The following is a 115,343-nucleotide window of genomic DNA, read 5'->3' on the forward strand; positions in this document are numbered from 1 at the left end:
AGCCATGCCAACAGCGTTGTAAAAACACCATACGAAGTGACCAGGGGCGCCACGATTGCTGTCTTGCCAATAGCGAAAGCTTTTGAAAGCGCCAGCGCTCCTACTACGGTGCATAGAGAGGCGACGATTCCTAACCCTATCGTGAGCCAGGGCGCAGAAGTAAATTTTTGCCACTGATCGGCTGAAGTGGCAATAATGATTGCCATCAATAAAAGCCCTAGCAACTGACCGAAAAATACCGCCCGCTTTACTCCAACCGCTCTTGCGTTCACGCCGACCAAGAAGTCGGTGCACCCCCAGAACACCGCAGCCAGCAACCCCATGAATACGTCCATAGTAACGACCATTAATTATGAATTATTCCTGAACCCCCAGACAGTAATCGGGAAAACAGCAGAAATCAAACACCTATTTTTGACTAACCTCTACAGACCAACGTATTTCTGCACGTCCACCAGCCTAGCAACATAGTTAACGGCTTAGTTAGTACTGTGCAGACAACGGCAAGTGCCAAGAGAATACTGTAGGAACTTTCAGACAACACCCCACCTGGACTCCCCACACTAAATATCACTAATTCAACGAGACCTTTGGTGTTCATCAGAACACCAACCTCTATTGAATTTACTGATCTCAAGCCCGACACCGGGCCCTGTCTTGCACATGCCTTTTGTAGCGAAGAGTTGTAGCAAAAGGGCCGCAAAGAGCGGCCCCCAAAATCTCAATGCATAAAGAACCAGATCAGAATGATCACCGGAATCGGCACCCCAATCATCCAAAGCAGTATCGAGCGCATGGCCTTTCTCCTTGTTCGATGGTGACAAGAAAGGTGCAGCCGCCATGCCAGTTGTATCAAAAAACTACATTCATAAAAATCAGAGACTTACCCTCCAAGCCGCCTGAGCAAACCGTGCAATATGCAGGATCCACGCCCTTGCACCTGGGTGTTCTGCAATGCACTATCCACCCATGATCGCCACCACCCTCCCCGACGGCCCCGAGCAAACCCCGCTTACCGCCGAAATCGTGCTGCGCTACCACCTCTGCTGGAAGCATCGCGACCTCGACGGTGTCATGGCGCTCTACCACCCCGATATCCAGTACCACGACTTCTTTCAGAACCGCGTGCTCGGCCATCAGGAACTGCGCGACTACGTACGCGCCTGCCTGCCCCATGAAGCGGGCGAGGACATCGTCCACAGCGACCGCATCCGCGTCGATGGCTGCACCGCATTCATCCAGTATCAGGTCACGGTCCAGGGCGGTGACGGCCTGGTTGCGTTCCAGTCCAGCGAGGCGATCACCGTCATGGACGGGCTGATCTGGCGGGTCAACGAATACGCCACGCTGGTCCGCCAGAACGGCACAGGCCACGCCAACAGCGGCCCGCGCCCCGCCACCAGCCGCCTGGGCCTGTCGCCCCGGCAGTTGTCGACCATGGCCCAGGACCTGGAGCACTACTTCCAGCGTCAACGCCCCTACCTCGACCCGGAGCTCGACCTGCAACAGGTCGCCGACGCCAGCGGCTACAGCCGCAACCAGATTTCCTACCTGCTCAACCAGGTGCTGGGGCAAAGCTTCTACCGTTACGTCAACCAGGCACGCCTGCAGCACCTGATGGCCAGCCTCGGCGATGATAGCGTCGAGGCGACGATCGACGAGCTGGCCTTCAGTGCCGGCTTCAACTCGCTGTCGGCGTTCTACAAGTGCTTCCGTGAGCACACCGGGCTAACGCCCAAGGCCTACCTGAAGCAAATTTCCCTGCGTGCACGCACGTAAGACAGCTGCCCGCTGACACCACTACGATCGCCCACAGACCTTGACGGATGTGGAGCCGAACCCGATGCAACCCCTGCGCACGCTCAGCCTGTGGATGGACCAGCTCGACGAGCCGCTGTGCGCGCGCCCGGCACTGCGCAATGACCTCGACGTTGACGTGTGCATCATCGGTGCCGGCTATACCGGCCTTTGGACCGCGTACTACCTCAAGCGCCAGGCACCCCAGCTGAACATTGCGGTGATCGAAGCCCAAATCGCCGGCTTCGGCGCTTCCGGCCGTAATGGGGGCTGGCTGATGGGCAACCTGCTAGGCGAAGACCGCCTGCTCGGCACCCTCTCGCCGCAACAGCGCCGCGCCAGCATCGACCTGCTGCACGGCATCCCTGATGAAGTGCATCGCGTGTTGCAAAGCGAAGGCATCGACTGTGACTACCGCAAAGGCGGCGTGCTGTATTGCGCGGCGCGCTACCCCGAGCAGGAACGCAGCCTGCGCGCCTACCTCGACGACTTGTATCGCCAAGGCATGACCGAGGACGACTACCGCTGGCTGAGCCCCGAGCAGTTGGGGAGCCAACTGCGGGTCAGCAATGCGTTTGGAGCCATTTACAGCCCGCACACGGCGACCATCCAGCCAGCCAAGCTGGTGCGCGGCCTTGCCCGGGCAGTAGAGGCGCTGGGCGTATCGATCTACGAAAACACCCCGGCCATCGACTGGCAGCCGAGCGAGGTGCGTACCCCGCTGGCACAGATTCGCTGCCAGTGGATGGTGCCTGCCGTGGAGGGTTACGCCGCCAGCCTGCCGCCACTGGGCAAACATCAGTTGCCGGTACAGAGCCTGCTGGTGGCCACCGAGCCGCTGCCGGAGGCTACCTGGGAGCAGATTGGCCTGAGCCAGGGCCAAGCCTTCAGTGAAAGCAGCCGCCAGGTCACCTACGGCCAGCGCACCGCCGACAACCGCCTGGTCTTCGGTGCCCGCGGTGGCTACCGCTTCGGTGGGCGTCTGCGCGAAAACTTCAACCTCGACGAACACGAAGTCGAACTGCGCCGCTACCTGTTCGGCGAACTGTTCCCGCAGCTCAAACAGGTACGCATCACTCATACCTGGGGCGGCAACCTCGGCATGGCGCGACGCTTCCGCCCACACATGCTCTGCGACCGCCAGCGCGGCATCGCCCTTGCCGGCGGCTACGGCGGCGAAGGCGTCGGGGCTACCAACCTGGGTGGGCGCACCCTGGCGGCGCTGATCCTCAACCAGCACAACGAACTGACAGCACAACCCTGGGTACTCGACAACCGCCCGCTATCCAGCCTGGCCAGCTGGCCCCCCGAGCCCTGCCGCTGGCTGGGCTACAACGCGATCATCCAGAGTTTCGTCCACGAGGACCGGACCCTCGCCAACCCCGCCAGCGCGCCGTGGAGGCGGCGCCTGGCCATATCGCTTGCGGACTTCATGGAAGGCTTCATGCACTGACTTCCCTTAACACTCGTACAGGATCCACCGGTCATGAGCATCACCCAGTTCAAGAACACCGAATTTGCCGTGCTCGACAGCTCCAACCCGGTCGCAGTACCGCTCGGCGAACCCGTGGCAGTCACGTCAGTCACCTGCGTGGAGCGCAGCGATGGCGTTGAAACCGGCATCTGGGAATGCACCCCAGGGCGCTGGCGGCGGCAGATCGTGCAACAGGAGTTCTGCCATTTCATCAAGGGCCGCTGCACGTTCACCCCCGACGGTGGCGAGCCTCTGGTCATAGAAGCCGGAGACGCATTGATGCTACCGGCCAACAGCACCGGCACCTGGGACATCCAGGAGACCGTGCGCAAGACCTACGTGCTTGTTTTCTGATCCGCTGATCGCCTGCCTTCGATAACAACAGACAAAGCAAGGTAAACCCGACATGCGCACCTTCCTCCTCGCCCCTCTGATGCTGGCCGCCAGCGTGGCCAGCGCCGCTGAAACGGTGAAGATCTACAACTGGTCCAGCTACGTGGCCCCCGATACGTTGAAGAACTTCCAGCAAGCCAGCGGCATCGTGCCCACCTACGACGTGTACGACAGCAATGAAACCCTCGATGGCAAGCTGATGACCGGCAATTCCGGCTACGACGTGGTGTTCCCCTCCAACCACTTCATGGCCCGGCAGATTCAAGGCAAGGCCTTGAAGCGCTTGGACAAGTCCCAGCTGCCCAACTGGCACAACCTCAACCCGGTGCTGCTCAAGGCGCTGGAGGTGAACGACCCGGGCAACCAGTACGGTTTCCCGTACCTGTGGGGCAGTACCGGCATTGGCTACAACATCGACAAGGTCAAGGCGGTGCTCGGCGACAACGCGCCGGTGGACTCCTGGGACCTGATCTTCAAGCCCGAGTACATGAGCAAGCTGAAAAGCTGTGGGGTCGCGGTGCTGGACAATGGCCCCGAACTGCTGCCGATCGCCCTGCACTACCTGGGTTTGCCCCATCACAGCCAAGACCCCAAGGACTACGAGAAGGCCAAGGAACTGCTGATGAAGGTGCGGCCGTACATCAGCTATTTCCACTCGTCCAAGTACACGGGCGACCTGGCCAACGGCGATATCTGCGTAGTGGTGGGGTTCTCAGGGGATGTGCTTCAGGCGAAGAACCGCGCCGATGAGGCGAACAATGGCGTGAAGGTGGGCTATTCGATACCCAAGGAGGGTGCGCCGATGTGGTTCGACATGGTCGCCATGCCCGTCGATGCGCCGGATGAAAAGGCCGGATATGCCTACATGAACTACCTGCTGCAGCCGGAAGTGATGGCCAACATCAGCAACCATGTGCAATACGCGAACGGCAACCTCAAGGCAGACGGGCTGGTGGACCCGGCGATGAAGGGTAATACGATGATTTACCCGAGCGACGAGGTGATGGGCAAGCTGTATGCGCTGGAGGCGATGCCGGCGAAGATCGACCGTATTCGTACGCGAATCTGGACCAGTATCAAAGCCGGAAATTGAAATGGGGCCGCCTAGCGGCCCTTCGCGGGCACGCCCGCTCCCACAGGTATCACATGACCTCCAGGTTTGGTGATTCCCTGTGGGAGCGGGCGTGCCCGCGAAGGGCTGCAAAGCAGCCCCGATTTCAAGCCTTAATGGTGCTCGCGGGTAGCGCGGAACTTGATATCCGGCCAGCGCTCTTCCATCAGCGCCAGGTTGACCCGGGTCGGCGCCAGGTAGGTCAGGTGACCGCCGCCGTCGATGGCCAGGTTCTCCATGGCCTTGGTCTGGAATTCCTCGAGCTTCTTCTTGTCATCGCAGCTGATCCAGCGCGCGGACCAGACGGTGATAGGCTCGTAGGCGCACTCGACCTTGTACTCTTCCTTCAGCCGGCTGGCGACCACGTCGAACTGCAGCACACCGACCGCACCCAGGATGATGTCGTTGCTGCGCTCAGGGAAGAACACCTGAGTAGCACCTTCTTCGGCCAGCTGCTGCAGGCCTTGACGCAGTTGCTTGGATTTCAGCGGGTCTTTCAGGCGTACGCGGCGGAACAGCTCCGGCGCGAAGTGCGGAATACCGGTGAAGCCCAGCGCCTCACCTTCGGTGAAGGTGTCGCCGATCTGGATGGTGCCGTGGTTGTGCAGGCCGATGATGTCACCGGCAAAGGCCTCTTCCAGCTGCTCACGCTCGGAGGAGAAGAACGTCAGCGCATCGCCGATACGCAGGTCTTTGTTCAAGCGCACATGGCGCATTTTCATGCCTTTCTCGTACTTGCCCGAGCAGATGCGCATGAAGGCGATACGGTCGCGGTGTTTCGGGTCCATGTTCGCCTGGATCTTGAACACGAAGCCGGTGAACTTCTCTTCCACAGGCTCCACGGTACGCTCGTTGGCCACACGGCCAAGCGGACGCGGCGCCCAGTCGACCACGGCGTCGAGCACGTGGTCGACACCGAAGTTGCCCAGCGCAGTACCGAAGAATACCGGGGTCAACTGACCGTTGATGAACTCTTCCTGATTGAACTCGTGGCAGGCGCCCTGCACCAGCTCCAGTTGCTCGACGAACGCGTCGTACTGGTCGCCCAGGTGTGCGCGGGCTTCGTCCGAGTCCAGTTTCTGGATGATCTTGGCTTCGGTGCGCTCGTGGCCGTGGCCCGGGGTGTAGACGATGATGTAGTCGCCAGTGAGGTGGTACACACCCTTGAAGTCACGGTAGCAACCGATTGGCCAGGTGATTGGCGCGGCCTTGATCTTCAGAACGGCTTCGATCTCGTCGAGCAGTTCGATCGGGTCGCGGATGTCACGGTCGAGTTTGTTGATGAAGCTGACGATTGGCGTGTCGCGCAGCCGGCACACGTCCATCAGGGCGATGGTCCGCGGCTCTACACCTTTACCGCCGTCGAGCACCATCAGCGCCGAGTCCACCGCAGTCAGGGTGCGGTAGGTGTCTTCGGAGAAGTCTTCGTGGCCCGGGGTGTCGAGCAGGTTGATCATGTGCTCGCGATACGGGAACTGCATCACCGAGGTGGTGATGGAGATGCCGCGCTGCTTCTCCATTTCCATCCAGTCGGAGGTGGCGTGGCGGTCGGACTTGCGCGACTTCACGGTACCGGCGACGGCAATGGCCTTGCCCATCAGCAGCAGCTTCTCGGTGATGGTGGTCTTACCGGCGTCGGGGTGGGAAATGATTGCGAAAGTGCGGCGCTTCGCGACTTCGGCGGCCTGGTTGGTCATGGGAAATCGCCTGACTGGGGGATTTGAAAGGGGCAGTATCATACCTGAAGTTGGGCCTGGACCAAAATCTGCCGAATGAATGGCGCCTGTGCCGGCCTCTTCGCGGGTAAACCCGCTCCCACAGGTACGACACAGGATTCGAATGCGGTGCAGTCTGTGTAGGAGCGGGTTTACCCGCGAAGAGGTCGGCATAGACAAAAGAAATCCAACAGGCAATCGCTTTATCACGACAAATGACCAAAGCGCAGTTATTTCAACGCCTGCAGCACATTAAGTCGCTGTTTTTTCTCGCCAAAAATCCTGCCACCCAGTGATTAACGCTGGCCAAATGCTGCCTCAAATGGGAACCTTGACACCCATGGAGACGTCCACTCCCCTGCAAACCGCTTCGATTGGGGACTGGTTTCATCAGCATTTTCGGGCCCGACGGGGTTCGGCTCATGGCCTGATCGCAGCCCTCGGCTTGCATCACGCTGCTACTCGCGAACACACCACCCGCCGCCAGAATTGGCCGGCAACCAAGAAGTGTGCTCGCCGACTACACAAGGAGTCCACCTGTGGCAAAACGCTACGGTTCGGGGCTGTTGGGATGGGCCGCCGTGCTCGTCATCCTGGCCCTGCTGGTCCACTGGATCGGCATCGACACGATCGCGCGTTATCGCGACGATCTTGGGTTCTACCTGCAAGCGCACCTGGTATTGGTGCTGGCTTCGATGGCGGCGGCGCTGGCCGTGGGCATCCCCGCCGGCATTGCGTTAAGTCGACCGCACCGGGTCGACAAAGCCGAGCGCTTCATGCAGTTCTTCAACGTTGGCAACACCATCCCCCCCCTGGCCGTTCTGGCCATCGCCCTCAGTATCCTGGGCATCGGAGCCGGGCCTGCGATCTTCGCGCTATTCCTCGCCTCCCTCCTGCCCATTGTGCGCAACACCTACGAAGGCCTGAAAAACGTCCCTGCTTCGCTCAAGGAAGCCGCCACCGGCATTGGCATGACCCCGCGCCAGCAACTCTGGCAGGTGGAGCTGCCCAACGCCGTGCCGATCATCGTCGGCGGCGTACGCGTGGCCCTGGCACTGAATGTGGGTACCGCACCGCTGGCGTTCCTGATCGGCGCCAACAGCCTGGGTAGCCTGATCTTCCCCGGCATCGCCCTGAACAACCAGCCACAACTGCTGCTGGGTGCCGCCTGCACCGCGCTGCTGGCACTGGTGCTGGATGCGGCGGTGAGTTTCTCCAGCAAGCGCTGGCTGGAACGCGGCCTGGTCCAATAAGGATAGGAAACGTATGAAGAAGAGAATCGCCTTGCTACTGGGCGCGGCCTTGCTGTTCGCAGGATTTGCCAAGGCAGCTGAAAAACCGCTGATCCGCATCGGCGCGCGGGTGTTCACCGAACAGACCGTGCTCGCCGAAATCACCGCGCAATACCTGCGCGCCAACGGCTTCGATGTGCGCGTCATCGGCGGGCTTGGCAGCAACCTCGCACGCCAGGCCCAGGAAACTGGCCAGCTCGACCTGATGTGGGAATACACCGGTGTGTCGCTGGTGTCGTACAACCACATCGAAGAGCGCATGCCCAGCGCCGAAGCTACCTACGCCAAGGTCAAGGAGCTGGATGCCAAAAAAGACCTGATCTGGCTGACCCCGTCGAAATTCAGCAACACCTATGCCCTCGGCTTGCCGAAGCAGGTCTCCGAGGCCTACCCGCAGATCAACTCGATCAGCGACCTCAACCAGGTGCTGCGCGACGAGAGCAAGCGTAATCACCTGGTGGCCCTGGACACCGAGTTCGCCAACCGCCCCGACGGCCTGGTAGGCCTGCGCGAAATGTATGACCTGCCGCTGGGCCGGCGCAACATCCGCCAGATGGACGCCGGGCTGGTGTACACCGCCATGCGCAACAATCAGGTGTTCGCCGGCCTGGTGTATACCACCGACGGCCGCCTGGACGCTTTCGACCTCAAGCTGCTGGAAGACGACAAACACTACTTCCCCGACTACACCGCCGCGCCGGTGGTGCGCAAAGCCACGCTCGACGCCAACCCGCAGCTGGCTGGCCTGCTCAAGCCGCTGGCCGAGCAACTGGATGACCAAACCATGCGCCAGCTCAACGCCAAGGTCGATGTCGAGCACCAGAACCCCACTGCCGTGGCCGCAGACTTCCTGCGCAAACACCCACTGAACAGCGAGGGCCAGCCATGAACCTGATCGATACCTTCAGCCACCTGGACTGGGCCCAGGTGCTGCACCTGACCTGGCAGCACATCATGCTGGTAGGCGTTGCCGTGGGCCTGGCGATTCTGGTCGGGGTGCCGCTGGGCATCCTGATGACTCGTTTTCCGGCCCTCGCAGGCCCGCTGCAGGCCAGCGCCACGGTGCTGCTGACCATCCCCTCGATTGCCCTGTTCGGCCTGCTGTTGCCGTTCTACTCCAAGTTCGGCCAGGGCCTGGGGCCATTGCCAGCGATCACTGCGGTGTTCCTGTACTCGCTGCTGCCGATCCTGCGCAACACCTACCTGGCCCTGACCAATGTCGAGCCCGGCATCCGCGAAGCCGCACGCGGTATAGGCATGACCTTCGGCCAGCGCCTGCGCATGGTCGAACTGCCCATTGCCGTGCCGGTCATCCTTGCCGGTGTACGCACCGCCGTGGTCATGAACATTGGTGTCATGACCATTGCTGCCACCATCGGCGCCGGCGGCCTGGGTGTGCTCATCCTCACCTCCATCAGCCGCAGCGACATGTCGATGCTGCTGATCGGCGCCTTGCTGGTGAGCCTGCTGGCAATCATCGCCGACCTGCTGCTGCAAACCCTGCAACGTGCCCTGACTCCAGAAGGACTGCGCTCATGATCGAACTGAAGAACCTCAGCAAGACCTTCAACGTCAACGGCAAGGACGTCAAAGCCGTCGACTCGGTAAGCCTCACCGTCAACGAAGGGGAAATCTGCGTGTTCCTCGGCCCCTCGGGCTGTGGCAAGAGCACCACGCTGAAAATGATCAACCGCCTGATCACGCCCACCTCGGGCCAGGTGTTCATCAATGGCGAAGACACCACCGGGCTGGACGAAGTCACCCTGCGCCGGCACATCGGCTATGTGATCCAGCAGATCGGTTTGTTTCCCAACATGACCATCGAAGAGAACATCACCGTGGTGCCACGCCTGCTTGGCTGGGACAAGCAGAAATGCCACGAGCGTGCTCGCGAGCTGATGCACATGATCAAGCTCGAACCCAAGCAGTACCTGCAACGCTACCCGCGCGAGCTGTCCGGCGGCCAGCAACAGCGTATCGGCGTGATTCGCGCCCTGGCAGCAGATGCACCCGTGCTGTTGATGGACGAACCGTTTGGCGCGGTCGACCCGATCAACCGCGAGATGATCCAGAACGAGTTCTTCGAAATGCAGCGGGCGCTGAACAAGACGGTGATCATGGTCAGCCACGACATCGACGAAGCGATCAAACTGGGCGACAAGATTGCCATCTTCCGTGCCGGCAAGCTGTTGCAGCTGGATCACCCGGATACCCTGCTGGCCCACCCGGCGGATGATTTCGTCAGCAACTTCGTGGGCCAGGACAGCACCCTCAAACGCCTGTTACTGGTGCGAGCCGAGGATGCCGCAGACAACGCGCCATCGGTGAGCCCGCAAACGCCAGTGAGCGATGCGCTGGAGCTGCTCGACGAGCACGACCGCCGCTACGTGGTGGTGACCGATGCACAGAACAAGGCGCTGGGCTATGTGCGCCGACGCGACATGCACCGCCAGCAAGGGACGTGTGGCGATTTCCTGCGACCGTTCAATGCCACGGCGGCGCACGATGAGCATTTGCGCATCCTGTTGTCGCGCATGTACGAGTTCAACCGGGCATGGTTGCCGGTGCTGGATGCCGAGCAGGTGTTCTTGGGCGAGGTGACGCAGGAGTCGATTGCGGCGTACCTGAGCTCAGGGCGATCGCGGGGGGCGAAGACCAGTATCGTTTCGCCAGCTGAGGCCGTTGCTTCGTAACCGTCGGGGGCGCTTTGCGCTCTTCGCGGGTAAACCTACAGCGGCCTGCGCCCAATCAGCGATGTGTGTCCACCACCGATCATGTGTAGGAGCGGGTTCACCCGCGAATACGGTAGCGGCGGCAACGGTGAACGGCTGGTGAAACTGGCCAGCAGGCCCGGCCCTTTCGCGGGTGAACCCGCTCCTACGACGGCCTGTGTCCAATCACCGATGTGTGTCCACCACCGATCATGTGTAGGAGCGGGTTCACCCGCGAATACGGCAGCGGCGGCAACGGTGAACGGCTGGTGAAATTGGCCAGCAGGCCCGGCCCTTTCGCGGGTGAACCCGCTCCTACGACGGCCTGTGTCCAATCACCGATGTGTGTCCACCACCGATCAATGTGTAGGAGCGGGTTCACCCGCGAATACGGTAGCGGCGGCAACGGTGAACGGCTGGTGAAATTGGCCAGCAGGCCCGGCCCTTTCGCGGGTAAACCCGCTCCTACGACGGCCTGTGTCCAACCACCGATGTGTGTCCACCACCGATCATGTGTAGGAGCGGGTTCACCCGCGAATGCGGTAGCGGCGGCAACGGTGAGCGGCTGGTGAAATTGGCCAGCAGGCCCGGCCCTTTCGCGGGTGAACCCGCTCCTACGACGGCCTGTGTCCAATCACCGATGTGTGTCCACCACCGATCATGTGTAGGAGCGGGTTCACCCGCGAATACGGTAGCGGCGGCAACGGTGAGCGGCTGGTGAAATTGGCCAGCAGGCCCGGCCCTTTCGCGGGTAAACCCGCTCCTACGACGGCCTGCGCCCAATCAGCGATGTGTGTCCACCACCGATCAATGTGTAGGAGCGGGTTCACCCGCGAATGCGGTAGCGGCGGCAACGGTGAACGGCTGGTGAAATTGGCCAGCAGGCCCGGCCCTTTCGCGGGTAAACCCGCTCCTACGACGGCCTGTGTCCAATCACCGATGTGTGTCCACCACCAATCCGGTGTAATCGATGGACTCGCCCCCGCCGAGGCATCACAGTGCCACGGTGGTGTTCGAAGAAGCCAACGGCAGCGAGGGCGAGACCATGAAAAAGCATAGTTCGAAACACGATTCCCTGTCTTCCACTGATGTGGAGCTTTGCACAACCATCTGCGTAGACCTGGCCAAACAGGTCTTCCAATTAGCAGGCGAGGACGCTACTGGGCGGGTGATCTACGAAGATCGCATCAAATCCCGCCAAGCGTTCCATGATTTCCTGCTCAGGCTGCCAACTACCGTGGCCGTCTTGATGGAGTGCGGTCCAGGTGCACAAGCCTGGGCCAGACTGCTGCAGGCCAAAGGTAATCCGGTTCGCATCCTGCCGGCGCAACGTGTCGCCGAACATCGCAGCGGTGCAAAGAACGATCGTAACGACTGCTATGCCATTTTGCGTGCCGGTCGCGATACGAGCATCGCTTCGATACCGATCAAGAGCACCACAGCACTGGCTATTCAAGCGCTGCACCGTATCCGGCGCGGTAACATCAAGCGACATACCGCGCTGGGTAATCAGATCCGTGGTTTGCTACTTGAGCATGGCGTATCCATGCCCCAGGGTGATGCCGCGATCAATAAGCATGTGCCTCAGGCGCTTGAGGATGCTTCCTTGCCTCTGCCCGACCTGTTGCGCGAGTTGCTCGATGAGTTGCTGATGGACTGGTTGTCTCTAGGTGAACGCATAACGGTGCTGAGCCGACGGCTCGAAGCGACTGCCCAAGAGGATAAAGTCGCTCAGCGACTGATCACCATTCGCGGCGTCGGCCCTATCATTGCCACGGCGATCGTGGCGAAACAGACCGAACCCAGCCGCTTCGCCAGTGGCCGAATGTATGCCGCCTTCTTCGGTATCGTGCCCGATCAGCACAGCAGCGGAAACAAAATCAGATTGGGCAAGATGAGCAAGCGCGGTGACGGCTACATACGCAGCCTGATGATCCAGGGCGCGCATGCCGTCTTGAGCCAGCTAAGGCCTGATTCCGATCAGCCAGATGATCGCCGCCTCTTGCGCTGGCTATCCCGCCTTGGGCGCAAGGAGGCGGCGATCAGGCTGGCTAATCGAAATCTGCGGATTATCTGGGCCCTGTTACAGAGCGATCAGGTTTACCAACGCAAACCGAACGAAAAACCGGAGGCGGCTATGAGCCTCTGACCAACCGGGTAATGCCACCGGGGCGCTAGGCGCTCCAACCCCTGCTAGTGAACATTGACCCTAGGTAAGACCGTCGCAGACCGATGCCTCCGCTCCTACAGGCCTGATAGTGGCCTCAATGTAAACGGCACACTGCGAGCTCACCACGATGTTGGCCAGAAGCAAAAAGCTTCCTCGAATAGGCCTGATACATAGATGCAACCGGGTTCCTATGTTCAAAAAGCAGCTAGACAGTGTGGGCGAGTCCATACATAGGAGCGGGTTTACCCGCGAATACGGTAGTGGCGGCAACGGTGAACGGCGGGGGGAGATTGGCCAGCAGGCCCGGCCCTTTCGCGGGTAAACCCGCTCCTACGACGGCCTGTGTCCAACCACCGATGTGTGTCCACCACCGATCATGTGTAGGAGCGGGTTCACCCGCGAATGCGGTAGCGGCGGCAACGGTGAACGGCTGGTGAAATTGGCCAGCAGGCCCGGCCCTTTCGCGGGTAAACCCGCTCCTACGACGGCCTGTGTCCAATCACCGATGTGTGCCCACCACCGATCATGTGTAGGAGCGGGTTCACCCGCGAATACGGTAGCGGCGGCAACGGTGAACGGCTGGTGAAATTGGCCAGCAGGCCCGGCCCTTTCGCGGGTAAACCCGCTCCTACGACGGCCTGTGTCCAATCACCGATGTGTGTCCACCACCAATCATGTGTAGGAGCGGGTTCACCCGCGAATGCGGTAGCGGCGGCAACGGTGAGCGGCTGGTGAAATTGGCCAGCAGGCCCGGCCCTTTCGCGGGTGAACCCGCTCCTACGACGGCCTTTGTCCAACCACCGATGTGTGTCCACCACCAATCATGTGTAGGAGCGGGTTCACCCGCGAATGCGGTAGCGGCGGCAACGGTGAGCGGCTGGTGAAATTGGCCAGCAGGCCCGGCCCTTTCGCGGGTGAACCCGCTCCTACGACGGCCTTTGTCCAACCACCGATGTGTGTCCACCACCAATCATGTGTAGGAGCGGGTTCACCCGCGAATGCGGTAGCGGCGGCAACGGTGAGCGGCTGGTGAAATTGGCCAGCAGGCCCGGCCCTTTCGCGGGTGAACCCGCTCCTACGACGGCCTTTGTCCAACCACCGATGTGTGTCCACCACCGATCAATGTGTAGGAGCGGGTTCACCCGCGAATACGGTAGCGGCGGCAACGGTGAGCGGCTGGTGAAATTGGCCAGCAGGCCCGGCCCTTTCGCGGGTGAACCCGCTCCTACCCCCAAACCTCGAAGGCCTGGAGGCTCTCGGTACCCGCGAAGGGCTGCAAAGCGGCCTGGCAGCCTCGGATCAAAACCCTACACTGGCCTGCACATAGAAGGTCCGTGGTTCACCCACATAGAGGCCGGCATTGTTGTCACTGGAGCGGGTGAAATACTGCTTGTCAAACAGGTTCTTCACCCCCGCCGCCAGCTTCAGGTTGGACAACTGCGGCCCGAATTCATAACCGCCACGGGCATGCCAGGTCACGTAGCCCGGAATATCGCCATACCGCCCGTCAGCACTCGGCTCGGTGATGTAGTCGCCATTGAAACTGCCATCGGCATTGATTCCGGTGCCGGGTGCGCGCTGCCTGGATTGGGCGTAGGCATCCAGGTTCCAGGTCCAGTGGTTGACCGCGTAACGCACCCCGGCAGTGGCCACCTGGCGTGAATAGAACGGCAGGTCACGGCCCTTGAATCCCGGGATATCCCCTTCATAGGTTGCGCGGGTATAGGTGTAGCCACCGCTCACCGACAGCCCGTCCAGGCGCGGGTCCAGCCCGGCCAGGTCATAGCGCACCGAGGCCTCGACACCCTGGTGCCTGGTCGCCCCCAGGTTGGTCCAGCCCACGTCGTTGCTGATGTACTGCAGCTCATCATCGAAGTCGATGTAGAACGCCGTCAGCTCACCGGCAAAGCCACCATTGTCATAACGGGTACCGATTTCGTAGGTCTTGGCCTTCTCCGGCTCCAGGCCATTGGCCGTACTGTTGCCAGAACCGCCCTGGCCCAGCTGGAAGTACTGCAGGCTACCGAACGAAGTCTCGTAGTTGGCGAACACCTTCCAGGCATCGGAAACGTGGTACATCACGCTCAGTGCCGGCAAAGGCTCGTTGCTGGTGATGCTGCGCTTCTTCTCGGCTACCGGGCGGTTGTTGGCGTCCAGTACCGGGCGGTCGCGCCAGTCGGTATTGATGTGCTCGAAGCGCACGCCAGGGGTGATGGTCCAGTTGCCCACGTCGATCTTGTCGTCGATGTAGTAGGCGCTGGCTTCAGTACCGCCGCTGCGGTCCTGGAACACGTGGCCGTCAGAAGTCGGGGTCACCGTCGGCACGTTGTCGATCAGCGCCAGCCGAGTCGTCTGTTCGCGCATCGCTTCCTTCAGGTAACGGTAACCGACACTGACTTCCTGGGTGGTTGGGCCGGCAAAGAAGATGCGCGAAACACGGGGTTCGATGGCAAAGGTGTGGTAGTTGCGAGGGTACGACGACAACGTCTTCATGTCCCGCGAGGCAATGGTGCTGCCGCGGAAACTGTCGGTGTAGTAAGTCAGCACTTCGAACTGGGTAGCATCGTCGAGCTGCCGCTGCCATTTGAACGACACATCCTTGCGCCGGCCCGCGAAGTAGTCGTAATCGCGCAGCGACTGGTACGGGTTGCTGTCGTATTGGGCCTGGGTCAGGCCACCCGGCATGTCGGCACGGCCATCGTAATAATGGAAGTTGAGCCAGAACTCATCGACATCGGTTGGCGCCCAATGCGTCTTGAGGATAACGTCGTCGATGTCGTTGCCGTTGTTGCTTTCACGGTAACCGTTGCCATTCACCCCGGTGTACAACAGCGCCACGCCCATGCCATTGTCGGCCGTCCCGCCGACGAACGCTGACTCGGTGTGTTTCCAGCCACCGTGCCGGGAGGTTTCCAAGGTGGTGGACAGCTCTGCCGAGGCCTTTTGCGGAATCGCCCGGGTTACGAAGTTGATCACCCCGCCCACGTTCTGCGGGCCGTAGCGCACCGAACCGGCACCGCGCACGACGTCGATGCTGTCGAGGTTGCCAGAGGAAATCGGTGCCATTGACAGCTGTGGCTGGCCATACGGCGCGAAGGCGGCCGGGATACCATCGATCAGTACCGTGGAGCGCGGCGACAGGCGCGAAGTAAGGCCACGCACGCCCACGTTCAGCGACAGGTCGCTGCCACCGGTTCCGTTGGAGTCCTGCACTTGCACGCCGGGGATGCCACGCAGCACGTCGCGCACATTCATTGCACCCTTTTCCACCATTGCCTCGCGGCGCACCACGGTGCGTGCCCCGGGGTGGTTCTGTACCACGCTCTGCTGGGCATCCCCCAGCCAGTCACCGACCACCTTGATATCGGTGGGTGCCAGCTCCAGGCTGCCGCTGCCCAGGTCAAGGGTAGTCGGCAGAGGCTTCACCACAACGGTGTCCCGGGACATCTCGAAGGTGAGCCCGCTGCCTTGCAGCAGCTGTTGCAGCGCCTGCACCGGCGTCAGGTTGCCCGATACCGCCGGGGCCTGTTTACCGGCGACCAGCTCGGGGCTGAAAAACAGCTGCAGGCTGGTCTGCTGGCCGAGCTGGTTCAGCGCCGAACCCAACGGCTGAGCCTGGATCTGGAGGGTATTACCGGCCTCGGCGGCCTGGCTGTCAACGGCCACAGTGCTGACCGCCAGGGCCAGCGCCAGGGCGCGAAAGCGTGGGAGGGATTTGTTGTTGTTCACGTCGTCGAAACATCCTGGAATGCGGAATAAACGCCAACCGCGTGCAAATGGAAATGCTTGGCAGTTGCAGCTGGCGAGGAAGACGAACGAGTGAAAAAAAACCTGAATCTATTTGGCGATTATTTCGCTGGAGCCGTCTTCATGGGCCTTGATGGCCACCGGCAGGATGCTCGGCAAGGCCCGCAGCAGAGCGTCTGGGTCGTTGGTGCTGAAGGTGCCTGACAGGCGCAGCCGGGCGACTTTACCAGGGGCGACCCGCAATGGCTGGCTACGGTAGCGAGAAGCTTCGGCCACTACTTCGGCGAGGATTGCATTGTCGAACACCAGTTTCCCCTGACGCCATGCGGTCATGGCGCCGATATTGACCGCATAGGGTGCGGCGACCAGGCCCTGTTCATCTATATACGACCCCTGCCCGGCCGTCAGTTGCGCCAGCGAGGCGCCCTTGCCCTGCACCCGCACCGACCCCTGTTCCACCGCCACACGGGTGCTGGCTGGGTCCAGGCGTACGTCAAAGCGGGTACCTGTGACGATCACACTGCCCTGGGCAGTGTCGACCACAAACGGCCGGTTACTGTCATGGGCGACGCTGAACATCACTTCACCGGCGTTCAGGCGCACGTGCCGCTGGCCGGCGCTGAACTCCACCTGCAACTGCGTGCTGCCATTGAGCTCGAGATGCGAGCCATCCGGCAGTTCGACCTGACGGCGCTCATTGAAGGCCGTCTGCAGGCTGCCCTGATGGTTCAGTTGCAGGTAGTGCCAGCCACCCCAGCCCAGGGCCAGCGCCACTGCCGCGACACTGGCGGCCAACGCCTGGCGCATGAAACGCCGTCGTGGCAGCTGCTGTACCGGGTCTGGCTGGCACAGCGCCTCCAGGCGCTGGCGTGGAATGAAGTCGGCGGCCTGCCACACGCAGCAGAGATGCTCGTATTCTTCCCGGTGGTGCTCGTCGCTCGCCAGCCAGGCACGCAACTGTTTGTGCAGCCCGGCATCCCGAGGTGCGTCCTGCACGCGGGCGAACCATGCGGCCGCCTGCTCGCGGACGGCATCGGTACCGTGCTGTTCCATCGAAAAGATCTCCTGACTCTTCATGCCGACACATCCAGGTGCTCACGCAGGTGCCGGAGCGTGCGGATCATATACTTTTCGACCATGTTCTTGCTCAACCCCATGCGCTCGGCAATCTCGGCCTGGGTCAGGCCTTCGAGCTTCTGCCAGATGAACACCTGCCGACAGTTGAGTGGCAGCTCGGCCAGGGCCCGCTCGACGCTGTCGGCCAGCTCCAGGGCATGCACGTAGGCTTCCGGGTCGCCACTGCCGGTTGCGCCTTCTTCGAAGGCTTCCCGCTCCAGCGCCTGGCGGCGGTCCTCGCGACGGAAGCCATCCACAGCGATGTTGCGCGCAGCCTGATGCAGGTAGGCGCGTGGCTGCTCAACCTGCTCGCGCGGGGTTTCCAGTACCCGGACAAAGGCATCATGGGTGAGGTCCTCGGCCTGCTGACGACTGCGCAGCTTGCGCGTCCAGGTGCCGATCAGCTCATGGTAGTGGTCGAGGAAGCCTTTGTGTCCGGACACGGTCGGGGGTCATCGGGGAGGCAGATAAGGGTGCGAATAGTAATGTTTCTCATCAAAAGCAGCAAATCCGCCAGTCGGTAACAAAAAATTTATGGGCGATTTCCTGTACGGGGGTACCAGGAAAATGTGGCCATAAATATGAACACCTCCGGCCCTTTCGCGGGCAAGCCCGCTCCCACATGGAACGCGTATCCCCTGTAGGAGCGGGCTTGACCGCAAAGGGCCCAACACGCTCCATTCCACAATTTTTTACGCTTGAAAGATCGCAGGGAACATCAGCCGGTCACACGAGTCGGTTATTCAAATGGCTGGTCGTCGATCCACGTCGATCACGCCCGGATTGCCTGTTGATTCTGCATTCTTCACGCCCTAAAGTGCGCGCCGAACGTCCATGCTGGAAACGATCCATCCGGCTCAAGTACTGAGTAGGCGAACCAAAGTGGGGATACGGAGGACGTTCAGTTTGCAGCCACTTAATCTTTCAGTTTGCCCATGGAGTCCCTGAGCATGTCGATCCAGGTCGAAGACTATTTCGCGCGTGAAACCTTCCAGAAAATGAAGGCGTTCGCTGACAAGCAGGAAACCCCGTTCGTACTCATCGACACCCAGATGATCAGCCAGGCGTATGACGACCTGCGCGCCGGTTTCGAATTCGCCAAGGTCTACTACGCGGTCAAGGCCAACCCGGCCGTGGAAATCATCGACCTGCTCAAAGAGAAAGGTTCGAGCTTCGACATCGCCTCGATCTACGAGCTGGACAAAGTACTGGGCCGCGGTGTCAGCGCCGACCGTATCAGCTACGGCAACACCATCAAGAAGTCCAAGGACATCCGCTACTTCTACGAGAAGGGCGTGCGCCTGTACGCCACCGACTCGGAAGCCGACCTGCGCAACATCGCCAAGGCCGCACCGGGCTCGAAAGTGTATGTACGCATTCTGACTGAAGGCTCCACCACTGCCGACTGGCCACTGTCCCGCAAGTTCGGCTGCCAGACCGACATGGCCATGGACCTGCTGATCCTCGCCCGCGATCTGGGCCTGGTGCCTTATGGCATCTCCTTCCACGTGGGTTCGCAGCAACGCGACATCAGCGTGTGGGACGCCGCCATCGCCAAGGTCAAGGTAATCTTCGAACGCCTGAAAGAAGAAGACGGCATCGAACTGAAGCTGATCAACATGGGTGGTGGCTTCCCGGCCAACTACATCACCCGTACCAACAGCCTGGAAACCTACGCCGAAGAAATCATCCGCTTCCTCAAGGAAGACTTCGGTGACGAACTGCCGGAAATCATCCTCGAGCCTGGCCGTTCGCTGATCGCCAACGCCGGCATCCTGGTCAGCGAAGTGGTGCTGGTCGCACGCAAGTCGCGTACCGCCGTCGAGCGCTGGATCTACACCGACGTAGGCAAGTTCTCCGGCCTGATCGAAACCATGGACGAAGCCATCAAGTTCCCGATCTGGACCGAGAAGAAAGGCGAAGCCGAAGAAGTGGTCATCGCCGGCCCGACCTGCGACAGTGCCGACATCATGTACGAGAACTACAAGTACGGGCTGCCGCTGAACCTGGCCATCGGTGACCGCCTGTACTGGCTGTCGACCGGCGCCTACACCACCAGCTACAGCGCAGTGGAATTCAACGGCTTCCCGCCGCTGAAGGCTTACTACCTGTAATGCACGACGGGGCCGAAAGGCCCCGTTTTCATGTGTGTGCTGTCGGTGCTGGCCTCATTGCGGGTAAACCGTACAACGGCCTGCCCCGAACCACAGATGCGTGTGTAGGAGCGGGTTTACCCGCGAATACGGTAGCGGCGGCAACGGTGAACGGAGGGTGGAAATTGGCCAGCAGGCCCGGCCTCTTCGCGGGTGAACCCGCTCCTACGACGGCCTGTGCCCAACCTCCAGTGTAGGAGCGGGTTTACCCGCGAATACGGTAGCGGCGGCAACGGTGAACGGCGGGTGGAAATTGGCCAGCAGGCCCGGCCTCTTCGCGGGTGAACCCGCTCCTACGACGGCCTGTGCCCAACCTCCAGTGTAGGAGCGGGTTTACCCGCGAATACGGTAGCGGCGGCAACGGTGAACGGCGGGTGGAGATTGGCCAGCAGGCCCGGCCTCTTCGCGGGTGAACCCGCTCCTACGACGGCCTGTGCCCAACCTCCAGTGTAGGAGCGGGTTTACCCGCGAATACGGTAGCGGCAGCAACGGTGAACGGCGGGTGGAAATTGGCCAGCAGGCCCGGCCTCTTCGCGGGTGAACCCGCTCCTACGACGGCCTGTGCCCAACCTCCAGTGTAGGAGCGGGTTTACCCGCGAATACGGTAGCGGCGGCAACGGTGAACGGCGGGTGGAAATTGGCCAGCAGGCCCGGCCTCTTCGCGGGTGAACCCGCTCCTACGACGGCCTGTGCCTAACCTCCAGTGTAGGAGCGGGTTTACCCGCGAATACGGTAGCGGCGGCAACGGTGAACGGCGGGTGGAAATTGGCCAGCAGGCCCGGCCTCTTCGCGGGTGAACCCGCTCCTACGACGGCCTGTGCCCAACCTCCAGTGTAGGAGCGGGTTTACCCGCGAATACGGTAGCGGCGGCAACGGTGAACGGCGGGTGGAAATTGGCCAGCAGGCCCGGCCTCTTCGCGGGTGAACCCGCTCCTACGACGGCCTGTGCCCAACCTCCAGTGTAGGAGCGGGTTTACCCGCGAATACGGTAGCGGCGGCAACGGTGAACGGCGGGTGGAAATTGGCCAGCAGGCCCGGCCTCTTCGCGGGTGAACCCGCTCCTACGACGGCCTGTGCCCAACCTCCAGTGTAGGAGCGGGTTTACCCGCGAATACGGTAGCGGCGGCAACGGTGAACGGCGGGTGGAAATTGGCCAGCAGGCCCGGCCTCTTCGCGGGTGAACCCGCTCCTACGACGGCCTGTGCCCAACCTCCAGTGTAGGAGCGGGTTTACCCGCGAATACGGTAGCGGCAACGGTGATCGGCCAGTGGAAATTGGCCGGCACAGTCAACCTCACTCACCACGCCGTTCGATCTCCTCAGCATAGCGCCCCGCAAAGGTCATGAGCGCCGGCCCCGCCTCCTGCAAGGTCACCAGCGCCGCACGCAGGAAGTTCATGTTGCCCTCGATCCGCGCCCGCTCCAGCCAAGGCGCGGCCTCAGCCACCTGCCCACGCTCGACCAGCACCAGCGCCAGGCTGAACATCCCGCGAAAATCCCCCGCCTCGGCCGAACGCCGATACCAGCGCACCGCCCGCGCCGGGCTGGGCGCCGTGGCAATGCCCTGCTCCAGGTAACGCCCATACAGGTTCATCGATTTGGCATGCCCCAGCTGCGCAGCCTTCTCGTAGCACATCAGTGCCTGCACCTGATTGACCGGCACCCCGCGTCCGGTCGCCAGAAGGTTGCCCAGGTTATACAGGCCCCAGTCCAAACCGGAATCGGCCGCACGGGCGTAGTGAACGGCAGCCTGCGCCAAACTCACCTCACCGCCCCAGCCATGCTCCAGGCATCGCCCGAGCATGTTGTGCGCCATGGCATTCCCCCCCTGTGCAGCGATACCGAACCAGCGCCGGGCGACGGTGGCATCCTGCTGGATGCCAAGCCCATCCAGCAGGATCTGGCCCAGCAGCAACTGCGCCTCGACCGCACCCTGCCCCGCTGCCGCCAGAATTGCCTGGGCGGCCTTGCCGGGAGATTCCTCGAGCATGGCCTGCAAGCCGGCCACATCCACCACTTCCTCACGCCGCAGCAGGTAGGACACGACTCAGACCTCAGCCCAGCGGCGCAGCAAGTTATGGTAGGTGCCCGTCAGTTGCAACAGCGAAGGATGGTCCGGCACATCGGCGGTCAGTTGCTGGATAGCGTTGTCCATCTCGAACAGCAGCGCCCGCTGGCTGTCATCGCGCACCAGGCTCTGGGTCCAGAAGAATGCGGCATAGCGTTGGCCACGGGTCACCGGGTTGACCTTGTGCAGGCTTGTGCCGGGGTACAGCACCATGTCACCAGCGGCCAGCTTGACCTGCTGCACGCCATAGGTGTCCTGGATCACCAGTTCACCGCCGTCGTAGCTTTCCGGGTCGCTGAGGAACAACGTGGAAGACAGGTCGGTACGCACCCGCTCCGGGCTGCCCTTGGGCTGGCGCAGGGCGTTGTCGATGTGGAAGCCGAAGTTGCCACCTTCGCGGTAGCAATTGATCAGCGGCGGGAACACCTTGTGCGGCAAGGCTGCCGACATGAAGCGCGGGGTTTTCCACAGGCGGTCGATCAGCGCAGTGCCGATTTCCTTGGCCAGCGCATGGCCTTCCGGCAGTTGCAGGTTGTGCTTGGCCTTGGCCGACTGATAACCCGCCGTAACCTTGCCATCGGCCCAGTCGGCCTGCTCCAGCGCCTCGCGAATACGGGCCAGCTCATCAGCGTCGAACAGGCCTGGGATGTGAAGCAGCATGGCAACAGCACCGTTGGGAAATGTAAAGGCGCAATGATATTGATTCCCTTTTGCGCTACACAAGCCCCATTCGCCGCTTAAGACGTTTCAGCTGCATGAAACCGTAAAGACAAATTGTAAAGATTGTAAATTCTTCACGAATGGTAACGACTCTCAATTGTTAGTCAAAATTGCTTACATTAAGATCCACCGCCTCGAAACCTTGGGGAAGGTCCTTACCAATGCGTCACTACGTGCCATCTGCTGTGAGCTCACAACGCCTGCTTGCGTCCGCCATCGGCGTTGCCATCTCTGCTGCATCGACTGCTCAGCTTGCATGTGCAGATGATCAGGCTGCTGATTCTGTCATTTCACTCGACGCGACCAGCGTCAACGCTGCACAGGATGTCACCAGCTACAAGACGGACACCGCCAGCTCGAAGAAGTACACCGCCCCGCTGCGTGAAACACCGAAGAGTGTCACGGTGATCCCTCAGCAAGTCATTCGTGACACAGGTGCGACTTCCTTGGTAGACGCCTTGCGCACAACCCCAGGCATCACTTTTGGCGCAGGCGAAGGCGGCAATCCCGCGGGTGACCGCCCTATCATTCGCGGCTTCAACGCCGAAAGTGACGTATTTGTCGATGGCATGCGCGATGTCGCATCCCAAAGCCGGGAGATCTTCAACGTCGAGTCCATTGAGGTCGCAAAAGGCCCTGGCTCCGCTTTTACCGGTGCTGGCTCGACGGGCGGGAGCCTCAACCTGGTCACCAAGACCGCAAAACTTGGCGATAGCTACAACGGTGGGTTCACTTGGGGTTCAGACCAGACCAAACGCACCACCCTGGACTTGAACAAGCAACTGACCGACACCTCTGCCTTTCGCTTGAACCTGATGAAGCACGAAGCCAACGTCGCCGGTCGTGACGATGTGGATGTGAGCCGTTGGGGGGTAGCACCGTCGTTCGCTTTTGGCTTGGGCACCGATACACGGGTCACAGTGGGTTACTACCACCTGAAAACCGACGATATGCCTGACTACGGCATCCCGCTGAACCGCAGCGCCACGCGCAGCAAATACAATGTAGATGGCCCGGCTCATGTTGACCGCGACAACTTCTACGGTTTGAACGGACGCGACTATCGCAAGACCAGCAACGACAGCGGCACGATCCGTATCGAACATGACCTGAACGAAAACCTGACACTGTCCAACAGCTTCCGCATGTCGCGCTCGACCCTCGACTACATCGTGACCAACCCGGATGACAGTAAAGGTAACGTCGCCAACGGTACGGTCTATCGCGCCACCAAGAACCGCAATTCGACGTCCAAAGGCTGGGTGAACCAGACCGACCTGAGTGCCAAGTTCAATACCGGCTTCATCGAGCATAGCCTGGTGACAGGCCTGGAGTTCACCTACAGCGACACGCATAACCGCGGGTATGTCGTCACCTCGGCCGCTGGCACAGGCACTGTTTGCACCCCCGCCTTGCTGGCTTCGGGCGACTGCACCAGCCTCTACGACCCATCCCCGGATGACGGCTGGTCTGGCACGATTACCGACAGCCAAGCCTTCACCGATACGAATACGAAAACCAGCGCTGCCTACGTATTTGACACACTGACTTTCAACGAACAGTGGTCGCTGAACCTTGGCCTGCGTTACGACGATTACCAGACCAAATCAAGCGGATACAGCACAGGTGGTCGTGGCTCGGTGGCGGGGGACTTCTCTCGCGAAAACAACGCGCATCTGTGGAACTACCAAGTTGGCGTAGTCTACAAGCCGTTGCCAAACGGCAGTATTTACGCTGCATGGTCGACCTCCAGCAACCCGTCGGGCGAAACCAGCGGCAATGGCGGCCTGGAGCTGGCGGCCAACAACAGCAACCTCGATCCAGAACGTAACCGCAACTACGAAATCGGCACGAAGTGGGACTTCTTCGACGATAACCTATCGTTGACCGCAGCCTTGTTCCGTACCGACAAAACCAACGCACGCGTCACCGATCCAGACAATGCCACTTATCAGGTGCTCGATGGCGAACAACGGGTCCAGGGTGTGGAGCTGACCTACTCGGGTAACCTGACCAGCAAGTGGAAGGTCTATGGCGGCTACACCTATATGGAAAGCGAGATCGTGAAAACCTCTACTGCAGCGAACGAAGGCAACCACATGCCTAGCACGCCGCGTAACAACTTCACGTTCTGGTCGACCTACGACATCATTCCGCAACTGACCGTCGGTGCTGGCGCGACTTTTGTCGACTCGCGCTTCGGTGACGAAGCCAACTCTGTCGAGGTGCCTTCCTACTGGCGCTATGACGCCATGGCTACCTATCGCCTGACGAAGAATGTCGACTTGCAGCTGAATGTGCAAAACCTGACCGACAAGCGTTACTTCGATCAAGTATTCGCTACGCATTACGCTCACGTAGCGCCTGGCCGTACTGCACTCATGAGTGCCAACTTCCACTTCTAATCAAGTCACCCCGAGCCCCGTTCATTCCCGTGAGCGGGGCTTTTGCGTATCAAGGCATAATGCACGCCGCGCAGGTCGCGGCAGCAACTCAAGGTGAGTAACGTGGTGAAGAAGACGCTGTTCCAATTGCACTGGTTCTTTGGCATCACCGCTGGCCTGGTGCTGGCCTTGATGGGCATTACCGGGGCGCTGTACTCGTTCCAGGAAGAACTGCTGCGCGCATTCAATGCCGATGTACTCAAGGTAGAAGTACGCGCCGAAGGCGTGCTGCCGCCGGCCGAGCTGGTTAAACGGGTCGAAGCCCAGCAGCACGACAAGGTGTCGATGCTGTGGGTCGACGTGCGTGAAGGCAACGCTGCACGTATCTTCTTCATGCCGGCACCGGGCGAACGCCGTGGCGAACTGCGCTATGCCGACCCGTACACCGGCGAACTCAAGGGTGAAGTGGCCGGGCAAGGCTTCTTCAACCTCATGCTCAAGCTGCACCGCTTCCTCGCCATAGGCGACACTGGCCGGCAAATCACCGGGGCCTGCACCTTGATGCTGGTGTTCTTCTGCCTGTCCGGCCTGTACCTGCGCTGGCCGCGCAAAGCGCTGGACTGGCGCACCTGGCTGACCTTCGACTGGGCCAAGAAAGGCCGCGCCTTCAACTGGGACCTGCACGCCGTGGCAGGTACCTGGTGCCTTCTGTTCTACCTTCTGTTCGCCCTGACCGGCCTGTTCTGGTCCTATGAGTGGTACCGCGAAGGCCTGAACAAGCTGCTGGCTGACGCGCCGGCTGCGGGCCAGCAGCAAAAACGTGGTGAAGGCCGTGGCCGGCACGGGCCGCAGAAAGTCGACCGGAATGCGCCACCGCTGGTGGTGGACTACGACGCCATCTGGGCCAACCTCAAGGACGCCGCGGGCCCAGGCCTTTCCACCTACAACCTGCGCCTGCCGCCCGCTGGCGGTCAGCCGGCCAACCTGTTCTACCTGCTCGACAACGCTGCCCACCCACGTGCCTTCAATACCCTGGTCCTGGACCCGGCCACTGGCCAGGTTAAAAAGCACGACCGCTACACCGACAAGTCCTTCAAGGCGCAACTGCTGCAGAGTGTTTACGCCTTGCATGTGGGCGAGTACTTCGGCTTGCCGGGGCGCATCATCGTCACCATCGCCAGCCTGACCATGCCGTTGTTCTTCGTCACTGGCTGGCTGCTGTACCTCGACCGTCGCCGCAAGAAACGTCAGGTGCGCGCAGCCCGTGGCAAGGTCGCCAACAGCAACGGCAATGGCGACGGTTGGCTGATCGGTTTTGCCAGCCAGAGTGGCTTTGCCGAGCAGTTGGCCTGGCAGAGTGCGAAGCAGCTACAGGCAGCTGGCCAGACAGTTCAGGTGCGCGCCCTTGCCGAGCTGGGTGAAAACGACCTGCGCCAGGCCCATCGCGCGCTCTTCGTGGTGAGTACCTTCGGCGACGGCGAAGCGCCCGACAGCGCTCGCGCCTTCGAGCGCAAGGTGCTCGGCCAGCCTTGGGCACTGAACAACCTCAACTATGCCCTGCTCGCCCTCGGTGATCGTCAGTACCCGCACTTCTGCGGTTTCGCTCGTCGTCTCCAGGCGTGGCTGGGGGAGCGCGGTGCCAGCAGTGCATTCAGCCCGGTGGAAGTGGACAACGCCGACCAGGCCGCCCTGCAGCAATGGCAGCAGGAACTGGCGCAACTGACCGGCGCCCAGCCGGTGGCCGCCTGGCAACCGCCAACCTTTGCCAACTGGTCGCTGGTGCGCCGCAAACTGCTCAACCCTGGCAGCCAAGGCCAACCGGTGTACCTGCTTGGCCTGCAGGCTGCAGAACCTGCAAGCTGGGAAGCCGGCGATCTGGTAGAGATACTGCCGCTGAATGGGCAGCCACGGATCGACGCGTTCCTCAAGGGCATGGCACTGGACGCCAACAGCCAGGTGCAGGTGAATGGCCTGAGCGAAACCCTTGCCCAGGCACTCGCTGGCCGCCAGTTGCCGATGCGCCGCGACCACCTGATCGGCTTGCAGCCGCAGGCACTGGTGGATGCACTGGTACCGATCGGCAGCCGCGAATACTCCATCGCCTCGATCGCCAGCGATGGTGTGCTGGAGCTGATCGTGCGCCAGGAACGCCACCCTGACGGCAACCTTGGCTTGGGCTCTGGCTGGCTGACCGAATACCTGCCAATGAATGGCACCCTGAGCCTGCGCCTGCGGCGTAACAGTGGCTTCCATCTGCCTGAGGCCGCTGCGCCGATGATCCTGATCGGCAACGGTACTGGCCTGGCAGGCCTTCGCAGCCTGTTGCGCGCGCGGGTCAATGCCGGTGAGCAGCGCAACTGGCTGTTGTTCGGCGAGCGTAATCGGGCGCATGACTTGCTGTGCGGCGATGAGCTGCAGGCTTGGCTGGACAACGGCGACCTGGCACGGCTGGACCTGGCGTTCTCGCGCGATCAGGCCGAGAAGGTGTATGTGCAGGACGTAATGCTGCAACAGGCCGAGGATTTCAAGCGCTGGGTGGCCGATGGGGCTTGCGTGTATGTCTGCGGCAGCCTGCAAGGCATGGCGGCTGGGGTGGATGCGGCGCTCAATCGCATGCTGGGTGAAGAAGCTGTACAGCAGTTGATCGAGGATGGGCGGTATCGGCGGGATGTGTATTGACCGGAAATCGATTCAACCAGCGCCGGCCTCTTCGCGGGTAAACCCGCTCCTACGACGGGCTGTGTCCAACCCCAGATGTGTGTCCACCACCGATCTGTGTAGGAGCGGGTTTACCCGCGAATACGGTGGCGGCGGCAACGGTGAAGGGCCAGGGAGATTGGCCACCAGGCCCTTTCGCGGGCAGGCCCGCGAAGAAGCCGGCGCTGCTGTCAGTGCAGCTCGAAGGTATCGGCATCCAGGTTGGCCGGGAACTTGGCCCGGTACGCCGCCAGTTCCGACGCGCTCAGTACTGCAGTAAACACCCCGTCCGCCTCCCCGGCACTGAGCAGGCTCTCACCCTGGAAATCCAGCACCTGGCTGTCACCAGAATAAGCAAAGCCTTTACCGTCCGTGCCCACCCGGTTCACCGCCGCCACATAGCACAGGTTTTCGATGCCCCGCGCCGGCAGCAGACGGTTCCAGTGCTGGCGGCGCGCGGCCGGCCAGTTGGCGGTATACAGCAGCAGGTCAGTGTCCTGGGCGTCGCGGCTCCACACCGGGAAGCGCAGGTCGTAGCAGATCAGCGGGCGAATCCGCCAGCCCTTGACCTCGAACTGCACCTGCCGCTCGCCTGGGGTGTAATGTTTGTGCTCACCGGCCATGCGGAACAGGTGGCGTTTGTCGTAGTGCAGAATCTCGCCGTCCGGCCGCGCCCACAACAGGCGGTTGCGGTGGCTGCCATCGGCCGCCTGGATGATCACACTGCCGGTAATCACCGCGTTGTGCTTCTTTGCCTGGGCCTTCAACCATTTGTAGGTCGGACCGTTCTCCGGCTCGCACAGGCTTTCCGACTGCATCGAAAAGCCGGTGGTGAACATTTCCGGCAGGATCACCAAGTCCACCTCGCCCACCTGCTCCAGCAGCACCTCGAAATGTGCGTAGTTGGCCTCGCGGTCGTGCCAGGCCAGGGTGGTTTGCACCAGGGCGACTTTCAGGTTCGGCAGTGTACTCAAATCGCGCATAGTCTTTCCGCTGCCTGACGCAGCGTCTCCTCTCGTTTGGCAAAGCACAGGCGCACCAGGCGTTGCTCGGGGATGGGTTGCTGGTAGAACACCGATACCGGGATGGTCGCCACGCCGTGCTCACGCGTCAGCCACAGCGACATGTCGACGTCGTTCAGGTCCGGGCGGATTTGCGAATAGTCCACCAGTTGGAAATAAGTGCCCGTCGTGCGGGTAAAGTTGAAACGCGAGCCTCCCAGCAAACCGCAGAACAGGTCGCGCTTGGCCTGGTAAAAGGCCGGCAACTCATCAATATGCTCGGGGTGCTCGGCCATGAAATCGGCCAAGGCACACTGCAGCGGCGTCACCCCACAGAAGTTGACGTACTGGTGCACTTTGCGCAGCTCGGCGCTCAGGGCAGGCGGTGCGATCACGTACCCGGTCTTCCAGCCGGTAACGTGGTACGTCTTGCCGAACGAACTGACCACGAAGGCACGCGAGTACAACTGCTCATGGGCCAGCACGCTGGCGTGGCGTACGCCGTCGTAGACCAGGTGCTCGTACACTTCATCGCTGACCAGGTAGATATCGCGGTCGGCAATAAGCGCGGCCAGCTGGTCGAGGTCTTCGCGAGTGATCAGCGCGCCGCTGGGGTTGTGTGGCGAGTTGAGGATGACCATGCGCGTGCGCGGGCTCAAGGCATCGCTGAATTTCTGCCAGTCGATACGGAAGGTGCCGTCGCTCAACTGCACATGAACACAGCGGCCACCGGCCAGCTCCACCGACGGCTCGTAACTGTCGTAGCAGGGGTCGAAGACGATCACTTCGTCACCGGCATGTACCACCGCCTGGATGGCACAGAAAATAGCCTCGGTGGCGCCGGGGGTGATAGTCACTTCCTGATCGGCATCCACCCTGGCCCCATACAGCCGCTCGACCTTGGCCGCTACCTGCTGGCGCAAGGCCGGCAGGCCGGTCATCGGCGAATACTGGTTATGCCCGGCAGCCACGTGCCGGCCCACTGCATCAAGCAGGGCCTGCGGGCCATTGAAGTCAGGAAAACCCTGGGACAGGTTGAGCGCGCCAGCCTGCACGGCGAGCTGGGACATGGTGGTGAAGATGGTCGTGCCGACATTCGGCAGTTTGCTGCGGATCATGGAGCCCTCTTTCCTGGGGTATATCCGGCACGGGGTGGAGTCCGAGCATAGCGGATCGAGCGGTCAGGAAAAAGGTTGAAACAATAGGGGGATTGCTCTGGATCAAGGGGCGTCTGTGGGGGCGGCTTTGCCCGCCCCCACATGGGGCGACTTAGCGCTTGTCGCGACGCTTCTTCTCGGCCTTCTTGTGGTGCGACATCAGGCGGCGTTTCTTGTTGACCTGGCGATCGGTAAGGGTGTTCTTCTTGCCCTCGTACGGGTTCTCACCACCCTTGTACTCAATACGGATCGGCGTACCGACCAGCTTGAGCACCCGGCGATAGGTGTTTTCCAGGTAACGCGAGTACGACTTGGGAATGCTGTCGGTCTGGTTGCCGTGGATCACGATCAGCGGCGGGTTGGCACCGCCGAGGTGGGCATAGCGCAGCTTGATGCGGCGACCATTGACCATCGGCGGCTGGTGCTCGCTCACGGCATCTTCGAGAATCTGCGTCAGGCGGCTGGTCGGCCAGCGCGTGACCGCGGACTGGAACGCAGCCTGTACCGACTTGTACAAGTTGCCCACGCCCGTGCCATGCAGCGCGGAAATGAAGTGGATGTCGGCGAAGTCGACGAAGAACAGCCGGCGCTCCAGCTCGGTCTTCACGTAGGCGCGCTCACCCGGCTCCATGCCATCCCACTTGTTCAGGGCAATGACGATGGCGCGACCGGCTTCAAGGGCGAAGCCCAGCAGGTTCAGGTCATGGTCGACCACACCTTCGCGGGCATCCATGACGAAGATGACGACGTTGGCGTCCTTGATCGCCTGCAGCGTCTTCACTACCGAGAACTTCTCGACTTCCTCGTGGATCTTGCCCCGCTTGCGCACCCCGGCGGTGTCGATGAAGGTGTACTTCTCGCCATCGCGCTCGAACGGGATGTAGATACTGTCACGGGTGGTGCCTGGCTCGTCGTAGACCACCACACGCTCTTCGCCGAGCATGCGGTTGACCAGCGTCGACTTGCCAACGTTCGGGCGACCGATGATGGCGATCTTGATGCCATCCTTCTCGCTTGGGCCAGGAATGCGCACGGCTTCCTCACCTTCAGCGACGTCCTGGTCGAGGGCTTCCTCTTCGGCATCGCGCGGCAAGTGGCCGAGCACGGCTTCCATCAGGGCACTGATACCACGGCCCTGGGAGCCCGCCACCGGGATGGCGTTACCCATGCCCATTGGCGAGAATTCGGCGCGGGCAACGTCGGGGTCGATGTTGTCGATCTTGTTGGCAACCAGGATCGCCGACTTGTTCCGCTTGCGCAGGTGCTCGGCGATCATCTGGTCGGCTGCGGTCATGCCCGCACGGGCATCAACCAGGAACAGCACGTAGTCGGCTTCTTCGATGGCCATGAGCGACTGCTCGGCCATTTTCTCGTCCATGCCCACTTCGTCACCGGTGATACCACCGGTGTCGATCAGGATGAAGGAGCGACCCTGCCAGCTGGCATCACCATACTGGCGGTCACGGGTCAGGCCCGACAGGTCACCGACGATGGCATCGCGGGTCTTGGTCAGGCGGTTGAACATGGTGGATTTGCCGACGTTCGGGCGGCCCACCAGGGCAATTACGGGAACCATCGGCTCTCCACTCTCGAATTCTTGAAAATGCAAAGGCCGCTGCAAGGCAGCGGCCGGAGTACGGGCGGCGCGTACGCCGCGACTTGAAGCCGGTCAAGGCTTCAAGCATAGCTTCAGCGGATGGTCAGTGCCTCGAGCTTGCCGCTGTTGCCAAAGACATAGATGGTGTCGCCGACCACAAGCGGGCGGGCGCGCAGGCCATCGCTGTCGATGCGCTCACGGCCGACGAAACGACCATCGACCTGGCTGAGCAAGTGCAGGTAACCTTCGAAGTCCCCTACCGCTACGTAGCTGGAGAACACTTCAGGCGCGGTCAGTTGGCGACGCGCCATCGAGTCGTTGGTCCACAGGGCACTGGAAGAACGCTCATCGATACCCTCGACCGAGCCAGAAGCCTCGCTCACATAGACGTTACCGAAGCCCTGGGCGACACCCACGTAGCTGGAGGCATCGCGCTGCCACAGCTCGCGGCCGCTTTCCAGGTCCAGGCCAGCAACGCGCCCCTGGTAAGTGCTGACGTACAAGATACCACCGGACAGCAGCAGGCCGCCGTCAATGTCGACCACACGGTCCAGCTCGGAACGGCCCTGCGGGATGGCCACGCGGCTTTCCCACACCGGCACACCATTGTTGATGTCCACCGCTACAACCTTGCCGGTAGACAGGCCGGCAACTGCCAGGCGGTTGGTGGCGATTGGCGCACCGGTGCCACGCAGCGTCAGCACGGCCGGGGAGTTCTCGTAGATCCAACGGCGGTCGCCAGTGGCGGCATCCAGGCCAATCAGGCGGTCGTCCTGGGTCTGTACCACCACCACGTCACCGTTGTTGGCAGGCGGGGCCAGCACTTCGCTGGTCACGCGCGAGCGCCAACGCTCCTCACCGGTGCTGGAGTCCAGGGCAATGACTTCACCCTTGAGGGTACCGAGCATGACCAGGCCGTAGCCCACGCCAACTGCGCCGGAAACCTTCAGCTCCAGGTCCTTCTTCCACACCACGTCACCGGTGATGCGATCAAGGGCATAGACTTCGCCGTTGACGTCGGAAGCGTAGATGCGGTCGTTCTCGATGGCCGGGACCAGGGTGTTGTAGGTTTCACCCTGGCCGTCACCGATCGAACGGCTCCACTGCTTCTTCAGCACCACTTCCTCGGTGAACTTGGTCAGCTCGGCCGGGGGCAGTTCCTTCTTGCTGTTGCTGCTGCAACCCGCGGCCAGTACGGCCAGGGTCAGCACTGCTGCATGTTTCCAACCGATCACTTACGCGTCCCCTTTAGCCAGGTCATCCAGCTTCAATTGCAAGCCACCGACCGCCGCGTCATCGGACAGCGCGGCCTTGGCTTTTTCGTAAGCGCTGTGTGCGTCGTCGGCGCGACCCAGCTGAACCAGCAGGTCACCCTTCAACTCTTCACGGCTGGCCAGAAAAGCTTTGTCGGCGTCGCCGTCGAGCAGCTTCAGGGCATCTTCGGCCTTGTTCTGGGCTGCCAGTACACGCGCCAGACGCTGACGCGAAATCTCGCCCAGGGTGACGTCGGCCGGATTGTCCAGCACGCTTTTCAGCTCCGCTGCGGCGTCATCGAGCTTGCCGCTGTCGACCGCGACCTTGGCCACGAACAGGCTGCCGTACTGGGCGTAAGCGGTGCCGCCAAACTCGCTCTTGAGCTTGCCGGCCAGCTCCGCGACCTTGGTGGTGTCCGGCTGGCCGGTCGGTGTCAGGCTGGTTTCAATCAACGCCTGATACAACTGCGAGGCACCTTGCGACTGGTTGTTCTGGTACTTGTGCCAGGTATTCCAGCCCAACACCACCACGCCAGCCAGCAATGCGCCGGTCAGCAGCGGCTTGCCGTTGCGGCTCCACCAGTCCTTGATCCCTGCCAGGTCATCATCATCGGTACTCGACACCCCAATACTCCTTTTCGCCTATTCGCTTGTTGAACCGCGTTACGCCTGCGCGATCGCGGTTTCCAGGTGCTCTGCAAGAGCATCCCAGGCAATGTTCTGTTGTTCGCCCTGGCCGCGCAGGGGCTTCAAGCCGATTTCTTGCTTGGCCAGCTCGTCGTCGCCGAGGATCAGGGCGAACAGTGCACCGCTCTTGTCGGCTTTCTTGAACTGGCTCTTGAAGCTGCCACCACCGGCGTTGACGGCCAGGCGCAGGCCCGGCAAGCGGTCGCGCAGGCCTTCGGACAGGCGCAGGCCGGCCAGCTCCGCCTGCTCGCCAAAGGCGCACAGGTACACGTCGATCTGGCGGCTGATGGACTCCGGCACTTTGCCCAGGGTTTCCAACAGCAGGATCAGGCGCTCGATGCCCATGGCGAAACCAACGCCAGTGGTCGGCTTGCCACCCATCTGTTCGACCAGGCCGTCGTAACGGCCACCCGCGCACACTGTGCCCTGGGCGCCGAGCTTGTCGGTTACCCACTCGAACACGGTCTTGCTGTAATAGTCCAGGCCACGTACCAGCTTGGTGTTGATCACGAACGGAATACCGGCGGCATCCAGGCGGGCCTTGAGGCCCTCGAAGTGCACGCGCGATTCTTCGTCCAGGTAGTCTTCCAGCTTCGGCGCGCCGACCAGCACCGCCTGGGTGTTCTGGTCCTTGCTGTCGAGGATGCGCAGCGGGTTGCTCTTCAGGCGACGCTGGCTGTCTTCGTCCAACTGCTCCAGACGCGCCGAAAGGAACTCGACCAGCGCGTCACGGTAGCGTGCGCGGGCTTCACTGGTGCCCAGGCTGTTGAGCTCGAGCTTGACCGCGTCCTGGATGCCCAGCAGGCCCCACAGGCGCCAGGTCAACATGATCAGCTCGGCATCGATGTCCGGGCCGTCCAGGTTGAACACTTCCACGCCAATCTGATGGAACTGACGGTAACGGCCCTTCTGCGGACGCTCGTGGCGGAACATCTGGCCGATGTACCACAGCTTCTGCACCTGACCGTTGCCGGTGATGCCGTGCTCGAGCACCGCTCGCACGCAGGCAGCGGTGCCTTCAGGACGCAGGGTCAGCGAATCGCCGTTGCGGTCCTCGAAGGTGTACATCTCTTTTTCGACGATGTCGGTCACTTCACCGATCGAGCGTTTGAACAGCTCGGTGAACTCGACGATCGGCGTGCGGATCTGGCTGTACCCGTAGGTGTCCAGCAGACCGGCCACGGTGCCTTCGAAGTAGCGCCACAGCGGCGACTGTTCTGGCAGGATGTCGTTCATGCCACGAATGGCTTGCAGCGATTTGCTCACGAAAAGTCCTTACGAATTCGGTGTGTCAGCCACGGACGATCAGCGCCGCGTCGGCTTCGGCCTTTTCGGCCGCTTTCTGGCGGATGAGCTTTTCCAGCTCATCGACCAGGTTGTCATTGGTCAGTTTCTGGGCAGGCTTGCCGTCGATGTAGATCAGGTTCGGCGTGCCGCCGGTCAACCCAACATGGGCTTCCTTGGCTTCACCCGGACCGTTGACCACGCAACCAATCACCGCCACATCCAGCGGCACCAGCAGGTCTTCCAGACGCCCTTCCAGCTCGTTCATGGTCTTGACCACATCGAAGTTCTGCCGCGAGCAGCTCGGGCAGGCGATGAAGTTGATACCACGCGAACGCAGATGCAGCGACTTGAGGATGTCGTAGCCGACTTTCACTTCTTCGACCGGGTCGGCCGCCAGCGAGATACGGATGGTATCGCCAATACCTTCGGCCAGCAGCATACCGAGGCCGACGGCGGACTTCACCGTCCCCGAGCGCAGGCCGCCGGCTTCAGTGATGCCCAGATGCAGCGGCTGTACGATCTGTTTGGCCAACAGGCGGTAGGCTTCGACAGCCATGAACACGTCCGAGGCCTTGACGCTGACCTTGAAGTCCTGGAAATCCAGGCGGTCGAGATGCTCGACGTGACGCAGGGCCGACTCGACCAGCGCAGCCGGGGTCGGTTCGCCGTACTTCTTCTGCAGGTCTTTTTCCAGCGAACCGGCGTTGACCCCGATACGAATCGGAATGCCACGGTCGCGGGCGGCATCGACCACGGCGCGCACACGGTCTTCACGGCCGATGTTGCCCGGGTTGATACGCAGGCAATCAACACCCAGCTCGGCAACGCGCAATGCGATCTTGTAGTCGAAATGGATGTCGGCGACCAGCGGCACGCTGACCAGTTGCTTGATCTTGCCAAAAGCTTCGGCCGCGTCCATGTCCGGCACCGAGACCCGCACGATGTCCACGCCGGCATCGACCAGACGCTGGATTTGCGCCACGGTGGCAGCGACATCGTTGGTGTCGGTGTTGGTCATGCTCTGCACCGCGATGGGCGCATCACCGCCCACCGGCACATTGCCAACCCAGATTTTGCGGGATTCGCGACGCTTGATCGGAGATTCGCCGTGCATGACTTACTGTCCCAACTTCAGGCGAGCAGTCTCGCCACTGGTGAACGGAGCAACATCGACGGCCTGGCCGTTGTAGCTGACCTGGGCGCCCCGGGCAAAGCCCAGGCGTACCGAGAAAGGCGGCTTGCCGGTCAGCTCGAGGTTGTCCCCCTTGCGCTTGATGGCGCTGAACAGCACCTTGCCGTTGCCGTCGCTGACCTGGGTCCAGCAATCGGCGGTGAACTGAATGGCGACCTTGGCACTGCCAGTCGGCACCGCGGCAGGCTCAGCGGCGGCCGGTGCAGGTGCAGCAGCGGCCTGTACCGGGGGCGTAACCGGAGCAGGCGAAGCAGCAGGTGCGGGTTGCGCAGGCGCTTGCTGTGCCGGAGCAGGCGCTGCGGCAATGGCTGGCTCCGAGCTTACCGGCGCCTGTTCAGCGGCAGCAGGCTGCTCGGCAGCGCCTTGCTCCAGCGCCAGCGGTGCACTTTCAGCTTGCTGGCCAACGGAAACGGCCTGGTCTTCAGGCTCATCGAGCGGGTGAATCTGTGTCGTGCCGTCGGCGCTTTCGACCTCGACGTGCTCCAGGGCAATCTTGGCCAGCTCCTTGCCCCGCAGGCTGCCCTGGTCCTGCCACCAGAAAAAGCCACCACCGACAACAGCCACCAGCAACAACAGGCTGACGCCGCGCAGGATGTTGTGCGACAGCCGCACAGGCTCTTCGATACGGCCCAGCGAATGCACGTCGCTGCCTTTGGCGTGGGTACCGGTGTAGCGGTCGAAGGCATCTACCAGGGCGGCCTGGTCGAGGTCCATCAACTTGGCGTAGGCACGAATGTAGCCACGAGCGAAAGTATGCCCGGGCAGCTTGTCGAAGGCGCCGGTTTCCACATGGTTCAACGAACTGACAGTGAGGTTGAGCTTGCGGGCCACCTCGGCTTGAGACCAGTCCCGTTTCTCACGGGCCAGGCGCAAAAGCTCACCGGGGTTCTGGCCAGGCGCTACTGCTACTTCGGGATGCGCGGCGTTCATCGTTGCTCCGACAGGTATTGCTGGTATTCCGGCGTACCGGGATAAAGTCGTTGTAATTGCTGGCCCAATTCGGCCAGTGCGCCCTGCTCGTCGAACCCCCTGGCAAGGCGGCTGCCCAGCAGCAGGCTACGGGCGTCGTGGTCGCTCAACTGGCTGAAACGATCGTAGTAGTCCCGGGCCGGCACATAATGCCTGTTTTCGTAGGACAACTCAGCCATTTCCAGCAACGCTTTTGGTTGGTGCTGGTTGAGTTGTAACGCTTTCAACAGATACGCGTGCGCCTGATCGCGGCGTTCGAGCTTCAGGGCGGTCAGGCCCAGATTTTCGTACACGCGTGAGCGCTCAGGATACAGGGTATCGGCACTGGCCAGGCGAAACATCTGCTTGGCCTCGGCAAATCGCCCCTGAGCATAAAGGAAACTGCCGTAATTGTTGCGAATTCGCGTGTCACCGCGACTTATCAGCAAGGCCTTGCGAAAGTGTGCTTCGGCCAGCGCCGGCTCACCTTCGGCTTGAAACACTACCGCCAGTGCCGCGTGCGCGTCGACATCCTGGTCATCCAGTGCCAGGGCCTTGCCCAGCGGCGCCTTGGCCTGTTCGGTCAAACCTTGTTGCAAATAACCCAAGCCAAGCTGTACATAAGCCCGCCCCGCCTCCACTCTGCCCTGGCGGCTGGCCAAGGGGTCGCTCGCGCCGCCTGACACGCAGCCGGCCAGCAGCGAAAGCGCAAGGATCGACGCGGCGCGCAGGCTCATGGGCAAGGTACCTGTCAGTGGCTGGCGGCGCTGTCTGGCAGTTCGACGTCCGCAGAAAGCTGGCGAACAGCGATATAGCGCTCACTGCGGCGGGTACGGTCATTGACCTGACCGACCAGTTGGCCACAGGCAGCGTCGATGTCGTCGCCGCGCGTGGTACGGGTGGTGACGTTGAAGCCACCGTGGTGCAGCAGATCCTGGAAGCGACGAATGGCGTTGTTGCTTGGTCGCTCGTAGCCCGAATGCGGGAACGGGTTGAACGGGATCAGGTTGATCTTGCAGGGTACATCGCGCAACAGTTCGATCATCTGCGCGGCATGCTCGGGTTGGTCGTTGACGTCCTTGAGCAGAGTGTACTCGATGGTGAGCACGCGCTTGCCGCCCAAGGTGGACATGTAGCCCATGCACGATTCCAGCAGCATCTTCAGCGGGTACTTCTTGTTGATCGGCACCAGCTTGTTGCGCAGTTCGTCGTTCGGCGCGTGCAGCGACAGGGCCAGCGACACGTCGATGTGCTTGGCCAGCTCGTCGATCATCGGCACCACGCCCGAGGTGGACAAGGTGACACGACGCTTGGAAATGCCATAGCCAAGGTCATCCATCATGATTTTCATGGCGGCAATGACGTTGTCAAAGTTCAGCAAGGGCTCGCCCATGCCCATCATGACCACGTTGGTAATCGCGCGGTCGACTTTGGCAGGAACGGTCCCGAAGGATTTGTTGGCAAGCCACACCTGGCCGATCACTTCGGCGGCGGTAAGGTTGCTGTTGAAGCCTTGCTTGCCGGTGGAGCAGAAGCTGCAGTCCAGGGCACAGCCGGCTTGCGACGATACGCAGAGGGTGCCGCGGTCGTCGGTTGGAATATAGACGGTCTCGACGCAGCTGCCGGAGGCAACGCGGATCACCCATTTGCGGGTGCCGTCGGCGGAAATGTCTTCACTGACCACTTCCGGCGGGCGAATCTCGGCAACGGCCTCGAGCTTTTCGCGCAAGACCTTGCCTACGTTGGTCATGGCCGCAAAGTCGGACACGCCAAAATGGTGAATCCATTTCATCACCTGGCCGGCACGGAAGCGCTTCTCCCCGATAGAGTCGAAGAATTGTTCCATTTCCGGCTGGGTCAGACCCAACAGGTTGATTTTGCCAGTAGATGTCGTCATGGATTCACCCTCACCCGTAAGCTTTCGCTTAGCGAGTGGTTACCTCGGTAGCAGCGAAGAAGTAAGCGATTTCGCGAGCAGCAGCAGCTTCGGAGTCCGAACCGTGAACGGCGTTGGCGTCGATCGACTCGGCGAAGTCAGCACGGATGGTGCCGGCAGCAGCTTCTTTAGGGTTGGTAGCGCCCATCAGCTCACGGTTCTTGGCGATGGCGTTCTCGCCTTCCAGAACCTGGACAACGACCGGACCGGAAGTCATGAAGGCAACCAGGTCACCGAAGAAGCCGCGCTCGCTGTGCTCAGCGTAGAAGCCTTCGGCTTCGGCTTTGGACAGTTGCTTCATTTTCGAGGCAACGATTTTCAGGCCGGCTTCTTCGAAGCGAGTGGTGATCTTGCCGATGACGTTTTTGGCAACAGCGTCAGGCTTGATGATGGAGAAAGTACGTTGAACAGCCATGGAAAACTCCAGAATATGAGTGTTACGAAAAATTAAACCCGCGAATTATACGCGGGTTCCGGGGGATTGCCTAACCTGCAAGTGACGCTTAGTCGGCTTCGTCGATCCAGGCGGCCTGGATTGCCTCGAGCACTTTCTCACCGCCGCGTGACGGATCGTCGCTGAACTCTGGCAATGCCAGCACCCAGCGGTGCAGGTCCACGAAATTCACATAACGAGGATCGACCTCAGGCTTGCTTTCTGCAAGCTGGATTGCGATCTCAAGTACATCAACCCATTTCAGACTCATGTACAGGCCCTCAGTGCGGTGCTTCGGCAGCGTGGTTGAGCGAATACTTGGGGATCTCGATGGTCAGGTCTTCGTCAGCGACGACCACCTGACAACCAAGGCGCGATTGCGCTTCCAGGCCCCAGGCCTTGTCCAGCATGTCCTCTTCCAACTCGTCAGCCTCTTCGAGCGAATCGAAGCCCTTGCGCACGATGCAGTGGCAAGTGGTGCAGGCCTTGACGCCGCCGCAGGCACTTTCCATCTCGATGTGATGGTCGTGGGCCAGCTCCAGGATGTTGGTCCCGGGCTCGACCTCAACGGTCAGCCCCTCGGGGCAGAACTTCTCATGCGGCAGGAATGTCACCAGCGGCATCGATTACTCCTCGATCTCATTCAGGTTGCGCCCGGCCAGTGCGGCTTTGACCGTCGAATCAAGGCGACGGGCGGCAAATGCATCGGTCACCTGCGACAAACGCTTGGTCTGTTGCTCGATGGCTGCGCCTTCGGTGCCGGCCAGCAAATCACGTAGTTCTTGCATCTGAAATTCGATGGCGTCGCGCTCGTCACTGCTGAGCAGGCGATCGCCGTCGGCGTCCAGGGCGCCCTGCACCGCTTCGAGCAGCCGCTCGCCATCCACCTGATGCTCACGCAACTGACGGGCGTGCTTGTCGGAACCGGCGTGTTCGAAGGAGTCCTTGAGCATGCGGGCGATTTCGCCGTCGGTCAGGCCGTAGGACGGCTTGACCTGAATGCTGGCTTCCACGCCCGAACCCAGCTCGCGGGCAGCGACGCTGAGCAGGCCATCGGCATCCACCTGGAAGGTGACGCGGATTTTCGCAGCACCGGCAACCATGGCCGGGATGCCGCGCAGTTCGAAGCGGGCCAGCGAACGGCAGTCACTGATCAGCTCGCGCTCGCCCTGCAGCACGTGAATCATCATGGCCGACTGGCCATCTTTGTACGTGGTGAACTCCTGAGCGCGGGCCACCGGAATGGTGGTGTTGCGCGGAATCACCTTCTCCATCAGCCCGCCCATGGTTTCAAGACCAAGCGACAGCGGGATGACATCGAGCAGCAGCAGCTCGCCACCTTCGCGGCGGTTGCCGGCCAGGGTGTCGGCCTGGATGGCGGCACCAATGGCCACCACCTGGTCCGGGTCGATCGAGGTCAGCGGGGTGCGCCCGAACAGCGCGCCCACGGCCTCACGCACACGCGGCACGCGGGTCGAACCACCGACCATGACCACGGCGCTGACCTCTTCCAGCTCAACACCACTGTCGCGCACGGCGCGGCGGCAAGCCTTCAGGCTGCGGGCAACCAGTGGTTCGATCATGGCTTCGAAGGCGCTACGGGTCAGCTCACCGTGCCAGGCACCGTGGCTGACGTTGACCACGTCAGCATCGGTCAGGGCTTCCTTGGCGGCGCAGGCGGTTTGCAGCAGCGCGCGCTGGGTAGCCGGGTCCAGATCGGACGACAGGCCAGCCTGCTCGATGATCCAGCCAGCAATAGCATGGTCGAAGTCATCACCACCCAGAGCGGTATCACCGCCGGTGGCCAGCACTTCGAATACACCAGCGGTCAGCCGCAGAATTGAAATATCGAAAGTGCCGCCGCCCAGATCATAGATGGCCACCACGCCTTCGGCGTTCTGGTCCAGGCCGTAGGCTACGGCGGCCGCAGTCGGTTCGTTGAGCAGGCGCAGCACGTTCAGGCCGGCCAGACGCGCAGCGTCTTTGGTAGCCTGACGCTGGGCGTCATCGAAATAGGCCGGCACGGTGATCACCGCGCCCACCAACTCGCCACCCAAGGTGGCTTCGGCACGCTCGCGCAACACCTTCAGGATGTCGGCAGACACTTCCACAGGGCTTTTCGGCCCCTGCACAGTGTCGATGAACGGCATATGCGATTCACCACCCACAAAACGGTATGGCAGTTGCTCGCCCAGCTGCTTGACGTCGGCCAGGCCGCGCCCCATCAGGCGCTTGACCGACAGCACGGTGTTAAACGGGTCGCTGGAGGCAGCATCACGCGCGGCCTGCCCCACTTCGATGCGCCCTTCGAGGTAGCGCACCGCGGACGGCAGAATGACGTTACCCTGCGCATCGGGCAGGGGCTCGCTACGGCCGCTGCGCAAAGCAGCAACCATTGAGTTGGTGGTGCCCAGGTCGATCCCAACCGCCAGGCGGCGCTGGTGCGGCTGAGGGCTTTGACCGGGTTCGGCAATCTGCAGTAGGGCCATGCTTATCTGAATACCTTAGGTGCCATCACGGGCAGCACCGGGGTTAATCGTCGAGGCGCTCTTCCAGTTGGCGCACTTCTTGGGCGAGCTTGTCGAGGAACTGCATGCGGCGCATCAGGCGTTCAGCCTTGTCGCGCTCGCCTGGGGCATCCCAGCAGCCGGCAAAGTCCTCATTCAGCGTGTCCTGGGCAACCTTCAGGCGCTTCTTGAACACGCCTACACCATCAAGGTCGGCTTCATCCTGCAGTTCTTCGAGCTCTTCACGCCACTGCATCTGCTGCAGCAGGAAGTCAGGGTCGTGAACCGTGACTTCCTGAGGCACTTCGTGGCCGCTGATGGCCAGCAGATAGCGCGCGCGACGCGGCGCACTGCGCAGCGTCTGGTAAGCGTCGTTGAGGGCCGCGGATTTTTCCAGCGCTATACGCTGCTCACGCTCGGAGGCGTCGGCAAAGCGGTCAGGATGGACTTCGCGGGCCAGCTCGCGATAGCGAGTGGCCAGCTTGTCGAGATCCAGACGGAAGCTTGGCTGGAGGTCAAACAATGCGTAATGACAAGGAGTACCCACAGCCAGCCTCAAACGTTGAAGCTTTCGCCGCAGCCACACTCACCGCGCACGTTGGGGTTGTTGAACTTGAAGCCTTCGTTCAACCCTTCCTTGACGAAATCCAGCTCGGTGCCATCGAGGTAAACCAGGCTCTTGGGATCGATGATCACCTTGACGCCATGGTTCTCGAACACCTGATCTTCGTCCGCCAGTTCGTCGACGAATTCCAGCACGTAGGCCAGACCCGAGCAACCGGTGGTGCGCACGCCCAGGCGAATGCCCTCACCTTTGCCGCGCCCGTCGAGGGAGCGGCGAATGTGGTTGGCGGCGGCTTCTGTCATGCTGATAGCCATCAGAACTCCTTACCTTGCAACAGGCGACTTAGATCAAGCCTTTCTTCTGCTTGTAGTCGCGTACGGCTGCCTTGATGGCATCCTCGGCGAGTACCGAGCAGTGGATCTTGACCGGCGGCAACGCCAGTTCTTCGGCCAGTTGGGTGTTCTTGATGGTTTCGGCCTCGTCCAGGGTCTTGCCCTTCATCCACTCGGTGGCGAGGGAGCTGGAGGCGATGGCCGAACCGCAGCCGTAGGTCTTGAACTTGGCGTCTTCGATAACGCCCTGCTCGTTGACCTTGATCTGCAGGCGCATCACGTCACCGCAGGCCGGGGCGCCGACCATGCCGGTGCCGACATCCGGGTCTTCGGCATTCATCTTGCCGACGTTGCGCGGGTTTTCGTAGTGGTCGATGACCTTTTCACTGTATGCCATGGTGCAATTCCTTCCTCATCAGGGAGCCGCTCTTGCCGGCGACTGCTTAGTGGGCGGCCCACTCGATCTTGGAGATGTCAACGCCGTCTTTGTACATATCCCACAGCGGCGACAGTTCACGCAATTTGTTGACAGCCTCGCAGACTTTCTGCGCGGCGTAGTCGACTTCTTCTTCGGTGGTGAAACGGCCGAAGGAGAAGCGGATCGAGCTGTGCGCCAGCTCGTCGTTGCGGCCCAGAGCACGCAGTACGTAGGACGGCTCGAGTGACGCGGAGGTACAGGCCGAACCGGACGATACAGCGATGTCTTTCAGCGACATCAGCAGCGATTCGCCTTCGACGTAGTTGAAGCTCAGGTTCAGGTTGTGCGGTACACGTGCAGTCTGGCTGCCATTGACGTACAGCTCTTCAAGGTTCGAGACCTGCTTGAAGAAGCGGTCGCTAAGGGCCTTGATGCGTGCGTTTTCTGCAACCATTTCCTGCTTGGCAATGGCGAAGGCTTCGCCCATGCCGACGATCTGGTGGGTCGGCAAGGTGCCCGAACGCATGCCGCGCTCATGACCGCCGCCGTGAATGATGGCTTCCAGGCGTACACGCGGCTTGCGGCTGACGTACAGTGCGCCGATGCCTTTCGGGCCATAGACCTTGTGCGCCGAGAACGACATCAGGTCGACCTTCAGCTTTTGCAGGTCGATTTCGACCTTGCCGGCCGACTGGGCGGCGTCGACATGGAACAGCACGCCGCGCGAACGGGTCAGTTCACCGATGGCGGCAATGTCGTTGATCGAGCCGACTTCGTTGTTCACATGCATCAGCGAGACCAGGATGGTGTCGTCGCGCAGCACCGCCTCTACCATGGCCGGGGTGACGATACCGTCTTCGCCCGGTTCCAGGTAGGTGACCTCAAAACCTTCACGCTCCAGCTGGCGAGCGGTATCCAGGACCGCCTTGTGCTCGATCTTGGAGGTAATGATGTGCTTGCCCTTGGTCTGATAGAAGTGCGCGACACCTTTGAGTGCGAGGTTGTCGGACTCGGTGGCACCGCTGGTCCAGACGATTTCACGCGGATCGGCGTTGATCAGCTCGGCAACCTGGCGGCGACCGTTTTCCACCGCTTCCTCGGCTTTCCAGCCAAAGACGTGGGAGCGCGAGGCCGGGTTACCGAAGTTTCCGTCGACCAGCAAGCAGTCGGCCATCTTCTGGGCCACGCGTGGGTCGACCGGAGTGGTCGCAGAGTAATCGAGGTAGATCGGCAACTTCATTTGTCTCTCCTATCAGGCGGTGGCGTCGCTCGTCGTCCCAGGGGGTCAATCGACGGCAGACGTCTCAATCTTGTCCAGCTGGGCGGTTCGTCCTGCGACACGCCGCAGGTCCTGGCGCTGGGCGACTTCCTGCACATCACGGCGCTTGACGAGGTCGGCCAGGCTTATACCGCTGAGGAATTCATGGATCTGCTGGCTGAGGTCGCACCACAGGTGGTGGGTCAGGCAGGTATCACCGGCATGGCAGTCCCCGAGGCCCTGGCAACGGGTGGCATCGACCGATTCGTTGACCGCATCGATGACCTGGGCCACCTGGATGGTTTCCATGCCCCGCGACAGCTGGTAGCCACCGCCCGGACCGCGCACGCTGGAAACCAGGCTGCTGCGGCGCAGCTTGGCGAACAGCTGCTCCAGATAAGAGAGGGAAATGCCCTGGCGCTCGGAAATATCGGCCAAAGACACCGGCCCATGCTTCGCGTGCAACGCCAGGTCGAGCATGGCGGTCACAGCGTATCGGCCTTTGGTAGTCAGTCGCATGGCTATTGGGTACCACGGGAGTTTCGGGATGTGTGCGAGTATGCGATTCCCGAGCATTTAAGTCAACTATTAGACCTACTGCTTTAGTCGGGTTTGCATCGGGGAGGCGGGCGCGATTGTAGCAGACGAGGGGCGTGAGCACACGCCCCGCATGTCACCATGATTTCAGTGCGGCGCAATCAATGCGACTGGGTGTCGCGCTGGACCACCTGGGCAACCTCGGTGAAGTCGTCCTCCGGCAAGGCCGGCAGTTCCTTGGCACAATAGTCACTGCCCATCTTGGTCAGCGCGCCACACATACCCTCCAACCGTTCGTCGACAGCCTGCAGATGGTCGAGCATCTGGCCGATGGCGCGCGCCACCGGGTCGGGCATGTCGCCGCTGACACCATAGGCGTCAAAGCCGATCTTCTCGGCCATTGCCTTACGCTTGGCTTCGACTTCGGTGTCCTCGCTCTTGACGATGATCCGCCCCGGAATGCCCACCGCCGTAGCCCCTGCCGGCACCGCCTTGGTGACCACCGCATTGGAACCGATCTTGGCCCCGGCGCCGACGGTGAAAGGCCCAAGCACCTTGGCTCCCGCCCCTACCACCACGCCGTTCTCCAAGGTGGGGTGGCGCTTGCCTTTGTTCCAGCTGGTGCCACCGAGCGTCACGCCCTGGTACAGGGTGACGTCATCGCCGATCTCGGCGGTTTCGCCAATGACGATGCCCATACCGTGGTCGATGAAAAAGCGCCGGCCAATGGTGGCGCCCGGGTGGATTTCGATACCGGTCAGCCAGCGGCCGAAATTCGACACCAGCCGGGCCAGCCATTTGAAATCACGCCTCCACAGGGCATTGCCCAGGCGGTGCAGCCAGATGGCATGCATGCCGGGGTAGCAGGTGAGCACCTCGAAGGCATTGCGCGCAGCCGGGTCACGGTGGAATACGCTTTGAATATCTTCACGCAGGCGTTCGAACATCTGTCAGTCCTTCCGTTTATGCGGCTCGCCCCGGACCACTTTCTGGGTCTCGGTGAGGATGCCGCGCAAAATGCTCATTTCCGAACGCTCGACCGCCACCCGCCCATACAGCCGGCGCAGGCGCGGCATCAGGTGCTTGGGCTTTTCGGGGTCGAGGAAGCCAATGCCCACCAGGGTTTTCTCCAGGTGGTCGTAGAACAGCTCCATTTCATCCATGGTCGCCAGCTCAGTGGCATCAATCTTCTCGACTTTGCCCGGCACCTCGCCGGCAGCCAGCCAGGCCATGCGCACCTCGTAGGAGAGCACCTGCACGGCAGCAGCCAGGTTCAGCGAGCTGAAGTCGGGATTGGAGGGAATGTGCACATGGAAGTGACATCGCTGCAGTTCTTCGTTGGTCAGGCCGGCGTGTTCGCGCCCGAACACCAGGGCGATTTCCTCGCCGCCATTGGCATGTTCCACCGCCTTGGCACCGCACTCACGCGGGCCGATCAACGGCCAGGGAATGCTGCGCTCGCGGGCGCTGGTGCCCATCACCAGGTTGCAGCCGACCAGCGCCTGTTCGAGGCTGTCGACCACCTGGGCGTTATCCAGCAAGTCGTCGGCGCCCGAGGCACGGGCACTGGCATCCAAGGCGGGGAATTCTTTCGGCTGCACCAGCACCAGACGCGACAAGCCCATGTTTTTCATGGCACGCGCAGCGCCGCCGATGTTGCCGGGGTGGCTGGTATTGACCAGAACAACACGAATATTTTGCAGCAAGGTGTTGTGCTCACAGATGCAGGAATCAGGGCCTTCGATCTTACAGAACCGACAGACGTAACGCCATGAAAGCAAATGTGACACTTCTGCCGCCAAAGTTTTCTGCTAGAATGATCGGCTTTCTTCTTTAACATCTCCAGGTGACCCGCCCATGCAGCCTATGCTGAATATCGCCCTGCGCGCCGCTCGCAGCGCCAGTGAACTGATTTTCCGCTCCATCGAACGCCTGGATAGCATCAAGGTCGATGAGAAAGAGGCCAAGGACTACGTTTCCGAAGTCGATCGCGCCGCCGAGCAAAGCATCGTCAACGCCCTGCGCAAGGCCTACCCGAACCACTCCATCCAGGGCGAGGAAACCGGTCTGCACGCGGGTAGCGGCGAAGAAGGCAAGGATTACCTGTGGATCATCGATCCGCTGGACGGCACCACCAACTTCCTGCGCGGCATCCCGCACTTCGCCGTCAGCATCGCCTGCAAGTACCGCGGTCGCCTTGAGCACGCCGTGATCGTCGACCCGGTTCGACAGGAAGAATTCACCGCCAGCCGGGGCCGTGGCGCCCAACTCAACGGCCGCCGCCTGCGCGTCAGCTCGCGTACAAGCCTGGAAGGCGCCCTGCTGGGCACCGGCTTCCCATTCCGTGATGGCCAGATGGCGGACATGGACAACTACCTGGGCATGTTCCGCGCCTTGACCGGCCAGACCGCCGGCATCCGCCGCGCCGGCTCCGCCAGCCTGGACCTGGCCTACGTGGCCGCTGGCCGCTTCGACGCCTTCTGGGAGTCGGGCCTGTCCGAATGGGACATGGCAGCTGGCGTGCTGCTGATCCAGGAAGCCGGTGGCCTGGTGAGCGACTTCAACGGCGGCCACGACTTCCTCGACAAAGGCCACATCGTTGCAGGCAACATCAAGTGCTTCAAGGCGGTACTGACTGCCATCCAGCCACACCTGCCAGAAAGCATGAAGCGCTAAGCGCAGATTGCCGGCAAACAAAAAGCACCTCTCGAGGTGCTTTTTTTGTGCTTGGTGGTTTTGCGTGGCCTGTGCCGGCCTCTTCGCGGGTAAACCCGCTCCTACATGGATCGCATTGCCCCTGTAGGAGCGGGTTTACCCGCGAAGAGGCCCGTACAGACAACGCAAATTACTGACCAGCTTCGCTCAGGATCAACTTGCCATTCTTGTCCAACGGAATGGTCGACCCCGGTTCGCGATCCATCTTCACCTTGCCTACCTGATCACCGATGGAATAGGTCACGTTGTAGCCCACTACCTTCTCGCTGATGTCGTTGACCGTGTTGCAGCGGGTTTGCGTGGTTGTGTAGGTATCACGCTCCTGCATGCCTTCCTGCACCTTGTTACCCGCATAACCACCACCGACCGCACCGGCCACCGTGGCAATCTTCTTGCCGGTACCGCCACCAATCTGGTTACCCAACAGACCACCTGCCAACGCACCGACTACGGTACCGGCAATCTGGTGTTGATCCTTGACCGGCGCCTGCCGCGTCACAGTCACGTCCTTGCAAACTTCACGCGGGGTTTTCACCTGCTGCTTGATCGGCTGCACGTCAGTCACCTGGGCGACTTCAGGGCCTTTGTTCACCAAGCTGTAGGTCGCCACAGCACCTCCGGCAGTTACACCGACAGCACCCAGCACCGCACCCACCAGCATTGATTTATTCACGTGAACCTCCTGATCGTACCAGCGGGCAAGAACCCGCGCTTCTCCCAGCCTTGGAGCAAAAAAAAAGGCGCGAGTTCAACACTCGCGCCTTTTCACCGCCAGGCGGCGCAGGGAAGAACTTACGGACGCTCGTCCACACCCTCGGCCTTGACCGGCGGAATGAGATCTTCGCTGCTCAGGTTCAGCCAGATCAGTACCACGTTGGCGATATAGATCGACGAGTAAGTACCGGCCATGACACCAATGAACAGTGCCAGTGAGAAACCGAACAGGTTGTCACCCCCGAAGAACAGCAACGAGGCGATGGCCAACAGGGTCGAAACCGAAGTGGCGACGGTACGCAGCAGGGTCTGGGTGGTGGAAATGTTGATGTTCTCGATCAACGAGGCCTTGCGCATCACGCGGAAGTTCTCGCGCACCCGGTCGAACACGACAATGGTGTCGTTCAGCGAGTAACCGATGATCGCCAGCACCGCCGCCAGCACCGTCAGGTCAAAGGTGATCTGGAAGAACGACAGGATACCCAGCGTTACCACCACGTCGTGGATCAGCGAAACGATCGCCCCCACGGCGAACTTCCACTGGAAGCGGAACGCCAGGTAGATGAGGATGCCGCCCAGGGCCAGAAGCATGCCCAAGCCGCCCTGGTCACGCAGCTCTTCACCCACTTGCGGGCCGACGAACTCGACACGCTTGACCTTGGCCGGGTTGTCGCCGCCAACCTTCTGCAGGGCTTCGGCCACCTTGTTACCCAGCATCGGGTCGTCGCCCGGCATGCGTACCAACAGGTCGGTGGTAGCACCGAAGCTCTGAACCACGGCTTCGTGGAAGCCGGAATTGACCAGCTCGGCACGCACAGCCTTGACGTCGGCCGGGCGTTCGTAGGTCAACTCGATCAGCGTGCCCCCGGTGAAGTCCAGCCCGAGGTTCAGGCCCTTTTGCCACCAACTGAACAGCGCCAGCACGGTGAGGAGCACGGTGACGGCGAACGCGACTTTGCGCACACCCATGAAATTGATGGTTTTCATCGCAGCTCCCTCAAACCCACAGCTTCTTGATGTCACGCCCGCCACAGGTCAGGTTGACCAATGCACGGGTCACCATGATGGCAGTGAACATCGAGGTGAAAATCCCGAGGGACATGGTGACAGCAAAGCCTTTGACCGGGCCGGTACCCATGGCGAACAGGATCCCGCCGACCAACAGAGTGGTCAGGTTGGCGTCGACGATTGCCGAGTAGGCGCGATTGAAGCCTTCGTGAATGGCGCGCTGCACCGACATGCCAGCAGCGATCTCTTCGCGAATACGCGAGAAGATCAGCACGTTGGCGTCCACCGCCATACCCATGGTCAATACGATGCCAGCGATGCCCGGCAGGGTCAGGGTCGCCCCCAGCAGCGACATCAACGCCAGCAGCAGCACCATGTTGCCCGCCAGGGCGATGGTGGCCAGCACGCCGAAGGCGCGGTAGATGGCAATGATGAACAGAGAGACAAACAACATGCCCCACAGCGAGGCGTCGATACCCTTGGTGATGTTGTCGGCACCCAGGCTTGGCCCAATGGTACGCTCTTCAGCGAAGTACATTGGCGCGGCCAGGCCACCGGCACGCAGCAGCAGTGCCAGCTCCGAAGATTCGCCCTGGCCGTTCAGGCCGGTAATGCGGAACTGGCTGCCCAGCGGCGACTGGATGGTCGCCAGGCTGATGATTTTCTTCTCTTCCACAAAACTTTGTACGGCAACGTCCTTCTCGACGCCACCGACAGTCTGCTTGACGTAGCGGGTCACCGGCTTCTGCTCGATGAAGATCACCGCCATGCTACGGCCGACGTTGCTACGGGTAGCACGACTCATCAGCTCGCCACCGTGACCATCCAGGCGGATGTTCACCTGCGGGCTACCATGCTCGTCAAAACTGGCCTGGGCGTCGGTAACCTGGTCACCGGTGATGATCAGGCCACGCTCGACGGCAGCGGAGCGGCCGCCTTCACGGAACTCGAACACCTCGGTGGTGGCCTTGGACGCGCCCGGCTCGGCACCGAAGCGGAACTCAAGGTTGGCCGTTTTACCAAGGATACGCTTGGCTTCGGCAGTGTCCTGCACACCTGGCAGTTCGACCACGATACGGTTGGCGCCCTGGCGCTGTACCAGCGGCTCGGCCACACCCAGTTCGTTTACGCGGTTGCGCACGGTGGTGAGGTTCTGCTTGATCGAGTATTCGCGGATCTCGGCGACTTTCGCCTGGGTCAGCGCCAGACGCAGCACCGCAAGCTCGTTGCGCTCGGTGGTGGTCAGGTCGAAATCATTGAAATTCTTGCGGATCAGGGCACGTGCCTGTTCGCGGGCAGTATCGTCAGCGAAGCCCAGCATGATGCCGCCATCCTGCTGAGGCAGGCTGCGGTAGCGGATGCGCTCTTTGCGCAGCAAGGTCTTGACCTCGCCTTCGTAGACTTTCATGCGGGCAGTCATGGCCTTGTCCATGTCCACTTCCAGCAGGAAGTGCACACCACCGGACAGGTCCAGGCCCAGCTTCATCGGGCTTGCGCCCAGGTTGCGCAGCCATTGCGGGGTAGTCTGAGCCAGGTTCAGGGCCACGACGTAATCATCGCCCAGTGCCTTGCGCACTACATCCTTGGCTGGCAGCTGGTCTTCCTGATTGGTCAGGCGGATCAGCCCGCTACCCTTTTCACCCAGGCTTGCGCCCTTTACAGCGATCTTGGCATCGACCAGCGCCTTGCTGACGCGATCGAGGTCGGCCTGATTCACCTGCAGCGCCGAACTGGCACCGCTGATCTGTACCGCCGGGTCATCCGGGTAGAGGTTGGGAGCGGAATAAATGAAACCGACCACCAGTACCAGCACGATCAGTGCATATTTCCACAGAGGATATTTGTTCAGCATCACGCCGCCCGTTCAAGACGCGGGGCGCGTTGCGCGCCCCGACTGGAAAATAAAACCGGTAACTCAGATAGCCTTGAGCGTACCTTTTGGCAGGGTCGCAGCAATGGCACCCTTCTGGAACTTCAGCTCGACAGTGTCGGACACTTCCAGCACCACGAAATCATCGGAAACCTTGACGATCTTGCCGGCGATGCCGCCGTTGGTGACAACTTCGTCACCTTTCTGCAAGTTGCTCAGCAGGTTCTTCTGCTCTTTCGCGCGTTTGGCCTGCGGGCGCCAGATCATCAGGTAGAAGATGACCAGGAAACCGACCAGGAAAATCCACTCGAAGCCGGTACCGGCTGGGCCAGCGGCAGGTGCTGCAGCGTCCGCGTATGCGGCGGGGATGAAGAAGCTCATTGGGCACTCCTAATGTAATTTTCTAATAATGGATGCGGACAGTCAGTCCAAGGGCGGTACAGGAAGCCCGCGCTTGGCGTAGAAGGCGTCGACAAAGGCGGCCAATTTACCCTGTTGAATAGCCTCGCGTAAACCGGCCATCAAGCGCTGATAATGGCGCAAGTTGTGGATGGTATTCAGCATGCTGCTCAGCATTTCGCCGCATTTGTCCAGATGATGGAGATAGGCGCGCGAGAAGTTGGTGCAGGTATAGCAGTCACAGGTCGGGTCCAGCGGCGATTCATCGTGACGATGGAACGCGTTGCGGATCTTGATCACCCCTGTATCGACGAACAGATGACCGTTGCGCGCGTTACGCGTCGGCATCACGCAGTCGAACATGTCGACGCCGCGGCGCACACCCTCAACGAGATCTTCCGGTTTGCCTACCCCCATAAGGTAACGAGGTTTGTCAGCAGGCATCTGGCCCGGCAGGTAATCCAGCACCTTGATCATTTCGTGCTTGGGCTCGCCCACCGACAGGCCGCCGATGGCCAGGCCATCGAAACCGATATTCTCCAGGCCTTCCAGCGAGCGCATGCGCAGGTCCTGGTACATGCCACCCTGGACAATGCCGAACAGCGCGGCGGTGTTGTCGGCGTGGGCGTTCTTCGAGCGCTGGGCCCAGCGCAGCGACAGCTCCATGGAAGTGCGTGCCACATCGTGCTCGGCCGGGTACGGGGTGCACTCGTCGAAGATCATTACCACGTCCGAGCCCAGGTCACGCTGCACCTGCATCGACTCTTCCGGGCCCATGAACACCTTCGAGCCATCGACTGGCGAGGCGAAGGTCACGCCCTCTTCCTTGATCTTGCGCATGGCACCCAGGCTGAACACCTGGAAACCACCGGAGTCGGTGAGGATCGGGCCTTTCCACTGCATGAAATCGTGCAGACCGTTGTGCTTCTTGATCACCTCGGTGCCCGGACGCAGCCACAGGTGGAAGGTGTTGCCAAGGATCATCTCGGCGCCAATGGCCTCGATATCGCGTGGCAGCATGCCCTTGACCGTGCCATAGGTACCCACCGGCATGAATGCCGGGGTTTCCACGGTGCCACGTGGGAAGGTGATGCGACCACGACGGGCCTTGCCGTCGGTGGCCAGCAGTTCGAAGGACATTCGACAGGTGCGACTCATGCTTGATCCTCGGGCCCGCGTGGCGCCGGATTGCGGGTGATGAACATGGCATCACCGTAACTGAAGAAGCGGTACCCGTGCTCGACCGCCGCTGCATAGGCAGCCATGGTCTCGGGGTAGCCGGCGAAAGCCGAGACCAGCATCAGCAGCGTGGACTCCGGCAGATGGAAGTTGGTGACCAGGGCATCGACCACATGGAACGGGCGGCCCGGGTAGATGAAGATGTCGGTGTCGCCACTGAAGGCCTTGAGCACGCCATCACGCGCGGCGCTTTCCAGCGAACGCACACTGGTGGTGCCAACCGCGATCACCCGACCACCACGGGCCCGGCAGGCCTCTATGGCATCGACCACGTCCTGGCCCACTTCGAGCCACTCTTTATGCATGTGGTGGTCTTCGATCTTGTCGACCCGCACCGGCTGGAAGGTGCCGGCGCCCACATGCAGGGTGACGAAGGCGCGTTCGACACCCTTGGCTGCGATCTTTTCCAGCAGCGCCTCGTCAAAGTGCAGGCCTGCAGTAGGTGCGGCGACCGCACCGGCGCGCTGGGCGTACACGGTCTGGTAGCGCTCACGGTCGGCGCCCTCGTCCGGGCGGTCGATATAGGGCGGCAACGGCATATGGCCGACACGGTCGAGCAACGGCAGCACCTCTTCGGTGAAGCGAAGCTCGAACAGCGTGTCATGACGCGCGACCATTTCGGCCTCGCCACCGCCATCGATGAGGATGACCGCGCCTACCTTGGGCGCCTTGCTGGCGCGCACATGGGCCAGCACCCGGTGGCTGTCGAGCACGCGTTCGACCAGTACCTCCAGCTTGCCGCCGGAGGCTTTCTGGCCAAACAACCGCGCCGGGATCACCCGGGTGTTGTTGAACACCATCAAGTCGCCGGGGCGCAGATAGTCGAGCAAGTCGGGGAATTGCCGGTGCGCCAGCGCGCCGGTAGGCCCATCGAGCACCAGCAGACGGCTGCCATGGCGCTCGGCCAACGGGTGGCGGGCGATCAGGGAATCAGGGAGTTCGAAGGAAAAATCGGCGACGCGCATGATGATGTTCGGTTCGGCAGGGCCGGGAAGTTTAGCCCAATGTGTGAAAATTGACCATGAAAGCCGATTGACCGACCAGCGGCACCTCTTTATACTGCGCGCCACGCCCTGATGGCGGAATTGGTAGACGCGGCGGATTCAAAATCCGTTTTCGAAAGGAGTGGGAGTTCGAGTCTCCCTCGGGGCACCAAATCCGGAAAAAACCGACCTTACGGTCGGTTTTTTTGTGCCTGCGATTCACGCCCGTCATTGACGCCGCCCCCCTGACTCCCACGCCTCCCCCCATACCTGCATTCTATTGGCCGCGCCTCGCAGTAGCACTTAAGCTGTCATTCGTCAGATATATTCCGAAAGTATTGTTAGAGTAATGGCACTTCGCCATAGTGGCGCTCCCCTTTCTCCACGCAATGTGTGTCCCATGAAAACAATCGCGCCCTGCATGGCGGCAATGATGCTGCTCAGTGGGTGCAATGGAGTGCCAACGTCGTACGTTTCAGATCCCGTCTACAGCCAGGCGTTCGTGGTTACCTCAGGTGCCCCGCTGCCCATGTTGCTGATGGCCAGCGCCATCCAGTGGAACGAGGATTACGCTGTAACCGCCAAACACACCCCCTTCCTGCGCAACGTGGTCCACGAGGGCCTCGGTGACGTAGTGTTCTTCAAGCACAAAGCCAGCAGCGTGCCGCACTGGCGCCAGTACGTGCCTGGGGAAGCCGTGACGGCGGTAGGCTTCAACAGTTTCATGATGCCGATGCAGGGCAAGGGCCATGCCCTGTCGTCGCTGGTACGGCTTGAAGGTACGCCTGGCAGTGTCTTCTACTCAGTACATGACGGCCCGATCACCAAGGGCATGTCGGGTGGGCCTGTGTTTGCCGATGACGGCAAGGTGGTAGGCATCAACGTCGCCATCATTCCCACCAGCGAGATCGACGCCGGCAAGCGCCCGGACCTGGCGGGCAAGGCGCGCATCAGCGTATTCATGTCATTCAACGAGATCGACAAGGAATGGCGGCGCTATCAGTACCTGTTGGCACACAAGGCCAAGCCGAGGGCGCCGGCTGCGGTCAAAGGCTACGTGGCGGTGGCCGCCAAGCCGTGAATCGGGGCGCGGTGTTGGATGGAAAGCGGCCTATGATGTGAGGCTGATGGCCTCTTCGCGGGTAAACCCGCTCCCACAGGGCCTGCACAGGATTTGAGCCTTGTGCAGTACCTGAGGGAGCGGGTTTACCCGCGGAGAGGCCCTGCCAGCCAACGCGAGAAGGACCTGCCATGCACCTGACCCACCGCCCCATCCGGCCAGAAGACATCCCCGTTATCTGCAGCTTCCCGCAGAGCCCGGACGAACTGTTCTACATGTTCCCCAAAGCCACCTACCCCCTCACCCCCAACCAGCTGAGCGACGCCATAGCCCAACGCAGCGGCTCCACGGTAGTGGAAGGTAACGGCGCTGTCCTGGCCTTCGCCAATTTCTACAAAGCCGAACATGGCGGCCTATGTGCCCTGGGCAACGTAGTGGTGGCCCCCAGCGCCCGCGGCCTTGGTGTAGCGCGTTATCTGGTAACGGCCATGATCGACCTCGCCCGCCAGCAGTACAGCGCCCGGGAGGTTTGGGTGTCATGCTTCAATCACAACACCGCCGGCCTGCTGCTTTATCCACAGCTGGGCTTCACACCGTTCGGCATAGAGAAGCGGCAGGCGTGGGACGGCACGCGGGTAGCGTTGGTGCAGATGAAGCAAATACTGGCTTAACCGAGCTGGATCAGCGGGTCATTACATGCGGCTGAACGAGAAGGTCCACCCCCAGAGCACGAATGACCCTCAATACAGTGTCAAAACGAGGCTTCGCGCCAGGGCTCAGCGCCTTGTACAGGCTTTCTCTACCCAGCCCACTCTCCGTAGCAATATGTGTCATGCCCCGTGCACGAGCGATATGGCCAAGTGCTCGAATGATTTCCTCGGTATCGCCATCTGATAGCACTTGGCTAAGGTATTCACTGATTGCCTCATCGCTGCTCAACAAGGCTGCCATATCAAACGGGATCAATTTTTCGCTCATTTCATCTCCTTCAGCAGCTTTCTGGCTTTGAGGATGTCGGCGGCCTGGGTGGACTTGTCGCCGCCGACCAGCAGTAAAACCAACCTCTGCCCCTTTTGCGTGAAATAGACGCGATAACCGGCAGCTATGTCGATGCGAAGCTCACCAATACCGCCTCCAAGCCACTTGAAGTCACCAAGATTGCCCGCCGCTGCTCGCTCCAGCCTACGACCTATCGCCAGCCTGGCCCTCAAATCTCTCAAGCTCGATAGCCAAGCGGCAAAGCTTTCCTCTGTTCAACGAGAAACATCAAGTGGTCACCCAGTCGTGTCCTTATGGATACACCCATTCAAGGATTGAAGCGGCCCACTCTGTCGTTTTTGAGCTGAATCAGGAATTCAGGCACATCTGATAGGCCGGTCGGATTTTTCCCTTCGTTTCAGCTACAAAATCCCTTGCAACATTCAACCCTCGAACCTTCGACGAGCCTCGGCGTCCCATCCTGCATCCCCCGCGTTTCGAGGTGCCCCCGCGTGAAAGACGTCATCGCCCGCAAGTACCGCCTGGTGGTGAAGACCATCGGCTATATCGGCTGGTCGCTGTTCTGGCTGCTGATCTGGGATGTGCTGGTCACCCTCGACTTCATGCTGTTCTTGAACAGCAAGTTCACCCTGCCACTGATCCCGCTGACCCTGCTGGGCTCAGCCCTGGTGGTGCTGGTGAGTTTTCGCAACAGCAGCGCCTACAACCGCTGGTGGGAGGCTCGTACCCTGTGGGGCGCGCTGGTGAACAGTTCGCGCAGCTTCGCCCGGCAGACGCTGACGCTGATCGATGACCCGGATGACGGCCTGAACCCGGTCAAGGCCACCCTGCTGCGCCGGCATATCGCCTATGTGAACTGCCTGGCGGCGCACTTGAAAGGCGAAAGCTGCCCGGAGGAACTGATGGCCTTCATCCCCCCGGCGGAGTTCGAACGGCGCAACCGCTCGAACAATTTCGCCAATGACATCCTCAGTGGCTCTGCGGCCTTGCTCGCGCGGGAGTACCAGGCCGGGCGGCTGGACAGCATTCGCCTGGCGCGACTGGAGTCGACGCTGGTAGACCTGTCTAACGCCCAGGGTGGCATGGAGCGGATTGCCAATACGCCGCTGCCCTACCCCTATGTGTATTTCCCACGGCTGTTCATCACGCTGTTCTGCCTGATCGTGCCGGTGGGGCTGGTGGAGTCGCTGGGCTGGTTCACGCCGCTGGCGTCGACGGTGGTAGGGTTCATGTTGCTGGCTATCGAGCGCATCGGCACGGATTTGCAGAGCCCGTTCAGGTTCAGCGAGCATCAGATCCAGATGGATACCATCTGCGAGACGATCGAGCGCAACCTGGAGTCGATGCAGCGGGAGGCGCAGTGTGCCGAGGCCGTAAGCGTCTGAGAGATTTTTGGGGATGCCTTGCAACCCCGCCTACCCATCAGGCCCGTACATAACGCTGACGCAATACATCACTCAACAGATCCACAAACAACACCAACACCAACATACCGATGATCACCGTGCTGGCCTGGGCCTCCTGGAACAGGCTCAAGGTGGTGTACAGCATCTGCCCCAACCCACCCGCCCCGACGAACCCGAGCACGCTGGCCATGCGGATGTTGTTCTCCCAGCGGTACAAGCTGTAGGCCAGTAACTGCGGCCACAGGTTGGGCAGGGTGCCAAAGCAGAACGCCGCCACCTGGCTGCCCCCCTGCAAACGGATCGCCGCCGCCGGCTCGGGCGGGGCGTTCTCAAGCGCCTCGGCAAACAGCCGCCCCAGCACGCCAGCGGTGTGCAACGCCAAAGCCAGGGTACCGGCATTCGGCCCCAGCCCGGCCGCCAGCACAGTCAGCGCTGCCCACACCAGTTCAGGAATGGCACGCAAGGCATTCAGCAGCAGACGCGCCGCCCCTTGCAACGGCCAACCGAAGCGGCCCGCCGCCGGCAGTGCCAGCAACATTCCCAATACCATTGCCAACAAGGTGCCCATGCCAGACATGGCCAGGGTTTCCAGCGCCCCGCGCCACACTGCCTTGAGGTGGCCGGTAGACAGATCCGGCTGCAAGAAGCGCCCGGCGTACTCGCCCATCTGCCCCAGCCCGCCATTGCCGACCAGTGCGTGCAAGTCCAGTTCCAGGTATGCGAACGAGGCCGCCACCGCTACCGCGAGGGAGCCCAGCAGGAGCAGGTTGATTACCCGGTTCATGCCAGCCTCCAGCGCAGCAGGCGGCTGAGCAGGTCGGCCAGGATCACCAGCAGCAGGAACGTCAACAGCATGCTTGCCACTTGCGCACCCGCAAACATGCGCATCGACAGGTCGATCTGCTGGCCAAGCCCGCCAGCACCGACGAAGCCCATCACCACCGAAGCCCGCACCGCGCACTCCCAGCGGTATACGGTGTACGACACCACTTCGCTGGCGGCATTGGGCAGGATGCCGTAGAAAAACGCCGCCAGCCGGCCACTGCCCGCCTGCAACAAGGCATGCGCAGGGCGCTGGTCGACTGACTCGAATATTTCGGCGTAAACCTTGCCGAGCATGCCACTGTAGGTGATGGCGATAGCCAGTACGCCCGCCGTCGGCCCCAGCCCCACGGCGCGCACGAACAGTAACGCCCAGACGATCTCCGGCACGCTACGCAGGAAAATCAGCAGCCCGCGCACCGGCAGGCGCAACATTCGCGACCAGAACCCGGCCCGCCCGCCGCGTGAAGCGGCGCGCAAGGACAAGGCACGGCTGGCCAGCAAGGCAGCCGGGATCGCCAACAACAACGCCAGCGCCATGCCGGCAGTCGCCACGGCCAGGGTCTGCAAGGTGGCCTCATACAGTAGCGCAAGAAAATCGGCATCATGTGCCGGCGGCCAGAAGGCGCTGGTGAAGCTGGCAATCTGCTGACGGTTGTCCGCCTGCAGCAGCACCCAAGGGTTCAGTTCGCTTGACTGGATAGCCGGCCAGAGTACTGCCACCGCCAACAGGGCCAGCAACAACCGCGGCAGCAGCGCCGGGTCGCGGACGTCAGCCTTCAGCATCGCGGAATCTGCACGGTCAGGGTCGGCTCCTGGGTTGGCGGCGGAGCCAGTTGCTCGTTGGCGTATAGCGCTTCCAGCAGCTGTTCGGTGACGGCTTCCGCCGGGCAGTCGAACACAACCTGCCCTTCACGAATACCAATCACCCGCGGAAAATGCGCCAGCGCCAGCTCTACAGCGTGCAGGCTCGCCACCAACGTCACGCCAGTGGCTTGGGCATGGCGATTGAGCAAGGCGAGGCTGTGGTCAGCCAACACCGGGTCCATGGCCGATACCGGTTCGTCGGTCAGCAGCACCTGCGGCCGCTGGTACAACGCCCGAGCAATGCCCACCCGCTGCAACTGGCCACCGGACAACTGCCCACACTGCACGAACAGCTTGTCGGCCAGGCCCAGTTCGGCCAACGCCTCGCGCGCCCCCGGCACATCGCTGGGACACAGCAGGTTGAGCAAACTACGCAGCGTACCCCACTGCCCCAGACGACCCGCCAGCACTGCGGTCACCACCCGCTGACGCGGTGGCAAAGGCGGCGACTGATGCACCAGGCCAACCCTCGCGCGCAGGCGCTGGCGTGCCCTTGCCGACAGTGCCCAAGGCTGCTCGCCAAGCAACTCAAGGCGCCCACTGCTGGGCTGAACGGCCGTGGCCATCAGGTGCAGCAAGCTGGACTTGCCCGCTCCCGACGGCCCGATGATGGCCACACGCTCGCCCTGCGCGATGCGCAGGCTCACCGCATCAAGCGCGCGTACCTGGCCATGGCGCAGGCTGGCACCGTGCAGATGGATTGCCACATTCGAAGCTGTCACTTGAGCAGGCCGGCCTCGCGTGCAGCTTGTTCGGTGCCCTTGTAGTTCTCAGGCTTGGTCTCGATGAAACGGCTGGCGGCCTGCAGGTCAAGGATGGCCTTGTGCTCCGGATTGCTCGGGTCAAGGTCCAGGAAGGCTTTCTTGATTTTCTGTTTCAACGCCGGGTCCATGTTGCCGCGCACGGTCCAGTTGTAGTCGAAGTAGGTCGGGGTGGTGGCGAACACCTTCACCTTGGTGGTATCGACCTTGCCGGCATCCACCAGCTTCTGCCACACGCTGGCGTTCAGCACGCCACCATCGACCTTGCCAGCCTGCACCCAGGCCACGGTGGCATCGTGGGCGCCGGAATAGGCCACGCGGCTGAAGTAATCTTCAGGCTTGATATTGTCCTGCTTGAGCATGAAGTAACGCGGCATCAGGCTGCCCGAAGTAGACGAAATGGAACCGAAGGCAAACGACTTGCCCTTCAGATCGCTCAGGCTTTTCACGTCGGGGTTGGCGGTGATGAACTTGGACGTGAACTGTGCGTCCTGCTCACGCTGTACCAGTGGCGTGGCGGTCGGGTCCTTCAGGTGCACCTGAACGAACGTGAAGCCCCCCAGCCAGGCCAGGTCGAGGCGGTCTGCGGCCAGCGACTCGACCACCGCCGGGTAGTCGGCCACGGGTACGAACTTCACCTCCATGCCCAGTTGCTTGGCCAGGTACTCACCCAAAGGCTTGAACTTGCGCTGCAGTTCGGTCGGCGCTTCGTCGGGGATGGCGCTGACCCGCAGGATTTCGGCGGCCTGAACGACAACAGCACAGCAAGACAGCACGAGGCCGGCGGCGAGCGCCAAGGGGCGTTTGAGCATGGGTGTTCTCCGGTTCAATAGCGGGGAAGTGCCGACACATTTGCCGGCACCGGGAATTATAAGAGGCAAGGGCCCAAAGGCCAGCTTTGCTACAATCGCGCAACAATTTGACCTGCAGAGGTGCATATGAGCGAGCCGATTCGCCTGACCCAGTACAGCCATGGCGCCGGCTGTGGTTGCAAGATATCCCCCAAGGTGCTGGACGTGATCCTCGCCGAAAGCGGCACCCAGGCCCTGGACCCGAAACTGTGGGTCGGCAATGCCTCACGCGACGATGCAGCAGTGTACGCGCTGGACGACGAGCGCGGCGTGGTTTCGACCACCGACTTCTTCATGCCGATCGTCGATGACCCTTACGACTTCGGCCGCATTGCCGCCACCAACGCCATCAGCGACATCTATGCCATGGGCGGCGACCCGTTGATGGCCATCGCCATCCTTGGCTGGCCGGTCAACGTGCTGCCACCGGAAGTCGCCCGCGAAGTCATCCGCGGCGGCCGTGCGGTATGCGCCGAAGCCGGTATCCCGCTGGCCGGCGGCCACTCGATCGACGCGCCCGAGCCAATCTTTGGCCTGGCCGTCACCGGCGTGGTCAATAAACGTCATCTCAAACGCAACGACACCGCCAGCGCAGGCTGCCAGCTGTACCTGACCAAGCCCCTGGGCATCGGCATCCTCACCACTGCCGAGAAAAAGGCCAAGCTGCGCGCGCAGGACCAGGGCCTGGCCCGCGACTGGATGTGCACCCTCAACACGCCCGGCAGCCGCTTCGGCAAGCTGAACGGGGTCAAGGCCATGACCGACGTCACCGGCTTCGGCCTGCTCGGCCACCTGGTCGAGCTGGCCGAAGGCAGCGGCCTCACCGCGCACCTGGACTACGCCGCCGTGCCACGCCTGCCTAGCGTCGACCACTACCTGGCCGAGGGCTGCATCCCCGGTGGAACCCTGCGCAACTACGACAGCTACGGACACAAGATCGGCACCCTCAGCGACGACCAGAAGCATCTGCTGTGCGACCCGCAAACCAGCGGTGGTTTGCTGGTAGCAGTGGCCCCGGAGGGTGAAGCCGAGTTCCTTGCCGAGGCTGCCGAACTAGGCCTGAAACTGTCCCCGATCGGCAAGCTGGTCGAGCGACAGAGCCATGCGGTCGAGGTGATCTGATGCGCCACGACTGCACCGACTTCCGTCAGCTGTTCCTCGACGACGTGCCAATGATGGACATGCGCGCCCCCGTCGAATTCGCCAAAGGCGCCTTCCCTGGGGTGGTAAACCTGCCGCTGATGACCGACCAGGAGCGGCAGAAGGTCGGCACCTGCTACAAGCAACAGGGCCAGGCCTCCGCCATCGCCCTGGGCCACCAGTTGGTCAGTGGCGCCACCAAACAGGCCCGTCTGGAGGCCTGGGCGGCGTTTGCCAAAACCCACCCTGAGGGTTACCTGTACTGTTTCCGTGGCGGCCTGCGTTCGCAGATCGTGCAGGGCTGGCTGCGCGATGAGGCGGGTATTCAGTACCCGCGTGTCAAAGGCGGCTACAAGGCCATGCGTACCTTCCTGCTGGAGACCACCCAGCAAGCGGTGGAGCAATGTGATTTCGTGCTGGTCGGTGGCCTGACCGGTACCGGCAAGACCGATGTCCTGCACCAACTGGACAACGTGCTCGACCTTGAAGGCCACGCCAACCATCGCGGCTCCAGTTTCGGCAAGCGCGCCACTGCGCAACCGGCGCAGATCGACTTTGAAAACCAGCTGGCAATCGACGTGCTGAAAAAGCGCGACCGCGGTATCGAGCAGTTCGTGCTGGAAGATGAAGGCCGCATTGTCGGCAGTTGCACGGTGCCACTGGAGTTGTACCAAGGCATGCAGCATTACCCCCTGGTGTGGCTTGAAGACAGCTTCACCAACCGCGTGGAGCGCATCCTGCGCGACTACGTGGTCAACCTGAGCGCCGAGTTCAAGGCCGTGCATGGCGAGGAAGACGGTCCCCGGCTGTTTGCCGAGCGCATGCTGCAGAGCATGGCCAATATCTACAAGCGTTTAGGTGGAGAGCGCCATCAGCGCTTGTCCGAGATGCTGCGCGAAGCCTTGCAAGAGCAGCAGCGCAGCGGCGCGGTAGACCTGCACCGGGGCTGGATCGAAGGCTTGCTGAACGAGTACTACGACCCGATGTATGCCTACCAGCGCGCAGCCAAGGCCGAGCGCATCGAGTTTGCCGGGGATGCCGTGGAAGTACGCGAGTACCTCAAGGCCCGGGCGCTGCGCCAACCGCGCAAATAGAACCAGCACCTTGCAGTCCCTGTAGGAGCGGGTTTACCCGCGAAGAAGACAACCCGGTGCATGACACCGGCAAAGCCGGTGTTCGCGGCTAAACCCGCGCCTGCAAATGTGGGCCAATCATGCCCGAACAGGCGCTACTGCCCAGGGCTAAGCACCCGCTCCAGCTCCGCCGCGCGGGCGCGGGTCATGTCCATCATGCAGGTGCCACCTTCCAACTGCGCCAGGGTCCCGCCACTGGCCTGTACATGGAACTGGCAATTGCCATCACGGTAAGTCAGCCACTTGCGTTGCACATCCCTCAGGCTCTTCTGCTGCCCGGAATCCAGCTTGCCCATCAATTGCTTGTACACCCGGTTCAACCGCTGGTCCTGCACTTGCGTTTCAGCCCCGATGCACGCGTTCATGGCCACGGTGCTGGAAGCCTTGTCCATGCACTGCCCGTAGGCCGCCGTGTAATCGTCCGCCATCGCTACCGGTAGCACGCAGGCCAGTGCCAGGCCGGCCAGGTAATGCTTGATCATGCTAACCCTCCTTGTGGGTTTCAAAGCGTCTGCGGCTGCTCCGGGGGCATCAACACCTTGCCTGGCTCGAAGCGCAGCGATGGCATTTGCGTCGCTGCATACAACGTTACCCCCAGGGCCGCAATCAAGGCGACATCAAGCCAGTTCCAGCCTGGCACGTCGTCAGCCCTTCGCGCCCTCCAGCAAAACCAGGCTTGCCCAAGGCAAAACACCACCATCGCTGCCAGCCACAGGTAGAAGCCTGCACCAAAGCCGGTAAGGTCATGAAACTCGTAGCTGCGGTTATCCGGCAAGCGGTCGATGCCAAAACTGCTGGCAGCCAGATACGCCGCGCCAAGCCCGGCCAGCAAGGCCAGCCGGCGAAACCGCCGATGGGCAAGGATGGCCAGGGCCAGCAGTGGGTTGGCGAACCATTGGTACAAGCCGAATGGCATACCCCATGGCCCGTACAGCAGCATCTGCAGGGCCGGCATGTGACGCTCGCCGCCCATCAGCGCACCATCGAAGAACAGGGCGAGCAGATACAGCAGCAGGCTGATACTCAGGTAGAAAACGGGCAAAGGGGATTCCTGAGAGAAACGGGACAGCCTACGACCTTAACCCAGGCCCTGCCCCGCTTCCAAATTCACGCTCGGGTGTTACGAGATCAGACTACTGGCGGCTCCAGCAGCAAGCCGTAAATACCCGAGTCGGACAGCTCGCCAGCCACGCACCAGCGCGCCCGCAAGGTGCCTTCCAGCACGAAGCCCTGGCGCTCAAGCGTGCGTGCCGAACCCTGGTTGCGCGGGTCGATCTCGCCTTCGAGACGACGCATATGCAGCGTATTGGCGATGTAGTCGATGAAGCAGGTCAAGGCTTCATCCATATATCCCCTGCCCTGAACCGAGCTGGCCAGGCAGTAGCCGATCTCGCCGCGGCGGGAAACGTCATCGATATTGAACAGCTGGACCATACCGATCAGTTCGCCGTTGTCGCGGCGGTACATGCCAAGCTTGAGCTGGTCGCCATTGGCATAGGCTTCGCGGTCGGCGGCCAGGGCGCTCTCGGCTTCGGCCAGGTCTTGCCAGGGTGCATGATGCCAATAGCGCATGACCTCGGGGTCGGCCATGATCGCCAACCACTGCGCGGCATCGGCATGGCGCATGGGGCGCAATTGCAGGCGCGGGCTGTCGAGGCAGAGGTCACTGGGGAAACTGCGGGGTGGGGTCACACCGGATCTCCTGTCCATTGCTGGGGAGATGACAGTTTAACGTTATGTGGGTGGGGTGGGGCAGGTCTTGGGTTATGGAGTGTGTTTGAGGAGGCTTGCCTTGGGATCTTCAGGGGCGCGTAGATCGAGCGCCGCCCGCGCGGCGCATCGCGAGCGAAGCTCGCTACAACATTTGTTTCGGGCCAGTCATTCCTGTCCCTTAAAGCATGCCCTCAGAGCCAGACCGCATCCCAGTGCGGATAATCCCCAATCCTGGAGACCAATCCTGCTCTTAGCGGATTGGCAATGATGTATCTGGCGACCTTCACCACATCATCATCATGACGCAAAGCCCGGTCGTGATAACCCGCCTGCCAGATCGGCACCACCCTTGCTCCAGCTTTGCGCAAAGCATGGCTGGTTCGGGATTTGAAACGCTGCATTAATGCCCCGAGTGTCACGTCTTTCAACTCAAGCAGCCAATGCACATGGTCGGGCATCACGACCCAGGCCAATGACCGGCAATGGTGCTCCTGATCTGCTCTGCGAAGAATTTGAATTACCAAGCGCGCAAATTGGAAGTTCAGGAACAATGGACGGCGGTGATAGGTAACCGAAGTCAGCATGTACAGCCGGCCAGGCTCCGAACACCTTCCGCGACGTAGTAGACAGCCATGGGGTTTGGGCATGTGGTCATCCTTGAAAGACATGTCTAGGGCAGGATAGCGATGTCTGGCGGGCCCAATGAGGTTTACGGTTACAGAGTGTGAGTGGGCAGATACATGACCGGGGATTGCGACAAGGCCGCCGTGTGCATGGTGTGCATGATTTGGTTTTTGTGGTGGTGCGCAAATCGAGCGCCGCCCGCGCGGCGCATCGCGAGCAAGCTCGCTCCTACATTGGTTTGGGGCCAGTGCAGCCTGCACCAACGCGTGCCATTCGTTTCGGGCCAGTGCAGCCGGCGCCAACGCGCACCATTCGTTTCGGGCCAGTTATGCCTGTAACAGCCGCGCGCGACCGCCTTGTTTGAAAAACGCAATATCACGCCATGCGCCAAGGGGGCGCGCAACTCCCCCCAGGAATAATTGGCCCGAAACAAATGTAGGAGCGAGCTTGCTCGCGATGCGCCGCGCGGGCGGCGCTCAATTTCATAGGCGACGAACAACTCAAGGCATGCACCTGCCAGCCGCTACCGGCCCACCCGGCAGGTACATCAGGCCATTACTCAACCCCTGCAATTGCAGATTGCGACAGGGCCACCGTGTGCACGCCATGGTTTTTGTGGTGGTGCGCAAATCGAGCGCCGCCCGCGCGGCGCATCGCGAGCAAGCTCGCTCCTACATTGGTTTCGGGCCAGTGCAGCCGGCACCAACGCGTGCCATTCGTTTCGGGCCAGTGCAGCCGGCACCAACGCGCACCATTCGTTTCGGGCCAGTTATGCCTGTGACAGCCGCGCGCGACCGCCTTGTTTGAAAAACGCAATATCACGCCATGCGCCAAGGGCGCGCGCAACTCCCCCCAGGAATAATTGGCCCGAAACAAATGTAGGAGCGAGCTTGCTCGCGATGCGCCGCGCGGGCGGCGCTCAATTTCATAGGCGACGAACAACTCAAGGCATGCACCTGCCAGCCGCTACCGGCCCACCCGGCAGGTACATCAGGCCATTACTCAACCCCTGCAATTGCAGATTGCGACAGGGCCACCGTGTGCATGCCATGGTTTTTGTGGTGATGCGCAAATCGAGCGCCGCCCGCGCGGCGCATCGCGAGCAAGCTCGCTCCTACATTGGTTTCGGGCCAGTGCGGCCGGCACCAACGCGTGCCATTCGTTTCGGGCCAGTGCAGCCGGCACCAACGCGCACCATTCGTTTCGGGCCAGTTATGCCTGTGACAGCCGCGCGCGACCGCCTTGTTTGTACAACGCGATAGCACGCCATGCACCAAGGGGCGCGCGTCCTTCACAGGAATGACTGGCCTGAAATACAAGCTAACGAAAAACGCTCAGGCAACCTCAGCCCCATCATCCGGCCAATGCGGCTCGTTCGCCCCCGGCGGAGTCAACGGTGGCAGCCCATACGCCGCCCGCGCATCATCGCAGCTCGGGTTATGAACCCCACCCTCCCAGGACGCCTCGAACTCGCGGCAAGGACTGGAACGGTTGGCGTAAATGGTACAGGCCACTTCCTTTCCGATCTCGCCCTGAAGGCTGACACAGCGGCAAGGCTTGGCATCGGTGCCGATCATGGCAACGCGGGTGGGGTTGATCTGCACCACCAGGTCGTCCGGCACAAGGCCCCCGGCAGACTGGCATTCGCCCCAGAAGAAGGACACACGGAAGTACCCGCAGCAGGCGCCGCAGTCAAGGCAAGGGTTATATTCAGACATGATGTCACGGAGGGAAGGTTGTTGTTATCGGGGCTGGCCCGCGGCGCCATTTTTAATCCAAGCGGGGGCCGCTGGATAGAGGGGGAATGAAAAAAAAATCACCGCTGATCCGGCCGCTGAACAAGGACGACCAATGCCTTCGCTGGTCGCCCCCTTGCAGTTAGCAGATGGGCTGATAAGTTTCAGCATCCCAGCGTTGCAAACCAAGGCCTGCGCTCGGCTCGTAGCCACCTCCCTGCACCTTGCTGAACTGCGTCTGCACGTCGCCACAATGCACCAGACGATCGCTTTTATCGCCCTCGGTGAGCACCGTGTAGGACTCACTACGCATCGCTTGGTACTGCCTGTCGGCAGCCGCCATGACCTGGTGATAGTTCATCAACTGGCTGCTGCTCAAGGCCAAGCGTTTCTCCAGTTGCACGCCCCAGCGGGTCAGGCAAACCTCGGCAAAGTGGCGAACGACCAGCCCGGGTTCGGCCAGCACCTTGCCATCGCCTGCGCCATCAGCCGAGGCGTTGCCTACCAGCGTGGCATGACGGCCCGGTATCGGATAAACGCATATCCGCGTCCCTTTGGCGACCGAAGGGATCACGCAGGCAAAACCTTTGGAGCGCTCATCCCTCGAGTAGAAGCCTACGTATTCTTTGACGTTATCCGCCAACGTTACGCGCTCGGCTTGCACGTTACCGACCCCAGGCACCGGGTCGATGGCAAATATGTTCACCGGTATGCCCCGCAATACCGGGTCTTGCGCCATGGCATTGGCCAGCATGTGGCAACTGATCCCTCCCCTGCTCCAGCCCACCAGGTTGACCTGGGTTGGCAGGCGCGGTTTGCGGAACATGCTGATGATGCGCTCCTGCAGTTCCTGCGGGGTTGGGTGGCGATCGCCGTAGTCGTAGGTTCGCCAGAACCATGAGGCGGAGGAAGCAACATCCGGAATCGGCACGCCGGCAGCTTTCAGCCGCTCGTATTCTTGCTCACTGAGTTTGGTGCGCCGCCAGTTGCTTTCGCCCTTGATGACCTGCAGTACATGGCTGACGTTCTCCTCCCAACCGCGACCAAACAGCTGGCCGGTCCAGTTGAAATAGCCGCCGGGTTCGACGAACAGGTTGTCATCCTGAAGGTTGCCGCTGCCTGGGCCGTCGACGGCGATCCAGTGGGCAAATTCCCGGCTCTGGTCGTTGCTGGCCAGGGTCGAGACCAGCTCGCCATTCCAGAAGTTGGGATTGGCATCGTCGAAACGGTGCGAGCCAGTGCCGCAGAAGTAGGCGGTGAAGACACTCATGGGGGATCTCTTTGGTGAGAAATGAGTGCTGAAGGTAGGCGTACGGGTAACCAGAAGGCAGGCGGAAAGCTCACCCAAGAGGCAGAAGGGGCTGCTTCGCAGCCCCAATGGGCTTACTTGCGAGCCAAACCGTCAGCCCGGAACATTTGCCGGATTCCGCGGATGGCCTGGCGAATACGGTCCTGGTTCTCGATCAGAGCAAAGCGCACATGGTCGTCCCCATAGTCACCAAAACCGAGCCCCGGCGACACACAGACCTTGGCCTCGGCCAGCAGCTTCTTGGAGAACTCCAGCGAACCCAGATGCGCATACTCCGGCGGGATCTTCGCCCACACGTACATCGACGCCTTGGGGTTCTCGACCATCCAGCCCAGTTCGTGCAGCCCTTTGACCAGCAGGTTGCGGCGCTGGCGATACTGCTCGGCAATGTCGCGGACGCACTGCTGGTCGCCTTCCAGCGCGGCAATGGCCGCGACCTGTAGCGGGGTGAAGGTGCCGTAGTCGTGGTAGCTCTTGATCCGCGCCAGGGCGCTGACCAGCTCAGGGTTGCCGACCATGAAGCCGATGCGCCAGCCGGCCATGTTGTAGCTCTTGGACAGGGTAAAGAACTCCACCGCAATGTCCTTGGCCCCCGGGACCTGCATGATCGACGGGGCTTTCCAGCCATCGTAGACGATGTCGGCATAGGCCAGGTCATGCACCACCAGCACGTCGTACTGCTTGGCCAGGGCCACCACTCGCTCGAAGAAGTCCAGTTCCACGCACTGGGCGGTGGGGTTGGACGGGAAGCCGAGGATCATCATCTTAGGCTTGGGGATGGACTCGCGGATGGCCCGCTCAAGCTCGTTGAAGAAGTCCACACCCGGTACCAGCGGCACCGAACGCACCTGGGCACCGGCGATCACTGCGCCGTAGATGTGGATCGGGTAGCTGGGGTTAGGCACCAGCACTGTGTCGCCCTGGTCGAGGGTGGCCAGCATCAGGTGGGCCAGGCCCTCTTTCGAGCCGATGGTAACGATGGCTTCGCTTTCCGGGTCGATGTCGACCTCGTAGCGGTCCTTGTACCAGTTGGAGATGGCCCGGCGCAGGCGCGGGATTCCGCGAGAGGTGGAGTAGCCGTGGGTGTCTTCACGTTGGGCGACCTGTACCAGCTTCTCGACGATGTGCGGCGGGGTGGCGCCATCGGGGTTGCCCATGCTCAGGTCGATGATGTCCTCGCCACGACGGCGGGCAGCCATCTTGAGCTCGGCGGTGATGTTGAAGACGTAGGGGGGGAGACGATCAATGCGCGCAAAGCGGCGCGGCGAACCTGGGTTGGCCATGGCTTCCTCTGATTACGTAAGCGCCCGGAACCGTCCGAGCGACGCTGGCCGATGTGGCGGCCTGAGTCAGAAGATAGTGCTGAAACAGGATACCTGTAAAGGATAATTTCCTGTTTTTTTAGAACTTTTCAGATCTATTGTTTGAAAATCAGAGATTTATATTTTCCTGGGCTGGCCTCTTCGCGGGTAAACCCGCTCCTACAGGAACCTTGTAGGAGCGGGTTTACCCGCGAAGAGGCCAGCCCAGGAAAAACATCAAAAAAAACCCCGGCGCAGAGGCCGGGGTTTTCGTGAAACAGGCAGCAGTTTCAGCGAGCGTAGGTCATCAGCACGTCCGCAGCAGTCTGGCTGTCCACACCCATCATCACGCTCAGGGCAGTAACGGTGAGGATGGAGAAGCCGAACACCTTGCGGGCCCACTTGCTGTCGTCCTCGGCCTTGTAACCACCCCAGGCCATGTACAGCCAGTACAGGCCCATGGCTGCTGCCACGGCCAGGTAGCCGAGGCCGGCGTAACCGCCGAGGGTAAGCATCAGGGTGGCGAGCACGAAGGCCAGCACGTACAGCACGATCTGCTTTTTCGCCGCGAGGATGCCACGTGCCACCGGCAGAACCGGAATGTTGGCAGCGCTGTAATCCTTGAAGCGGAAGATCGCGATGGCAAAGCTGTGCGGCATTTGCCAAAGGCTGAACATCACCAGCAGGGTTACCGCAGCCAGGTCGAAGCTGTTGCTCACGGCGCAGTAGCCGATCACCGGAGGCATGGCACCCGACAGGCTGCCGACCAAGGTGCCGTGCACCGACTTACGCTTCAGCCACAGGCTGTAGAAACCGACGTAGACGACAAAGCCAATCAGTGCGCAGAACGCAGACAGCGGGTTGGCCTGGACATACAGCAGGCTGAAACCCGCCACCCCGAGCAGGGTGGCGTAGATCAGCGCGAGGGGCAGCGACATGCCGCCCTGAACCATGACTCGGTTTTTGGTGCGCTCCATCTTGTGGTCGATGTCACGGTCGATGCAGTTGTTGAACACGCATCCGGACGCAACCACCAGAGAAGTACCGATCACCACCGCCAGGAACAGGGCGAAATCCACATGGCCCTTCGAGGCAAGGAAGAAACCGCCTGCCACGGAAAGCACGTTACCGAAAATGATCCCCGGTTTGGTGATTTGGATAAAGTGCTTAACGGACATGCAGTTTTACCTCACTTGGCCAACATTTCGAAGTGGATGCTGAACATGATCCACAGCGACAGGCCGACAAGCAGAGCGATCACCAGGGTGGTGAACAGGAACGTCGAAACGTTGTTGCGTTGCTCTTTCGAGCGGTCCATGTGCAGGAAGTAAACCAGGTGAACAACCACCTGGATCACGGCCATGGCAACAATGATCAGAACGGTCAGGTTCTTCGGCAGGCTGGCGGTCATGGCCAGGCCGAACGGGATCGCAGTCAGGATGATCGACAGTACAAAACCGATCATGTACGACTTGACGCTGCCGTGATTACCTTCGTGATGAGTGTCGTGTGCGTTAGCCATTACAGAACCCCCAGCAGGTAAACGACGGTGAATACGCAGATCCAGACCACGTCCAGGAAGTGCCAGAACAGGCTCAGGCAACTCATGCGGGTCTTGGCGGTCGGCGTGATGCCGTGCTTGTTGATCTGGTACATCATGATTGCCATCCAGATCAGACCAGCAGTCACGTGCAGACCGTGGGTACCTACCAGGGCGAAGAAGCCCGACAGGAAGCCACTGCGCTGCGGGCCGAAGCCCTCGCTGATCAGGTGATGGAACTCATAGATTTCCATCGCGATGAAGCCTGCACCGAACAGGAAGGTCACAGCCAACCAGCCCAGTACGCCAGCTTTCTTGCCATCGAACATCTTCAGCATGGCGAAGCCGAAGGTGATCGAGGACAGCAGCAGGAGCAGCGTTTCAACAGCTACGAAATCGAGCTGGAAGATGTCATGACCCGACGGGCCGCCGGCAAAACTGCCGGACAGCACCGCGTAGGTGGCGAAGAGCGACGCAAACAGGATGCAGTCGGTCATCAGGTACAGCCAGAAGCCCAGTACGGTCATCTGGCCCGAGTCGTGGTGGTGGTCGTCGTGCCCATGGTCGTGACCATGAGCAGCGCCGTGCATTACTTGACTGGACATTGATTACACCCGCTCAAACGATTCGACACGTGCGCCGGCAGGCAGAGCACCTGCTTTGGCCAGCGCTTTCATACGCTCGCCTTCGATGCGCGCCACTTCTTCGGCCGGAACCATGTAGCCCTGGTCGTCACGTGCAGCGTGGCGAACGAAGACAGCGATGGTTGCAACCAGGCTCGCGCCAACCAGCCACCAGATGTGCCAGATGAAGGCGAAGCCGAAGACGGTCAGGAACAGGCCCATGAACAGACCGGTAGCGGTGTTGCTCGGCATGTGAATGGCTTCGTACTTGGCCGGAGCCTTGTACGCAACGCCTGCTTCCTTGGCTTCGTGCCAGCAGTCCAGGCCAACTTTCTCAGGCATGTGAGCGAAGTTGTAGAACGGAGGTGGCGAAGAAGTCGACCATTCCAGGGTACGGCCGCCCCATGGGTCGCCGGTCACGTCCAGGTTCTGGTTGCGGTCGCGGACCGAAACGAAGATCTGGATCAGCTGGCAAGCGATACCGAACAGGATCAGCACGGCGCCGACAACGGCTACGTACAGGTAGGGTTCCCACAGTGGGTTGTCGGAGTGGTTCAGACGACGGGTCATGCCCATGAAGCCCAGGGCGTACAGCGGCATGAACGCAACGTAGAAGCCCGACAGCCAGAACCAGAAGGCAGCTTTGCCCCACTTCTCGTTCAGGGTGAAGCCGAAGGCTTTCGGGAACCAGAAGGCGAAACCGGCGATGTAGCCGAATACCGCGCCACCGATGATCACGTTGTGGAAGTGCGCAATTACGAACAGGCTGTTGTGCAGGACGAAGTCAGCACCCGGAACGGCCAGCAGTACGCCAGTCATGCCACCGATGGAGAAGGTGACCATGAAGCCCAGGGTCCAGAGCATCGGTGCGGTGAAGCGCACACGGCCTTGGTACATGGTGAACAGCCAGTTGAACAGCTTCACACCGGTCGGAATGGAGATCAGCATCGTCGCCAGGCCGAAGAAGGTGTTGACGCTGGCGCCGGCACCCATGGTGAAGAAGTGGTGCAGCCATACAGCAAAGCCGAGGATGGCGATCGCGCCCGATGCGTAAATCATCGAGTGGTGGCCGAACAGGCGTTTGCCAGAGAACGTCGAAGTTACTTCCGAGAACACGCCGAAGGCCGGCAGGATCAGGATGTAAACCTCAGGGTGACCCCACGCCCAGAACAGGTTGACGTACATCATCGGGTTCCCACCAAGCTCGTTGGTGAAGATGTGGAAGTCCAGATAACGGTCAACAGTCAGCAGAGCGAGTGCAGCAGTCAGGATCGGGAACGAAGCGACGATCAGTACGTTGGCCCAGGTGCAGGTCCAGGTGAAGATCGGCATGTCCATCAGCTTCATGCCAGGTGCGCGCATCTTCATCACGGTGACGAGGAAGTTCACGCCGGTAAGTGTCGTACCCAATCCGGATAGCTGTAGCGCCCAGATGTAGTAGTCGACACCCACCCCAGGGCTGTACTGAATGCCCGCGAGCGGCGGATAGGCAACCCAGCCGGTCTTGGCGAATTCACCAACGCCCAGCGAGATGTTGACCAGCAGCACGCCTGCCAGCAGCAGGTAGAAGCTCAGGGAGTTCAGGAACGGGAAGGCAACGTCACGTGCACCGATCTGCAGAGGAACCGCCAGGTTCATCAGACCGGTGAAGAACGGCATCGCCATGAAGATGATCATGATCACACCGTGAGCGGTGAAGATCTGGTCATAGTGTTCAGGCGGCAGGTAGCCTTCGGAGCCGCCGGTTGCGGCAGCCAGCTGGGTACGCATCATGATGGCGTCGGCGAAGCCGCGCAGCAGCATGACCATCGCGACGATGATGTACATCACGCCGATCTTTTTGTGGTCGACAGTAGTCAGCCACTCGCTCCACAAGTAGGTCCACTTGCGGAAATAGGTGATAAGACCGACGACAGCGATACCGCCGAGCGCGATCATGGCAAGCGTCACCATGACTATCGGCTCGTGATAGGGTATCGCCTCCAGGCTTAGTTTACCGAACATCTCTTACTCCTCTGCACCGGCAGCTGGTTGCATACTCGATTCCACACCCTTGGTTGTGGCCAGATCTGTGCTGCCTGCTTCTTCGTGGCTACGACCGCGGTTCATGCCTTCGTACTTGTCGACGATCAGCTGGAACTGCTCAGGCGAAGCCTCGCTATACAGCGCGACCGGGTTGTTTTCGCTTGGTTTGGCCAAGGCAGCGTATTCGGCCTTGTCCAGCTTCTTCGGCGACTGCTTGACTTCAGCGACCCACTTGTCGAAGTCTTCCTGAGAGGTGGCAGTAGCCTTGAATTTCATGCCGGTGAAGCCAGCACCGCTGTAGTTGGCGCTGATACCGTCGAACTCGCCATTTTCGTTAGCGATCAGGTGCAGCTTGGTGGTCATGCCGGCCATGGCGTAGATCTGGCCGCCCAGGCCTGGGATGAAGAACGAGTTCATCACAGCGTCGGAAGTGACGCGGAAGTTGACCGGGGTGTTAGCCGGGAAGACGATCTTGTTGACCGTGGCAATGCCCTGCTCCGGGTAGATGAACAGCCACTTCCAGTCCAGCGCGACCACGTCGATCTGAATCGGCTTAACGTCCGAATCCAGCGGACGATAAGGGTCCAGCTTGTGGGTGGAGTGGTAGGTGACGTAACCCAGGGCGATGATGATCAGGATCGGGATGATCCACACCGCGGCCTCGATCTTGGTCGAGTGCGACCAGTCAGGGGTGTAGGTGGCTGCCTTGTTGGAAGCACGGTACTTCCAGGCGAACGCCAGGGTCATGATGATGACAGGAATTACCACCAGCAGCATCAGGCCGGTAGCGATCAGGATCAGGTTCTTTTGCTCAATGCCGACCTGGCCCTTCGGGTCGAGCAGGGTCCAGTTGCACCCACTGAGTAAAAGCATGCCTAAAAAGGGCAATATGCCAAACAGTCTGGGGTAACGCTTTTTACTCATCTCACGACCTCTAGATCAGCTTGCTTCAATGCAATTTGTGTTTTGGTAGCCAACACTTCGTCCTGCCAAGTGAGGCATTTCGCGCCCGTACTCACTCCTGCCTGGGGTCCGACTGCAGGACCTTGGCTTCAAGCGGGTTAGCGGTGCTTATGGTTTCGTAGGCAACAGGCCTGTACTTCAGACCAAGTCCATTTGGTGCGGGAAAACGCGGAGGGGTGTCCGCCCGGTATCGCCGTTGGGCGAAACTTGACGAAGTCAGCAAAAAGGAGCGCTGAGGCTTCCTTCAATCCTGCGACTCGCAAGCAGTGCCGAACGGAAATTGGGGGCGATTGTAGATAGGTCGCCAACCCTTGACTATGACTTATTGAGCAACAGTCTTTTACAGAATCCGTAACAATGATGCTCAAGAATTCAACTTCGCGACAGTTTGTCGCACCCCGCTTGCCAGGCCTCAAAGCCGCATTCTGCAAGGCTTAGGGATTGATCTGGATCAAGCGGTGCGCAACTTTTCCCTCTCCTCATGCGGTGCAAAAGACCCCATGCAATTCGGGACTTTTGTCTAAACCTGGCGTCGGTTGCGGTAGATACCGAGCGGAACCAGGACGGCGGTCAGCACGAACGCCACAAGTGCCCATTGCGCCAGCGACAGACCGAGGATCGGCGGGTAGGGTGTGCTGCAGAAGCCGTCGACCTGAAATGCCAGTGGCCACAGCTTTGCCAGTGGCAGGTCATCCACGATCGGCTGCAAGGTATCGATACCGCAACTGACCATGGGGTTGGCGAGTATATACACATGGTTGCCGGCCGCAACGATTCCGCCAATTGCACTGATCACCACCAGCGCTTCGAAGAAGGTCAGGCTGCGGCGCCCGGGCATCGCCGCCGCGATGAAGGCAAACACGGCAATGAACAGCAGTGCATAACGTTGCAGGATGCACAACGGGCAAGGTGCCTCGCCCAGCACCACTTGCATGTAGAGGGCACCGCCGATCAGCGAGAGGCAGATCAGGCCCAACAGCACCAGAAAGCGCCGTTCCCGATTCAGGCGCGATGTTTGTTCGTTCATTGCCGGTTCCTTCGATGGATAGTGGCAGCGTGGTCCGCCTGCCTGGGCGCAAGTCTACACGCTGGGCAGGGCCTGTGAGCGTGCCGAGGAAGCGGCGCGGTAGCACTGCGCAGGGCTATCCGGTGTGGCTGAGACCGGCCGCAACGACGTCGGTTCAACGCCAGGCGGCAAAAAACGGCTGCCCAGGTGCCGCGCAGGGGCAAGCCCCTCGACACCCGGGAGTGAAGGATACCGTGATTAAAGGACGATTAAGGATGAAAGCTGCGCAGGTGTTTTCATCTCTTCTTTATATATAGGCAGAAAGGTGTGCTGCAGCGGGGGGCTAGTACGCTATAGGCCTGTACCGGCCCTTTCGCGGGTAAACCCGCTCCTACAGACGGCACCACATTCAAGACCGGTGCAATACCTGTGGGAGCGGGCTTGCCCGCGAAGAGGCCGGCACAGGCGCTACATCACTCCAGCGCTGCCGCCGGCCCGAAGAACTCGTAGCGGCTCTGCTGCTCCGGCACCCCCAGGCCCTTCAGCTGGCGCTTGACCGCCGCCATGAAGCCCTTGGGTCCGAGGAAGTAGGCATCCACGTCACGCTCTTGCGGCAGCCACTCGGCGAGTAGGTCTTCACTGAGCAAACCCACGGCATCGGCCGCAGCGCCACCTTCCGGCTCGGCATAGCAGTAGAAGCGCTTGAGCTGTGGATGACGCGCCGCCAAACCATCGATCCAGTCCCGGAAGGCATGCACCGCGCCGTTACGCGCACAGTGGATGAAATGCACCTCGCGCCGGGTTTGCAGTGCTGCCTGCAGCATTGCCAGGGTCGGGGTAATGCCCACCCCTCCGCTGATCAGCACCAGCGGCTTGTCGCTGGCTGCCAGGGTGAAGTCCCCCGCAGGCGGGAACAGTTGCAGGGTATCGCCGACCACCAAATCATCGTGCAGGTAATTGGAGACCTTGCCGCCCGCCTCGCGCTTGACGCTAATGCGGTATTCCTTGCCGTCGCACAGCGCCGACAGGGAATAGTTACGGCGCTGCTCGGCACCGTCAATGTCAAGCTTCAGGCCGATGTACTGGCCAGGTTCTGCCTTGAGCACCGGCATGCCGTCCACCGGGGCGAAGTAGAACGAAACGATCTCGCTGCTTTCCTGCTCACGGCGTACCAGGCGGAATTCACGTGTACCGCGCCAGCCACCCTCGGCCTCTTCCTTCTCTTTATAAAGGTTTTCTTCAGCGCCAATCAGAATGTCGGCCAGCTGGCCATAGGCCGCGCCCCAGGCGTCGATCACCGCAGGGGTGGCAATGTCCTTGCCCAGCACTTCTTCGATGGCGCGCAGCAGGCAGCTTCCGACAATCGGGTAGTGCTGCGGCAGAATCTGCAGGGCAACATGCTTGTTGATGATCTGCCCGACCAGGCCGCCCAGTTGCTCCAGTTGGTCGATATGGCGGGCATACATCAACACGCCGTTAGCCAGCGCACGCGGCTGATCGCCGCTGGCCTGGTGGGCTTGGTTGAACAGCGGCCGTACCTCGGGGTACTCGCTGAGCATCATCTTGTAGAAGTGGGTGGTCAGTGCTTCGCCGCCGCTTTCCAGCAGGGGTACAGTGGCCTTGATGATTGCACGTTGTTCGGCATTGAGCATTGCAACAACTCCTGAGCCTGTGGCTTCAAATGACTGCCCATGCCATTACAGCAATCGTGCCAACTTTTAACGCCAGCAAAATCAGGGGCTTGATGCAGGTCATGTCAAAACGACCTACCCCCGCGTATAGTCATATCGACCCATAGGAGTCCATATGACTACAAAGCCACTGCTCACCGCCCTGCTGCCTCTGGTCAGCGACCTGTCCCGCGATTTGCCCGACCAGGAACGCTACCGCCGCCTGTTGCAAGCCATGCGTGGCCTGCTGCCGTGCGATGCCGCAGCACTGCTGCGACTGGATGGCGAATGGCTGGTACCGCTGGCAGTGGATGGCCTTAGCCCCGACACCCTCGGCCGGCGCTTTCGGGTCAGCGAACACCCGCGTTTCCAGATACTGCTCAGCCGCCCGGAGCCCACCCGTTTCGCCAGCGATTCCGAACTGCCCGACCCCTACGATGGTTTGGTCCACGCCCCCGATGCGGACCTCGAAGTGCACGACTGCATGGGCTGCCCGTTGATGGTCGATGAGCGCCCATGGGGCCTGCTCACCCTCGACGCCCTCACCCCCGGGCAGTTCCAGAGCCTGGAACTGGATGCCCTGCAGGCTTTTGCCAGCTTGGCGGCCGCCACCGTTACCGTGGCCGAGCGTATCGAGCACCTGGCCCTGCGCGCCGAAAACGAGCACCATCGCGCCGAGCTCTACCGCCAGGCCAGCAGCCAGAATAGAGAGCTGATTGGCCAGAGCCCCGCGCACAAACGCCTTGTGGAAGAAATTCGTCTGGTCGGCAGCAGCGACCTGACCGTGCTGATTACCGGCGAGACCGGCGTCGGCAAGGAGCTGGTGGCCCAGGCCCTGCACCAGACCAGTAGCCGCTCCGACAAGCCGCTGATCAGCCTCAACTGTGCCGCCCTGCCCGACACCTTGGTGGAAAGCGAACTGTTCGGCCATGTGCGCGGCGCCTTCACCGGTGCGCATGGCGAGCGCCGCGGCAAGTTCGAGCTGGCCAACGGCGGAACACTGTTCCTCGACGAAGTGGGCGAACTGCCGCTGACGGTGCAGGCGAAGCTGTTACGCGTGCTACAAAGCGGCCAACTGCAGCGCCTGGGTTCGGACCGCGAGCACCGGGTCGACGTGCGTCTGATCGCAGCGACCAACCGCGACCTGGCTGCCGAGGTGCGTACGGGCAACTTCCGCGCCGACTTCTATCACCGCCTCAGCGTATACCCGCTGCACGTGCCACCGTTGCGCGAACGTGGGCGAGACGTGCTGCTATTGGCGGGCTACTTCCTCGAACAGAACCGTTCACGGCTGGGCCTGAACAGCCTGCGCCTGAGCCATGAGGCCCAAGCCGCGTTGATCGACTACGACTGGCCAGGCAATGTGCGCGAACTGGAACACCTGATCGGCCGCTCGGCACTCAAGGCGCTAGGCCAGCACCCTGATCGCCCACGTATCCTCACCCTCGACGCCATCGACCTGGACCTGCGTGTGTCGACAGCGATGCCAGGCACACTGCCCTCCCCCGCTGCACCGCTGCAAGTGGTTACCCCGCCCGAAGGCGGCTTGCGTGAAGCCGTCGATATTTACCAGCGACAGGTGATCGAAGCCTGCCTGCAGCGGCATCAGGACAACTGGGCAGCAGCGGCCCGCGAACTCGGTCTGGACCGCGCAAACCTGAGCCGTTTGGCCCGCAGGCTAGGGCTTCGCTGAGGCTTTTTCTACCAAAGGATTAACCCAGAAAGCCATCTGGTTGCTTCCCCACCGGCTGCTATATCTCCCTAACCACCCGTTTGTCGACTGCCTGGTCGAGGCTGTGCGTAAAACCCCTCACAGGGTTCTGTTACGCCGGTTATGGCCCGAACACTCGGGCCGGGGGATCCGGATATCAGCAGGGAGCATCCATGGACAACATCGTCGTCGCCGATAAGCAATCCGAAGTCGCCACTCAGAGCGCCTGGGGCAATATCAATCTCAAAGCACCAAGCGTCGTTCAGATACCGGTATCTCCCGACAAAGTGGCCACCGTTACCCAACGCGGGCAGGACCTGATCGTCACCCTGAAGTCGGGTGAAAAAGTCACCATCGGTAACTTCTTCGCCGTGGACCAGGCCGGCGTCGGCAGCGATATGGTCTTCGTCGGCGAAGACGGCACCCTGTGGCATGCCCAGTACGATGCGGCAGCGTTCACCGGTTTCACCTTCGAAGAAGTGGCCTCGCTGGACGAACTGGTTGCGGGCATCGGTACTGCAGGCAGCGCCATGCCAACTTGGGCGATTGCCGGGCTCAGCCTGCTCGGCGTGGGCGGCGCGGCAGCAGCGGCGGACAATGGAGGCGGGGGCAGCAGCGGCGGTTCCGACCCCGACACCAGCGCACCGGCCACGCCGATCGACCTGCTGGTTTCACCGGATGGCCTGCGTCTGACCGGCCGTGGCGAAGCAGGCACCACGGTGAACATCCGCGACGCCGCCGGCAACCTGATCGGCAGCGGCACAGTGGGTGCCGACGGCAACTTCGACGTGACGTTGAGTGCGCCGCAGATCAACAGCGAAAACCTTGATGTCACCCTGACCGACGCCGCCGGCAATGTCTCGGCGCCTGGCACTGTCACTGCGCCGGACGCAACGGCACCACTGGCGCCGACCGACCTGGCTATCAATGAACAGGGCACCACGCTCACCGGTCGTGCCGAGCCCGGCTCGACGGTTTCCGTACGAGGCGCAGGTGGCGTATTGCTGGGCACTGCTGTGGCCGGTGTCGACGGCCAGTTCAGCATCACTCTGCAACCGCCACAAATCGACGGCCAGGCCCTGGAGATCAGCGCCGCAGACGCGGCTGGCAATAGCTCGCCAGTTGCCAGCATCACGGCACCGGACGTCGACACCCCTGATACTACAGCCCCTGAACAACCGACCAACCTGGCCCTGGCCGATGGCGTCACCTTCACCGGTCGCGGTGAGCCCGGCGCTACCGTGCAGATACGCGATGCCGGCGGTGCTGTCATCGGTACTGGTGTCGTCGGGGCCGACGGCCTGTTCAGCCTCACCCTGTCGCCGGCCCAGGCCAATGGTGAAGCACTCGACGTGCGTCTGGTGGATGCCGCCGGTAACAGCTCTACCCCACTGCAATTCGATGCGCCGGACATTACCCCGCCCGATGCGGTGAGCAGCATTGCCGTCGACGCTGACGGCCTGGCCCTGAGCGGTCGCGGCGAACCCGGCGCCACTGTCGAAGTGCGCGACGCCAATGGCACCGTGATCGGCACAGGTGTTGTGGGAGCCAATGGCACCTTCCTGATTGATCTGGATCCGGCGGTGCAGCCGGGCGAGCAGTTGAGTCTGGTACAGGCCGACCCAAGCGGCAATGCGTCCGTGGCTACCGAGTACGACGTCCCACTGACCTCCGCGCCCGACAGCCCAAGCAATCTGGCCATCGATGCTGATGGCATCACCCTCACCGGTACCGCGCCAGCCGGCAGCCGTGTGCAGGTGCATGATGCCAACGGCACGTTGATTGGCAGTGCCATTGCCAACGCCGATGGCAGCTTCAGCATCGAACTGAATCCCGCACAAGCCAACGGCGAACTGCTGGACGTGGTCGCCATCGATGACGGCGGCGTTTCCTCACTGCCCACCCAGATCACCGCCCCCGACATCACCGCCCCTGCCGCACCGACCGAGTTGGTGATCAATGCCGACGGCAGCGTGGTCACCGGCCGCGCCGAACCGGGCAGCACCGTACGCGTGCTGGCCGCCGACGGCACCACTGTGCTGGGTAGCGTGGCAGTGGGCGCTACCGGCAGCTTCAGCATCACCCTCGACCCGCCACAGGTAGACGGCGAGGTGCTGCAAGTCACCGCCACCGATGTGGCAGGCAACGCCTCCACCGCCGGCAACCTTACCGCGCCGGACATCGACGGCGGCGACACAACGCCACCGGAGACCGCGACCAATCTGGTGATCGGCCTTGCCGGCAGCCAACTCAGTGGTCGAGGCGAAGTGGGCACCACCGTGCAGGTGCGTGACGCGGCCGGCAACATCCTCGCGACTGGCACCGTCGACGCGGATGGCACTTTCACCGTCACCCTGGACCCTGCCGTGAACGACGGCAGCACCTTGCAGGTCACCCTCACCGACGCCGCCGGCAACGTATCGCAACCGGGCTCGGTCACCTCGGCAGACCTGCTGCCGCCCGCACAACCGACCGACCTGGCACTGGCCGATGGCGTCACCTTCACCGGTCGCGGTGAGCCTGGTGCTACCGTGCAGGTGCGCGATGCTGCCGGCAACCTGATTGGCACTGACTTGGTCAACGAAGACGGCACCTTCAGCGTCACGCTGTTCCCCGCCCAGGCCAATGGTGAAGCTCTGGACATTCGCGTGGTGGATGCCGCCGGCAACGCCTCGGTACCACTGCAATTCGATGCGCCGGACATCACCCCGCCTGAGGCGGTGAGCAACATTACGGTGGGCACTGATGGCCTGGCCCTGAGCGGTCGCGGCGAGCCCGGCGCCACCGTCGAAGTTCGCGATGCCAATGGCACCGTGATCGGCACGGGTGTTGTGGGAGCCAATGGCACCTTCCTGATCGATCTGGATCCGGCCGCGCAGCCGGGCGAGCAGTTGAGCCTGGTGCAGACCGACCCAAGCGGCAACGCTTCCGTGGCTACCGAGTACGACGTACCACTGACCACCGCGCCCGACAGCCCAAGCAATCTGGCCATTGATGCTGATGGCACCACACTCACCGGTACCGCGCCGGCTGGCACCCGTGTGGAAGTGCATGACGCCAACGGCACGCTGATTGGCACTGTGGTGGCTGGCCCCGACGGCAGCTTCACCGTACCCCTCGAGCCGGCCCAGGCCAACGGCGAACTGCTGGACGTGGTCGCCATCGATGACGGCGGCGTTTCCTCGCTGCCCACCCAGATCTCCGCCCCCGACATCACCGCCCCTGCCGCACCGACCGAACTGGCTGTGAGCGCAGACGGCAGCGTTATCACCGGCCGTGCCGAACCGGGCAGCACCGTGCGTATCCTGGCTGCCGATGGCACCGAACTGGGCGCTACCGTGGTCGGCCCGACCGGGGCGTTCAGCATCAACCTCACCCCACCGCAGATTGATGGTGAAGTCCTGCAGGCCACCGCGACCGATGCCGCTGGTAATGCCTCCGTAGCCAGCTCGGTCACCGCCCCGGACATCGATGGCGGCGATACCACCCCGCCTGAAGCCCCGACCAATCTGGTGATCGGCCTTGCCGGCAGCCAACTCAATGGCCGAGGCGAAGCCGGCACTGCCGTGCAGGTGCGTGACGCAGCCGACAACATCCTCGCAACCGGCACCGTCGCTGCAGATGGCACTTTCACCGTCACCCTGGACCCTGCCGTGAACGACGGCAGCACCTTGCAGGTCACCCTCACCGATGCCGCCGGCAACGTATCGCAACCGGGCTCGGTCACCTCGGTCGACCTGCTGCCGCCCGCACAACCGACTGACCTGGCCCTGGCCGATGGCGTCACCTTCACCGGTCGCGGCGAGCCCGGCGCTACCGTGCAGGTGCGCGATGTCGGCGGTGCTGTCATCGGTACTGGTGTCGTCGGAGCCGACGGCCTGTTCAGCCTCACCCTGTCGCCGGCCCAGGCCAATGGTGAAGCACTCGACGTGCGTCTGGTGGATGCCGCCGGCAACAGTTCGATACCGCTGGAGTTCACAGCCCCGGATATCACATCGCCCGATGCGGTCACCGACATCCTGGTCGGCCCAGGTGGCACGGCCCTGAGCGGTCGCGGCGAGCCCGGCGCCACCGTCGAAGTACGCGATGCCAATGGCACCGTGATCGGCACGGGTGTCGTGGGTGCCAATGGCACCTTCCTGATCGACCTCACCCCGACCGCACAGCCGGGCGAGCAATTGAGCCTGGTGCAGACCGACCCAAGCGGCAATGCGTCCGTGGCTACCGAGTACGACGTCCCACTGACCTCCGCGCCCGACAGCCCAAGCAATCTGGCCATCGATGCTGATGGCATCACCCTCACCGGTACCGCGCCAGCCGGCAGCCGTGTGCAGGTGCATGATGCCAACGGCACGTTGATTGGCAGTGCCATTGCCAACGCCGATGGCAGCTTCAGCATCGAACTGAATCCCGCACAAGCCAACGGCGAACTGCTGGACGTGGTCGCCATCGATGATGGCGGCGTTTCCTCACTGCCCACCCAGATCACCGCCCCCGACATCACCGCCCCTGCCGCACCGACCGAATTGGTGATCAATACCGACGGCAGCGTGGTCACCGGCCGTGCCGAACCGGGCAGCACCGTACGCGTGCTGGCCGCCGACGGCACCACTGTGCTGGGTAGCGTGGCAGTGGGCGCTACCGGCAGCTTCAGCATCACCCTTGACCCGCCACAGGTAGACGGCGAGGTGCTGCAAGTCACCGCCACCGATGTGGCAGGCAACGCCTCCACCGCCGGCAACCTTACCGCGCCGGACATCGACGGCGGCGACACAACGCCACCGGAGACCCCGACCAATCTGGTGATCGGCCTTGCCGGCAGCCAACTCAGTGGTCGAGGCGAAGTGGGCACCACCGTGCAGGTGCGTGACGCGGCCGGCGACATCCTCGCGACTGGCACTGTCGCCGAGGATGGCACCTTCACCGTCACCCTGGACCCTGCCGTGAACGACGGCAGTACTTTGCAAGTCACCCTCACCGACGCCGCCGGCAACGTATCGCAACCAGGCTCGGTCACCTCGGCAGACCTGCTGCCGCCCGCACAACCGACTGACCTGGCCCTGGCCGATGGCGTCACCTTCACCGGTCGCGGTGAGCCTGGTGCTACCGTGCAGGTGCGCGATGCCGGCGGTAACCTGATTGGCACCGGTGTCGCCGGGGCCGACGGCCTGTTCAGCCTCACCCTGTCGCCTGCTCAGGCCAATGGTGAAGCACTCGATGTACGTCTGGTGGATGCCGCCGGTAACAGCTCTGCTCCATTGCAATTCGATTCGCCGGACATCACTCCGCCTGAGGCAGTAACCAATATTGCCGTCGGCGCTGATGGCCTGGCCCTGAGCGGTCGCGGCGAACCCGGCGCCACCGTCGAAGTGCGCAATGCCAATGACGCCGTGATCGGCACGGGTGTTGTGGGAGCCAATGGCACCTTCCTGATCGATCTGGATCCGGCCGCGCAGCCGGGCGAGCAGTTGAGCCTGGTGCAAACCGACCCAAGCGGCAATGCTTCCGTGGCTACTGAGTACGACGTCCCACTGACCACCGCGCCCGACAGCCCGAGCAATCTGGTCATCGATGCTGATGGCACTACCCTGACCGGTAACACGCCGGCCGGCAGCCGCGTGGAAGTGCATGACCCCAACGGCACGCTGATTGGCAGTGTGGTGGCTGGCCCCGACGGCAGCTTCACCGTAACCCTCGACCCGGCCCAGGCCAACGGCGAACTGCTGGACGTGGTCGCCATCGATGATGGCGGCGTTTCCTCACTGCCCACCCAGATCACCGCCCCCGACATCACCGCCCCTGCCGCACCGACCGAATTGGTGATCAATACCGACGGCAGCGTGGTCACCGGCCGTGCCGAACCGGGCAGCACCGTACGCGTGCTGGCCGCCGACGGCACCACTGTGCTGGGTAGCGTGGCAGTGGGCGCTACCGGCAGCTTCAGCATCACCCTCGACCCGCCACAGGTAGACGGCGAGGTGCTGCAAGTCACCGCCACCGATGCAGCAGGCAACGCCTCCACCGCCGGCAGCCTTACTGCTCCGGACATCGATGGCGGCGACACAACGCCTCCGGAGGCCCCGACCAACCTGGTGGTCAACACTGCCGGTAGCCAGCTGACCGGTCGCGGTGAAGCCGGTTCCAGCCTTCAGGTGCGCGATGGCGCAGGCACCGTGGTTGCCACGGGCACGGTCAACCCAGATGGCACCTTCGCCATCACCTTGAACCCGGCCATCACCGATGGCAGTACCCTGCAAGTGACCCTGACCGACGCTGCCGGCAATGTCTCGCAACCCGGTTCAGTCGCCGCGCCAGACTTGCAGTCCCCGGCGCAGCCAACCGAGCTGGCCTTGGTTGATGGTGTGACCTTCACCGGCCGCGGCGAGCCCGGTGCCACCGTACAGGTGCGCAATGCCATCGGCAGCCTGATCGGCACAGGCCTGGTCAACGAAGACGGCACCTTCAGCGTCACGCTGTTCCCCGCCCAGGCCAATGGTGAAGCACTGGACATTCGCGTGGTGGACACCGCCGGCAATAGTTCGACGCCGCTGGCGTTCACTGCACCGGACATCACGCCGCCAGCTACTGTCAGCAACATCGTGGTCGGCGCCGATGGCCTGGTGCTCAGTGGCCGGGGCGAAGCGGGTGCTACCGTACAAGTACGTGATGCCAACGGCACTGTCATCGGTACCGGCACCGTCGGCGCCAACGGCACCTTCGAGGTCGACCTGGACCCGGCTGCCCAGCCGGGCGCTCAGTTGAGCCTGGTGCAAACCGATGCGAGCGGCAACGCCTCCGAGGCCCTGCAATATGAAGTTCCGGTAACCACTGCGCCCGCCAGCCCAAGCGACCTGGTAGTTGCTGAGAACGGCGTCAGCATCACCGGTACAGCCCCGGCAGGCAGCCGCGTGGAAGTACACGATGCCAACGGCACACTGGTCGGCAGTGTCGTGGCAGGTGTCGATGGCACCTTCACCGTCATCCTCAACCCGGCCCAGGCCAACGGCGAATTGCTGGACGTGGTGGCCATCGACGGCAGCGGCGCTACATCGCTACCCGTGCAGGTCACCGCACCGGACATCACCCCGCCGGTCACCCCGAGCGAACTGGTGATCAATGCCGACGGCAGCGTGGTCACCGGCCGCGCTGAAGTGGGCAGCACCGTGCGTGTGATGGCCGCCGATGGCACCACCGTGCTGGGTAGTGTGGTGGTCGACGCCACTGGCAGTTTCAGCATCCCCCTCGACCCGCCACAGGTAGACGGCGAGGTGCTGCAAGTCACCGCCACCGATGCGGCAGGCAACACCTCCACGGCTGGCGACATCACCGCGCCGGACATCGACGGTGGCGACATCACCCCACCGGATGCCGCGACCAACCTGGTAGTCGACCTGGCCGGCGCCCAGCTCAATGGTCGCGGCGAAGCCGGTGCCAGCGTGCAGGTGCGCGATGCCCAGGGCAATGTACTGGCCAGCGGCTCGGTCAACCCGGACGGTACCTTCCAGATCACCCTCGACCCACCGGTGAAAGATGGCAGCAACCTGCAAGTGGTGCTGACTGATGCCAGCGGCAATGCTTCTGCACCGGCGTCGGTGGCTACCCCGGACTTGCAGGCCCCGGCCCAGCCGACCGGCCTGGCCTTGGCCGACGGCGTGACCCTGAGCGGCAACGGCGAGCCTGGCACGACAGTGCAGGCCTTCGATGCCTCGGGCAACTTGCTCGGCACTGGTCTGGTCAATGAAACCGGCAGCTTCAGCATTACCCTGTCGCCAGCCCAGGCCAATGGCGAAATCCTCGATATCCGTCTGGTCGATACCGCCGGCAATGTCTCTTCACCCCTACAGTTCGATGCCCCGGACATCACCGCACCTGCCGTGGTCAGCAACATTGTGGTCGGCGCCGACGGCCTGACCCTGGGCGGTCGCGGCGAAGCCGGTGCAACTGTCGAGGCGCGCGATGCCAATGGCACGCTGATCGGTACCGGCACAGTGACCGCGAACGGGACTTTCCTGATCGACCTCGATCCAGCTGCGCTGCCGGGTGAACGCCTGAGCCTGGTACAGACCGACCCGAGCGGCAACGCCTCTGAAGCGCTGACCTACGACGTGCCACTGGTGGTCACGCCTACCAGCCCGAGCGAACTGGTCGTGGCCGCCGATGGCAGCAGCATCAGCGGCTCTGCTCCGGCAGGCAGCCGTGTGGAAGTGCATGATGCCAACGGCACGCTGGTCGGTAGCATCGTGGTGGGGGCTGAAGGCACCTTCACCGTGGTGCTCACACCAGCCCAGGCCAATGGCGAGTTGCTGGACGTGGTGGCGATCGACAACAACGGCACCTCGTCGTTGCCGGTGCAGGTCGCCGCACCAGACATCACCCCGCCTGTGGCACCCAGCGATCTCGCAATCAGTGGCGATGGTAGCGTCGTCAGTGGCCGCGCCGAATCAGGCAGCACCGTCCGTGTGCTGGCCGCCGACGGCACCACGGTGTTGGGCAGTGTCGTGGTGGGGGCCAGCGGCGCTTTCAGCATCGACCTCACTCCGCCACAAGTGGCAGGCGAGCAGTTGCAGGTGACGGCCACCGATGCCGCAGGCAACGCCTCCACGGCCGGTAGCGTCACCGCACCGATCGTGGACAACGGCGGCGACACCACACCGCCGGAGCCCGCTACCGAGCTGGCCATCAGTAACGATGGCCGCACAGTCTCCGGGCGCGGCGAAGCGGGCGCCACCGTGGAGGTGCGCAACGATCAGGGGCAGGTGCTGGTGAGCGGCACCGTTCAGCCCGATGGCAGCTTCAATGTACAACTGCCCACCCCGGTGGTGGATGGCTCGTCCCTGCAAGTGACCCTGACCGACGCCGCCGGCAACGTCTCTACACCTACCCCGCTGACAGCGCCGGACCTGGTGGCACCGCTGCAACCAACCGACCTGGTACTGAGCAATGGCGACAGCCTGGTCGGCACTGCAGAAGCAGGCGCCCGAGTGGAGGTTGAAGATGCCTCGGGCAACCTGATCGGTAGCGCCATTGCCGAGCCGGATGGCAGCTTCAGCCTGACCCTCGACCCGCCACAGGCCAATGGCGAAACCTTGTCCATCACGGTGATTGATGCAGCAGGCAACACTTCGGTGCCGCTGAGCTACGTGGCCCCGGACATTACCGCGCCAGCGATCGTCGCCGACGTGGTGGCAGGCGATGGCAGCCTGGCCGTCTCGGGCCGTGGCGAGCCCGGTGCCACGGTGGAAGTGCGTGATGCCCAAGGTGCAGTCATCGGTACCGGCACCGTGGCGCCAAACGGCACCTTCGTGGTCGATCTGGAGGCACCGCTGGCCGCCGGAGAGAACCTCGTGCTGGTGCAGACTGATGCCGCCGGCAATACCTCGGCAGCGGTCAGTGTGACCGTTGCCGATACACCGCTGCCCGAAAGCCCGAGCGGCGTGGTGGTGGCCGGCGACGGCTCCAGCGTTTCCGGTACCGCACCGGCAGATACGCAGGTGCAAGTGCGTGACGCGCAGGGCAATGTCCTGGGCAGCGTCCAGGCCGGCCCGGATGGCAGCTTCACCATCGGCCTGACCCCCGCACAGGCCAACGGCGAGGCACTGGATGTCGTGGCGATTGACGGCGCTGGCAACAGTTCGCTGCCTACCCAGATCACCGCCCCCGATATCACCCCGCCCAATGAAGCCAGCGAACTGCAACTGAACGCCGAGGGCGACCTGCTCACCGGTCGCGGTGAACCGGGCACCACCGTGCAAGTCATCAGCGCCGACGGTACTGTGCTGGGCAACGCCCAGGTCGGTGCCGACGGTGTGATCAGCGTGGTCCTGAACCCACCGCAGACCGACGGCCAGGAACTGGACGTGGTATTGCGCGACCCGGCTGGCAACACCTCGACCGCCACCATCGTGGCGCCCGATACCGACGGCCCGCTGCAACCCTTCGGGCTGGCCATCGATACCGCTGGCATTCACCTCACAGGCCAAGGTCAAAGCGGCTCCATCGTCACCGTGCGTGACGCCGAAGGCAACGTGCTGGGCACTGCCACCGTGGGCGGTGACGGCCGATTCGACGTCACCCTCAACGCGCCACAACGCAATGGCGAAAGCCTGACCGTGGAAGCTACCGATAACCTGGGCAACAGCGCAGGGCCAGTGGACTTCACTGCACCCGACTCTACCCCACCGCAAGTGGTCACCAGCCCGGCCATCGACGGCACCGGCACCACGATCACCGGCAACGGCGAACCAGGTGCTACTGTCACCGTGCGCGGACCGGACGGCAGCGTGCTGGGCAGCACAGTGGTCGGCGCTGGCGGCGCTTTCGAAATTACCCTCGACACGCCGCAGACCAACGGCCAGGCTCTGACCGTGGAGCAACGCGACGCGGCCGGCAACCTGTCGGCGGCGGTCGACCTGTTGGCACCGGATACCCAGGCACCCGATAGCCCCACCGATTTGGTCCTGGCTGGCGACGGCAGCAGCCTGAGCGGCAGCGGCGAGCCGGGTGCGCAGGTGACCGTGACCGGCACTGGCGGCGCAGTACTGGGCACCGCAACGGTCCAGCCCGATGGCACCTTCCAGGTGGCAATCGACCCGCCACAGCTCAATGGCCAGACGCTGTCTGTCACTCAGGCGGACAATAGCGGCAACGGCTCGCCCGCTGGCACCGTGACCGCACCTGACCTCGAGGCACCGCTGCCGGCGCAAGGTCTGGGCCTTGACCCTACCGGCACACTGCTCAGCGGGCAGGGCGAGGCAGGCAGCACCGTAGAGGTACGCAACGCTGCGGGCGACCTGCTAGGCACCCTCCCGGTGAATGCAGACGGCACGTTCGAAGTGGCACTCTCCCCCGCACAGACCAACGGTGAAGTGCTGTCGGTGGTGCTGATCGATGGCGGTGGCAATGCCTCGCCGTCGGCCACTTTCACCGCTGACGACAGCACTGCGCCAGCTGCGCCTGCCGACCTCACGATCACCTCGGGCGGCAACGCCATCCAAGGTACAGGTGAAGCTGGCTCCACGGTGGAAGTGAAGCTTGCCGACGGCACGTTGGTCGGCACCACCGTCGTGCCCGCTGGCGGTAGCTTCACGGTCCCACTGTCGCCCGCACAGCTGGACGGCCAGCCCCTGGATGTGACGCTGACCGATGCGGCCGGCAACATTTCGCAGCCCAGCCAGATCATTGCGCCAGACATCACGCCACCGGCACTGCCCACCGACGTTGCAGTCAACGGCGATGGCACCGCTGTGACCGGTAACGCACCGGGCGCCAGTTCGGTGACTGTGAGCGATGAGGCCGGCAACGTAATTACCGTTGCGGTCAACCCGGATGGCAGCTTCAGCGTGCCGTTGGATACCCCGCAGAACAACGGCCAGACCGTGACCGTGGTGGTGACGGACGCAGCCGGCAACGATTCGGCACCGGTCTCTGTGACTGCGCCGGACACAACCAACCCGGAGCCCGCCACCGGCCTTACCGTAAGCCCGGACGGCAGCTCGGTCGGCGGCACAGCCGAACCTGGCAGCACAGTGGAAATCCGCAACCCGGATGACACCGTGCGCGGCACTGTAACTGCAGGGCCGGACGGCACCTTCGTGATACCGGTCGACCCACCCCTGGCATCAGGCGAAACCGTCGATGTGGTGGTGATCGATCCTGCCGGCAACGAATCGCCTGAAATACCACTGACTGGCCCGACAGGTGCCGAAGTGGCCACGCCTTCGGCCCTTGCCATCAGCGCCGACGGCTTTTTGCTGACCGGTCAAGGTACGGTCGGCTCGCTGATTACCGTGACCTCCGGGGGCGCCACCCTGGGCAGCGCTACGGTCGGCAGCGACGGCACTTTCCGAGTGTTCTTCCAGGACGCCCAGCTCAACGCCCAGACCTTGCAGGTCAGTGCCAAGGCTACCGCCGATGGCCAACCTTCGGTGCCGGCCATTATCGTGGCCAATGACACCACGGCACCTGACGCGCCGACGCAGGTAAACCTCAACGCCACCGGCAGTACGCTGACCGGCCAAGGCGAAGTGGGCGCAACCGTGCGCGTGACAGACGCACAAGGCACCTTGCTGGGGACTGCAACCGTGGACAGCAATGGCCTGTTCAGCGTCAGCTTCTCGCCGGCCGTGGCCAATGGGCAGAACCTGATCGTGACCCAGGCTGATGCTGCAGGTAACGTTTCGCTCGCGGCCACCCTGCAAGCGCCTGACCTGCAGGCACCACTGGCGGCCAGCAACCTCAGCCTCAACAGCGCAGCCACCGTGCTCAGCGGCCAGGGCGAGGCCGGTGCCAGCGTCACCGTGCGCGATGCCAGCGGCGCCATCCTCGCCACTGGCACCGTCAACCAGAGCGGCCAGTTCCAGATCACCCTGCCCAGCGCGCAGGTCACCGGTAGCCCGCTACAGGTCACCCTCAGCGATGCCGCGGGCAATGTGTCAGGCCCGGCCAGCCTGGCCACGCCAGACCACACACCGCCGGCGGCCATCAGTAACCCGGTGTTGAGCCAGGACGGCCGCCAGCTTTCCGGCAGCGGTGAAGCGGGCGCCACGGTACAGGTACGCAATGCCGCCGGCGCCTTGCTCGGCACAGCCACGGTGGGCGCAGACGGTCGCTTCACGGTGACCTTCGACACGCCACAAGCAAACGGCCAGGTCATCGGCGTGACGCAAGTGGATGCCGCCAGCAACACCTCGCCTGCGATCAATGTGACAACCCCAGACCTGACCCCACCCGCGCCTTTGACCAACGTGGTGCTGAACAGCAACGGCCTGACCCTGACCGGCCTGGGCGAAGCCGGTGCCACGGTCACCGTTCACGGCCCGGACGGGACCATCATCGGCACCGGCCTGGTAGCGGCCAATGGCAGCTTTACCCTCACCCTGAACAGCGCCCAGCTCAACGCCCAGCTCCTGAGCGTTACGCAGACCGACGCGGGCAACAACACCTCCACCGCCGTGGCGGTCACCGCACCGGACTTCACCCCGCCTACGGCACCGACAGCACTCGCCCTGTCGGGTACCGGGCTGCAACTGACCGGTAACGCCGAAGCCAACAGCACCGTGACCGTACGCGATGCCAGCGGCAATGTGCTGGGCACAGCGGTAGCGGGCAGCAACGGCACCTTCCAGGTCACCCTGAACAGTGCCCAGACCAATGGCCAGACGCTGCAGGTAACCGCCACCGACGCAGCCGGCAACGTGTCGCCGGCCGCACCTTACACCGCAGCCGACACCACGCCGCCGGCTGCCGTGACCAACCTGGCGGTGTCCGCCAATGGCGCCACCCTCACCGGCGATGGCGAAGCAGGCGCAACTGTGACCGTACGGGCACCAGACGGTACCGTGCTAGGCAACGTTACAGTGGCGGCTGACGGTCACTTCAGCGTGTCCCTGTCGCCGACAGCGATCACGGGTGAAAGCCTGAGCGTGGTCCAGGTCGATGCCGCACAGAACGTCTCCCCGGCACAAAGCGTGACTGCGCCAGGGGTGCTGGCACCGGCCACGCCGGACAACCTGATATTGGCCGCCGACGGCTTGTCAGTGACCGGCACCGCTGAGGCGGGCAATACAGTCAAGGTCTACGGCCCCAACGGCGTATTGCTCGGCAGCAGCCCGGTCGGTAACGATGGCACGTTCACTGTCAATCTGGGCAGTGCACAGGCCAATGGCGAAGTGCTGCAGGTCAGCGCAACGGGCACCGATGGCACCGTATCGCTGCCCGCTACCCTACAGGCACCGGACACCACGGCACCGCAGCCACTGACCAACCTGGTGTTGTCCAACGACGGCCTGATACTCAGTGGCCGCGGTGAAGCAGGTGCCACCGTTACCGTGCTTGGCGAAGGCGGTATCGACCTGGGCACTGCCGTGGTCGATGCCAATGGCGACTTCAACGTCGACCTGAGCGCCGCTCAAGTCAACGGCGAACAGCTCAGCGCCAGCCAGTCCGATGTGGCCGGCAACGAGTCCAACAGCGTCAGCCTGACAGCCCCTGACCGCGTCGCGCCGGATGCTGCCGGCAACCTGGCCTTCGCCGGGGGTGGCAGCTTGCTGAACGGTACCGGCGAAGCAGGTGCCGCCGTGCGTGTGCTCGCCGCTGATGGTTCGGTGCTGGGCAGTGCAACGGTGCGCGCCGACGGCACCTTCCAGGTCAACCTCGCATCGCCGCAGGCCAACGGCCAACAGGTGCAAGTGGTGCTGACCGATGCGGCTGGCAACCAGTCTGCCGCCAGCGCCATCACCGCACCCGATACCACACCGCCAACGGCACCAGGCGAACTGGCCGTTTCCGGTGATGGTGTCACCCTCACCGGCCGCGGCGAAGTAGGCGCGCTGGTGACCGTGACCAACCCGGCAGGCGAGGAAATCGGCAGCGCCACCGTCGATGCCAGTGGCCACTTCACCATCACGCTGAACCCGGCGCTGGGCAACGCCGAGCTGCTCAGCTTCACCCAGACCGATGCGGCCGGCAACGTGTCGGCAGTGGCAACTCTGCAAACCCCGGACTTCACTCCACCCGACCCGCTCACCCTGGTGGTGATCAACGCCGACGGCAGTGTGGTCAGCGGCCTGGGCGAGGCCGGCGCCACAGTAATCGTCAGTAATGCAGCCGGTACCGTACTGGGCACGGGTATCGTGCTTGCTGATGGCAGTTTCAGCGTCGAGCTGTCACCTGCACAAATCAACAACCAGACACTGTCGGTGCTGCAGGCCGACCCACCCGGCAACGTCAGCCTGCCGGTCAACGTACAGGCGCCGGACCTTACGCCGCCAGCTGCTGCAACAGAGCTGCAGCTCAATGCGGCAGGTGACGAGCTGGGCGGTATCGGCGAAGTGGGCGCCACCGTGCGCGTGTACGTCGGCACCACGCAGGTCGGTACCGGCACAGTGGGCGCCGACGGGACCTTCATCGTCGAGCTGGATGCAGCGCAGCTCAATGGCCAGGTGCTGCAGGTAACCCTGACCGACGCAGCCGAGAACATCTCGCCAATCAGTTCGGTCACGGCGGCGGACACCACACCACCTGCCACCGTGATCGCCGTCATCAACGACAGCGGTACCCAGATGACCGGTACCGCCGAAGCCGGCACCCGCGTCACCGTGGTCAACAACAACGGCGACCTGCTGGGCCAGGTAACGGTGGAACCGGACGGCACCTTCGTCCTTGACCTGAACCTCCCGCAAATCAACGGCGAAACGCTGACCATCGTCGCCCAGGACGCCACTGGCAACCCGTCGGTACCACTGGCAGTGACTGCGCCAGACCTGACCCCACCAGTGCAGCCGACCGACCTGCTGCTCAACGCAGCCGGTACATCGATGACGGGTACGGCCGAAGCCGGCACCACCATCACGGTATGGGGCCCGGACAACAACATCGTGGGCACGGTGGAAGTGGATGAGAACGGCCAGTTCACTGTGCCGATCAGCCCGGCACAGAACAATGGCCAGTTGCTGACGGTGGTGTCCACGGATGATGCCGGCAACGCTTCGGTGGCGGTCCCTTACCAGACCAACGACACCTCGCCACCCGACCTGGTGACCAACCTGGCGATCAACAACACCTTCAACGTGCTGACCGGCAAAGGCGAAGCCAATGCCACGGTCACCGTCAGCCTCGACGGAAGCGTGATCGGCACCGGCGTGGTGGATGCCGCTGGCAACTTCCAGATAACGCTGGTGCCGGCGGCGGGCTCGCTCGCCACCCTGGAAGTGACACAGTCCGACGGTATCAATACGTCTGCGGTCGCGACCTACGTCACACCCTTGATCGCACCACCCGTGCCGCCAACCGACGTGACCTTGGGCAGCGACGGCCTGACCCTGACAGGCAGTGCACCAAGCGGTGTGGGCATTCGCGTGTACGATGCCGCAGGCAACCTGATCGGTACAGGCAGCGCAACCCTGGGCGGCTCCTTCACCCTGACGCTGGACGCAGCCCAGCTCAACGGCGAGCACATTTCGGTGACAGCGGTGGCACTGGTCGGCGGCGAATCGCAGCCGACCTTCCTGCAAGCAGCTGACATTACGCCACCGGCCAACCCGGTGGTGACCAGCCTCTCTGTCAATGGCCTGGTGCTGAGCGGCACGGGTGAAGCCGGTGCCACGGTGACAGTGCGTGATGCCAGCGACAATGTGCTCGGCACGGCTGTGGTGAATGGCGGTGGCGTGTTCACCGTCAACCTGAACGCCGCGCAGCTCAACGGCCAGGTTCTGGGCGTGAGCCAGGCTGACGCTGCAGGCAATGCGTCCGGCAGCACAAGCTACACCGCCGCAGACCTGCAGCCACCTGCTGCCCCTACCAACATCGCCATCGATGGCGCGGGCACCGTGCTTACCGGTAGCGGTGAAGCGGGCGCTACCGTTACCGTCCAGGGCCCGAACGGCCAGGTCGGTACCGGAGTGGTACAGGCCAACGGCACCTTCAGCATTACCCTGACCTCGCCACAGAACGACGGGCAACTGCTGGTGGTACGCCAGGCCGATGCTGCCGGCAACTTGTCCGCCAGCACCAGCCTGACTGCGCCGGACACCACCCCGCCAGCTGCCCCGCTGGCCACCATCAACGCCAACGGCACCTCGGTCAGTGGTTCTGGCCAGATCGGCAGCACGGTCACCGTGCGCAACAGCACCGGTACCGTACTGGGTACCGCAACGGTGGGCAGCAACGGCCTGTTCGTGGTCAGCCTGGCCGCGGCGCAGATCGACAACCAGGCGCTCAGCGTCACCCTCACCGACAGCACCGGTAACGTGTCCACAGGCACTGCGCTGACCGCACCGGACCTGACCCCGCCTGCGGCTGCCGGCAACCTGCTGTTCAGTGCCGATGGCAGTACCCTCACCGGTACGGGCGAAGTGGGTGCCACCGTAACCGTACGCAGCGCCGGCGGTACCGTGCTGCAAACCGCAACGGTGCAGGCGGACGGCACCTTCACCGTGACCCTGAGCCCGCCTCAGGACAACGGCCAGATCCTGTCTGTGACCCTCAGCGACCCGCGCGGCAACGTGTCGGGCAACGTCAACGTCACGGCACCGGATGTGGATGCCAACGCACCGGTCATCGCCAGTGACAACCTGGCCACGGCCACGGTCAACCTGGAAGCGGTCAGCGCCACGGAGACCTACACCGACAGCTTCACCACGCTGCTGTCGGGCTTCTCCAAGACCTACACCTGGACGGTGGCAGCAGGCAGCACGGCCGACCCTACCCTCACACTGACCACCAACAGCGTGCTGGCACTGCTCAACAACACCAGCTTCACCCTGCAGGTGAAGGACGCCAACGGCGCTTGGGTGACCATCGCCACCGGCAACACTCAGGGCCTGCTTGACCTGATCGTGCTGCCGATCGGCTTGCAGGTGGACATCGGCGTGCTGCAAGCCGGTGATTACCGACTGACCGTGGGCAGTGGCGGCATCGGCCTGGTCACCGAAGTGAGCACCACGCTGGACATCGTCTCCACCAGCCTGACCCAATTCACCGGCAGCGGCATTGCTACCTCCGGCAACGTCATTACCGACGTGGGTACCGATGGCGCGGTGGATGCCAGTGGCCCGGACAGCGCCGCCGTGCTGCAAGTACTAAAAGACGGCAGCTACGTCTCGGCCGGGACCGCCACGACGGTTCAGGGCCAGTACGGCACCCTGGTGATCAGTGCGGACGGCAGCTACACCTACACGCCCAACGGCAGCCCGAACAGTGTGGGCAAGGTGGATGTGTTCAGCTACCAGCTGGTGCACCCGAACGGCCTGTCCGATACCGCCAACCTGTACGTGCGCATCGACAGCCCGCAAGCCACGGAAATCTGGAGCGACACCAACTACGGAGCACCGGCCACGGTGGTCGACGCAGTCAACGACGTTGGTAGCAGCCAGGTCACCCTGGACAACCGCGTGGACACCAGCAGCAGTACGCTGGGCTCGCTGAACCTGCCATTGATCGGTACCCGTCAGGCCACCTACACCACCACGGTTGCCGCCGACACCACGGCCGACCTGCAGGTGGTGGTCAACTCCGCCAACCTGTTGAGCCTGCTCAACGGCACCACCATCGAGCTACTCAAGCTCAACCCGGCCACTGGCCAGTACGTTCTGGTGCAGTCGGTACCGGGTGGTTCGCTGATCAGCGTGCTGGGGGGTGGCGCCGGGTATACCTTCGAGAACCAGGGCGCCGGTGCCTACCAAGTCCGTGTCACCGCCGGCGGCATTGGCTTGCTCAGCTCCATCACCACCAGCCTGAACACCACCACAACGTACCTGACCGAGTTCGTGGTCAGTGGCGCGACAGCAGCCACCGGCAACCTGCTGACTGACGACAACATCGGTTCGGCCTTGACCGTGCTGAGCGTGCTGACAGCGGCCAACACCTACACCATCCCAGGCTACAACGGGGTGAGCGTGGCCGGCACCTACGGCACGTTGCTGGTGCATGCCGACGGCAGCTACACCTACACCCTCAACGCGGGGCTCACCTCGGCGGTGGTCGGCCAGCAAGACACCTTCACCTACGAGCTAAGCCACCCGAACGGCACCACCGACACCGCAACCCTGACCATCAACGTGGACGATGCTGCCGGCCTCACCACGACCACATCGCTGCTGGCCGATACCGGCGACGAATCAGTGGCACTCGCCAGCCTGGCAGCGGCCACCGACGTGATCGCCGGCACCGACGGCAACGACCAGCTCGATGGCAGCCAGGGTGGCCACATCACCCTGCAGGGAGGGGCGGGTGACGACACGCTGTTGGTAGTCGACCAGAACTTCGCCAGCGTCGATGGTGGCACAGGTACCGACACCCTGCTGTGGGGCGGCGGTGATGCCAGTATCGACTTGGGCAACCTGGCCGGGCGCGTGCACGACATCGAAATCCTCGACCTCAACGACACCAGTTCGGTGGCGCTCACCCTCAACCTGGGGGACGTCGTGGCAATCACCGAAACCGGTACCGACACACTGATCATCAAGGGGGACGACAAAGACTCGGTTCACATGACGGACAACTGGACGCTGGTCGGGAACCAAACTGCCGACGGCATCGACTATAACCAATACACGGCCCAGGAGGATCCAAGCCATCACCTGTGGGTACAAAACGGTATCCATGTGGTTTGAGGCCGCTGCAAACCCGCCGGGTGAATGCCCGGCGGCATGGATGACCAGCAGTAAGGGAACTATGTGAAGCGAAGCAGTCCGCTGTCACCGCTGTTGCTGGGAGCCTTCGGGTTCCTGGCCCTGAACTTCCACCCGGTTGCCCAGGCAGCCGATGATATAGACCCCCACCTGCGCCAGATCGGGCCATCTCTATTACGCGATGCGCCCGAAGCGGTGCCCGCCCGCCCCCCCACCGGCATGGCCCCGGTCGCCAGTGGCGAACGGCTGAGCCTTACCGACGCGGTGCTGCAGGCAGCGCAATGGCACCCGAGCATCGCTGAGGCCATCGGCAACCTTTACAAGCAGGGCGAAGGCATCAACGTCGCCCGTGCGGGGTACTACCCACAGATTTCCGGCGGTATCCGCACCGGTTATGACACCGGTTATGGCGGCGACCGCAATAGCCAGGCCCTGAACCTGTCGCTCAAGCAAATGCTCTATGATTTCGGCAAGGTCGACAGCGCCGTCAGTGCGGCCCAGGCTGCTGCCGCCCGCGCCCAGGCCAATATCCTGCTGGTGGTCGACGATCTGGCCCGCGACACAGCCTATGCCTGGATCGAAACCCGCCGCTACGAGCAACTGATGACGATTGCCCGCGACCAGATTCGCGGCGTGGGCGACATTGCCGGCATGGCCCGTCAGCGTAGCGACATGGGCGCCAGCACCCGTTCCGACGTGGTGCAGGCCGAGTCCCGCGTGGAAAGCGCCCGTGCCACCCTGGAGGAGTACCAGTCACAGTACGAGCGCTGGCGCTCGACCCTGGCGGCGCTGATGGGCCGCGTTACCCCTCCGGCACTGGCCGAGGGCTCACCCGCCGAGCTGAACCAGGCCTGCAAGCGCCCTGCACAGGGTGATGACCGCCTGCCCGCCGTGCTGATGGCCTTGGCCCAGCGCGCACAGGGCCAGGCCGAGCTGGCCCAGGCCAAAGCGGAGGCCTACCCCACCCTGTCGCTGCAACCGCAGGTCAATCATTACCTGGACGACGACTACAACCGCGATAACGCACGGCTGGACCGCACCCAGGCGGGCATCTACCTGAACGTCGAAGTCCCCATCTACCAAGGGGGCTCCATCAGCGCCCGTACCCGCGCGGCCAGCCACGCGCTGACCGCCGCCGACTCCGCCGAGGACGCCGCACGCCTGCAGGCGCGTCGGGGCCTGGCCGAGGCCATGGCGCAAACCTCCGGGCTGGGCCGCCGGCTGACCTCGCTGGAAGCACGCCAGGCCAGCATTCAGGAGGCACGCATGCTCTACGGGCGTCAGTACCTGGACCTGGGCACACGGCCACTGCTCGACCTGCTCAACGCCGAGCAGGAGATCTACCAGTCACGCTTCGAACTTGCCGGCACCCGCTCCGACCTGCTGCGCCTGGATGTCGACTGCCTGTACAACACCGGTGCCCTGCGCACGGCCTTTGGCCTTGAGGGGCGCAACCTGCAAGGTGTGGAGATCCAGCCATGAGTGATTCGATCGATGTGACCCTGCCCAACCAGGCGCCCGCGCCGGAGCAGGCCGCCGCGCACCGGCCAGACCTTGGCCCCTGGCTTGAGGTGATATTGCAGGTGGCGCACCACTACCGCCTGGACGTATCACCCCAGCGTATTCGCCTGGCCGCTGTGGAGGATGCCCGCCCGTTGAATGAAATCCTCCGCCACATGGCACGTCAGGCGGGGCTGGCACTGCGCTTCGTGCACTTCGATGCCAAGGGCCTGCGGCAATGGCGCACGCCGCTGGTGCTGGAGCTGGACGACGGGCAGTTGGCGGTGGTCGAGTCGGTGACCGAAGAGGATGACCTGGCGGTAGTGTTTGCCGGTGACCAGGGCCTGACTTCGCGCCTGCCCCGCGACACCCTGAAGGGCCGCATCAACCGCGTTGCCCTGCTGCGCCCGGCCCGGCCACTGCGCGATGTGCGCACCGACGACTACACCGCGCCTTACGACCGCCACTGGTTCGCCCGCATCGTACTGCGTGACCTGCGTCCCTATGGGCAGGTAATGGTCGCGTCACTGGTGGCCAACGTGCTGGCGCTGGCGGGCGTGCTGTTCTCGATGCAGGTGTACGACCGAGTGATACCGGCCGAATCCCTGCCCACCCTCTACGTCCTGTTTGGCGGTGTGGTGTTGGCACTGGTGTTCGACTTCAGCATGCGCCTGCTGCGGCTAAAGGTGACCGACCTGCTCGGCAAGCGCGCCGACCTGCGGGTGAGCGACCTGGTGTACGGCCATGCCCTGCGCCTGCGCAACTCGGTGCGGCCGAAGTCCACCGGCTCGTTCATCTCGCAATTGCGCGAGCTGGAATCGATCCGCGACCTGATCACGTCCAGCACCGCTACGGTGCTGGCCGACCTACCGTTCTTCCTGCTGTTCCTGTTCGTGTTCTGGCTGATCGGCGGCGTACTGGTGTTCATCCCGCTGGTCGCGCTGCTGGCCATGGTGTTGCCTGGGTTGCTTGCACAACGGCGCCTGGCACGGTTGGCTAACGCCTCGATGCGTGAGTCGGCGCTGCGCAACGCCATGCTGGTGGAAAGCATCCAGGGCCTGGACGAAATCAAGGCACTGCAGGCAGAGGCACGCTTCGAACGGCAGTGGAACCAGTACAACGCGGCCTGCGCGCACACCAACCTGCGCCTGCGCACCCTCACCAACAGCCTGGTGACCTGGACGCAGAACGTGCAAGGTGCAGTGTTTGCCGTGGTAATCGTGATCGGCGCCCCCATGGTCATCGCCGGCGACCTCACGACAGGTAGCCTGGTGGCGGCATCCATGCTTTCGTCGCGAATGATGGCACCGCTGGCCCAACTGACCCATGTGCTGACCCGCTGGCAGCAGGCCAAGGTCGCGCTGCAAGGCCTGGACAAGCTGATGCAGTCGCCGGTCGACCACCCCGAAGGCGAAGCCCGCGTGCACCTGCCGGCGATTCACGGCGAGTACCGCCTGCGCCAGGCCAACTTCCGCTACAGCGAAGAGTACCCGCCAGTGCTGAACATTGGCCGGCTGGATATCCAGCCGGGCGAGCGCATTGCCGTGCTGGGCCGCAACGGCGCCGGTAAATCAACCTTGCTGCAGGCGCTGGGCGGGGCCATGGACCTGGTACAGGGCGAGATCAGCCTGGACGGCATCGCAATGGCCCACCTCGACCCGGCTGACCTGCGCCGTGACGTCGGCCTGCTGCCGCAGTACGCGAGGCTGTTCCACGGCACCCTGCGGGAAAACCTCACCCTCGGCGCCGGCCAGGCCAGCGACCAGGAACTGGTGGCCGCGCTGGCCGCCACTGGCGCACTGGACTTCGTCCGCCGCCTGCCCAAGGGCATGGACCACTTGATCCTCGAAGGAGGCCTGGGCTTGTCTGGCGGTCAGCGCCAAGCCTTGGTGCTGTCGCGCTTACTGGTACGCCAGCCGCAGGTGCTGCTGCTGGACGAGCCGACCGCGTCACTGGACGACATGACCGAGCGCAAGCTGCTGGATAACCTGGAGCGCTTCTGTCAGGGCCGTACACTGGTGATCGCAACCCATCGCCTGAGCGTTCTGCAGCGGGTCGATCGGATCCTGGTGCTGGACGCCGGGCGTATTGTCATCGATGACACGCGCGATGCCGCGCTGGCCAAACTGCAAGGAGCCCAGGCATGAGCGACCATGAACTTCCAGCCTCCTACCTGGACGGGCAGGACGACCAGGCGGTATTCCGTGCCGGCCGCCTGATCACCCTGTGCGCGTTGATGCTGGCGGCGTTCCTGGCCTGGGCGGCCTGGTTCGAGGTGACCGAGGTGTCCACCGGCACAGGCAAGGTCATCCCCAGTTCGCGAGAGCAGGTAATCCAATCGTTCGAGGGCGGTATCGTCGCGCAGATGAGCGTGGCCGAAGGCGACTTGGTCGAGCGCGGCCAGGTGCTGGCCCAGCTCGACCCCACCAAGACGGCGTCGAGCGTTGGTGAAAGCGAAGCCAAGTACCGCGCTGCCAGGGCCAGCCAGGCCCGCCTGCAGGCAGAGGTGACCGGCAAGCCACTGACCTTTCCGGCGAGCCTGCGCGACTCTCCTGACCTGATCGATGCCGAAACCGCGCTGTACCAGACCCGCCGCCGCGGCCTGGAACAGACCCTGGCGGGTATTCAGGACTCGTTGCAGCTGGTGCGCAGCGAGCTGAAGATCACCGAGAGCCTGGCGAAGATGGGTGCCTCCAGCCGGGTCGAAGTGATCCGCCTGAACCGCCAGCGTTCCGAGCTGGAACTCAAGGCCAACGAGGCGCGCTCGGACTACCTGGTGCGCGCCCGGGAAGAACTGGCCAAGGCCAGCGCCGAAGCGGACGCCCTGTCGGAAGTGATCCGCGGGCGCAGCGACTCACTTACCCGCCTGACCTTGCGTTCGCCGGTGCGCGGCATTGTGAAGGACATCGAGGTCAACACCCTGGGTGGCGTGGTGCAGCCCGGTGGCCAGGTGATGAAGATCGTGCCGATGGACGAACGCCTGCTGATCGAAACCCGCATCGCGCCACGGGACATCGCCTTCATTCACCCCGAGCAGGCGGCCAAGGTCAAGATCAGTGCCTATGACTACTCGGTGTACGGCGGGCTGGACGGCAAGGTGGTGGGCATCTCGCCGGATACCCTGCAGGACGAGGTCAAACCGGAAATCTACTACTACCGCGTGTTCATCCGCACCGAACAGGACAGCTTGCAGAACAAGGCCGGCAAGCGCTTTGCGATCGTGCCAGGGATGATTGCCACGGTGGATATCCGAACGGGCGAGAAAACCATCCTCGATTACCTGATCAAGCCGCTGAACCGGGCCAAGGAAGCCCTGCGCGAACGCTGATCCAGGCGTTTACACACATCACTTGTGTGTGGGCATACCCGCTCCCACAGGGTCCCAAGCATTGCTGGGTTCTGCGCAAAATGTCTAAAGCCCGACCAAAACAGGCCGATAACCAGTTATCCCCCTGCACCCCACCGAAGGTCACCATGGCCACGCAAAATGCCCGCGCGGATTCGCTATCCCTGCTGCTGTTCACCCTGCGCAGCGGCAAGCTGATGGCAATCAACCTGCTCAAGGTCAGCGAGATCATCCCCTGCCCGCCGCTGACCAAGCTGCCCGAGTCGCACCCCCACGTAAAAGGCGTGGCAACCCTGCGCGGCCACTCGCTGTCGGTCATCGACCTGTCCCGCGCCATCGGCGAACAACCACTGGCCGACCCACAGGGTGGCTGCCTGATCGTTACCGAGATCAGCCGTTCGCGCCAAGGCCTGCATGTACAGGCGGTCAGCCGCATCGTGCATTGCCTGAGCACCGACATCAAACCGCCGCCCTACGCCTCGGGCACCCGCTCGTTCATCACCGGCGTGACGCGCGTCGACAATACCTTGGTGCAGGTGCTGGACATCGAAAAAGTCATACACGCCATCGCCCCGCCCGTCGCCGAGCCAGCACACGGCACCTTGAACGAAGAAGATGCCAGCCTGCTGGCCGCGGCCAATATCCTGGTGGTGGACGACAGCCAGGTGGCCTTGCAGCAGTCGGTGCACACCCTGCGCAACCTCGGTATCGAATGCCACACTGCGCGCAGCGCCAAAGACGCCATCAACGTGCTGCTGGAACTGCAAGGCACCGCGCAGGAGATCAACATCATCGTCTCCGACATCGAAATGAGCGAAATGGACGGCTACGCCTTCACCCGCACGTTGCGTGAAACCCCTGACTTCCAGCACCTGTACGTGCTGTTGCACACCTCGCTGGACAGTGCCATGAGCAGTGAAAAGGCGACCCAGGCCGGGGCCAATGCCATCCTTACCAAGTTCTCCTCGCCAGAACTGACCGATTGTCTGGTGGTGGCCGCGCGTACCGTGGTGTTCGCCGAGCACTGATATATTCAGCGACAAACTCCCCGGCTGGCCGCCGGGGGTGACTCGGGCATAATTCGCGCCCCTCGCAAGAAAATTGCCGGAATCACATATGAAGCTTCTCAGCGCTATCCTGATCAGCTGTGCCCTCTTCAGCGGTATTGCCCAGGCCTCCAGTAGTCGGGCCTGGAACGAGCAGCGCCAGCAGATGCTCAAGGCCTGCCTGACCGCCAGCCAGTTCAAGGACGCCCACGCCCGCGGCAAGCCCGCCGAGTTCGATGACCAGGCAGGCATGAGTGCCCTGCTGATCGAAGGCGTCTATCCACAAAAGCATATGCAGCAGCGCACCGGCACCGAGCTGTGCCTGTACGACCGCCAGCACCAGCGTGCCTTCGTCAGCGAATGGAGCCCGGAAGCCAAGTGAACGACAGCTTACGTTTCGGCTGTACCGGCTGCGGCAAATGCTGCACCGGCCACCATGTGCCACTGACGCTGGCCGAAGCTCGTCGCTGGGCGGACGATGCCGGCCAGGTGGTGGTATTGATCGAGGCCTTCGTCGTGGACGGCCCTGGCATGCCGCTGGAGCAGCGTGACCATGTGCTGCGACGCTCCCATCCGGTGAATTGCGGCGAGGGCGAGGCACGTATCTCGGTGACCTTTGCTGCATTCAACCCCGGACGTTGCCGTAACCTCGACGCCAACGACCTCTGCACCATCTATGAGCATCGCCCGCTGGTCTGTCGCATCTATCCGGTAGAAATCAACCCACATATTCCACTGCGGCCAGACAGCAAGGACTGCCCTCCGGAGGCCTGGCAACAGGGGCCGGAGCTGATTCACGGCACGCAACTGGTCGATGTGGAACTGCAGGCGCTGGTACAGGCTTCGCGCCAGGCCGACCGTGATGACATTGCGGCCAAGGTGGCGGTGTGCCAGGCATTGGGCATGACTACCAGTGCGCTCAAGGGTAACGGGTTTACCGCTTACTTGCCGGACATGGGGGCGTTTGCTGCGGCGCTGGCGCAGGTGCCGGGGAATGAAGGGGCGCAGTGGACCTTGCACGTGCAGGATGAAGCGCTGACGGCGAGCTTGCAGGCACTGGGTTTGCGCACGACCCATGAAACCCCGGTGTATTACGCCTTTATCGGTTTCTAGCCTGACCATCTTGCCCAGGGCGGCGCACTGTGCAGGTGCTCTAGCACGGGACTTTCGCCGAAAGTCCCATTATTTCACCCAACGATCGTTACCTTTTGCGCAACAGTGCTTATCGCACTTCGCTCTGTTTCGAGTGCACTGAAAGGACTAACTTTACCCCTGTCCTCATTAGCACTTGCACCGCAAGAAGGTAGTTTCAAATGTCCAACAGTATGGGTATTGCCAGCGTCTTCGTCCTGTCTTCCCTGTTGTTGTCGCCACTGGCCATGGCCGAAGAATCCCCGGCTTTCGTTGCCCGTAATGCAGAGCTCGCGGCGGTCCATCAAGAGGCCCGTGACGCTGTAGCCGCAAATAAATCAGACACCGTAAAAGACGCGAAACAGACAGCTTCCAAAGTCACCGTCGACACCAGTGCCGACAGCTGATCAAACGCTGTCACTGCTCCTGTTTTCCCTTGGCTACGCCATGGGCACCTCCGGTGCCGATATGTTAGCCTTTTAAAGGCCGCTGCCAATCAGCGGCTTTTTTTATGTGCTTCAACTCTCAGCCTGGTTGTAACGTCCACCTATAAAAAAGATGCACATTCAAAAATAAAAACTGCCCCACCGTCAGACCAAAGGAGCTAGTACCGGTGCCTTCCGCGTTTCGCTTTACCCCGCTTTTCATTGCGTTGACTGCAACGATCCCTTTCGCCGCTCAGGCAGATGAAGACAAGGCTGATGGCTTCATCGAAGGTTCGTCGTTCAACCTGCATTTCCGTAATGCCTACTTCAACCGCGACAACCATAACGCCGGCGTGCGCGACACCCGCGAGTGGGGCCAGGGCGCGGTGGCACGCTTCGAGTCGGGCTACACCCCCGGTGTGGTCGGTTTCGGCCTGGACGCCCATGCCATGCTGGGCCTGAAGCTCGACGGCGGTGGCGGCCATGCCGGCACCAGCATCCTGCCCGAGCACATCAAGGACGACGGCGAGCTGGGCGCAGCCCCGCACTCGTTTTCCACTGCCGGTGCCGCGGTCAAGCTGAAAGCCTTCGACACCGAGCTGAAAGCCGGGGACCTGTTCCTCACCAACCCGGTGATCGCCGGCGGTGAAACCCGCATGCTGCCGCAGACTTTCCGTGGTGTGAGCCTGACCAACACCAGCATCGACGGCCTGTTGCTCGAAGGCGGCCAGGTCAGCTTCACCCACCCGTACAACCAGAGCGGCCACCGCCGCATCGACACCTACTACGGGTCACTGGACGAGCACGACAAGAGCAAGCACCTGAACTGGGCCGGCGCGTCGTGGAGCGGTACCGAGCACATCACCGCCAACCTGTACGCCGCCGAGCTGAAGGACATCTGGAACCAGTACTACGCGGACTTCGACTACACCTATGTGGTCAATGACCTGGTCAGCCTGAATCCGGGCGTGCACTTCTATCACACCCAGGACACCGGCCAGGCCCTGCTAGGCAAGATCGACAATAACACCTACAGCGTGCACTTCACCGTCAACGCTGGCTTCCACAGCGTCACCGCCGCCTACCAGCGAGTGAACGGCAACACGCCATTCGACTACATCAACCTGGGCGATAGCGTGTACCTGGACAACTCGCGCATGTACTCGGACTTCAACGCGCCGAACGAGCGCTCGTGGAAACTGCAGTACGGCTATGACTTCGCCGGTGTCGGCGTGCCTGGTTTGAGCACTTCGCTGTCCTACTCGCGCGGCGAGGCTGACCTGACCAAGGCTACTCAGGACACCACTCACTACGACTACTACCGCGAAGATGGCAAGAACGCCATGCACTGGGAACGCGACCTAGACGTGAAATACGTGTTCCAGGAAGGTGACCTCAAGGACCTGTCGGTGCTGGTGCGCTATGCCACCCACCGCGGCAGCCAAGGTTATGCGTCGATCGACAGCAACAGCGACAACGATGAAGTGCGGGTAATCGTCGACTACCCACTGAACGTGTTCTGATCTTGCGCTGCAAGCATCGCCTATAACCCTGTGAGAGCGGGTTCACCCGCGAAGAAGGCACCGCGGTGTTGGGCACCGGCTGCGCCGATGTTCGCGGGTAAACCCGCTCCTACAACGGCCTGTGTCCAATCCCCGGTGTGTGTGTCCACCGCAGATCAATGTTGTAGGAGCGGGTTTACCCGCGAATACGGTAGTGGCGGCAACGGTGAACGGCGGGTGGAGATTGGCCAGCAGGGCCGGCCTCTTCGCGGGTGAACCCGCTCCTACAACGGCCTGTGTCCAATCCCCGGTGTGTGTCCACCGCGGATCAGTGTTGTAGGAGCGGGTTTACCCGCGAATACGGTAGTGGCGGCAACGGTGAACGGCGGGTGGAGATTGGCCAGCAGGGCCGGCCTCTTCGCGGGTAAACCCGCTCCTACAACGGCCTGTGTCCAATCCCCGGTGTGTGTCCACCGCGGATCAGTGTTGTAGGAGCGGGTTTACCCGCGAATACGGTAGTGGCGGCAACGGTGAACGGCGGGTGGAGATTGGCCAGCAGGGCCGGCCTCTTCGCGGGTAAACCCGCTCCTACACGACGGCCAATCGAAAAGTACGGTACACCGTGCTTCCGTCGGACAAATCTTGTCCGACAATGCCCGCTTCCCTAGAATATTGCCGCCGCGAATGGCCCTGCCCACGCAGTAGCGAGCATGCCCACCCAATCCCCGCGTTTCGCAGTCTACAGGTCGCACCCCGAGCTGATCCTCAACCTGGGCAGTTGCCTTGCCGTGCTCGCCATCGTGGCCATCGTCAGCTACCTGCTTGCCCGCGAGCGCGAAAGTGTCGAGCAGTCGGCGGTGCGCTCGTCGAACAACATCGTCCAGCTGATCGAAAGCGACATCCTGCGCAACGTCGAACTCTACGACCAGTCACTGCAAGGCCTGATCTGGGCCGTCGGGCGCAAGGAACTGCCGGAGGTCTCCGGTCCGATACGCCAGCGCCTGCTGTTCAATGAAGCCTTCATCGACCGCAAGCGCGGTGACGTGCTGTGGCTGGACAAGCAAGGCAATGTCGTCGGCGACTCCACCAGCAGCGTGCCACGCAAGGCCAACTTCGGTCACACCGGGGTGTTCAAGGCTCACCAGCAGAATGCCAACCTCGGTTTGCTGGTGGGCCCCCCTTTCAAGGCCAAGCTCGGCGACCTGGACTGGTGTATCAGCTTCAGCCGGCGCATCTCCGGCCCCAATGGCGAGTTCGCCGGGTTGGCAGCGGGTGCGCTGCGCCTGTCGTACATCAGTGAATTGTTCCAACGCCTGGACATTGGCCACGACAGCAGCATCAACCTGTTCAATACCGACGGGCAGTTACTTGTCCGCCAGCCCTACCGCGCGCAGGACCCACTGATTGGAACCTCCTACACCGAACGGCCCAATTTCAAGCGCATCATCGCTGAACAGAGCGGTAACTTCACCGCCCGCTCCGACATCAACGGCAAGCTCCGCATGTTCACCTTCGCCCGAGTCGCGCAGTTGCCCCTGATCGTGCTGGTGGTGCACTCGGCCGACGAGGTGTTCGAGTCCTGGCGCCGTACCGCCATTGTCGTCAGCGTCGCCACCGGCGCTCTGTGCGTGGGCATTCTCTGGCTGACGTTGCTGCTGGGCCGCGAACTGCGCCGCCGCCACGAAGCAGAAGAAGACCTGGCCATGCTCGCTTCCACCGATAGCCTGACCGGCCTGGCCAACCGCCGCAAGCTGGACCATGTGCTACGCCAGGAATGGGCCCGCGCCCAACGTAACCGTAAGCCGCTGGCGATATTGATGGTGGATGTGGACCACTTCAAGGCATTCAACCAGCGCCATGGCCACGCCGGTGGCGACCATGCCTTGCGCGAGGTGGCCCGGGCCATCGAAGCATGCATTCGCCGCCCGGCGGACCTGGCCGCGCGTTACGGTGGGGAGGAGTTTCAGGTGGTGCTGCCGGAAACCGATCTGGCCGGGGCCCAGCTACTGGCTGAACGCATCCGCGCCAGCGTCGAGGCGCTGGCGCCGTTTGCGGATGATGCTCACGCCGTGACCGTGAGCATCGGTATCGGTCTGTCCGGCACCCAGCAGGACCTTGGCAGGCTGCTGGGTGCTGCGGACGAAGCGCTCTACCGGGCCAAGGCCAATGGCCGCAATCGGGTAGAGGGCCCGCTCGATTAGGAGCGGGCGCGAGCGGCGTTGCGCAGGGCCTTGACCTGGTCATGGTTGCGCTGCACGCCTTGCAGCTGCTTCTCCACCAGGCTGTAGGTCATGTCGCTGGCAGTGCGGCCCAGTTTCACCAGTTTCTCACGGGCTTCCTTGTAGGCCTTGAGGGCGTGGTCCTCGCCACGTTCCACCTCGTTCAGCACCGCCTCCTCGTCCTTGCCGGTGACCATCGACTTGAGGTTGACCCAGCCGCGGTGAAGGTCGCCACTGATGCTGGTGGAGGTTTCCGGGTCGCCGCCCAAGCGACGGACTTCGCCCTGCAATTCACTGGCAGCGCTGGCGCACTCACCCGCGCGCTGGACGAAGAACGCTTTCAGCTCGGGGTTCTTCACATCATCGGCCGAAGCCTTGAAACCTTTCTCGCCATCCTTGCTGTACTCGATCAGGTCGTTGAGTACGTCGATCACGTCTTTGTTGGGGTTGCTCATGGTCGAACTCCTTGGCAGGTGATAGTCCTCTAGGGAAATGCAGCGTTCGTGCCACGCTTAACACAAAAATAAATTTCTTTTTATTCAATGACTTACATACAAGAGACGACAGCTGGTAACGGCGTTCTGCATGATTGCCGCTTGGGGCTTCGTGCAGATTGCAGTATGGTCGGCGCCTTTCCACAGCCAGGTGCGCGCAGATGAAGCCGGAAACCCTCGAACTACTGGTGACCCGCAGCATGCCGTTCGGCAAGTACCAGGGGAGAATCATTGCGGATCTGCCGGGGGACTACCTGGCGTGGTTTGCGCGCAAGGGCTTTCCGGCAGGGGAACTGGGTGGGTTGCTGGCGTTGATGCATGAGATCGATCACAACGGGCTGGGTGATCTGCTGGTGCCGTTGCGGCAGAAGCATCGCCGTTGAAAGGCCAACGCGGGCTCTGTGGGAGCGGCCTTGTGTCGCGAAAGGGCTGCGAAGCAGCCCCAGATTTTCAGCTTCGCAACTTAGATTGCCGGGGCCGCTTTGCGGCCCTTTCGCGACACAAGGCCGCTCCCACAGAACGAGGTCTGCTCATACACTTTTAGCAGGCGCCACGGCCAACTCCACACGCTCGCTCTTCTTGATAACCGCATACACCACCGCTGTCACCAGGCTACCCGCCACAATCGCCAGCAAATACAGCAACGCATGGTTGATCGCGTTGGGGATCAACAACACGAACAAGCCGCCATGCGGCGCCATCAGCTTGCAGCCAAAATACATCGACAATGCCCCGGTCAACGCACCACCGGCGATACTGGCCGGGATCACCCGTAACGGGTCCTTGGCGGCAAACGGAATCGCCCCCTCGGAGATGAAGCACAGCCCCAGCGCCAGCGCCGCCTTGCCCGCCTCGCGCTCGCTCTGGGCGAACTTGCGCCGGGCCAGGAAAGTAGCGATGCCCAAGCCGATCGGCGGCACCATGCCGGCGGCCATGGTCGCCGCCATTGGCGCGTAGCTCGACGAGGCCAGCAGCCCCACCGAGAACGCATAGGCGGCCTTGTTGATCGGCCCGCCAAGGTCGACGCACATCATGCCGCCCAGCAATAGCCCCAGCAGGATGGCATTGGTGGTGCCCATGCTGTCGAGGAAGTGCGTCAACCCTTCGAGCATCGCCGCTACCGGCTGGCCAACCACGTAGATCATCACCAGGCCGGTGAACAGACTGGCCAGCAATGGAATGATCAGGATTGGCTTGAGCGCCTCCAGGCTGCTGGGCAAGCGCGCCCACCGGGCAATGGCCTTGGCGCTGTAGCCGGCAAGAAAGCCGGCGACAATGCCACCGATGAAGCCGGCACCCAAGGTGCTGGCCAGCAGGCCGCCGATCATGCCGGGGGCCAGCCCGGGGCGGTCGGCGATGGACCATGCGATATAACCCGCCAGTAGCGGCACCATCAGTTTGAAGGCGGCTTCGCCGCCAATTTGCATCAACGCCGCCGGCAAGGTGCCCGCCTCTTTGTAGGCTTCGATACCGAACACGAACGACAGGGCAATCAGCAGGCCGCCGGCCACCACCATCGGCAGCATGAACGACACGCCGGTAAGCAAATGCTTGTACACGCCGGTTTTCTCGCCCTTCGTCGGCGTGGATGCCGCTGCGGCGTCGGCGCCGTTTTCCACCGTGGCCTGCGCCAAGGCCTTGTCCAGAGTGGCGCGGGCCTGCTTGAGGGCAATGCCGGTACCACAACGGTAAATACGTTTGCCGGCGAAACGTGCAGTGGGAACTTCAATGTCGGCGGCCAGCAACACCACGTCCGCCGCAGCGATGGCTTCAGCAGACAAGGGATTGCGCGCACCGACCGAGCCCTGGGTCTCGACGGTCAACTGGTAGCCCAGTTGCTGTGCGGCTTGCTGCAAGGCTTCTGCGGCCATGAAGGTATGGGCTACGCCGGTCGGACAAGCAGTCACCGCAACGATGCGGGTACCAGCACTGCCAGCGGCGGCCGGGCCATCTGTCACTGCGGCCAGCAGCTCGGCGTTGGCCGCCGCTTCGTCGAGAAAGCCTTCGCGATCAGCCAGCGCCTGGGATGGCGTGCTTTGGTACAGGCGCTTGCCGACGAAGCGGGCCAGGTCCACCGGACCGGTGCTGACCACAAGCACCCAGTCAGCCTCGGCGATCTGTGCGGCGCTCAGCTGCCGCTCGGGGTGTTCAGTATTCTGCACTTCGACGCTGGTGCTCCAGCCGCGCCGCTGGGCAGCGGCGGACAGCAAGCGTGCGCTCAGTACACTCGATACCTGGCCATTGGGGCAGGCGGTGACTATGGCAATGTTCATCGGCAACCCTCTTGTTGTTCTGTCAGTTGCACGGCCGCTTCCAGTTGCACCAGGTGCTCGCGGTCACGGATACCGAAGCCAACCTGGGTAACGGCCTGGGCGGCAATGGCAGTGGCTCGGGTCAACGTCTGCGCAGGCGCCTCGGCCAGCAGCAGGCCGTGGACCATGCCGGCCACCAGCGAATCCCCCGCCCCCACCGTGCTGGCAACCCGCACCTTGGGTGGGCGGGCGTGCATGGCCAGGTCACGACTGAACCAACTGACGCCCTGCTCGCCCGCAGACACCACCACGTGTTCAACGCCACTGGCCAGCAGGCGCTTGGCGGCAGCCGTCTGTTGCGCCAGGTTATCCACAGGCAGGCCCAGCACTTCGCCCAGTTCTTCGGTATTGGGCTTGACCAGCCAGGGCGCGCTCTGCAAACCGACACGCAGGGCTTCACCACTGCTGTCCAGGACGACCTTGAGGCCTTGAGCCTTCAACAGTTCGAGCAACTGGCGGAACCAGTCAGTACTGATTCCGCGCGGCAGGCTACCAGCCACCACCACGGCATCGTGGCCTGGGGCAACCTGTTGCAGCCTGTGCAGCAAGGCATTGCGTGCCGCCTCGTCCACCTCCGGGCCTTGCCCGTTGATGTCGGTAACGCGGCCATCGGCCTCGACCAGCTTGATATTGCTGCGGGTTTCGCCCGGCACACGGACGAAGCAGTCGGTAAAACCGCGACCGTCGATCAGCGCCTCGAAGGGCTGCAGATTGTCGCGCCCAAGGAAACCGCCAACGGTTACGCTGTGCCCCAGGTCGGCCAGTACCTGGGCAACGTTCAGCCCCTTGCCCGCGGCGTGACTGTGCTGCGCCTGGCTACGGTTGACCTGCCCTGGGCGCAGAGCGTCCAGGCCGATGGTGATATCCAGTGCCGGGTTCAGGGTGAGAGTGAGGATCTTGGCCATTCAGTAACGCTCCACCAGCGCGCGAACTGCTGCGGCGCTGTCCTGTTGCAGGGCCTCGCGCGCCAGGGCGCGGGCTGTCTGATGATCGGCCTGGCGAACCAGTGCCTTGACTTCGGCGATGCTGCGCGCGGAGACGCTGAGTTCGTCCACGTCCAGCCCCAGCAGCACGGCCACCGCCTGCGGGTCGGCCGCCAGCTCGCCACACACGCCCACCCACTTGCCGTGGGCATGGGCGGCGCGCACGGTCATGTCGATCAGGCTCAACACCGCCGGGTGCAGGCCATCGGCCTGTGCCGAGAGGCTGGGGTGGCCACGGTCGATGGCCAAGGTGTATTGAGTCAGGTCGTTGGTGCCGATGCTGAAGAAGTCCACTTCGCGCGCCAATTGCGCTGCCAGCAGGGCCGCTGAAGGCACCTCGACCATAATGCCCAGTTGCAGGTCGGCTACCGGGATTTCTGCGCGCAGGCGTTCCACCATGGCCCGAGCCTCACGCCACTCGTGCACCTGGCCAACCATCGGGAACATGATACGCAACGGGCGCTGGTCGGCGGCCCGCAGCAATGCGCGCAACTGGTCTTCCATCACTTGCGGGCGCTGCAGGGTCAAACGCACGCCACGCACGCCGAGGAAGGGATTTTCCTCGGCAGCGATCGGCCAGTAAGGCAGCGGTTTGTCGCCGCCGACATCCAGGGTACGCACCACCAGCGGGCGCCCATCGAGGCCATCGAGCACGCGGCGGTACTCGGCTTCCTGGGTAGCCACATCCGGCGCTTGAGGGTGGGCCATGAAAATCAGTTCGGTGCGCAGCAGGCCCACACCCTCGGCGCCCTGCTCCACCACCTTGGCGATACCGTTGCTATCGCCGATGTTGGCAAACACCTCGACGGCATGCCCATCCCGGGTGATGGCCGGCTCGAAGCGGTTGGCCCAGGCGGCCTGCAGGCGTTGCTCGCGCAGGTCACGCTCGGCCAGCGCCTGCTGCAGTTCATCCGCAGGCGGTGCGACGCTAACCACACCACGCTGGCCATCGAGCAGCAGCGGCGTGCCACTGTCCAGCAACAGTATCGACGCACCCGCGCCGACCACCGCTGGTATACCCAAAGCACGGGCGACGATGGCACTGTGGGCCGTGGCGCCGCCCTGGGCGGTGACAATGCCGGCAACCCGGTTGGGGTCCAGGCGGGCGACATCGGATGGACCGACTTCGGTCATCACCAGCACATAGGGTTGCTCGGGTTCAGCCTGCGCCTGCACACCACACAACTGCGCCAGCACGCGGCGGCCGATATCGCGCAGGTCGGCAGCGCGCTCGGCAAGCAGCGCATCGTGCAATGCCTCTTGCTGGCGGGCCGCGGCGTCGATCACGGCCATCCACGCGGCCGCGGCACTTTCGCCTTGGGCCAGGCGCTGCTCGACATCGTCGGTCAGGGCCGGGTCGGCAAGCATTTCCTGGTGGGTGACGAAAATTTCGCCAATGGCCTTGTCGCTGCGCAGGACCAAAGCCTGCAGTTCGCCATTGACGATGGCCAACGCTTCGCGCAGCTTCTGCCGCTCCTGGGCGCACGATTCACCCCGCAAGGGATAGTCGAACTCACGCTCGACACAGACATGCGCCGGGCCGCTGGCAATGCCGGGGGCGGCACCCACACCCTGGATACGACTGCCGGCCGCAGGCGCTTGCAGTACTTCGGGTACGTCATCGGCAATGGGCGTGACGCTCTGCGGTAGGGGTTCCACCTCCTCACCCAAGCCTTGTTCGATAGCGGCCAGCAACACCGGCAAGGCATCGGCAGCGATGCTCGGCTCGGCGACCAGCTCCAGTGCCTGACCACGGCGGGCGCCGAGGCTGAGCAGCTTGCTCAGGCTCTTCACCGATACCGCTGGCTGCGCGCTATCGACCAGGCGCACACGAATTTCCCCTTCAAAGCCTTTGGCCAGTTGTGCAAGCACCTTGGCCGGGCGGGCATGCAAGCCATGTGGATTGGCCAGCACGACACGTGCGCTGGGCCAGTCCGCCGGCGCTTCGCCGCCCAGTACTTCCAGTACCGCACGGCTGTTGGTGGCCTGGTAGAGCATCTGCCCGCGGCCTTCGATCAGCACTTCGCACAGACGCTCAAGCAGGGCCTCGTGAGCGGCGCCAAGGCTGGCCAGGCAGAACAGACCGTTGAGCGGCTGGTCGCGGTAACGCAGCGGCTGCTGCGGGGTGATGAAGGCGAGGCCCGGCTGACGAACCTGGCGCTCGCTGTGCAGCCACCACAGGCCCTCGCCCAGCGGCAGAGGCTCGGCCTGCTGGAGCACGGCGGCAAAGCCACTGTCGACACAGTCGGCACGTTGCAACAGGCGCGCACCGCGCCAGGCCAGTTCGTCGAAGTCTTCAGCCGGCAAGTTCAGACCCACCAGTTGCGCATCCAGCGCCAACGCTTGTGGCGCGCCCTGCAGCAGCTTGAGCAGCGCTTCGGCTGAGCTGGCCCGGCGCAAGGCTTCGGCCAGGTC

Annotated in this window: 89 protein-coding genes and 1 tRNA gene (2 of these 90 running past the window's edge); 31 read left to right on the forward strand and 59 right to left on the reverse strand. The window is 62.5% G+C overall.

Annotated features, from left to right (window positions below; genetic code table 11):
- Window positions 1-335: the 5' end (the start) of a DMT family transporter gene (locus tag J3A98_RS19675; RefSeq protein WP_209967895.1), read on the reverse strand. 535 nt of this gene lie to the left of the window's left edge; only the first 335 of its 870 coding nucleotides appear in the window; it begins with the start codon at window positions 333-335; its stop codon lies beyond the left edge, outside the window.
- 619 nt (window positions 336-954) lie between these two features.
- On the opposite strand from J3A98_RS19675, the gene J3A98_RS19680 reads away from it, so the two are divergent.
- From J3A98_RS19680 to J3A98_RS19695, 4 genes are all read left to right on the forward strand, one after another.
- Window positions 955-1,779, forward strand: a complete 825-nt coding sequence (locus J3A98_RS19680) for a nuclear transport factor 2 family protein (protein ID WP_209967897.1) — start codon at window positions 955-957, stop codon at window positions 1,777-1,779.
- 64 nt (window positions 1,780-1,843) lie between these two features.
- Window positions 1,844-3,250, forward strand: coding sequence for an FAD-dependent oxidoreductase (locus J3A98_RS19685; RefSeq protein WP_209967899.1), 1,407 nt, complete (start codon window positions 1,844-1,846; stop codon window positions 3,248-3,250).
- A 33-nt stretch (window positions 3,251-3,283) separates the two neighbouring features.
- Window positions 3,284-3,625, forward strand: a complete 342-nt coding sequence (locus tag J3A98_RS19690) for a cupin domain-containing protein (protein ID WP_014589771.1) — start codon at window positions 3,284-3,286, stop codon at window positions 3,623-3,625.
- Window positions 3,626-3,677: 52 nt separating this feature from the next.
- On the forward strand, window positions 3,678-4,757 hold the full coding sequence (locus J3A98_RS19695; RefSeq protein WP_028697402.1) for a polyamine ABC transporter substrate-binding protein: 1,080 nt from the start codon (window positions 3,678-3,680) through the stop codon (window positions 4,755-4,757).
- 131 nt (window positions 4,758-4,888) lie between these two features.
- Here the strand turns inward: J3A98_RS19695 and J3A98_RS19700 are convergent, their stop codons facing one another.
- Complete coding sequence (locus tag J3A98_RS19700; RefSeq protein WP_021781794.1) at window positions 4,889-6,472, reverse strand: peptide chain release factor 3; 1,584 nt, start codon at window positions 6,470-6,472, stop codon at window positions 4,889-4,891.
- A 557-nt stretch (window positions 6,473-7,029) separates the two neighbouring features.
- Here J3A98_RS19700 and J3A98_RS19705 point away from each other — a divergent pair.
- The 5 genes from J3A98_RS19705 (at window position 7,030) to J3A98_RS19725 (ending at window position 12,642) form a co-directional block, all read left to right on the forward strand.
- On the forward strand, window positions 7,030-7,743 hold the full coding sequence (locus J3A98_RS19705; RefSeq protein ID WP_176685717.1) for an ABC transporter permease: 714 nt from the start codon (window positions 7,030-7,032) through the stop codon (window positions 7,741-7,743).
- A 13-nt stretch (window positions 7,744-7,756) separates the two neighbouring features.
- A complete protein-coding gene (locus J3A98_RS19710) occupies window positions 7,757-8,671 on the forward strand; it encodes a glycine betaine ABC transporter substrate-binding protein (protein ID WP_209967901.1) in 915 nt (304 codons plus the stop codon).
- A complete protein-coding gene (locus J3A98_RS19715; protein ID WP_028697400.1) occupies window positions 8,668-9,321 on the forward strand; it encodes an ABC transporter permease in 654 nt (217 codons plus the stop codon). The genes J3A98_RS19710 and J3A98_RS19715 overlap by 4 nt, the downstream gene beginning before the upstream one ends.
- Window positions 9,318-10,475 (forward strand): ABC transporter ATP-binding protein, encoded by a 1,158-nt coding sequence (locus J3A98_RS19720; RefSeq protein WP_209967903.1) that lies wholly within the window; start codon window positions 9,318-9,320, stop codon window positions 10,473-10,475. The genes J3A98_RS19715 and J3A98_RS19720 overlap by 4 nt, the downstream gene beginning before the upstream one ends.
- A gap of 1,108 nt (window positions 10,476-11,583) precedes the next feature.
- Entirely contained in the window at window positions 11,584-12,642 is a 1,059-nt protein-coding gene (locus J3A98_RS19725) for an IS110-like element ISPpu11 family transposase (RefSeq protein ID WP_209969883.1), read from the forward strand.
- A 1,320-nt stretch (window positions 12,643-13,962) separates the two neighbouring features.
- On the opposite strand, the gene J3A98_RS19730 is transcribed toward J3A98_RS19725, so the two are convergent.
- The 3 genes from J3A98_RS19730 to J3A98_RS19740 form a co-directional block, all read right to left on the reverse strand.
- Entirely contained in the window at window positions 13,963-16,392 is a 2,430-nt protein-coding gene (locus J3A98_RS19730; RefSeq protein WP_209967906.1) for a TonB-dependent siderophore receptor, read from the reverse strand.
- 108 nt (window positions 16,393-16,500) lie between these two features.
- Window positions 16,501-17,463 (reverse strand): FecR family protein, encoded by a 963-nt coding sequence (locus tag J3A98_RS19735; RefSeq protein WP_209967908.1) that lies wholly within the window; start codon window positions 17,461-17,463, stop codon window positions 16,501-16,503.
- A 20-nt stretch (window positions 17,464-17,483) separates the two neighbouring features.
- Entirely contained in the window at window positions 17,484-17,969 is a 486-nt protein-coding gene (locus J3A98_RS19740; RefSeq protein ID WP_003248496.1) for a sigma-70 family RNA polymerase sigma factor, read from the reverse strand.
- A gap of 507 nt (window positions 17,970-18,476) precedes the next feature.
- On the opposite strand from J3A98_RS19740, the gene J3A98_RS19745 reads away from it, so the two are divergent.
- The gene (locus J3A98_RS19745; RefSeq protein WP_021781787.1) at window positions 18,477-19,640 is read left to right on the forward strand and encodes a type III PLP-dependent enzyme; all 1,164 of its coding nucleotides are present in this window, start codon (window positions 18,477-18,479) and stop codon (window positions 19,638-19,640) included.
- A 1,332-nt stretch (window positions 19,641-20,972) separates the two neighbouring features.
- Here J3A98_RS19745 and J3A98_RS19750 read toward each other — a convergent pair.
- The gene (locus tag J3A98_RS19750; RefSeq protein WP_209967910.1) at window positions 20,973-21,722 is read right to left on the reverse strand and encodes a tetratricopeptide repeat protein; all 750 of its coding nucleotides are present in this window, start codon (window positions 21,720-21,722) and stop codon (window positions 20,973-20,975) included.
- A 3-nt stretch (window positions 21,723-21,725) separates the two neighbouring features.
- Complete coding sequence (locus J3A98_RS19755) at window positions 21,726-22,406, reverse strand: Fe2+-dependent dioxygenase (protein ID WP_209967912.1); 681 nt, start codon at window positions 22,404-22,406, stop codon at window positions 21,726-21,728.
- A 221-nt stretch (window positions 22,407-22,627) separates the two neighbouring features.
- On the opposite strand from J3A98_RS19755, the gene J3A98_RS19760 reads away from it, so the two are divergent.
- Both J3A98_RS19760 and J3A98_RS19765 read left to right on the forward strand, forming a co-directional pair.
- Window positions 22,628-24,871 carry a TonB-dependent siderophore receptor gene (locus tag J3A98_RS19760; RefSeq protein WP_209967914.1) on the forward strand — a complete coding sequence of 748 codons (2,244 nt, stop codon included), beginning with the start codon at window positions 22,628-22,630 and terminating at the stop codon, window positions 24,869-24,871.
- A gap of 102 nt (window positions 24,872-24,973) precedes the next feature.
- Complete coding sequence (locus J3A98_RS19765; protein ID WP_176685832.1) at window positions 24,974-27,529, forward strand: sulfite reductase flavoprotein subunit alpha; 2,556 nt, start codon at window positions 24,974-24,976, stop codon at window positions 27,527-27,529.
- Between the two features lie 209 nt (window positions 27,530-27,738).
- Here J3A98_RS19765 and J3A98_RS19770 read toward each other — a convergent pair whose 3' ends face one another.
- From J3A98_RS19770 to trmJ, 21 genes are all read right to left on the reverse strand, one after another.
- Window positions 27,739-28,530 (reverse strand): amidohydrolase, encoded by a 792-nt coding sequence (locus J3A98_RS19770; protein ID WP_209967916.1) that lies wholly within the window; start codon window positions 28,528-28,530, stop codon window positions 27,739-27,741.
- Window positions 28,518-29,666: a pyridoxal phosphate-dependent aminotransferase gene (locus tag J3A98_RS19775; protein ID WP_176685537.1), complete on the reverse strand. Its 1,149-nt coding sequence runs from the start codon at window positions 29,664-29,666 to the stop codon at window positions 28,518-28,520. The genes J3A98_RS19770 and J3A98_RS19775 overlap by 13 nt, the downstream gene beginning before the upstream one ends.
- 151 nt (window positions 29,667-29,817) lie before the next feature.
- Window positions 29,818-31,281, reverse strand: a complete 1,464-nt coding sequence (der, locus tag J3A98_RS19780; RefSeq protein WP_209967917.1) for a ribosome biogenesis GTPase Der — start codon at window positions 31,279-31,281, stop codon at window positions 29,818-29,820.
- Window positions 31,282-31,394: 113 nt separating this feature from the next.
- Window positions 31,395-32,537 carry an outer membrane protein assembly factor BamB gene (gene bamB, locus J3A98_RS19785; RefSeq protein WP_021781779.1) on the reverse strand — a complete coding sequence of 381 codons (1,143 nt, stop codon included), beginning with the start codon at window positions 32,535-32,537 and terminating at the stop codon, window positions 31,395-31,397.
- Window positions 32,538-33,179 carry a tetratricopeptide repeat protein gene (locus J3A98_RS19790; RefSeq protein WP_176685535.1) on the reverse strand — a complete coding sequence of 214 codons (642 nt, stop codon included), beginning with the start codon at window positions 33,177-33,179 and terminating at the stop codon, window positions 32,538-32,540.
- 39 nt (window positions 33,180-33,218) lie between these two features.
- Entirely contained in the window at window positions 33,219-34,508 is a 1,290-nt protein-coding gene (gene hisS / locus J3A98_RS19795; protein WP_003248516.1) for a histidine--tRNA ligase, read from the reverse strand.
- Window positions 34,509-34,533: 25 nt separating this feature from the next.
- Window positions 34,534-35,643 carry a flavodoxin-dependent (E)-4-hydroxy-3-methylbut-2-enyl-diphosphate synthase gene (gene ispG, locus J3A98_RS19800; protein ID WP_021781776.1) on the reverse strand — a complete coding sequence of 370 codons (1,110 nt, stop codon included), beginning with the start codon at window positions 35,641-35,643 and terminating at the stop codon, window positions 34,534-34,536.
- A gap of 3 nt (window positions 35,644-35,646) precedes the next feature.
- On the reverse strand, window positions 35,647-36,651 hold the full coding sequence (locus J3A98_RS19805) for a RodZ domain-containing protein (RefSeq protein ID WP_176685533.1): 1,005 nt from the start codon (window positions 36,649-36,651) through the stop codon (window positions 35,647-35,649).
- Entirely contained in the window at window positions 36,648-37,406 is a 759-nt protein-coding gene (gene pilW / locus J3A98_RS19810) for a type IV pilus biogenesis/stability protein PilW (RefSeq protein WP_209967920.1), read from the reverse strand. Before pilW ends, J3A98_RS19805 begins: the two co-directional genes overlap by 4 nt.
- A gap of 14 nt (window positions 37,407-37,420) precedes the next feature.
- On the reverse strand, window positions 37,421-38,566 hold the full coding sequence (gene rlmN, locus J3A98_RS19815; protein WP_021781773.1) for a 23S rRNA (adenine(2503)-C(2))-methyltransferase RlmN: 1,146 nt from the start codon (window positions 38,564-38,566) through the stop codon (window positions 37,421-37,423).
- 28 nt (window positions 38,567-38,594) lie between these two features.
- Window positions 38,595-39,020 (reverse strand): nucleoside-diphosphate kinase, encoded by a 426-nt coding sequence (ndk, locus tag J3A98_RS19820; RefSeq protein ID WP_003248526.1) that lies wholly within the window; start codon window positions 39,018-39,020, stop codon window positions 38,595-38,597.
- 88 nt (window positions 39,021-39,108) lie between these two features.
- The gene (gene iscX / locus J3A98_RS19825) at window positions 39,109-39,309 is read right to left on the reverse strand and encodes a Fe-S cluster assembly protein IscX (RefSeq protein ID WP_003248529.1); all 201 of its coding nucleotides are present in this window, start codon (window positions 39,307-39,309) and stop codon (window positions 39,109-39,111) included.
- A 10-nt stretch (window positions 39,310-39,319) separates the two neighbouring features.
- Window positions 39,320-39,661, reverse strand: a complete 342-nt coding sequence (fdx, locus tag J3A98_RS19830; RefSeq protein WP_021781772.1) for an ISC system 2Fe-2S type ferredoxin — start codon at window positions 39,659-39,661, stop codon at window positions 39,320-39,322.
- 3 nt (window positions 39,662-39,664) lie between these two features.
- On the reverse strand, window positions 39,665-41,527 hold the full coding sequence (hscA, locus tag J3A98_RS19835; protein ID WP_209967922.1) for a Fe-S protein assembly chaperone HscA: 1,863 nt from the start codon (window positions 41,525-41,527) through the stop codon (window positions 39,665-39,667).
- 43 nt (window positions 41,528-41,570) lie between these two features.
- Window positions 41,571-42,092, reverse strand: coding sequence for a co-chaperone HscB (gene hscB, locus J3A98_RS19840; RefSeq protein ID WP_209967925.1), 522 nt, complete (start codon window positions 42,090-42,092; stop codon window positions 41,571-41,573).
- Window positions 42,093-42,100: 8 nt separating this feature from the next.
- On the reverse strand, window positions 42,101-42,424 hold the full coding sequence (gene iscA / locus J3A98_RS19845; RefSeq protein WP_003248536.1) for an iron-sulfur cluster assembly protein IscA: 324 nt from the start codon (window positions 42,422-42,424) through the stop codon (window positions 42,101-42,103).
- Window positions 42,425-42,452: 28 nt separating this feature from the next.
- The gene (iscU, locus tag J3A98_RS19850) at window positions 42,453-42,839 is read right to left on the reverse strand and encodes a Fe-S cluster assembly scaffold IscU (RefSeq protein WP_003248539.1); all 387 of its coding nucleotides are present in this window, start codon (window positions 42,837-42,839) and stop codon (window positions 42,453-42,455) included.
- A gap of 46 nt (window positions 42,840-42,885) precedes the next feature.
- Window positions 42,886-44,100, reverse strand: coding sequence for an IscS subfamily cysteine desulfurase (locus J3A98_RS19855; RefSeq protein ID WP_003248541.1), 1,215 nt, complete (start codon window positions 44,098-44,100; stop codon window positions 42,886-42,888).
- 45 nt (window positions 44,101-44,145) lie between these two features.
- On the reverse strand, window positions 44,146-44,637 hold the full coding sequence (gene iscR / locus J3A98_RS19860) for a Fe-S cluster assembly transcriptional regulator IscR (RefSeq protein WP_003248542.1): 492 nt from the start codon (window positions 44,635-44,637) through the stop codon (window positions 44,146-44,148).
- A 179-nt stretch (window positions 44,638-44,816) separates the two neighbouring features.
- Complete coding sequence (gene cysE / locus J3A98_RS19865; RefSeq protein ID WP_209967927.1) at window positions 44,817-45,602, reverse strand: serine O-acetyltransferase; 786 nt, start codon at window positions 45,600-45,602, stop codon at window positions 44,817-44,819.
- A 3-nt stretch (window positions 45,603-45,605) separates the two neighbouring features.
- The gene (gene trmJ, locus J3A98_RS19870) at window positions 45,606-46,361 is read right to left on the reverse strand and encodes a tRNA (cytosine(32)/uridine(32)-2'-O)-methyltransferase TrmJ (protein ID WP_176685529.1); all 756 of its coding nucleotides are present in this window, start codon (window positions 46,359-46,361) and stop codon (window positions 45,606-45,608) included.
- 151 nt (window positions 46,362-46,512) lie between these two features.
- Here trmJ and suhB point away from each other — a divergent pair, with 151 nt between their 5' ends.
- The gene (suhB, locus tag J3A98_RS19875; protein WP_003248548.1) at window positions 46,513-47,331 is read left to right on the forward strand and encodes an inositol-phosphate phosphatase; all 819 of its coding nucleotides are present in this window, start codon (window positions 46,513-46,515) and stop codon (window positions 47,329-47,331) included.
- Window positions 47,332-47,500: 169 nt separating this feature from the next.
- Here suhB and J3A98_RS19880 read toward each other — a convergent pair whose 3' ends face one another.
- The 6 genes from J3A98_RS19880 to queA all read right to left on the reverse strand — a co-directional run bounded on the left by J3A98_RS19880 (window position 47,501) and on the right by queA (window position 53,565).
- On the reverse strand, window positions 47,501-48,043 hold the full coding sequence (locus J3A98_RS19880) for a glycine zipper 2TM domain-containing protein (RefSeq protein WP_010952063.1): 543 nt from the start codon (window positions 48,041-48,043) through the stop codon (window positions 47,501-47,503).
- A gap of 119 nt (window positions 48,044-48,162) precedes the next feature.
- The gene (gene secF / locus J3A98_RS19885) at window positions 48,163-49,071 is read right to left on the reverse strand and encodes a protein translocase subunit SecF (protein WP_209967929.1); all 909 of its coding nucleotides are present in this window, start codon (window positions 49,069-49,071) and stop codon (window positions 48,163-48,165) included.
- Window positions 49,072-49,081: 10 nt separating this feature from the next.
- Window positions 49,082-50,944 (reverse strand): protein translocase subunit SecD, encoded by a 1,863-nt coding sequence (gene secD, locus J3A98_RS19890; protein WP_209967932.1) that lies wholly within the window; start codon window positions 50,942-50,944, stop codon window positions 49,082-49,084.
- Window positions 50,945-51,007: 63 nt separating this feature from the next.
- Window positions 51,008-51,343 carry a preprotein translocase subunit YajC gene (yajC, locus tag J3A98_RS19895; protein WP_003248556.1) on the reverse strand — a complete coding sequence of 112 codons (336 nt, stop codon included), beginning with the start codon at window positions 51,341-51,343 and terminating at the stop codon, window positions 51,008-51,010.
- Between the two features lie 42 nt (window positions 51,344-51,385).
- Window positions 51,386-52,501, reverse strand: coding sequence for a tRNA guanosine(34) transglycosylase Tgt (gene tgt, locus J3A98_RS19900; RefSeq protein WP_014589748.1), 1,116 nt, complete (start codon window positions 52,499-52,501; stop codon window positions 51,386-51,388).
- Window positions 52,502-52,515: 14 nt separating this feature from the next.
- The gene (queA, locus tag J3A98_RS19905; RefSeq protein WP_021781763.1) at window positions 52,516-53,565 is read right to left on the reverse strand and encodes a tRNA preQ1(34) S-adenosylmethionine ribosyltransferase-isomerase QueA; all 1,050 of its coding nucleotides are present in this window, start codon (window positions 53,563-53,565) and stop codon (window positions 52,516-52,518) included.
- A gap of 105 nt (window positions 53,566-53,670) precedes the next feature.
- On the opposite strand from queA, the gene J3A98_RS19910 reads away from it, so the two are divergent.
- The 3 genes from J3A98_RS19910 (at window position 53,671) to J3A98_RS19920 (ending at window position 55,314) form a co-directional block, all read left to right on the forward strand.
- A tRNA-Leu gene (locus J3A98_RS19910) sits at window positions 53,671-53,755 on the forward strand.
- 261 nt (window positions 53,756-54,016) lie between these two features.
- A complete protein-coding gene (locus tag J3A98_RS19915; protein WP_209969919.1) occupies window positions 54,017-54,664 on the forward strand; it encodes a trypsin-like peptidase domain-containing protein in 648 nt (215 codons plus the stop codon).
- A gap of 170 nt (window positions 54,665-54,834) precedes the next feature.
- Window positions 54,835-55,314, forward strand: a complete 480-nt coding sequence (locus tag J3A98_RS19920; protein ID WP_209967934.1) for a GNAT family N-acetyltransferase — start codon at window positions 54,835-54,837, stop codon at window positions 55,312-55,314.
- A 10-nt stretch (window positions 55,315-55,324) separates the two neighbouring features.
- Here J3A98_RS19920 and J3A98_RS19925 read toward each other — a convergent pair whose 3' ends face one another.
- Together J3A98_RS19925 and J3A98_RS19930 are read right to left on the reverse strand one after the other, a co-directional pair.
- Window positions 55,325-55,621 carry an addiction module antidote protein gene (locus J3A98_RS19925; RefSeq protein ID WP_176685525.1) on the reverse strand — a complete coding sequence of 99 codons (297 nt, stop codon included), beginning with the start codon at window positions 55,619-55,621 and terminating at the stop codon, window positions 55,325-55,327.
- Window positions 55,618-55,863, reverse strand: a complete 246-nt coding sequence (locus J3A98_RS19930) for a type II toxin-antitoxin system RelE/ParE family toxin (RefSeq protein ID WP_245354985.1) — start codon at window positions 55,861-55,863, stop codon at window positions 55,618-55,620. The genes J3A98_RS19925 and J3A98_RS19930 overlap by 4 nt, the downstream gene beginning before the upstream one ends.
- 270 nt (window positions 55,864-56,133) lie before the next feature.
- On the opposite strand from J3A98_RS19930, the gene J3A98_RS19935 reads away from it, so the two are divergent.
- Window positions 56,134-57,027, forward strand: coding sequence for a bestrophin family ion channel (locus J3A98_RS19935; RefSeq protein ID WP_176685524.1), 894 nt, complete (start codon window positions 56,134-56,136; stop codon window positions 57,025-57,027).
- Between the two features lie 37 nt (window positions 57,028-57,064).
- Here J3A98_RS19935 and phnE read toward each other — a convergent pair whose 3' ends face one another.
- From phnE to J3A98_RS19955, 4 genes are read right to left on the reverse strand one after another with little or no spacing between them, the layout of a single operon-like run.
- A complete protein-coding gene (phnE, locus tag J3A98_RS19940; RefSeq protein WP_176685523.1) occupies window positions 57,065-57,832 on the reverse strand; it encodes a phosphonate ABC transporter, permease protein PhnE in 768 nt (255 codons plus the stop codon).
- Window positions 57,829-58,656, reverse strand: a complete 828-nt coding sequence (locus tag J3A98_RS19945) for an ABC transporter permease (protein ID WP_209967936.1) — start codon at window positions 58,654-58,656, stop codon at window positions 57,829-57,831. Before J3A98_RS19945 ends, phnE begins: the two co-directional genes overlap by 4 nt.
- Window positions 58,650-59,459 (reverse strand): ATP-binding cassette domain-containing protein, encoded by an 810-nt coding sequence (locus tag J3A98_RS19950; protein ID WP_209967938.1) that lies wholly within the window; start codon window positions 59,457-59,459, stop codon window positions 58,650-58,652. The genes J3A98_RS19945 and J3A98_RS19950 overlap by 7 nt, the downstream gene beginning before the upstream one ends.
- On the reverse strand, window positions 59,456-60,310 hold the full coding sequence (locus J3A98_RS19955; protein WP_209967941.1) for a putative selenate ABC transporter substrate-binding protein: 855 nt from the start codon (window positions 60,308-60,310) through the stop codon (window positions 59,456-59,458). The genes J3A98_RS19950 and J3A98_RS19955 overlap by 4 nt, the downstream gene beginning before the upstream one ends.
- Before the next feature lie 126 nt (window positions 60,311-60,436).
- Between J3A98_RS19955 and selD the strand changes: the two genes are divergently transcribed.
- Together selD and mnmH are read left to right on the forward strand one after the other, a co-directional pair.
- Window positions 60,437-61,471, forward strand: a complete 1,035-nt coding sequence (selD, locus tag J3A98_RS19960; RefSeq protein WP_209967943.1) for a selenide, water dikinase SelD — start codon at window positions 60,437-60,439, stop codon at window positions 61,469-61,471.
- Window positions 61,471-62,583, forward strand: a complete 1,113-nt coding sequence (gene mnmH / locus J3A98_RS19965) for a tRNA 2-selenouridine(34) synthase MnmH (protein WP_209967945.1) — start codon at window positions 61,471-61,473, stop codon at window positions 62,581-62,583. The genes selD and mnmH overlap by 1 nt, the downstream gene beginning before the upstream one ends.
- 134 nt (window positions 62,584-62,717) lie before the next feature.
- Here the strand turns inward: mnmH and J3A98_RS19970 are convergent, their stop codons facing one another.
- From J3A98_RS19970 to hmpA, 15 genes are all read right to left on the reverse strand, one after another.
- The gene (locus J3A98_RS19970; protein WP_209967947.1) at window positions 62,718-63,104 is read right to left on the reverse strand and encodes a lysozyme inhibitor LprI family protein; all 387 of its coding nucleotides are present in this window, start codon (window positions 63,102-63,104) and stop codon (window positions 62,718-62,720) included.
- A 20-nt stretch (window positions 63,105-63,124) separates the two neighbouring features.
- Window positions 63,125-63,664 carry a hypothetical protein gene (locus J3A98_RS19975; RefSeq protein ID WP_176685516.1) on the reverse strand — a complete coding sequence of 180 codons (540 nt, stop codon included), beginning with the start codon at window positions 63,662-63,664 and terminating at the stop codon, window positions 63,125-63,127.
- A gap of 86 nt (window positions 63,665-63,750) precedes the next feature.
- Entirely contained in the window at window positions 63,751-64,314 is a 564-nt protein-coding gene (locus tag J3A98_RS19980) for a GNAT family N-acetyltransferase (protein WP_021781750.1), read from the reverse strand.
- A 212-nt stretch (window positions 64,315-64,526) separates the two neighbouring features.
- Window positions 64,527-64,982 carry a transposase gene (locus tag J3A98_RS19985; RefSeq protein ID WP_209967949.1) on the reverse strand — a complete coding sequence of 152 codons (456 nt, stop codon included), beginning with the start codon at window positions 64,980-64,982 and terminating at the stop codon, window positions 64,527-64,529.
- A 532-nt stretch (window positions 64,983-65,514) separates the two neighbouring features.
- The gene (locus J3A98_RS19990; protein ID WP_209967951.1) at window positions 65,515-65,901 is read right to left on the reverse strand and encodes a hypothetical protein; all 387 of its coding nucleotides are present in this window, start codon (window positions 65,899-65,901) and stop codon (window positions 65,515-65,517) included.
- Window positions 65,902-66,293: 392 nt separating this feature from the next.
- Window positions 66,294-66,677: a YkgJ family cysteine cluster protein gene (locus J3A98_RS19995; protein WP_016393961.1), complete on the reverse strand. Its 384-nt coding sequence runs from the start codon at window positions 66,675-66,677 to the stop codon at window positions 66,294-66,296.
- A gap of 160 nt (window positions 66,678-66,837) precedes the next feature.
- Entirely contained in the window at window positions 66,838-67,965 is a 1,128-nt protein-coding gene (locus J3A98_RS20000) for a hypothetical protein (protein WP_209967953.1), read from the reverse strand.
- A 113-nt stretch (window positions 67,966-68,078) separates the two neighbouring features.
- The gene (gene alaC / locus J3A98_RS20005; RefSeq protein ID WP_209967955.1) at window positions 68,079-69,287 is read right to left on the reverse strand and encodes an alanine transaminase; all 1,209 of its coding nucleotides are present in this window, start codon (window positions 69,285-69,287) and stop codon (window positions 68,079-68,081) included.
- Window positions 69,288-69,595: 308 nt separating this feature from the next.
- Window positions 69,596-70,483, reverse strand: coding sequence for a heme o synthase (gene cyoE / locus J3A98_RS20010; protein ID WP_003248596.1), 888 nt, complete (start codon window positions 70,481-70,483; stop codon window positions 69,596-69,598).
- An 11-nt stretch (window positions 70,484-70,494) separates the two neighbouring features.
- A complete protein-coding gene (cyoD, locus tag J3A98_RS20015; RefSeq protein WP_003248599.1) occupies window positions 70,495-70,827 on the reverse strand; it encodes a cytochrome o ubiquinol oxidase subunit IV in 333 nt (110 codons plus the stop codon).
- The gene (gene cyoC / locus J3A98_RS20020) at window positions 70,827-71,450 is read right to left on the reverse strand and encodes a cytochrome o ubiquinol oxidase subunit III (protein ID WP_019436939.1); all 624 of its coding nucleotides are present in this window, start codon (window positions 71,448-71,450) and stop codon (window positions 70,827-70,829) included. The genes cyoD and cyoC overlap by 1 nt, the downstream gene beginning before the upstream one ends.
- Window positions 71,451-71,453: 3 nt before the next feature.
- Window positions 71,454-73,472: a cytochrome o ubiquinol oxidase subunit I gene (cyoB, locus tag J3A98_RS20025; protein WP_003248603.1), complete on the reverse strand. Its 2,019-nt coding sequence runs from the start codon at window positions 73,470-73,472 to the stop codon at window positions 71,454-71,456.
- Between the two features lie 3 nt (window positions 73,473-73,475).
- On the reverse strand, window positions 73,476-74,417 hold the full coding sequence (cyoA, locus tag J3A98_RS20030; RefSeq protein WP_021781744.1) for a ubiquinol oxidase subunit II: 942 nt from the start codon (window positions 74,415-74,417) through the stop codon (window positions 73,476-73,478).
- A 559-nt stretch (window positions 74,418-74,976) separates the two neighbouring features.
- Window positions 74,977-75,483: a disulfide bond formation protein B gene (locus tag J3A98_RS20035; RefSeq protein ID WP_176685510.1), complete on the reverse strand. Its 507-nt coding sequence runs from the start codon at window positions 75,481-75,483 to the stop codon at window positions 74,977-74,979.
- A 452-nt stretch (window positions 75,484-75,935) separates the two neighbouring features.
- On the reverse strand, window positions 75,936-77,114 hold the full coding sequence (gene hmpA, locus J3A98_RS20040) for an NO-inducible flavohemoprotein (protein ID WP_209967957.1): 1,179 nt from the start codon (window positions 77,112-77,114) through the stop codon (window positions 75,936-75,938).
- Between the two features lie 154 nt (window positions 77,115-77,268).
- Here hmpA and norR point away from each other — a divergent pair, with 154 nt between their 5' ends.
- The 11 genes from norR to J3A98_RS20095 all read left to right on the forward strand — a co-directional run bounded on the left by norR (window position 77,269) and on the right by J3A98_RS20095 (window position 109,121).
- A complete protein-coding gene (gene norR, locus J3A98_RS20045; RefSeq protein WP_209967959.1) occupies window positions 77,269-78,825 on the forward strand; it encodes a nitric oxide reductase transcriptional regulator NorR in 1,557 nt (518 codons plus the stop codon).
- Window positions 78,826-79,016: 191 nt separating this feature from the next.
- On the forward strand, window positions 79,017-97,952 hold the full coding sequence (locus J3A98_RS20050) for a BapA/Bap/LapF family large adhesin (RefSeq protein WP_209967961.1): 18,936 nt from the start codon (window positions 79,017-79,019) through the stop codon (window positions 97,950-97,952).
- Window positions 97,953-98,015: 63 nt separating this feature from the next.
- The gene (locus J3A98_RS20055) at window positions 98,016-99,452 is read left to right on the forward strand and encodes a TolC family outer membrane protein (protein WP_209967963.1); all 1,437 of its coding nucleotides are present in this window, start codon (window positions 98,016-98,018) and stop codon (window positions 99,450-99,452) included.
- Entirely contained in the window at window positions 99,449-101,617 is a 2,169-nt protein-coding gene (locus J3A98_RS20060) for a type I secretion system permease/ATPase (protein WP_209967966.1), read from the forward strand. Before J3A98_RS20055 ends, J3A98_RS20060 begins: the two co-directional genes overlap by 4 nt.
- The gene (locus J3A98_RS20065) at window positions 101,614-102,798 is read left to right on the forward strand and encodes an HlyD family type I secretion periplasmic adaptor subunit (protein WP_209967968.1); all 1,185 of its coding nucleotides are present in this window, start codon (window positions 101,614-101,616) and stop codon (window positions 102,796-102,798) included. The genes J3A98_RS20060 and J3A98_RS20065 overlap by 4 nt, the downstream gene beginning before the upstream one ends.
- 146 nt (window positions 102,799-102,944) lie before the next feature.
- Window positions 102,945-103,844 carry a chemotaxis protein gene (locus J3A98_RS20070; protein ID WP_021781736.1) on the forward strand — a complete coding sequence of 300 codons (900 nt, stop codon included), beginning with the start codon at window positions 102,945-102,947 and terminating at the stop codon, window positions 103,842-103,844.
- 88 nt (window positions 103,845-103,932) lie between these two features.
- Entirely contained in the window at window positions 103,933-104,244 is a 312-nt protein-coding gene (locus tag J3A98_RS20075; protein WP_176685702.1) for a hypothetical protein, read from the forward strand.
- Complete coding sequence (locus J3A98_RS20080) at window positions 104,241-104,975, forward strand: YkgJ family cysteine cluster protein (protein WP_209967972.1); 735 nt, start codon at window positions 104,241-104,243, stop codon at window positions 104,973-104,975. Before J3A98_RS20075 ends, J3A98_RS20080 begins: the two co-directional genes overlap by 4 nt.
- Window positions 104,976-105,175: 200 nt before the next feature.
- Window positions 105,176-105,400, forward strand: coding sequence for a hypothetical protein (locus tag J3A98_RS20085; protein ID WP_176685700.1), 225 nt, complete (start codon window positions 105,176-105,178; stop codon window positions 105,398-105,400).
- 206 nt (window positions 105,401-105,606) lie between these two features.
- Window positions 105,607-106,941, forward strand: coding sequence for an OprD family porin (locus tag J3A98_RS20090; RefSeq protein WP_003247305.1), 1,335 nt, complete (start codon window positions 105,607-105,609; stop codon window positions 106,939-106,941).
- 689 nt (window positions 106,942-107,630) lie between these two features.
- Window positions 107,631-109,121 (forward strand): sensor domain-containing diguanylate cyclase, encoded by a 1,491-nt coding sequence (locus tag J3A98_RS20095; RefSeq protein WP_176685007.1) that lies wholly within the window; start codon window positions 107,631-107,633, stop codon window positions 109,119-109,121.
- On the opposite strand, the gene J3A98_RS20100 is transcribed toward J3A98_RS20095, so the two are convergent.
- Entirely contained in the window at window positions 109,118-109,594 is a 477-nt protein-coding gene (locus tag J3A98_RS20100) for a PA2169 family four-helix-bundle protein (RefSeq protein ID WP_176685006.1), read from the reverse strand. The two genes, J3A98_RS20095 and J3A98_RS20100, sit on opposite strands and share 4 nt — an antisense overlap.
- A 200-nt stretch (window positions 109,595-109,794) precedes the next feature.
- Between J3A98_RS20100 and J3A98_RS20105 the strand changes: the two genes are divergently transcribed.
- Window positions 109,795-110,016 (forward strand): DUF3820 family protein, encoded by a 222-nt coding sequence (locus J3A98_RS20105; RefSeq protein WP_003247308.1) that lies wholly within the window; start codon window positions 109,795-109,797, stop codon window positions 110,014-110,016.
- A gap of 147 nt (window positions 110,017-110,163) precedes the next feature.
- Here the strand turns inward: J3A98_RS20105 and J3A98_RS20110 are convergent, their stop codons facing one another.
- The 3 genes in view from J3A98_RS20110 to ptsP are tightly spaced (each overlapping or abutting the next) and all read right to left on the reverse strand, a layout consistent with a single transcriptional unit that may run on beyond the window.
- Complete coding sequence (locus J3A98_RS20110; RefSeq protein WP_209967974.1) at window positions 110,164-111,906, reverse strand: PTS fructose-like transporter subunit IIB; 1,743 nt, start codon at window positions 111,904-111,906, stop codon at window positions 110,164-110,166.
- Window positions 111,903-112,850, reverse strand: a complete 948-nt coding sequence (gene pfkB / locus J3A98_RS20115; RefSeq protein WP_209967976.1) for a 1-phosphofructokinase — start codon at window positions 112,848-112,850, stop codon at window positions 111,903-111,905. The genes J3A98_RS20110 and pfkB overlap by 4 nt, the downstream gene beginning before the upstream one ends.
- A protein-coding gene (ptsP, locus tag J3A98_RS20120; protein WP_209967978.1) for a phosphoenolpyruvate--protein phosphotransferase crosses the window boundary here: on the reverse strand, window positions 112,851-115,343 show its 3' portion. It continues 360 nt past the right edge of the window; the window shows 2,493 of its 2,853 coding nt (coding positions 361-2,853); its start codon lies beyond the right edge, outside the window — the gene reads right to left on this strand; the stop codon is at window positions 112,851-112,853.

The sequence above is a fragment of the Pseudomonas sp. BP6 genome (genome assembly GCF_017875935.1).
Classification (GTDB): Bacteria; Pseudomonadota; Gammaproteobacteria; order Pseudomonadales; family Pseudomonadaceae; genus Aquipseudomonas; species Aquipseudomonas putida_Y.

Excerpts from the sequence above, each read along its gene's own strand:
- J3A98_RS19680 (WP_209967897.1), top strand. The coding sequence starts at position 955 with ATGCACTATCCACCCATGATCGCCACCACCCTCCCCGACGGCCCCGAG.
- J3A98_RS19685 (WP_209967899.1), top strand. The coding sequence starts at position 1,844 with ATGCAACCCCTGCGCACGCTCAGCCTGTGGATGGACCAGCTCGACGAG.
- J3A98_RS19690 (WP_014589771.1), top strand. The coding sequence starts at position 3,284 with ATGAGCATCACCCAGTTCAAGAACACCGAATTTGCCGTGCTCGACAGC.
- J3A98_RS19695 (WP_028697402.1), top strand. The coding sequence starts at position 3,678 with ATGCGCACCTTCCTCCTCGCCCCTCTGATGCTGGCCGCCAGCGTGGCC.
- J3A98_RS19700 (WP_021781794.1), bottom strand. The coding sequence starts at position 6,472 with ATGACCAACCAGGCCGCCGAAGTCGCGAAGCGCCGCACTTTCGCAATC.
- J3A98_RS19710 (WP_209967901.1), top strand. The coding sequence starts at position 7,757 with ATGAAGAAGAGAATCGCCTTGCTACTGGGCGCGGCCTTGCTGTTCGCA.
- J3A98_RS19715 (WP_028697400.1), top strand. The coding sequence starts at position 8,668 with ATGAACCTGATCGATACCTTCAGCCACCTGGACTGGGCCCAGGTGCTG.
- J3A98_RS19720 (WP_209967903.1), top strand. The coding sequence starts at position 9,318 with ATGATCGAACTGAAGAACCTCAGCAAGACCTTCAACGTCAACGGCAAG.
- J3A98_RS19735 (WP_209967908.1), bottom strand. The coding sequence starts at position 17,463 with ATGGAACAGCACGGTACCGATGCCGTCCGCGAGCAGGCGGCCGCATGG.
- J3A98_RS19745 (WP_021781787.1), top strand. The coding sequence starts at position 18,477 with ATGTCGATCCAGGTCGAAGACTATTTCGCGCGTGAAACCTTCCAGAAA.
- J3A98_RS19755 (WP_209967912.1), bottom strand. The coding sequence starts at position 22,406 with ATGCTGCTTCACATCCCAGGCCTGTTCGACGCTGATGAGCTGGCCCGT.
- J3A98_RS19760 (WP_209967914.1), top strand. The coding sequence starts at position 22,628 with ATGCGTCACTACGTGCCATCTGCTGTGAGCTCACAACGCCTGCTTGCG.
- J3A98_RS19770 (WP_209967916.1), bottom strand. The coding sequence starts at position 28,530 with ATGCGCGATTTGAGTACACTGCCGAACCTGAAAGTCGCCCTGGTGCAA.
- J3A98_RS19775 (WP_176685537.1), bottom strand. The coding sequence starts at position 29,666 with ATGATCCGCAGCAAACTGCCGAATGTCGGCACGACCATCTTCACCACC.
- der (WP_209967917.1), bottom strand. The coding sequence starts at position 31,281 with ATGGTTCCCGTAATTGCCCTGGTGGGCCGCCCGAACGTCGGCAAATCC.
- ispG (WP_021781776.1), bottom strand. The coding sequence starts at position 35,643 with ATGCACGGCGAATCTCCGATCAAGCGTCGCGAATCCCGCAAAATCTGG.
- J3A98_RS19805 (WP_176685533.1), bottom strand. The coding sequence starts at position 36,651 with ATGAACGCCGCGCATCCCGAAGTAGCAGTAGCGCCTGGCCAGAACCCC.
- pilW (WP_209967920.1), bottom strand. The coding sequence starts at position 37,406 with ATGAGCCTGCGCGCCGCGTCGATCCTTGCGCTTTCGCTGCTGGCCGGC.
- rlmN (WP_021781773.1), bottom strand. The coding sequence starts at position 38,566 with ATGACGACATCTACTGGCAAAATCAACCTGTTGGGTCTGACCCAGCCG.
- ndk (WP_003248526.1), bottom strand. The coding sequence starts at position 39,020 with ATGGCTGTTCAACGTACTTTCTCCATCATCAAGCCTGACGCTGTTGCC.
- iscX (WP_003248529.1), bottom strand. The coding sequence starts at position 39,309 with ATGAGTCTGAAATGGGTTGATGTACTTGAGATCGCAATCCAGCTTGCA.
- fdx (WP_021781772.1), bottom strand. The coding sequence starts at position 39,661 with ATGCCGCTGGTGACATTCCTGCCGCATGAGAAGTTCTGCCCCGAGGGG.
- hscA (WP_209967922.1), bottom strand. The coding sequence starts at position 41,527 with ATGGCCCTACTGCAGATTGCCGAACCCGGTCAAAGCCCTCAGCCGCAC.
- iscA (WP_003248536.1), bottom strand. The coding sequence starts at position 42,424 with ATGGCTATCAGCATGACAGAAGCCGCCGCCAACCACATTCGCCGCTCC.
- iscU (WP_003248539.1), bottom strand. The coding sequence starts at position 42,839 with ATGGCATACAGTGAAAAGGTCATCGACCACTACGAAAACCCGCGCAAC.
- J3A98_RS19855 (WP_003248541.1), bottom strand. The coding sequence starts at position 44,100 with ATGAAGTTGCCGATCTACCTCGATTACTCTGCGACCACTCCGGTCGAC.
- iscR (WP_003248542.1), bottom strand. The coding sequence starts at position 44,637 with ATGCGACTGACTACCAAAGGCCGATACGCTGTGACCGCCATGCTCGAC.
- cysE (WP_209967927.1), bottom strand. The coding sequence starts at position 45,602 with ATGTTCGAACGCCTGCGTGAAGATATTCAAAGCGTATTCCACCGTGAC.
- suhB (WP_003248548.1), top strand. The coding sequence starts at position 46,513 with ATGCAGCCTATGCTGAATATCGCCCTGCGCGCCGCTCGCAGCGCCAGT.
- secF (WP_209967929.1), bottom strand. The coding sequence starts at position 49,071 with ATGAAAACCATCAATTTCATGGGTGTGCGCAAAGTCGCGTTCGCCGTC.
- secD (WP_209967932.1), bottom strand. The coding sequence starts at position 50,944 with ATGCTGAACAAATATCCTCTGTGGAAATATGCACTGATCGTGCTGGTA.
- yajC (WP_003248556.1), bottom strand. The coding sequence starts at position 51,343 with ATGAGCTTCTTCATCCCCGCCGCATACGCGGACGCTGCAGCACCTGCC.
- tgt (WP_014589748.1), bottom strand. The coding sequence starts at position 52,501 with ATGTCCTTCGAACTGCTGGCCACCGACGGCAAGGCCCGTCGTGGTCGC.
- queA (WP_021781763.1), bottom strand. The coding sequence starts at position 53,565 with ATGCGCGTCGCCGATTTTTCCTTCGAACTCCCTGATTCCCTGATCGCC.
- J3A98_RS19915 (WP_209969919.1), top strand. The coding sequence starts at position 54,017 with ATGCTGCTCAGTGGGTGCAATGGAGTGCCAACGTCGTACGTTTCAGAT.
- J3A98_RS19920 (WP_209967934.1), top strand. The coding sequence starts at position 54,835 with ATGCACCTGACCCACCGCCCCATCCGGCCAGAAGACATCCCCGTTATC.
- J3A98_RS19925 (WP_176685525.1), bottom strand. The coding sequence starts at position 55,621 with ATGAGCGAAAAATTGATCCCGTTTGATATGGCAGCCTTGTTGAGCAGC.
- phnE (WP_176685523.1), bottom strand. The coding sequence starts at position 57,832 with ATGAACCGGGTAATCAACCTGCTCCTGCTGGGCTCCCTCGCGGTAGCG.
- J3A98_RS19945 (WP_209967936.1), bottom strand. The coding sequence starts at position 58,656 with ATGCTGAAGGCTGACGTCCGCGACCCGGCGCTGCTGCCGCGGTTGTTG.
- J3A98_RS19955 (WP_209967941.1), bottom strand. The coding sequence starts at position 60,310 with ATGCTCAAACGCCCCTTGGCGCTCGCCGCCGGCCTCGTGCTGTCTTGC.
- selD (WP_209967943.1), top strand. The coding sequence starts at position 60,437 with ATGAGCGAGCCGATTCGCCTGACCCAGTACAGCCATGGCGCCGGCTGT.
- mnmH (WP_209967945.1), top strand. The coding sequence starts at position 61,471 with ATGCGCCACGACTGCACCGACTTCCGTCAGCTGTTCCTCGACGACGTG.
- J3A98_RS19970 (WP_209967947.1), bottom strand. The coding sequence starts at position 63,104 with ATGATCAAGCATTACCTGGCCGGCCTGGCACTGGCCTGCGTGCTACCG.
- J3A98_RS19985 (WP_209967949.1), bottom strand. The coding sequence starts at position 64,982 with ATGCCCAAACCCCATGGCTGTCTACTACGTCGCGGAAGGTGTTCGGAG.
- J3A98_RS19995 (WP_016393961.1), bottom strand. The coding sequence starts at position 66,677 with ATGTCTGAATATAACCCTTGCCTTGACTGCGGCGCCTGCTGCGGGTAC.
- J3A98_RS20000 (WP_209967953.1), bottom strand. The coding sequence starts at position 67,965 with ATGAGTGTCTTCACCGCCTACTTCTGCGGCACTGGCTCGCACCGTTTC.
- alaC (WP_209967955.1), bottom strand. The coding sequence starts at position 69,287 with ATGGCCAACCCAGGTTCGCCGCGCCGCTTTGCGCGCATTGATCGTCTC.
- cyoE (WP_003248596.1), bottom strand. The coding sequence starts at position 70,483 with ATGTCCGTTAAGCACTTTATCCAAATCACCAAACCGGGGATCATTTTC.
- cyoD (WP_003248599.1), bottom strand. The coding sequence starts at position 70,827 with ATGGCTAACGCACACGACACTCATCACGAAGGTAATCACGGCAGCGTC.
- cyoC (WP_019436939.1), bottom strand. The coding sequence starts at position 71,450 with ATGTCCAGTCAAGTAATGCACGGCGCTGCTCATGGTCACGACCATGGG.
- cyoB (WP_003248603.1), bottom strand. The coding sequence starts at position 73,472 with ATGTTCGGTAAACTAAGCCTGGAGGCGATACCCTATCACGAGCCGATA.
- cyoA (WP_021781744.1), bottom strand. The coding sequence starts at position 74,417 with ATGAGTAAAAAGCGTTACCCCAGACTGTTTGGCATATTGCCCTTTTTA.
- J3A98_RS20035 (WP_176685510.1), bottom strand. The coding sequence starts at position 75,483 with ATGAACGAACAAACATCGCGCCTGAATCGGGAACGGCGCTTTCTGGTG.
- hmpA (WP_209967957.1), bottom strand. The coding sequence starts at position 77,114 with ATGCTCAATGCCGAACAACGTGCAATCATCAAGGCCACTGTACCCCTG.
- norR (WP_209967959.1), top strand. The coding sequence starts at position 77,269 with ATGACTACAAAGCCACTGCTCACCGCCCTGCTGCCTCTGGTCAGCGAC.
- J3A98_RS20050 (WP_209967961.1), top strand. The coding sequence starts at position 79,017 with ATGGACAACATCGTCGTCGCCGATAAGCAATCCGAAGTCGCCACTCAG.
- J3A98_RS20060 (WP_209967966.1), top strand. The coding sequence starts at position 99,449 with ATGAGTGATTCGATCGATGTGACCCTGCCCAACCAGGCGCCCGCGCCG.
- J3A98_RS20065 (WP_209967968.1), top strand. The coding sequence starts at position 101,614 with ATGAGCGACCATGAACTTCCAGCCTCCTACCTGGACGGGCAGGACGAC.
- J3A98_RS20070 (WP_021781736.1), top strand. The coding sequence starts at position 102,945 with ATGGCCACGCAAAATGCCCGCGCGGATTCGCTATCCCTGCTGCTGTTC.
- J3A98_RS20075 (WP_176685702.1), top strand. The coding sequence starts at position 103,933 with ATGAAGCTTCTCAGCGCTATCCTGATCAGCTGTGCCCTCTTCAGCGGT.
- J3A98_RS20085 (WP_176685700.1), top strand. The coding sequence starts at position 105,176 with ATGTCCAACAGTATGGGTATTGCCAGCGTCTTCGTCCTGTCTTCCCTG.
- J3A98_RS20095 (WP_176685007.1), top strand. The coding sequence starts at position 107,631 with ATGCCCACCCAATCCCCGCGTTTCGCAGTCTACAGGTCGCACCCCGAG.
- J3A98_RS20100 (WP_176685006.1), bottom strand. The coding sequence starts at position 109,594 with ATGAGCAACCCCAACAAAGACGTGATCGACGTACTCAACGACCTGATC.
- J3A98_RS20105 (WP_003247308.1), top strand. The coding sequence starts at position 109,795 with ATGAAGCCGGAAACCCTCGAACTACTGGTGACCCGCAGCATGCCGTTC.
- J3A98_RS20110 (WP_209967974.1), bottom strand. The coding sequence starts at position 111,906 with ATGAACATTGCCATAGTCACCGCCTGCCCCAATGGCCAGGTATCGAGT.
- pfkB (WP_209967976.1), bottom strand. The coding sequence starts at position 112,850 with ATGGCCAAGATCCTCACTCTCACCCTGAACCCGGCACTGGATATCACC.